Source organism: Streptomyces sp. NBC_00996 (assembly GCF_045162675.1).
Classification (GTDB): Bacteria; Actinomycetota; Actinomycetes; order Streptomycetales; family Streptomycetaceae; genus Streptomyces.
The window spans coordinates 2,060,162-2,174,598 of the sequence record NZ_CP108723.1 but is presented as its reverse complement, the minus strand read 5'-3'; the positions used below and the strand labels follow the sequence as shown (position 1 = coordinate 2,174,598).

At 70.4% G+C, this 114,437-nt stretch carries 111 protein-coding genes and 2 pseudogenes (2 of these 113 running past the window's edge); 74 read left to right on the top strand and 39 right to left on the bottom strand.

Annotated features, from left to right (window positions below):
* Positions 1-1,353: the 3' portion of an ABC transporter substrate-binding protein gene (locus OG390_RS10430; protein ID WP_406177600.1), read on the top strand. Its footprint begins 231 nt before the window's first position; the window shows 1,353 of its 1,584 coding nt (coding positions 232-1,584); its start codon lies beyond the left edge, outside the window; its stop codon occupies positions 1,351-1,353.
* 71 nt (positions 1,354-1,424) lie between these two features.
* Here OG390_RS10430 and OG390_RS10425 read toward each other — a convergent pair whose 3' ends face one another.
* Together OG390_RS10425 and OG390_RS10420 are read right to left on the bottom strand one after the other, a co-directional pair.
* Positions 1,425-2,096 (bottom strand): response regulator transcription factor, encoded by a 672-nt coding sequence (locus OG390_RS10425; RefSeq protein ID WP_010988071.1) that lies wholly within the window; start codon positions 2,094-2,096, stop codon positions 1,425-1,427.
* Between the two features lie 14 nt (positions 2,097-2,110).
* Positions 2,111-3,130 carry a RecB family exonuclease gene (locus OG390_RS10420; protein WP_406166883.1) on the bottom strand — a complete coding sequence of 340 codons (1,020 nt, stop codon included), beginning with the start codon at positions 3,128-3,130 and terminating at the stop codon, positions 2,111-2,113.
* A 174-nt stretch (positions 3,131-3,304) separates the two neighbouring features.
* On the opposite strand from OG390_RS10420, the gene OG390_RS10415 reads away from it, so the two are divergent.
* The 3 genes from OG390_RS10415 (at position 3,305) to OG390_RS10405 (ending at position 6,592) form a co-directional block, all read left to right on the top strand.
* Positions 3,305-4,876 (top strand): site-2 protease family protein, encoded by a 1,572-nt coding sequence (locus OG390_RS10415; RefSeq protein WP_406166881.1) that lies wholly within the window; start codon positions 3,305-3,307, stop codon positions 4,874-4,876.
* 38 nt (positions 4,877-4,914) lie between these two features.
* Positions 4,915-5,817: a tRNA (adenine-N1)-methyltransferase gene (locus OG390_RS10410; protein WP_339128330.1), complete on the top strand. Its 903-nt coding sequence runs from the start codon at positions 4,915-4,917 to the stop codon at positions 5,815-5,817.
* A gap of 202 nt (positions 5,818-6,019) precedes the next feature.
* A complete protein-coding gene (locus tag OG390_RS10405; RefSeq protein WP_406166879.1) occupies positions 6,020-6,592 on the top strand; it encodes a hypothetical protein in 573 nt (190 codons plus the stop codon).
* 93 nt (positions 6,593-6,685) lie between these two features.
* Here OG390_RS10405 and OG390_RS10400 read toward each other — a convergent pair whose 3' ends face one another.
* Positions 6,686-6,991 (bottom strand): ferredoxin, encoded by a 306-nt coding sequence (locus tag OG390_RS10400; protein ID WP_406166877.1) that lies wholly within the window; start codon positions 6,989-6,991, stop codon positions 6,686-6,688.
* Positions 6,992-7,244: 253 nt separating this feature from the next.
* Between OG390_RS10400 and arc the strand changes: the two genes are divergently transcribed.
* The 5 genes from arc to prcA all read left to right on the top strand — a co-directional run bounded on the left by arc (position 7,245) and on the right by prcA (position 12,925).
* Positions 7,245-9,011, top strand: a complete 1,767-nt coding sequence (gene arc / locus OG390_RS10395) for a proteasome ATPase (protein ID WP_406166876.1) — start codon at positions 7,245-7,247, stop codon at positions 9,009-9,011.
* A gap of 232 nt (positions 9,012-9,243) precedes the next feature.
* On the top strand, positions 9,244-10,755 hold the full coding sequence (dop, locus tag OG390_RS10390; RefSeq protein WP_399076637.1) for a depupylase/deamidase Dop: 1,512 nt from the start codon (positions 9,244-9,246) through the stop codon (positions 10,753-10,755).
* A 155-nt stretch (positions 10,756-10,910) separates the two neighbouring features.
* Positions 10,911-11,129 carry a ubiquitin-like protein Pup gene (locus OG390_RS10385; RefSeq protein ID WP_006350198.1) on the top strand — a complete coding sequence of 73 codons (219 nt, stop codon included), beginning with the start codon at positions 10,911-10,913 and terminating at the stop codon, positions 11,127-11,129.
* Positions 11,130-11,276: 147 nt separating this feature from the next.
* Positions 11,277-12,122: a proteasome subunit beta gene (prcB, locus tag OG390_RS10380; RefSeq protein WP_406166874.1), complete on the top strand. Its 846-nt coding sequence runs from the start codon at positions 11,277-11,279 to the stop codon at positions 12,120-12,122.
* 56 nt (positions 12,123-12,178) lie between these two features.
* Positions 12,179-12,925 (top strand): proteasome subunit alpha, encoded by a 747-nt coding sequence (gene prcA / locus OG390_RS10375; protein WP_406166872.1) that lies wholly within the window; start codon positions 12,179-12,181, stop codon positions 12,923-12,925.
* Between the two features lie 384 nt (positions 12,926-13,309).
* Here the strand turns inward: prcA and OG390_RS10370 are convergent, their stop codons facing one another.
* Positions 13,310-14,338, bottom strand: coding sequence for a LacI family DNA-binding transcriptional regulator (locus tag OG390_RS10370; protein ID WP_406166870.1), 1,029 nt, complete (start codon positions 14,336-14,338; stop codon positions 13,310-13,312).
* Between the two features lie 137 nt (positions 14,339-14,475).
* On the opposite strand from OG390_RS10370, the gene OG390_RS10365 reads away from it, so the two are divergent.
* From OG390_RS10365 to OG390_RS10300, 14 genes are all read left to right on the top strand, one after another.
* Positions 14,476-15,735, top strand: coding sequence for an MFS transporter (locus tag OG390_RS10365; RefSeq protein ID WP_406166868.1), 1,260 nt, complete (start codon positions 14,476-14,478; stop codon positions 15,733-15,735).
* A 9-nt stretch (positions 15,736-15,744) separates the two neighbouring features.
* A complete protein-coding gene (pafA, locus tag OG390_RS10360; protein ID WP_059196529.1) occupies positions 15,745-17,106 on the top strand; it encodes a Pup--protein ligase in 1,362 nt (453 codons plus the stop codon).
* A 531-nt stretch (positions 17,107-17,637) separates the two neighbouring features.
* Positions 17,638-18,213 (top strand): matrixin family metalloprotease, encoded by a 576-nt coding sequence (locus OG390_RS10355; RefSeq protein WP_406166865.1) that lies wholly within the window; start codon positions 17,638-17,640, stop codon positions 18,211-18,213.
* A gap of 14 nt (positions 18,214-18,227) precedes the next feature.
* A complete protein-coding gene (locus tag OG390_RS10350; protein WP_406166863.1) occupies positions 18,228-18,896 on the top strand; it encodes a hypothetical protein in 669 nt (222 codons plus the stop codon).
* A gap of 148 nt (positions 18,897-19,044) precedes the next feature.
* Positions 19,045-20,025, top strand: coding sequence for an FKBP-type peptidyl-prolyl cis-trans isomerase (locus OG390_RS10345; RefSeq protein ID WP_406166861.1), 981 nt, complete (start codon positions 19,045-19,047; stop codon positions 20,023-20,025).
* Positions 20,026-20,080: 55 nt separating this feature from the next.
* Positions 20,081-20,452 carry an FKBP-type peptidyl-prolyl cis-trans isomerase gene (locus OG390_RS10340; protein ID WP_189187869.1) on the top strand — a complete coding sequence of 124 codons (372 nt, stop codon included), beginning with the start codon at positions 20,081-20,083 and terminating at the stop codon, positions 20,450-20,452.
* 198 nt (positions 20,453-20,650) lie between these two features.
* Entirely contained in the window at positions 20,651-21,604 is a 954-nt protein-coding gene (locus OG390_RS10335) for a helix-turn-helix transcriptional regulator (protein WP_399076620.1), read from the top strand.
* A 16-nt stretch (positions 21,605-21,620) separates the two neighbouring features.
* Positions 21,621-22,637, top strand: a complete 1,017-nt coding sequence (locus tag OG390_RS10330; RefSeq protein ID WP_406166859.1) for a helix-turn-helix transcriptional regulator — start codon at positions 21,621-21,623, stop codon at positions 22,635-22,637.
* A gap of 86 nt (positions 22,638-22,723) precedes the next feature.
* A complete protein-coding gene (locus OG390_RS10325) occupies positions 22,724-22,984 on the top strand; it encodes a hypothetical protein (protein WP_406166858.1) in 261 nt (86 codons plus the stop codon).
* A 10-nt stretch (positions 22,985-22,994) separates the two neighbouring features.
* Positions 22,995-23,189, top strand: coding sequence for a hypothetical protein (locus tag OG390_RS10320; protein ID WP_406166856.1), 195 nt, complete (start codon positions 22,995-22,997; stop codon positions 23,187-23,189).
* A gap of 238 nt (positions 23,190-23,427) precedes the next feature.
* On the top strand, positions 23,428-23,712 hold the full coding sequence (gene tatA / locus OG390_RS10315; RefSeq protein ID WP_399076612.1) for a Sec-independent protein translocase subunit TatA: 285 nt from the start codon (positions 23,428-23,430) through the stop codon (positions 23,710-23,712).
* Between the two features lie 47 nt (positions 23,713-23,759).
* Positions 23,760-24,707: a twin-arginine translocase subunit TatC gene (gene tatC / locus OG390_RS10310; protein WP_399076610.1), complete on the top strand. Its 948-nt coding sequence runs from the start codon at positions 23,760-23,762 to the stop codon at positions 24,705-24,707.
* Between the two features lie 31 nt (positions 24,708-24,738).
* Positions 24,739-25,629, top strand: a complete 891-nt coding sequence (locus tag OG390_RS10305; protein WP_406166854.1) for a diacylglycerol kinase — start codon at positions 24,739-24,741, stop codon at positions 25,627-25,629.
* 40 nt (positions 25,630-25,669) lie between these two features.
* Positions 25,670-28,531 (top strand): DEAD/DEAH box helicase, encoded by a 2,862-nt coding sequence (locus OG390_RS10300; RefSeq protein WP_406166852.1) that lies wholly within the window; start codon positions 25,670-25,672, stop codon positions 28,529-28,531.
* A gap of 313 nt (positions 28,532-28,844) precedes the next feature.
* Here the strand turns inward: OG390_RS10300 and atzF are convergent, their stop codons facing one another.
* The 4 genes from atzF to OG390_RS10280 form a co-directional block, all read right to left on the bottom strand.
* Positions 28,845-30,515, bottom strand: coding sequence for an allophanate hydrolase (gene atzF, locus OG390_RS10295; RefSeq protein WP_406166850.1), 1,671 nt, complete (start codon positions 30,513-30,515; stop codon positions 28,845-28,847).
* 97 nt (positions 30,516-30,612) lie between these two features.
* Positions 30,613-34,140 (bottom strand): 5-oxoprolinase/urea amidolyase family protein, encoded by a 3,528-nt coding sequence (locus OG390_RS10290; protein WP_406166849.1) that lies wholly within the window; start codon positions 34,138-34,140, stop codon positions 30,613-30,615.
* The gene (locus OG390_RS10285) at positions 34,137-34,736 is read right to left on the bottom strand and encodes an urea amidolyase associated protein UAAP2 (RefSeq protein WP_406166848.1); all 600 of its coding nucleotides are present in this window, start codon (positions 34,734-34,736) and stop codon (positions 34,137-34,139) included. Before OG390_RS10285 ends, OG390_RS10290 begins: the two co-directional genes overlap by 4 nt.
* Positions 34,733-35,557: an urea amidolyase associated protein UAAP1 gene (locus OG390_RS10280; protein WP_406166846.1), complete on the bottom strand. Its 825-nt coding sequence runs from the start codon at positions 35,555-35,557 to the stop codon at positions 34,733-34,735. The genes OG390_RS10285 and OG390_RS10280 overlap by 4 nt, the downstream gene beginning before the upstream one ends.
* A gap of 445 nt (positions 35,558-36,002) precedes the next feature.
* On the opposite strand from OG390_RS10280, the gene OG390_RS10275 reads away from it, so the two are divergent.
* The 6 genes from OG390_RS10275 to OG390_RS10250 all read left to right on the top strand — a co-directional run bounded on the left by OG390_RS10275 (position 36,003) and on the right by OG390_RS10250 (position 41,605).
* Positions 36,003-36,629 carry a TetR/AcrR family transcriptional regulator gene (locus OG390_RS10275; RefSeq protein ID WP_406166844.1) on the top strand — a complete coding sequence of 209 codons (627 nt, stop codon included), beginning with the start codon at positions 36,003-36,005 and terminating at the stop codon, positions 36,627-36,629.
* 414 nt (positions 36,630-37,043) lie between these two features.
* Positions 37,044-38,636, top strand: coding sequence for a sensor histidine kinase (locus OG390_RS10270; RefSeq protein WP_406166843.1), 1,593 nt, complete (start codon positions 37,044-37,046; stop codon positions 38,634-38,636).
* A complete protein-coding gene (locus OG390_RS10265) occupies positions 38,633-39,040 on the top strand; it encodes a roadblock/LC7 domain-containing protein (RefSeq protein ID WP_369245368.1) in 408 nt (135 codons plus the stop codon). Before OG390_RS10270 ends, OG390_RS10265 begins: the two co-directional genes overlap by 4 nt.
* Positions 39,037-39,462 carry a DUF742 domain-containing protein gene (locus OG390_RS10260; RefSeq protein ID WP_406166841.1) on the top strand — a complete coding sequence of 142 codons (426 nt, stop codon included), beginning with the start codon at positions 39,037-39,039 and terminating at the stop codon, positions 39,460-39,462. The genes OG390_RS10265 and OG390_RS10260 overlap by 4 nt, the downstream gene beginning before the upstream one ends.
* Positions 39,443-40,063: a GTP-binding protein gene (locus OG390_RS10255; RefSeq protein WP_406166839.1), complete on the top strand. Its 621-nt coding sequence runs from the start codon at positions 39,443-39,445 to the stop codon at positions 40,061-40,063. The genes OG390_RS10260 and OG390_RS10255 overlap by 20 nt, the downstream gene beginning before the upstream one ends.
* 72 nt (positions 40,064-40,135) lie before the next feature.
* On the top strand, positions 40,136-41,605 hold the full coding sequence (locus tag OG390_RS10250; protein ID WP_406166837.1) for a cytochrome P450: 1,470 nt from the start codon (positions 40,136-40,138) through the stop codon (positions 41,603-41,605).
* A gap of 289 nt (positions 41,606-41,894) precedes the next feature.
* Here OG390_RS10250 and OG390_RS10245 read toward each other — a convergent pair whose 3' ends face one another.
* Complete coding sequence (locus tag OG390_RS10245; RefSeq protein WP_406166835.1) at positions 41,895-42,845, bottom strand: RluA family pseudouridine synthase; 951 nt, start codon at positions 42,843-42,845, stop codon at positions 41,895-41,897.
* 29 nt (positions 42,846-42,874) lie between these two features.
* Positions 42,875-44,413, bottom strand: coding sequence for an amino acid permease (locus OG390_RS10240; RefSeq protein WP_406166833.1), 1,539 nt, complete (start codon positions 44,411-44,413; stop codon positions 42,875-42,877).
* A gap of 246 nt (positions 44,414-44,659) precedes the next feature.
* On the opposite strand from OG390_RS10240, the gene OG390_RS10235 reads away from it, so the two are divergent.
* The 3 genes from OG390_RS10235 (at position 44,660) to OG390_RS10225 (ending at position 47,284) form a co-directional block, all read left to right on the top strand.
* Positions 44,660-45,310 (top strand): PadR family transcriptional regulator, encoded by a 651-nt coding sequence (locus tag OG390_RS10235; protein WP_406166831.1) that lies wholly within the window; start codon positions 44,660-44,662, stop codon positions 45,308-45,310.
* A 187-nt stretch (positions 45,311-45,497) separates the two neighbouring features.
* Positions 45,498-46,511 (top strand): ATP-binding cassette domain-containing protein, encoded by a 1,014-nt coding sequence (locus OG390_RS10230; RefSeq protein ID WP_406166829.1) that lies wholly within the window; start codon positions 45,498-45,500, stop codon positions 46,509-46,511.
* Positions 46,508-47,284, top strand: a complete 777-nt coding sequence (locus tag OG390_RS10225; RefSeq protein ID WP_406166828.1) for an ABC transporter permease — start codon at positions 46,508-46,510, stop codon at positions 47,282-47,284. The genes OG390_RS10230 and OG390_RS10225 overlap by 4 nt, the downstream gene beginning before the upstream one ends.
* 142 nt (positions 47,285-47,426) lie before the next feature.
* On the opposite strand, the gene OG390_RS10220 is transcribed toward OG390_RS10225, so the two are convergent.
* Both OG390_RS10220 and OG390_RS10215 read right to left on the bottom strand, forming a co-directional pair.
* Positions 47,427-48,263 (bottom strand): siderophore-interacting protein, encoded by an 837-nt coding sequence (locus OG390_RS10220; protein WP_406166826.1) that lies wholly within the window; start codon positions 48,261-48,263, stop codon positions 47,427-47,429.
* A gap of 101 nt (positions 48,264-48,364) precedes the next feature.
* Positions 48,365-49,294, bottom strand: coding sequence for a 5'-3' exonuclease H3TH domain-containing protein (locus OG390_RS10215; RefSeq protein WP_406177598.1), 930 nt, complete (start codon positions 49,292-49,294; stop codon positions 48,365-48,367).
* 244 nt (positions 49,295-49,538) lie between these two features.
* Here OG390_RS10215 and OG390_RS10210 point away from each other — a divergent pair, with 244 nt between their 5' ends.
* From OG390_RS10210 to OG390_RS10185, 6 genes are all read left to right on the top strand, one after another.
* Positions 49,539-50,564, top strand: coding sequence for a glycine betaine/L-proline ABC transporter ATP-binding protein (locus OG390_RS10210; protein WP_406166824.1), 1,026 nt, complete (start codon positions 49,539-49,541; stop codon positions 50,562-50,564).
* Positions 50,557-53,172 (top strand): ABC transporter permease/substrate binding protein, encoded by a 2,616-nt coding sequence (locus tag OG390_RS10205; protein ID WP_406166822.1) that lies wholly within the window; start codon positions 50,557-50,559, stop codon positions 53,170-53,172. Before OG390_RS10210 ends, OG390_RS10205 begins: the two co-directional genes overlap by 8 nt.
* Before the next feature lie 329 nt (positions 53,173-53,501).
* Positions 53,502-53,780, top strand: a complete 279-nt coding sequence (locus OG390_RS10200) for a hypothetical protein (protein WP_406166820.1) — start codon at positions 53,502-53,504, stop codon at positions 53,778-53,780.
* Between the two features lie 150 nt (positions 53,781-53,930).
* Positions 53,931-54,503, top strand: a complete 573-nt coding sequence (locus tag OG390_RS10195; RefSeq protein WP_399076570.1) for a helix-turn-helix domain-containing protein — start codon at positions 53,931-53,933, stop codon at positions 54,501-54,503.
* Between the two features lie 142 nt (positions 54,504-54,645).
* Entirely contained in the window at positions 54,646-55,083 is a 438-nt protein-coding gene (locus tag OG390_RS10190) for a hypothetical protein (RefSeq protein WP_406166817.1), read from the top strand.
* Positions 55,080-55,862 carry a helical backbone metal receptor gene (locus tag OG390_RS10185; RefSeq protein ID WP_406166815.1) on the top strand — a complete coding sequence of 261 codons (783 nt, stop codon included), beginning with the start codon at positions 55,080-55,082 and terminating at the stop codon, positions 55,860-55,862. Before OG390_RS10190 ends, OG390_RS10185 begins: the two co-directional genes overlap by 4 nt.
* A gap of 101 nt (positions 55,863-55,963) precedes the next feature.
* Here the strand turns inward: OG390_RS10185 and OG390_RS10180 are convergent, their stop codons facing one another.
* The 4 genes from OG390_RS10180 to OG390_RS10165 all read right to left on the bottom strand — a co-directional run bounded on the left by OG390_RS10180 (position 55,964) and on the right by OG390_RS10165 (position 61,396).
* Positions 55,964-57,730, bottom strand: a complete 1,767-nt coding sequence (locus tag OG390_RS10180) for a choline/carnitine O-acyltransferase (protein WP_406166814.1) — start codon at positions 57,728-57,730, stop codon at positions 55,964-55,966.
* Between the two features lie 59 nt (positions 57,731-57,789).
* The gene (locus OG390_RS10175; protein WP_406166812.1) at positions 57,790-58,635 is read right to left on the bottom strand and encodes a class I SAM-dependent methyltransferase; all 846 of its coding nucleotides are present in this window, start codon (positions 58,633-58,635) and stop codon (positions 57,790-57,792) included.
* A 293-nt stretch (positions 58,636-58,928) separates the two neighbouring features.
* Complete coding sequence (locus tag OG390_RS10170) at positions 58,929-59,798, bottom strand: arpA protein (RefSeq protein ID WP_406166810.1); 870 nt, start codon at positions 59,796-59,798, stop codon at positions 58,929-58,931.
* A 458-nt stretch (positions 59,799-60,256) separates the two neighbouring features.
* The gene (locus tag OG390_RS10165; RefSeq protein WP_406166808.1) at positions 60,257-61,396 is read right to left on the bottom strand and encodes a TDT family transporter; all 1,140 of its coding nucleotides are present in this window, start codon (positions 61,394-61,396) and stop codon (positions 60,257-60,259) included.
* 214 nt (positions 61,397-61,610) lie between these two features.
* On the opposite strand from OG390_RS10165, the gene OG390_RS10160 reads away from it, so the two are divergent.
* Complete coding sequence (locus tag OG390_RS10160) at positions 61,611-62,510, top strand: LysR family transcriptional regulator (RefSeq protein WP_406177597.1); 900 nt, start codon at positions 61,611-61,613, stop codon at positions 62,508-62,510.
* A 172-nt stretch (positions 62,511-62,682) separates the two neighbouring features.
* Here OG390_RS10160 and OG390_RS10155 read toward each other — a convergent pair whose 3' ends face one another.
* The gene (locus OG390_RS10155; RefSeq protein ID WP_406166806.1) at positions 62,683-63,363 is read right to left on the bottom strand and encodes a gamma-glutamyl-gamma-aminobutyrate hydrolase family protein; all 681 of its coding nucleotides are present in this window, start codon (positions 63,361-63,363) and stop codon (positions 62,683-62,685) included.
* Between the two features lie 107 nt (positions 63,364-63,470).
* Positions 63,471-64,208 carry a FadR/GntR family transcriptional regulator gene (locus OG390_RS10150; RefSeq protein ID WP_406166804.1) on the bottom strand — a complete coding sequence of 246 codons (738 nt, stop codon included), beginning with the start codon at positions 64,206-64,208 and terminating at the stop codon, positions 63,471-63,473.
* A gap of 77 nt (positions 64,209-64,285) precedes the next feature.
* Here OG390_RS10150 and OG390_RS10145 point away from each other — a divergent pair, with 77 nt between their 5' ends.
* From OG390_RS10145 to OG390_RS10125, 5 genes are all read left to right on the top strand, one after another.
* Positions 64,286-65,656, top strand: coding sequence for a glutamine synthetase family protein (locus tag OG390_RS10145; RefSeq protein WP_406166802.1), 1,371 nt, complete (start codon positions 64,286-64,288; stop codon positions 65,654-65,656).
* A gap of 8 nt (positions 65,657-65,664) precedes the next feature.
* Positions 65,665-67,065: an aldehyde dehydrogenase family protein gene (locus OG390_RS10140; RefSeq protein ID WP_406166801.1), complete on the top strand. Its 1,401-nt coding sequence runs from the start codon at positions 65,665-65,667 to the stop codon at positions 67,063-67,065.
* A complete protein-coding gene (locus tag OG390_RS10135; protein WP_399076555.1) occupies positions 67,062-67,844 on the top strand; it encodes a 3-oxoacyl-ACP reductase in 783 nt (260 codons plus the stop codon). The genes OG390_RS10140 and OG390_RS10135 overlap by 4 nt, the downstream gene beginning before the upstream one ends.
* 27 nt (positions 67,845-67,871) lie before the next feature.
* On the top strand, positions 67,872-69,161 hold the full coding sequence (locus OG390_RS10130; protein ID WP_406166799.1) for a haloacid dehalogenase-like hydrolase: 1,290 nt from the start codon (positions 67,872-67,874) through the stop codon (positions 69,159-69,161).
* A gap of 64 nt (positions 69,162-69,225) precedes the next feature.
* Positions 69,226-70,152: a DUF2510 domain-containing protein gene (locus OG390_RS10125; RefSeq protein ID WP_406166797.1), complete on the top strand. Its 927-nt coding sequence runs from the start codon at positions 69,226-69,228 to the stop codon at positions 70,150-70,152.
* Between the two features lie 34 nt (positions 70,153-70,186).
* Here the strand turns inward: OG390_RS10125 and OG390_RS10120 are convergent, their stop codons facing one another.
* Both OG390_RS10120 and OG390_RS10115 read right to left on the bottom strand, forming a co-directional pair.
* Complete coding sequence (locus OG390_RS10120; protein ID WP_406166795.1) at positions 70,187-71,389, bottom strand: amino acid deaminase/aldolase; 1,203 nt, start codon at positions 71,387-71,389, stop codon at positions 70,187-70,189.
* A gap of 531 nt (positions 71,390-71,920) precedes the next feature.
* On the bottom strand, positions 71,921-72,586 hold the full coding sequence (locus OG390_RS10115; protein ID WP_406166793.1) for a hypothetical protein: 666 nt from the start codon (positions 72,584-72,586) through the stop codon (positions 71,921-71,923).
* Positions 72,587-72,737: 151 nt separating this feature from the next.
* Between OG390_RS10115 and OG390_RS10110 the strand changes: the two genes are divergently transcribed.
* Together OG390_RS10110 and mycP are read left to right on the top strand one after the other, a co-directional pair.
* On the top strand, positions 72,738-73,691 hold the full coding sequence (locus OG390_RS10110; protein ID WP_406166791.1) for a hypothetical protein: 954 nt from the start codon (positions 72,738-72,740) through the stop codon (positions 73,689-73,691).
* Positions 73,688-74,875: a type VII secretion-associated serine protease mycosin gene (gene mycP / locus OG390_RS10105; RefSeq protein WP_406166789.1), complete on the top strand. Its 1,188-nt coding sequence runs from the start codon at positions 73,688-73,690 to the stop codon at positions 74,873-74,875. Before OG390_RS10110 ends, mycP begins: the two co-directional genes overlap by 4 nt.
* A gap of 63 nt (positions 74,876-74,938) precedes the next feature.
* On the opposite strand, the gene OG390_RS10100 is transcribed toward mycP, so the two are convergent.
* The gene (locus tag OG390_RS10100; RefSeq protein ID WP_406166788.1) at positions 74,939-75,904 is read right to left on the bottom strand and encodes a serine hydrolase; all 966 of its coding nucleotides are present in this window, start codon (positions 75,902-75,904) and stop codon (positions 74,939-74,941) included.
* A gap of 149 nt (positions 75,905-76,053) precedes the next feature.
* On the opposite strand from OG390_RS10100, the gene OG390_RS10095 reads away from it, so the two are divergent.
* Positions 76,054-76,785, top strand: a complete 732-nt coding sequence (locus OG390_RS10095) for an SseB family protein (protein WP_406166786.1) — start codon at positions 76,054-76,056, stop codon at positions 76,783-76,785.
* A 30-nt stretch (positions 76,786-76,815) separates the two neighbouring features.
* Here OG390_RS10095 and OG390_RS10090 read toward each other — a convergent pair whose 3' ends face one another.
* Complete coding sequence (locus tag OG390_RS10090) at positions 76,816-77,172, bottom strand: DUF1844 domain-containing protein (protein WP_399076538.1); 357 nt, start codon at positions 77,170-77,172, stop codon at positions 76,816-76,818.
* A gap of 394 nt (positions 77,173-77,566) precedes the next feature.
* On the opposite strand from OG390_RS10090, the gene infC reads away from it, so the two are divergent.
* From infC to rplT, 3 genes are all read left to right on the top strand, one after another.
* On the top strand, positions 77,567-78,277 hold the full coding sequence (infC, locus tag OG390_RS10085) for a translation initiation factor IF-3 (RefSeq protein WP_406177595.1): 711 nt from the start codon (positions 77,567-77,569) through the stop codon (positions 78,275-78,277).
* Between the two features lie 154 nt (positions 78,278-78,431).
* Complete coding sequence (gene rpmI, locus OG390_RS10080; RefSeq protein WP_007829094.1) at positions 78,432-78,626, top strand: 50S ribosomal protein L35; 195 nt, start codon at positions 78,432-78,434, stop codon at positions 78,624-78,626.
* A gap of 95 nt (positions 78,627-78,721) precedes the next feature.
* The gene (gene rplT, locus OG390_RS10075) at positions 78,722-79,105 is read left to right on the top strand and encodes a 50S ribosomal protein L20 (RefSeq protein ID WP_054236131.1); all 384 of its coding nucleotides are present in this window, start codon (positions 78,722-78,724) and stop codon (positions 79,103-79,105) included.
* 483 nt (positions 79,106-79,588) lie between these two features.
* Here rplT and OG390_RS10070 read toward each other — a convergent pair whose 3' ends face one another.
* The gene (locus tag OG390_RS10070; RefSeq protein ID WP_406177593.1) at positions 79,589-79,843 is read right to left on the bottom strand and encodes a DUF1720 domain-containing protein; all 255 of its coding nucleotides are present in this window, start codon (positions 79,841-79,843) and stop codon (positions 79,589-79,591) included.
* A 122-nt stretch (positions 79,844-79,965) separates the two neighbouring features.
* On the opposite strand from OG390_RS10070, the gene OG390_RS10065 reads away from it, so the two are divergent.
* From OG390_RS10065 to OG390_RS10035, 7 genes are all read left to right on the top strand, one after another.
* Positions 79,966-80,823: a TrmH family RNA methyltransferase gene (locus OG390_RS10065; protein WP_406166783.1), complete on the top strand. Its 858-nt coding sequence runs from the start codon at positions 79,966-79,968 to the stop codon at positions 80,821-80,823.
* A gap of 51 nt (positions 80,824-80,874) precedes the next feature.
* Entirely contained in the window at positions 80,875-82,092 is a 1,218-nt protein-coding gene (locus OG390_RS10060) for an ATP-binding protein (RefSeq protein ID WP_406166781.1), read from the top strand.
* 181 nt (positions 82,093-82,273) lie between these two features.
* Positions 82,274-83,398, top strand: a complete 1,125-nt coding sequence (gene pheS, locus OG390_RS10055) for a phenylalanine--tRNA ligase subunit alpha (protein ID WP_406166779.1) — start codon at positions 82,274-82,276, stop codon at positions 83,396-83,398.
* On the top strand, positions 83,398-85,905 hold the full coding sequence (gene pheT / locus OG390_RS10050; RefSeq protein ID WP_406166777.1) for a phenylalanine--tRNA ligase subunit beta: 2,508 nt from the start codon (positions 83,398-83,400) through the stop codon (positions 85,903-85,905). The genes pheS and pheT overlap by 1 nt, the downstream gene beginning before the upstream one ends.
* 602 nt (positions 85,906-86,507) lie before the next feature.
* The gene (locus OG390_RS10045) at positions 86,508-87,509 is read left to right on the top strand and encodes a PP2C family protein-serine/threonine phosphatase (protein WP_406177591.1); all 1,002 of its coding nucleotides are present in this window, start codon (positions 86,508-86,510) and stop codon (positions 87,507-87,509) included.
* A gap of 491 nt (positions 87,510-88,000) precedes the next feature.
* On the top strand, positions 88,001-89,341 hold the full coding sequence (locus OG390_RS10040) for a transcriptional regulator (protein ID WP_399076525.1): 1,341 nt from the start codon (positions 88,001-88,003) through the stop codon (positions 89,339-89,341).
* A 142-nt stretch (positions 89,342-89,483) separates the two neighbouring features.
* Positions 89,484-90,029 (top strand): NUDIX hydrolase, encoded by a 546-nt coding sequence (locus tag OG390_RS10035; protein ID WP_095933127.1) that lies wholly within the window; start codon positions 89,484-89,486, stop codon positions 90,027-90,029.
* Between the two features lie 26 nt (positions 90,030-90,055).
* Here the strand turns inward: OG390_RS10035 and OG390_RS10030 are convergent, their stop codons facing one another.
* Both OG390_RS10030 and OG390_RS10025 read right to left on the bottom strand, forming a co-directional pair.
* A complete protein-coding gene (locus OG390_RS10030; protein ID WP_399076523.1) occupies positions 90,056-90,313 on the bottom strand; it encodes a hypothetical protein in 258 nt (85 codons plus the stop codon).
* 202 nt (positions 90,314-90,515) lie between these two features.
* The gene (locus OG390_RS10025; protein WP_406166774.1) at positions 90,516-91,379 is read right to left on the bottom strand and encodes a 3-hydroxybutyryl-CoA dehydrogenase; all 864 of its coding nucleotides are present in this window, start codon (positions 91,377-91,379) and stop codon (positions 90,516-90,518) included.
* Positions 91,380-91,548: 169 nt separating this feature from the next.
* On the opposite strand from OG390_RS10025, the gene OG390_RS10020 reads away from it, so the two are divergent.
* Positions 91,549-92,802, top strand: coding sequence for a glycoside hydrolase family 10 protein (locus OG390_RS10020; protein ID WP_406177589.1), 1,254 nt, complete (start codon positions 91,549-91,551; stop codon positions 92,800-92,802).
* A gap of 15 nt (positions 92,803-92,817) precedes the next feature.
* On the opposite strand, the gene OG390_RS10015 is transcribed toward OG390_RS10020, so the two are convergent.
* Entirely contained in the window at positions 92,818-93,012 is a 195-nt protein-coding gene (locus OG390_RS10015) for a DUF1918 domain-containing protein (protein ID WP_406166772.1), read from the bottom strand.
* Positions 93,013-93,104: 92 nt separating this feature from the next.
* Positions 93,105-94,079 (bottom strand): DMT family transporter, encoded by a 975-nt coding sequence (locus tag OG390_RS10010; protein ID WP_406166770.1) that lies wholly within the window; start codon positions 94,077-94,079, stop codon positions 93,105-93,107.
* Here OG390_RS10010 and OG390_RS10005 point away from each other — a divergent pair.
* Entirely contained in the window at positions 94,078-95,535 is a 1,458-nt protein-coding gene (locus tag OG390_RS10005; protein WP_406166768.1) for a PLP-dependent aminotransferase family protein, read from the top strand. The genes OG390_RS10010 and OG390_RS10005 overlap by 2 nt on opposite strands.
* Positions 95,536-95,756: 221 nt before the next feature.
* Positions 95,757-96,350, top strand: coding sequence for a histidine phosphatase family protein (locus OG390_RS10000; RefSeq protein ID WP_399076513.1), 594 nt, complete (start codon positions 95,757-95,759; stop codon positions 96,348-96,350).
* Here OG390_RS10000 and OG390_RS09995 read toward each other — a convergent pair.
* Entirely contained in the window at positions 96,332-96,781 is a 450-nt protein-coding gene (locus tag OG390_RS09995) for a DUF6314 family protein (RefSeq protein ID WP_406166766.1), read from the bottom strand. The two genes, OG390_RS10000 and OG390_RS09995, sit on opposite strands and share 19 nt — an antisense overlap.
* 137 nt (positions 96,782-96,918) lie before the next feature.
* On the opposite strand from OG390_RS09995, the pseudogene OG390_RS09990 reads away from it, so the two are divergent.
* Together OG390_RS09990 and OG390_RS09985 are read left to right on the top strand one after the other, a co-directional pair.
* Positions 96,919-97,650, top strand: a pseudogene (locus OG390_RS09990) (carbohydrate binding domain-containing protein); the annotation flags it as partial.
* 25 nt (positions 97,651-97,675) lie between these two features.
* Positions 97,676-97,846, top strand: coding sequence for a hypothetical protein (locus tag OG390_RS09985; protein WP_406178361.1), 171 nt, complete (start codon positions 97,676-97,678; stop codon positions 97,844-97,846).
* A gap of 4 nt (positions 97,847-97,850) precedes the next feature.
* On the opposite strand, the gene OG390_RS09980 is transcribed toward OG390_RS09985, so the two are convergent.
* The 3 genes and pseudogenes from OG390_RS09980 to OG390_RS09970 form a co-directional block, all read right to left on the bottom strand.
* On the bottom strand, positions 97,851-98,303 hold the full coding sequence (locus OG390_RS09980) for a carboxymuconolactone decarboxylase family protein (RefSeq protein ID WP_406166764.1): 453 nt from the start codon (positions 98,301-98,303) through the stop codon (positions 97,851-97,853).
* A complete protein-coding gene (locus tag OG390_RS09975; RefSeq protein ID WP_399076504.1) occupies positions 98,300-98,719 on the bottom strand; it encodes a MerR family transcriptional regulator in 420 nt (139 codons plus the stop codon). Before OG390_RS09975 ends, OG390_RS09980 begins: the two co-directional genes overlap by 4 nt.
* Positions 98,720-98,805: 86 nt before the next feature.
* A pseudogene (locus OG390_RS09970) lies at positions 98,806-99,369 on the bottom strand (aminotransferase class V-fold PLP-dependent enzyme); the annotation flags it as partial.
* Between OG390_RS09970 and OG390_RS09965 the strand changes: the two are divergent.
* The 3 genes from OG390_RS09965 (at position 99,361) to OG390_RS09955 (ending at position 101,358) form a co-directional block, all read left to right on the top strand.
* Positions 99,361-99,516 (top strand): CGNR zinc finger domain-containing protein, encoded by a 156-nt coding sequence (locus OG390_RS09965; protein ID WP_406166762.1) that lies wholly within the window; start codon positions 99,361-99,363, stop codon positions 99,514-99,516. The pseudogene OG390_RS09970 and the gene OG390_RS09965 overlap by 9 nt on opposite strands.
* 113 nt (positions 99,517-99,629) lie before the next feature.
* Positions 99,630-100,871, top strand: a complete 1,242-nt coding sequence (locus OG390_RS09960) for a DUF6745 domain-containing protein (RefSeq protein WP_406166760.1) — start codon at positions 99,630-99,632, stop codon at positions 100,869-100,871.
* Positions 100,872-100,905: 34 nt separating this feature from the next.
* Entirely contained in the window at positions 100,906-101,358 is a 453-nt protein-coding gene (locus OG390_RS09955; protein WP_406166758.1) for a hypothetical protein, read from the top strand.
* A 4-nt stretch (positions 101,359-101,362) separates the two neighbouring features.
* Here the strand turns inward: OG390_RS09955 and OG390_RS09950 are convergent, their stop codons facing one another.
* Complete coding sequence (locus OG390_RS09950; protein ID WP_406166756.1) at positions 101,363-102,178, bottom strand: LysR family transcriptional regulator substrate-binding protein; 816 nt, start codon at positions 102,176-102,178, stop codon at positions 101,363-101,365.
* A gap of 240 nt (positions 102,179-102,418) precedes the next feature.
* Between OG390_RS09950 and OG390_RS09945 the strand changes: the two genes are divergently transcribed.
* Together OG390_RS09945 and OG390_RS09940 are read left to right on the top strand one after the other, a co-directional pair.
* Entirely contained in the window at positions 102,419-102,820 is a 402-nt protein-coding gene (locus OG390_RS09945; RefSeq protein ID WP_399076498.1) for a DUF5997 family protein, read from the top strand.
* A gap of 286 nt (positions 102,821-103,106) precedes the next feature.
* A complete protein-coding gene (locus OG390_RS09940; RefSeq protein ID WP_406166754.1) occupies positions 103,107-103,499 on the top strand; it encodes a hypothetical protein in 393 nt (130 codons plus the stop codon).
* Between the two features lie 84 nt (positions 103,500-103,583).
* On the opposite strand, the gene OG390_RS09935 is transcribed toward OG390_RS09940, so the two are convergent.
* From OG390_RS09935 to OG390_RS09920, 4 genes are read right to left on the bottom strand one after another with little or no spacing between them, the layout of a single operon-like run.
* Positions 103,584-104,027 (bottom strand): SRPBCC domain-containing protein, encoded by a 444-nt coding sequence (locus tag OG390_RS09935; protein ID WP_406166752.1) that lies wholly within the window; start codon positions 104,025-104,027, stop codon positions 103,584-103,586.
* A gap of 47 nt (positions 104,028-104,074) precedes the next feature.
* A complete protein-coding gene (locus tag OG390_RS09930; RefSeq protein ID WP_406166750.1) occupies positions 104,075-104,428 on the bottom strand; it encodes an ArsR/SmtB family transcription factor in 354 nt (117 codons plus the stop codon).
* Positions 104,425-104,877, bottom strand: a complete 453-nt coding sequence (locus OG390_RS09925; protein WP_406166748.1) for an SRPBCC family protein — start codon at positions 104,875-104,877, stop codon at positions 104,425-104,427. Before OG390_RS09925 ends, OG390_RS09930 begins: the two co-directional genes overlap by 4 nt.
* A gap of 5 nt (positions 104,878-104,882) precedes the next feature.
* The gene (locus tag OG390_RS09920; RefSeq protein WP_406177587.1) at positions 104,883-105,191 is read right to left on the bottom strand and encodes an alpha/beta fold hydrolase; all 309 of its coding nucleotides are present in this window, start codon (positions 105,189-105,191) and stop codon (positions 104,883-104,885) included.
* 69 nt (positions 105,192-105,260) lie between these two features.
* Between OG390_RS09920 and OG390_RS09915 the strand changes: the two genes are divergently transcribed.
* From OG390_RS09915 to OG390_RS09885, 7 genes are all read left to right on the top strand, one after another.
* Positions 105,261-105,428 carry a hypothetical protein gene (locus tag OG390_RS09915; protein WP_406178359.1) on the top strand — a complete coding sequence of 56 codons (168 nt, stop codon included), beginning with the start codon at positions 105,261-105,263 and terminating at the stop codon, positions 105,426-105,428.
* 118 nt (positions 105,429-105,546) lie between these two features.
* Positions 105,547-106,068: a putative immunity protein gene (locus OG390_RS09910; protein WP_406166746.1), complete on the top strand. Its 522-nt coding sequence runs from the start codon at positions 105,547-105,549 to the stop codon at positions 106,066-106,068.
* Positions 106,069-106,410: 342 nt separating this feature from the next.
* Positions 106,411-107,439 carry an N-acetyl-gamma-glutamyl-phosphate reductase gene (argC, locus tag OG390_RS09905; RefSeq protein WP_406166744.1) on the top strand — a complete coding sequence of 343 codons (1,029 nt, stop codon included), beginning with the start codon at positions 106,411-106,413 and terminating at the stop codon, positions 107,437-107,439.
* A gap of 139 nt (positions 107,440-107,578) precedes the next feature.
* Entirely contained in the window at positions 107,579-108,748 is a 1,170-nt protein-coding gene (gene argJ, locus OG390_RS09900) for a bifunctional glutamate N-acetyltransferase/amino-acid acetyltransferase ArgJ (protein WP_406166742.1), read from the top strand.
* A complete protein-coding gene (gene argB, locus OG390_RS09895; RefSeq protein ID WP_406166741.1) occupies positions 108,745-109,659 on the top strand; it encodes an acetylglutamate kinase in 915 nt (304 codons plus the stop codon). Before argJ ends, argB begins: the two co-directional genes overlap by 4 nt.
* A complete protein-coding gene (locus OG390_RS09890) occupies positions 109,656-110,843 on the top strand; it encodes an acetylornithine transaminase (RefSeq protein WP_406166739.1) in 1,188 nt (395 codons plus the stop codon). The genes argB and OG390_RS09890 overlap by 4 nt, the downstream gene beginning before the upstream one ends.
* Positions 110,844-110,866: 23 nt before the next feature.
* Positions 110,867-111,403, top strand: coding sequence for an arginine repressor (locus tag OG390_RS09885; RefSeq protein ID WP_399076478.1), 537 nt, complete (start codon positions 110,867-110,869; stop codon positions 111,401-111,403).
* 105 nt (positions 111,404-111,508) lie between these two features.
* Here OG390_RS09885 and OG390_RS09880 read toward each other — a convergent pair whose 3' ends face one another.
* The 3 genes in view from OG390_RS09880 to OG390_RS09870 are tightly spaced (at most 19 nt apart) and all read right to left on the bottom strand, a layout consistent with a single transcriptional unit that may run on beyond the window.
* A complete protein-coding gene (locus tag OG390_RS09880) occupies positions 111,509-112,297 on the bottom strand; it encodes an FAD:protein FMN transferase (RefSeq protein WP_406166737.1) in 789 nt (262 codons plus the stop codon).
* On the bottom strand, positions 112,290-113,084 hold the full coding sequence (locus OG390_RS09875; protein ID WP_406166735.1) for an FMN-binding protein: 795 nt from the start codon (positions 113,082-113,084) through the stop codon (positions 112,290-112,292). Before OG390_RS09875 ends, OG390_RS09880 begins: the two co-directional genes overlap by 8 nt.
* Before the next feature lie 19 nt (positions 113,085-113,103).
* Positions 113,104-114,437, bottom strand: the 3' portion of a protein-coding gene (locus tag OG390_RS09870; RefSeq protein WP_406177585.1) for a ferric reductase-like transmembrane domain-containing protein. It continues 4 nt past the right edge of the window; 1,334 of the gene's 1,338 nt are visible here — the last part of the coding sequence; its start codon lies beyond the right edge, outside the window; it ends in the stop codon at positions 113,104-113,106.

The following is a 114,437-nucleotide window of genomic DNA, read 5'->3' as shown; positions in this document are numbered from 1 at the left end:
ACCGAGCCGGAGCCCGAGGCCGCCAAGGAGTGCGCCTTCACGGACACCCAGACCAAGGTGTACAAGTGCACGCTGCAGGACGGGCTGAAGTTCAGCAACGGTGACGCGCTCACCTCGAAGGACGTGAAATTCTCCTTCGACCGCATGCTGAAGATCAACGACGACTCCGGTCCCGCGATCATGTTCCCGATGCTCGACACGGTGGACGCGCCGGACGGCAAGACCGTCGTCTTCCACCTCAAGTACGCCGACGCCACCTTCCCGAGCAAGATCGCCTCCGGCGCCGGCTCGATCGTGGACCACCAGCAGTACGCCGCCGACGGACTGCGCAGGGACGGCGAGGCGGTCGGCTCGGGCCCGTACAAGCTGGACTCCTTCAGCAAGGACCAGGCTGTCTTCTCGGTCAACGACAGCTACAAGGGCACCGCCAAGGTGCAGAACTCCGGCGTGAAACTGAAGTTCTTCCACGGCGACCAGGCCGGCCTGAAGAACGCCCTGCTCAGCAATCAGATCGACGTCGCCTACAGAGGCCTCGCCGCCGACGACATCGCCGACATCGAGAACAACGCTTCCACCGGCCTGGGCATCAACGTCGTCGAGGGCAGCAGCGCCGAGGTGCAGCACCTGGTCTTCAACATGGACGACCCGGTCGCCGGCAAGCTCGGCGTGCGCAAGGCCATCGCCTATCTGCTCGACCGCGACGCCCTGGTCAATGAGGTCTACGAGGATACGGCGACGCCGCTCTACTCGATCATCCCGGCCGGCATCACTGGCCACAACACGTCCTTCTTCGACACCTACGGCGCCCGCCCCTCGAAGCCCAAGGCCGAAGCCGCGCTGCGCGCCGAGGGCATCACCGGCAAGGTGAAGCTGACCCTCTGGTCGACGCCCTCGCGCTACGGTCCGTCCACCGACGCGGAGTTCAAGGCGATCGCCAAGCAGCTCAACGCCAGCGGGCTGTTCGACGCGACCGTGAAGTCCGTCGCCTTCGACCGGTACGAGGCGGACATCGCCAAGGGCAAGTACGGCGTGTATGTGAAGGGTTGGGTGCCCGACTACCCGGACCCGGACAACTTCACGGCCCCCTTCTTCGGCAAGGGCAACGTACTGAACAACAACTTCACCAACAGCACGATCACCGGCCGGCTCATCCCGAAGACGGCTGCCGAGAGCGACCGCTCCTTGACGGACGCGGACTACGGCACACTGCAGGACCTTGTGGCCGACGAGCTGCCGGTCATCCCGATCTGGCAGGCCAAGCAGTACGCCGTGGTCCGCGACAACGTCTACGGCCTGGAGTACTGCCTCGACGCCTCGACCGTGTTCCGCTTCTGGGAGATCAGCAAGGGCTGACCCCGCCGTACGTACGTCGAGGGCGTCCCCTTCCGGAAGGGGACGCCCTCGACGTGTGTGCTGTGGGTGGGCTACTGCGCGCCGGGGCGCACCAACCCGCTCTCGTACGCGTACACCGCGGCCTGCACCCGGTCGCGCAGCCCCAGCTTGGTCAGGACGTGCCCCACATGCGTCTTGACCGTGGTCTCGCTGACGAACAGGTCGGCCGCGATCTCAGCGTTCGACAGTCCGCGCGCCACCAGCTTCAGCACCTCGACCTCACGCTCGGTCAACGTGTGCAGCGTGTCCGGAACCGGCTCGTCGCCGGACGGCAGATGGCCCGCGTACTTGTCGAGCAGCCGGCGCGTGATGCTCGGCGCGAGCATCGCCTCGCCCGCCGCGACCACCCGGATCGCCTGCACCAGCTCATTGGCGGGCGCGTCCTTGAGGAGGAAGCCGCTGGCGCCCGCGCGCAGCGCCTCCACCACGTACTCGTCGAGGTCGAAGGTGGTCAGGACGAGCACCTTCGCCGGACCGTCCCGGCCGGGGCCGGTGATCTGCCGGGTCGCCTCGACACCGTCCATCCGCGGCATACGGATGTCCATCAGAACCACATCGGGTTGCAGGGCACGTACTTGGTCGAGTGCCTGGAGACCGTCACCGGCCTCGCCGACGACCGCAAGGTCCTGCTCCGCTTCCAGGATCATCCGGAAGCCGGTGCGCAGCAGCGGCTGGTCGTCGACCAGTAGGACGCGGATGGCCACGTAAGTCTCCTTCGCTAGTCCGGCCCCATTCTGCCCTGCGTGGCACCACCGGACTCCGGCGCCCTGACCGGGAGCGGATACGGCGGGGGAGTACCGCCGAATTCAGGACATACCGCTTGGTGGTCGCACCAGCCGCACAGCTTGGTGGGCCTGGGACGCCAGTCACCCGTCTCGGTGGCCTGCCTGATCGCGTCCCACAGGGCGAGCAGCTTGCGCTCGACCCGCTCCAGGTCGGCGATCACCGGGTCGTACGTCAGCACGTCACCGCTGCCGAGATAGACGAGCTGGAGCCGGCGCGGGACCACCCGCTTCAGCCGCCACACCACGAGAGCGTAGAACTTCATCTGGAACAGGGCGCCTTCGGCGTACTCGGGCCGGGGCGCCTTGCCCGTCTTGTAGTCGACGATCCGGACCTCGCCCGTCGGCGCCACGTCGACCCGGTCGATGATGCCGCGCAGCTTGAGCCCGGAGTCGAGCTGCGCCTCGACGAACAACTCCCGCTCGGCCGGTTCGAGCCGGGTCGGGTCCTCCAGCGTGAACCAGCGCTCCACCAGCTGCTCGGCCTCGGTCAGCCAGCGCGCCAGCCGCTCGCCGTCCGGGTCGTCGGCGAACAGCTCCACGACGTCCGGCTTCGTCTCCCGCAGCCGGTCCCACTGCCCGGGGATCAACGACTTGGCGCGCGGCGCCGTCCGCTCCGTCGCCGGTGCGTCGAAGAGCCGCTCCAGGACCGCGTGCACCAGCGTGCCGCGCGTCGCCGCCTCGCTCGGCTTCTCGGGCAGCTTGTCGATCACCCGGAACCGGTAGAGCAAGGGGCACTGCATGAAGTCACTGGCACGCGAGGGAGACAGGGACGAGGGCGGCACGGCGGGCGCGACGGCCGGTGCGGCCGCTATGGCCTCGCCGGCTTCGGTCGGCCCGGTCGCGACGGCTCCGGCCGGCTCGGTCGCCACGGGTGGTGTCCGCTCTGCCGGTACGGTCGCCCCGGCGCTGTCGTCGCTGCCCGGCTCCGCGACGCCCTCGGTGCTGGTCTCCATGACGACAGACCTTACGGCCCGCCACTGACAGTGACCCAGCCGCAGCGTGGGCGAAGGCGGGGAAAACGGAGGGGGTGCCGGGGCGGAACGCGTCGCGACGGCCGCATACCATCGACCACAGACCCTCCTGCTCCGCATGATCGGGGCGGGAGACGCTTCGAACGAGGGGACATCGTGGACGAGAGCGGCGGGAGCGGGCAGCCGCGGTCCGGTACCGATGCAGCGACCGAGCGCCACGAGGGGCCCCAGGGCTCCACGGGCCCGGCCGCGGATACCACGCGGCCCGGACCGGCCCGGCACGATCGCCCCACCGGGCCGAAGCCCACCGGCGATCCCGAGCCCCGGTCCGATGCCGATCCCGACGCCTCGGACGAGGCCCGGCCCGCCGGTGGAGAGGCCGAGACGGCCACCGATGCCTCGAACGAACCCGAGTCGCACCCGCGTCGCCCGGACGACTCCCCCTCCGACACCGGTGACACCGGTGACACAGAGGAAACCCTCGTCCAGGCGGGCCCCGAGCGGTCGGGACCCGAGCCCGCCCGGACCTTGGCCCAGTCCGGCACCGGCCGGGGACGGCCGCCGCGGCGCGGCAGGGAGCCCGGTGGTGGGCTGCTCATGGGGCGGCCCTTCGGTGTACCCGTATATGTAGCGCCCAGCTGGTTCCTCGTGGCCGCGCTGATCACCTGGGTGTTCGGCGGTCAGCTGGACCGTGTGCTGCCGGAACTCGGCGCCACGCGTTACCTGGTCTCCCTCTTCTTCGCGGTGGCCTTCTACGCCTCCGTACTCGTCCACGAGCTGGCCCACACCGTCGCCGCCCTGCGCTTCAAGCTACCGGTGCGCCGGATTCAGCTGCAGTTCTTCGGTGGGGTCTCGGAGATCGAGAAGGAGGCCGAGACCCCGGGCCGGGAGTTCGTGCTGGCCTTCGTCGGCCCGCTGCTCTCGCTCATTCTGTCCGGCCTCTTCTATCTCGCCCTGCAGAGCGTCGAGCCGGGCACCGTCCCGGGCGTCCTGCTGGCCGGCCTGATGATCTCCAACCTCATCGTGGCCGCCTTCAACCTGCTGCCCGGACTGCCCCTCGACGGTGGCCGCATGCTCCGCGCCGTCGTCTGGAAGATCACCGGCAGGCCGATGAGCGGGACGATCGCCGCCGCCTGGTTCGGCCGCGCCCTCGCCGTCTCCGTACTGATCGGGCTGCCCCTGCTCACCCAGTCCGGAGCGCTCGGCGACACCCCGGACAACATCGGCGGCATGGACACCGTCACGGACGCCCTGCTGGCCGCCATCCTCGCCGCGATCATCTGGACCGGCGCCGGCAACAGCCTCCGGATGGCCCGGCTGCGCGAACACCTGCCGGAGCTGCGCGCCCGCTCGCTCACCCGCCGCGCGGTCCCGGTCGAGACCAACACCCCGCTCTCGGAGGCCCTGCGCCGCGCGAACGACGCCGGCGCCCGGGCCCTGGTCGTGGTCGACGCCGACGGCGAACCGCTCTCCCTCGTTCGGGAGGCCGCCATTGTCGGCGTACCGGAGCACCGCCGCCCGTGGGTCGCGGTCAGCAGCCTCGCCCAGGACCTCACCGACGGCATGCGCGTCTCCGCCGAGCTCGCCGGCGAGGAGCTCCTGGACGTCCTGCGCGCGACCCCGGCCACCGAGTACCTGGTGGTGGAGGAGTCCGGCGAGATCTACGGAGTCCTGTCCGCGGCCGACGTGGAGCGCGCTTTCGTGAAGGCGATGGCCCGCCCCTCCTAGTGGTCGGCGGCCCCTTCAGCTGCCGGTAGGCTGGTCACATGTCCGAACCGACCGGTGCCGCCCGCAGGCGCGGGCCCTTCAAGGTCGGGGACCAGGTTCAGCTGACCGACCCCAAGGGCCGCCACTACACGTTCACGCTCGAAGCGGGGAAGAACTTCCACACCCACAAGGGTTCCTTCCCGCACGACGAGCTGATCGGCGCTCCCGAGGGCAGCGTTGTCCGCACCACGGGGAACGTCGCCTATCTCGCGCTGCGCCCCCTGCTCCCCGACTACGTCCTGTCCATGCCCCGCGGCGCCGCCGTGGTCTACCCCAAGGACGCGGGGCAGATCCTGGCCTTCGCCGACATCTTCCCCGGCGCACGCGTCGTGGAGGCGGGCGTGGGCTCCGGCTCGCTCAGCAGCTTCCTGCTGCGCGCCATCGGCGACCAGGGAATGCTGCACTCCTACGAGCGCCGCGAGGACTTCGCCGAGATCGCCCAGCAGAACGTGGAGCGCTACTTCGGCGGCCCCCACCCCGCCTGGCAGCTCACCGTCGGCGATCTCCAGGACAACCTGAGCGACACCGACGTCGACCGCGTCATCCTCGACATGCTCGCCCCGTGGGAGTGCCTGGAGGCCGTCTCCAAGGCGCTCGTCCCGGGTGGCATCCTGTGCTGCTACGTCGCGACCACCACGCAGCTCGCGCGGACCGTCGAGTCCATCCGCGAGATCGGCTGCTTCAACGAGCCGACCGCCTGGGAGTCGATGATCCGCAACTGGCACATCGAGGGCCTGGCCGTCCGTCCGGACCACCGGATGATCGGCCACACCGGCTTCCTGCTCACCGCCCGCCGCCTCGCGGACGGCGTCGAGCCGCCCATGCGCCGCCGCCGCCCCGCCAAGGGCGCGTACGGCGAGGACTACGCCGGCCCCAACGCCGACGGCGGCACGGCCCGCTGACGCACCCGTCGCGCACTTGTCGCTGACGTACCCAACGCACCACAAATGTGGCCGAGTTCCCGAAATCGCCCGGGAACTCGGCCACAGCCCTTTTCTGTTGACGCGCTGCCAGAAGTCCGGACCCCGCCGTTCCACCGCAGTGTGACGTGTGGCACCATGCGGGACACCCCCACCGGCACAGCCCTCACAGGAGACACTCCTAGTGCAGCAATCCGCCGTCCCGGAACTGGCACACACGCACACCAGCCCCATCCAGTGGGTCGCCACGGCCACCGCCATCGCCGGAGTCGTCGCGCTGTCCTCCGTCCTGCAGCCCGACCCGGCGCGGGCGGCCCAGCCCGGCCCCGAGGCGAAATCGGTGGCGGCCGTCGCGGCGCCCGACCCCGCCGGTGTCGACTTCCCGATCGAGTGCGGGCCCACCAAGGTCCTCGTACAGAAGAAGGTCTCCGGAGACCTCGACGGCGACGGCCGCCCGGAGACCGTGGCCGTCGTCCGCTGCGACGCGGGCTCGGGCACCCCGCCCAACGGCGTCTACGTCCTCACCCAGGCCGATGGCGCTAAGAAACCCCGCGTCGTCGCGACTCTGGTCGATCCCAAGGACCGCCTGAGCGTCACGGACTTCGCGCTGCGCGACGGAGTCGTCACCGCCACGCTGCTCGGCTACTCCTCGTCCGACGTGCCGAGTTGCTGCCCGGACGTGAAGGACCGCGCCAAGTGGCAGTGGAAGGACGACGTGTTCGTCCGATCGACCCCCTCCGAAGCACGGAGTGTGTGAGCACACCTTCGGACGTCCGGACCATAGGAAAACCCTCCGCGCAGCGGAGGGTGTGAGGAAACAGACAGTCGGTGACGCGGAGTACCTCGCGAGTCACTCCGCGTCAGGGCCGTAGATCTCGACCTTGTCCGAAACCCGACGTACATGGATGCAGTCGCCCGGGCATTCCTTCGCGGAGTCCGTCACATCGCGCAGAAGCGGCAGCGGTACGGGCGTTGTGGCGCCGGGGGCCTGCAAAAGCTCGTCGTCGGGGCTCTTCACATAGGCCAGACCGTCGATGTCCAGCTCAAAGACCTCAGGCGCATACTGGGCGCAGATCCCGTCGCCGGTACAGAGTTCCTGATCGATCCAGACCTCGAGTGCCTCGCCGTCGACTGCGGCCTCCTGCTGCACGGTCATTTCTCCTGCCGTTTCCTGCGCCGAGCGATCCGAAGACTGGGGAATCGGGCCAGCTCTGGCGGGTGTTGAACACTTCGACCCTACCTCCGTCCGCTTCCCAATCATGTTCGGTGGGTATTCCCCTGGCGTGAGGGAGAGCGCAAGGGTGAAGATCGGACACACCCCGACAGTCTTTGTGATCTAGGGGTTTCAATCGACACCCACCCAGGTAGGGTCTGGAAGCGTCCAGCTCCCCTTGGAGGAGGTGAGGACCGTGGCAGCCCACGACGACGACATGAACCGCGGCATCCGCCCGGGACGAGGGTCCGATGACCCCGCCGGGCAGATTGCCTACCTTGAGCAGGAGATCGCCGTCCTGCGACGCAAGCTCGCCGACTCTCCGCGTCACACGAGGATTCTCGAAGAGCGGATCGTCGAGCTGCAGACCAACCTGGCCGGCGTATCCGCACAGAACGAGCGGCTCGCCAACACGCTCCGTGAGGCCCGCGACCAGATCGTGGCCCTCAAGGAAGAGGTCGACCGGCTCGCACAGCCGCCGGCCGGCTTCGGTGTCTTCCTCACAGCGAACGAGGACGGCACGGCGGACATCTTCACCGGGGGCCGCAAGCTCCGGGTGAACGTCAGCCCCAGCGTGGAGCTCGAAGAGCTCAGGCGTGGCCAGGAAGTGATGCTCAACGAAGCCCTCAACGTGGTCGAGGCCATGGAGTACGAGAGCGTCGGCGACATCGTCACCCTCAAGGAGATCCTCGAGGACGGCGAGCGCGCCCTCGTGGTGGGGCACACCGACGAGGAACGGGTGGTACGGCTCGCCGAGCCGCTGCTGGACGTCACCATCCGCCCCGGCGACGCCCTGCTTCTCGAATCCCGTTCCGGCTATGTCTATGAAGTTGTTCCGAAGAGCGAGGTCGAGGAGCTCGTCCTCGAAGAGGTACCGGACATCGGCTACGAGCAGATCGGCGGTCTGGGAAACCAGATCGAGATGATCCGCGACGCGGTCGAGCTGCCTTACCTCTACCCCGACCTCTTCAAGGAGCACGAACTGCGGCCGCCCAAGGGTGTGCTGCTGTACGGGCCGCCCGGATGCGGAAAGACGCTCATCGCCAAGGCCGTCGCCAACTCGCTGGCCAAGAAGGTCGCCGAGGTGACCGGGCAGGCCACGGGCAAGAGCTTCTTCCTCAACATCAAGGGCCCCGAGCTCCTGAACAAGTACGTCGGCGAGACCGAGCGGCAGATCCGCCTGGTCTTCCAGCGTGCGCGTGAGAAGGCCAGCGAGGGCACCCCCGTCATCGTCTTCTTCGACGAGATGGAGTCCCTGTTCCGCACCCGTGGGTCGGGCGTCAGCTCGGACGTGGAGAACACCATCGTCCCCCAGCTGCTCGCCGAGATCGACGGCGTGGAGGGCCTGGAGAACGTGGTCGTGATCGGCGCCTCGAACCGTGAGGACATGATCGACCCCGCGATCCTGCGCCCCGGACGCCTCGATGTGAAGATCAAGATCGAGCGCCCGGACGCCGAGGCGGCCAAGGACATCTTCCAGAAGTACCTCACCGAGCGCCTCCCGCTGCACGCCGACGACCTCGGCGAGCACAGCGGGGACCGGTCGGCGACGGTCCACGGCATGATCCAGACCGCCGTGGAGCAGATGTACGCCGAGTCCGAGGAGAACCGCTTCCTCGAGGTCACGTACGCCAATGGTGACAAGGAAGTCCTGTACTTCAAGGACTTCAACTCCGGCGCCATGATCGAGAACATCGTCGGCCGCGCCAAGAAGATGGCCATCAAGGCCTTCCTCGAACAGAACCAGAAGGGCCTTCGGGTCTCCCACCTTCTCCAGGCTTGCGTGGACGAGTTCAAGGAGAACGAGGACCTGCCGAACACCACCAACCCGGACGACTGGGCCCGCATCTCCGGCAAGAAGGGCGAACGGATCGTGTACATCCGTACCCTGGTGACCGGAAAGCAGGGTGCGGACACCGGACGCTCCATCGACACGGTGGCGAACACCGGTCAGTACCTGTAAAAGACAGGGCGGCTGCGGGTGCCCTCACCGGGTGCCCGCAGCCGACTGTTTTCCGGGGCACGGCTGGAGCAGCAATGACGCAAATGATCTCCCCACCAGCGCAAAGGCGTTCTAGGCTCTTTCGTACCGCCGAGTCGCGCGTTGCGGGGACGGGCACCGCACACGCACCGGAGCACCAGCGGTACTTGAGCAGCGTCCCCGACCGAGGGCGCCGCCGGGCAAGGAGGGCCGCATGACCGTACGGCGAGTAATGGGCATCGAGACGGAGTACGGGATCTCCGTCCCCGGTCACCCCAACGCCAATGCCATGCTCACCTCGTCCCAGATCGTCAACGCGTACGCGGCGGCGATGCACCGGGCGCGCCGCGCCCGCTGGGACTTCGAGGAGGAGAACCCGCTGCGGGACGCGCGAGGCTTCGACCTCGCCCGCGAGGCCGCCGACGCCAGCCAGCTCACCGACGAGGACATCGGCCTCGCCAATGTCATCCTCACCAATGGCGCACGACTGTACGTCGACCACGCACACCCGGAGTACAGCGCCCCGGAGGTCACCAACCCGTGGGATGCCGTCCTGTGGGACAAGGCCGGCGAGCGCATCATGGCGGAGGCCGCGGAGCGCGCTGCCCAGCTCCCCGGCGCCCAGCCGATCCACCTCTACAAGAACAACACCGACAACAAGGGCGCCTCGTACGGCACGCACGAGAACTACCTGATGAAGCGGGAAACTCCCTTCTCGGACATCGTGCGCCACCTCACGCCGTTCTTCGTCTCACGCCAGGTCGTCACCGGAGCGGGCCGTGTCGGTATCGGTCAGGACGGGCACGAGCACGGCTTCCAGCTCAGTCAGCGAGCCGACTACTTCGAGGTCGAGGTGGGTCTGGAGACCACCCTGAAGCGCCCGATCATCAACACGCGTGACGAGCCGCACGCGGACGCCGAGAAGTACCGCCGGCTGCACGTGATCATCGGCGACGCGAACCTCTCCGAGATCTCGACCTATCTGAAGCTGGGCACCACGGCGCTGGTCCTGTCCATGATCGAGGACGGCTTCATCGCTGTCGACCTGGCCGTCGACCAGCCCGTACGCACCCTGCACCAGGTCTCTCACGACCCCACACTGAAGCGGCTCGTCACGCTCCGTAGTGGGCGCACCCTGACGGCCGTACAACTGCAGATGGAGTACTTCGAGCTCTCGCGCAAGTACGTGGAGGAACGGTTCGGGGCCGACGCCGATGAGCAGACCAAGGACGTCCTGCTGCGCTGGGAGGACACCCTGAACCGCCTGGAGAACGATCCGATGAGCCTCTCCGGAGAGCTCGACTGGGTCGCCAAGCGGGAGCTCATGGAGGGCTACCGGCGTCGTGACAGCCTCGACTGGGACGCCGCCCGGCTGCACCTGGTCGACCTCCAGTACGCCGACGTACGGGCCGAGAAGGGCCTCTACAACCGTCTGGCGGCGCGCGGCAAGATGAAGCGCCTCCTGTCCGAGGCGGACGTCGACCGGGCCCGCACCAAGCCGCCGGAGGACACCCGCGCGTACTTCCGCGGGCGCTGCCTGGAACAGTACGCGGACGACGTGGCGGCGGCCTCCTGGGACTCGGTGATCTTCGATCTGCCCGGCCGGGACTCGCTCCAGCGCGTCCCAACCCTCGAGCCGCTTCGCGGAACGCGTAATCACGTCAAGGAGCTCCTCGACCGCTGCCGTACGGCCGAGGACCTGGTCAGGGTGCTGTCGGGCGGCTGAGCGGCCCGGGGAGCGCACGGGCCGGTCGGGGTGGAAACAGGCGACGTCCGGGAATCATCGAGGTGGCCCCCGGACGTTGTAGCAACTGCGGGGCCGATGTCGGACCCTGCTTGTAGGGTCTGATCAAGAACGTCGAACCGAGCGGGGTGAGGGTTATGGCGACCAAGGACACCGGCGGCGGACAGCAGAAGGCAACGCGTTCCACCGAGGAGGTCGAGGAGCAGACGCAGGACGCGCAGGCATCCGAGGACCTCAAGGAGCGCCAGGAGAAGCTGTCGGACGACGTCGACTCCGTGCTGGACGAGATCGACGACGTCCTCGAGGAGAACGCCGAAGACTTCGTGCGTTCCTTCGTCCAAAAGGGCGGCGAGTAACGCCAGTTGTCCGCCCCGGAGCCGGCCCGATCCAGCTGGTCGGCGCCGGGACGGATGACCGGCGTTCGCGCGGGTATGGTCCGTGCACAGATTTGATGATCGGCTCGGCCGTCCACGGCGAGCCGCAGCCTACGTGGAAGGAATCGCGTGGAAGCCAACCCTCGTAGCACCGGGCGTCTGCCGGCTGCCTTCCTGACGCCCGGCTCGTCCTCGTTCATGGACTTCCTGGCCGAGCACCAGCCGGAAATGCTCCCGGGCAAGCGGCAGCTGCCGCCCGTCCAGGGCGTGATCGAGGCCCCGCACGGCACGACCATCGTCGCCGTCACGTTCCCCGGTGGCGTGGTGCTCGCCGGTGACCGGCGGGCCACCATGGGGAATGTCATCGCGCAGCGAGACATCGAGAAGGTCTTCCCGGCCGATGAGTACTCGGCGGTGGGCATCGCGGGTACGGCGGGCCTGGCCGTCGAGATGGTGAAGCTCTTCCAGCTGGAGCTGGAGCACTTCGAGAAGGTGGAGGGCGCCACGCTCTCCCTGGAGGGCAAGGCGAACCGCCTCTCCACGATGATCCGTTCCAACCTCGGCATGGCCATGCAGGGCCTCGCCGTGGTCCCGCTCTTCGCCGGGTTCGACGTGGACCGCGGCAAGGGCCGCATCTTCTCCTACGACGTCACCGGTGGCCGCTCCGAGGAGCACGGCTTCGCGGCCACGGGCTCCGGCTCGCTCTTCGCGCGCGGCGCGATGAAGAAGCTCTACAGCAATGACCTGACCGAACAGCAGGCCACGACCCTCGTCGTCCAGGCCCTGTACGACGCGGCCGACGACGACTCGGCGACCGGTGGCCCCGATGTCGCCCGCCGTATCTACCCGATCGTCACCGTGATCACCGACGAGGGATTCCGTCGTCTCACCGACGAGGAGTCCTCCGAGATCGCCCGCTCGATCCTGGAGCGGCGCCTTGAGCAGCCCGACGGTCCGCGGGCCGCGCTGCTCTGAGTCCGGCTCTTTACCAAGGTGATCCAGTGACTTCGACAGAAAGGGACGGATAACCGGTGTCGACGCCGTTCTATGTCTCACCCCAGCAGGCCATGGCCGATCGGGCCGAATACGCCCGCAAGGGCATCGCTCGCGGCCGCAGCCTGGTCGTGCTGCAATATGCCGACGGCATCGTGTTCGTCGGCGAGAACCCGTCCCGTGCGCTGCACAAGTTCAGCGAGATCTATGACCGGATCGGCTTTGCGGCCGCCGGTAAATACAACGAGTACGAAAACCTGCGGATCGGTGGTGTGCGTTACGCCGATCTCCGTGGTTACACCTATGACCGTGATGACGTGACCGCTCGGGGTCTGGCCAATGTGTACGCCCAGACTCTGGGCACGATTTTCTCCTCGGCGGCCGAGAAGCCGTACGAGGTGGAGCTGGTCGTCGCCGAGGTGGGGGAGACCCCCGAGGGTGACCAGATCTATCGGCTGCCGCATGACGGGTCGATCGTGGATGAGCACGGTTCAGTCGCCGTCGGTGGCAATGCCGAGCAGATCAGCAGCTATCTGGATCAGCGGCACCAGGACGGGATGTCGCTGGCAGAGGCGCTGAAGCTGGCCGTGCAGTCGCTGTCGCGGGAGCCGAACGGCGGTGAGCGGGAGATTCCCGCGGAGCGCCTGGAGGTTGCGGTGCTGGACCGGACGCGGCCGCAGCAGCGGAAGTTCAGGCGGATTGTGGGGCGTCAGCTGGATCGCCTGCTGGAGGCGGGTGGCGCGGAAACCGCCACGGAGGCCGAGGACTCCGACGACGAGGAGTGACCTCGGCGTTGTGCTTGCCCATCGCGCGCCCCGGCCTTGGATCGGCCGGGGCGCGCGTGACGTTTCGGTGGGGCTGGGGGGCGGGGGCGCCTGCCGGTCGATGAATAGGTGCGCGTGCCGCCGTTGTCGGCCGGGGCCGCGCCGGTACATCCGCCCGCATCCGAACGGATCGGCAGGCCGGAAGGCCGGGGCTGAACTCGGGGCCTACGGTCGGCGCCGGAACCGCTCGGCACCAGTCGGCCCGTCCGGCGTTCGAGGACGAGGCCATTCAGGCCGATGCGGGGATCTGGGGGCGGCAGCCCCCGGATACGGGACGGGTAGCGGCAGAGGGGGCGAAAACCCTTCCGGGCCGGCATCTGCGCCGGGTGCGGACGCGGGGGCCGGTCAGTCGCGGGGCCGAGGGGGGCGTGGTGGGGCTGTGGAGCCTCGTACGACCAGTTCGACCGGGATGTCGCCCTGTGGAGGCGTGCGGGCGTCCAGGACGGCCAGGAGGGCTTGCATGCCGCGTTCGCCGAAGAGCTCGGCGTCGAGGCGGACGGTGGTCAGTTCGGGGTCGATGGCTCGGGCCAGAGCCAGGTCGTCCAGGCCGGTGATGGAGATGTCGTCGGGGATGTGCAGGTCCAGGCGGCGGGCCGCCTTGTAGGCGCCGGCCGCGAGCTTGTCGTCGTCGCACACCACGGCGGTGGGGCGGAGGCCGGGGGCGGACAGGGCGGATGCCGCGGCGGCGAGGGCGTCGTCGATGGAGATGGGGGCGCGGGCGGTGCGGAGGTCTGTGCCTGAGACCTCGGCGATCCGGGTGGCGAGTTCTCGGGCCCGTACCTCGAAGGTCCAGGAGGCGATGTCGGCCGCCAGGTGCAGGAAGCGCCGGTGCCCCAGGGCGAGGAGGTGTTCGGCGACCTGTCGTACGCCGTCCCCGATGTCGAGATTGACCGTCGCCGCGCCCAGGCTGCCCTCCGGGTCGCTGTCGAGCATGACCAGCGGGAGCTGGTCGCCGCGGATCGCTGTGAGGGCGTCGGCCGCCATGGAGGAGGCGATCACGCCGTCGAGGGCGGCCGCCGCAGAGCCGAACGGGTTGCGGGCGGGGCCGATGCCCTCGGGGGAGGGGTACAGGACCACGCCGAAGCCGTGCTCGGCGGCGACGCGGGCTGCGCCCGTGTAGACGCCCGCGAAGAACTCCGTGGTGAGTGCGGGGACCACCAGCAGGACCGTACGGGTGCGGCCCAGGCGGAGGTTGCGGGCGGCCAGGTTCGGGCGGTAGCCGAGTTCCTGGGCGGCCTCCCGGACGCGCTCCGCCGTGGCCTCGGAGACCCGGCCGCGCCACTTCTCGCCGAGCACCAGCGAGACGGCGGCCTGGGACACCCCGGCGGCCTGGGCGACGTCCCGGCTCGTAGGGCGCGTGCTACCTCGTGCCACCGTCGACCTGCTCCCTCGTCTGGACTCCCGGACAGCGCACATGGTACGTATGACACGGGTGGTTATACGTAAAACTTGAGTTCACTGGATCGACTGGGGCGCTTCGTCGGCCGGGGCGCTTCGGAGAGAAGGCGGACATGGCTGCGGGATACCTGGAGATCCTCAGAGCGAGGCATGCCGCACGGCTGCTCGTCGGCACGCTCACAGGGCGGCTGCCCAACGCCACCGCCGCCATCGCCGTCGTGCTCTTCATCCGCGCGGAGGGCGGCACGTACAGCCTGGCCGGCGCGCTGGCCGCCGTCTACGGGGTGGCCAATGCCGTGGGGCAGCCACTGCTCGGGCGGCTCGTGGACCTCTACGGGCAGCCGCGGGTCCAACTGCCGGCCGCGCTCGTCTCGGCCCTCGGGATGAGCGTCTTCGCGTTCGCGGGCACGGACCCGCTGCCGCCGGCGTACGTGTCGATGGCCGTGGCCGGGCTCTTCACCCCGCCCCTGGAGGGCGGCCTGCGTGCGCTGTGGCCCTCCGTGCTCCGCGAGGAGGACCAGGTGCACACCGCGTACGCCATGGACGCGGTGGCACAGGAAGTCATGTTCACGGTCGGGCCCTTGCTCGTGACGCTGTGCGTGTCGCTCTGGTCCGCGCAGGCCGCGCTGCTCGTCCTGAACGTCATCGGTGTCCTCGGCGCCCTCTCCGTAGTTCTCTCGCCGCCCTCGCGCGCGTGGCGCTCGGCCCCGCGCGAGGCCCACTGGCTCGGCGCGCTGCGCTCGGCCGGGCTGCTGGCCCTGCTCGGCGCGTTCCTGTTCGTGGGGATCGCGCTGGGCTCCATCACGGTCGCCGCGGTGTCGTACGCCGACGGTCACGGCGGGGACGCGGTGTACGGCTGGCTGATGGCGGGCATCGGTCTCGGCGCGCTCGTCGGAGGCACCGTGTACGGCATGCGGCAGTGGGGCGGCACGCCCGAGCGGCGACTGCGGATGCTCGTCGCGCTTCTGGCGGTCTGTTACGTGCCGCTCACGCTGGTGCCCGGCCCGGTGGCCATGACGGCACTCACCACGCTCGCAGGAGTCTTCCTGGCCCCGTGCATCGCCTGTGCCTTCGTCCTCGTCGACCGGCACGCGCCGCGCGGCACCGTCACCGAGGCGTTCTCCTGGCTTGTGACGACGTTCACCGTGGGAGCATCCGTCGGAACCGGCCTCGCGGGCCCCGTAGTCGAGTGGGGCGGGGCTGTGTGGGGCTTCGCCGTGCCGGGGGCCGCGGGCGCCGCCGCGCTGGTGGTTCTGCTGGCCACGGGGCGGGTCCTCGCAGCTACCGGGAAGGGGGCGGTGGTTGCGGTCTCATCGGAAAATGATCCAAACCGTGCCGTCGAACCCCGTTTCAGCTCAGGGGATCGGGCGTAATGTTCAGTCATGGACCGCCGCATTTTCGGGCTGGAGAACGAGTACGGCGTCACGTGTACGTTCAGGGGACAGCGCCGCCTGTCTCCCGACGAGGTGGCGCGGTACCTCTTCCGCCGTGTCGTGTCATGGGGCCGCAGCAGCAATGTCTTTCTGCGAAACGGTGCCCGCCTCTATCTCGACGTGGGATCACATCCGGAATACGCGACACCCGAATGTGACAACGTGACGGAACTCGTCACCCACGACAAGGCCGGCGAGCGCATTCTCGAAGGACTCCTGGTGGACGCCGAACGACGCCTGCACGAGGAAGGAATCGCGGGCGACGTCTACCTGTTCAAGAACAACACCGACTCGGCGGGCAACTCCTACGGGTGCCACGAGAACTATCTGGTGGCCCGGCACGGGGAGTTCTCCCGACTCGCGGACATCCTCATTCCGTTCCTCGTCACCAGGCAGCTCCTGTGCGGTGCCGGCAAGGTGCTGCAGACTCCGCGCGGCGCCGTGTACTGCGTCAGCCAGCGCGCCGAGCACATCTGGGAGGGCGTCAGCTCCGCGACGACCCGCTCCCGGCCCATCATCAACACACGGGACGAGCCGCACGCCGACGCCGAGCGCTATCGCCGGCTGCACGTCATCGTCGGCGACTCGAACATGTCCGAGACGACCATGCTCCTCAAGGTCGGCGCCACCGACCTCGTACTGCGCATGATCGAGGCGGGCACGGTCATGCGCGACCTCACCCTGGAGAACCCGATCCGGGCGATCCGCGAGGTCAGTCACGACATCACGGGCCGCCGCAAGGTGCGCCTGGCCAGCGGCCGCGAGGCCTCCGCCCTCGAAGTGCAGCGCGAGTACTACGAAAAGGCCGTGGACTTCTGCGAGCGCCGCGGCATCCGCACCGGCACCGTCGAGCAGGTCCTCGAGCTGTGGGGCCGCACGCTCGACGCGATCGAGGCCGAGGACCTCGACCGGATCGGCACCGAGATCGACTGGGTGATGAAGTACAAGCTCATCGAGCGGTACCGCGCCAAGCACAACATGACGATGTCGCACCCGCGGGTCGCGCAGATAGACCTCGCCTACCACGACATCCACCGTCGCCGTGGCCTGTACTACCTGCTGGAGAGGAAGGGGCAGGCCGCCCGGATCTGCAACGACCTGAAGATCTTCGAGGGCAAGTCCGTGCCGCCCCAGACCACCCGAGCGCGGCTGCGCGGTGACTTCATCCGGCGCGCGCAGGAACAGCGCCGTGACTTCACCGTCGACTGGGTCCATCTGAAGCTGAACGACCAGGCGCAGCGCACCGTGTTGTGCAAGGACCCGTTCCGTTCCGTCGACGACCGGGTGGAGAAGCTGATCGCCGGAATGTGAGCCGGCTCCGGCCCGCTCGCGTGCCGAACCGGATCCGGATGCCCGATGCCCGGAGGTGACCACCTCCGGGCATCGGGCATCTTTGGTGCTGCGGCGCCGGGTGTTGCCCACGGTGTGTGCGTGGCTGTGAGAGAGATGTCACGATTCCCCGCGTAGGGCGGTCTGGGCGGAATCATCCCTTCCTGTGGGTGTTAAGGGCTGTCCGGCATGGCAAATCGCCGCGAAGTGGTCGCCGTTCACGGTGGGCCCTTTATCACGCGAGATCGAACAACCGTGTGCGACGCGCCGGGATCCAGGTCGGTCGGGCTCACCTCCGGCGTGCCGTCCGGGCGAGATATCCCTGGTCCGTCTTCTTTGTCTGCTGTTAGCTTCGAGCCATCGGCATGACCATGACCAAATCGCCGATATCGCTGCGGATTCCCCTGTCCGGGGGACTTTCCGCGTTCGCAGCAACCACACATACGGGGGCTCATTTTGCGCTCTGTCAAGACAAACGGACGCGCGGCGCTCGTTCTCGCCACAGCGGGAACCGTGATCGCGACCGCCCTGGTGGGAGTGTCCGCTTCGCCCGCAGCGGCGTACTGCCGCAGTGGCATGACGAAGTGGAACAGCACCTCAAGCGCGAAGACCATCGGCGCCAACACCACGTTCCCCAGCGGGCTGCGGAACGGCCTCAACGGCGGCCTGAAGCAGTGGAACCGCAGCAGCTCCGCGCTGCGGTACAACTCGCCCGTGTACACCGGCGGCTGGCAGATCTATGCCTTCCGCGCCTCCTACAGCTACACCAGCCTCATGGGGAGCGCGCCGGGGTACGCCGCCACTCAGGTGTCAGGACGCACGCACAACGGCGGAACGCTGTACCTGTCCAACCGCTTCACCTGGGTGAACGCCAGTCAGAACATCGGCCAGGGCAGGGCGGACGTCCAGACGGTCGTCGTGCACGAAGTCGGTCACTTCACCGGCCTCGCCCACCCGTGGCCCGGCCCCTGCACGGACGGGTCGGCGTACACGGCCGCGGAGAAGGGGTCGGTCATGACGACCATCAACACGGGGACCCGGCGCGCTCTGAACAGCGACGACATAGCCGGCGTCCGGGCCATCTACTGACGGGGGAAGCAGACATGAGTGCAGTTCGCACAGTGAGGCCGCGCGCCCTGGTGCGTGCCTCGGCCGCTCTCGCCCTGCTCGCCCTAGGCGCCTCGGCATGCGCCGGGTCCACCGGCGGGGGGCACGAGGGCACGGCGAAGAAGTCCGGCAGCAAGGCCGTGCGCGTCATCGAGGGGCACCCGTACGCCGTCGACAGCAGCCCCGCGGCCGCGATCGCGTTCCCGATGAACGAGAACGTCTTCGAGGGCACGGTCGTGGACCGGCGTCCCGATGTGCACGCCACGGACGTGCTCGACGACGGAACGAAGTTCGAGGTCGTGTACACGCCCGTCGTCGTCAGGGTCGACAAGGTCCACAAGGGCGCGCTGAAGAAGGGCGCCGAGGTCGTCGTACGGTCCATGGGCGGCACCGCCGACGGGGTTCGGTACGCGATCGAGGAAGCCCCGGCCAAGAAGACGTTCGCGCAGGGCACTTCGCTGGTCGTCTTCGGCAGCGAGTACACGGCCGTGGACTCGGAGAGCGGACCGGCCATCACGCCCAACTTCCTGTACCGGGAAACCGGTGACACGGTCGTGGACGCCACTTACGCGCGCGGTGCGTACGACGGGGGGCCCGCCGACCGGATGAACCGGACGGAGTTCCTTCGCAAGCTCCGCCCGCTGTCCGTGAAGACGGCCTCCTGACGGACCGTCCGCGGGTCGCTCAGGGCTGACAGTCGCCCGGACCGGTCACCGGTCCGGGCGACGGCGTGTCTCGCGTCAGACCGTACGGGGCGCAAGTAGGTCGTAGAGTGGCGGCCATTGCCCCCACCCCCGACTCCCAGTTGGACTGATGAACTACAACGTGAAACGACGTGCCGTCGCGCTGCTGGCCGTTCCCGCCCTGTTGTTCACCGCCGCGTGCGGATCGGACAACAAGAGTGACAGCGAGGCGTCAGCGGGCGTCGCTCAGGTCAAGGGGGAGTTCGGGGCCAAGCCCGAGGTCTCCGTGCCCAAGAGCGGCAAGCCGTCCGACAAGACCGTGGTCAAGACGGTCTCGACGGGCAGCGGCGCCGTGATCAAGGCCTCCGACTTCGTCCGGCTCGACTGGACCGTCGAGAAGTGGGGGAGCAGTCAGGCGCTGGGTGGCACCTGGGCCTCGGCGACCACCGGCTCCAATACCCCGCGGCAGCAGTCCGTCGACCAGATCGGCAAGCAGAGCCAGCAGCTGCCCGCCAAGGTCCTGGACGCCGTGAAGGGGCAGAAGACGGGCAGCCGGATCCTGGTGCAGGGCACCGCCGGCGACCTGATCGGCGCGGGGCTGAACACCTCCTCCGGCATCACCGCCAAGGATGTGCTGATCTGGGTGGTCGACGCGGTCGGCTCCGCCGGCGTCGATGCCAAGGCCTATGTCAAGGGGACGCAGGCGGCACCCGACCCGGGCATGCCCACGGTGTCGGCCCCCGCGCCGAAGGCGGCGACCATCACCATCCCCAAGGACACCAAGGCGCCCAAGGACCTCAAGGAGCAGGTGCTGATCAAGGGCACCGGCAAGAAGGTGGAGGCCGGCCAGGGCCTCATCGCCCAGTACACCGGGGTGAAGTGGGAGGACGGCAAGAAGTTCGACTCCTCCTGGGACCACGGTGGTGCCACCGCCTTCCAGATCGGCACCGGCTCCGTGGTGGCCGGCTGGGACAAGGGCCTCGTCGGCAAGAACGTGGGCGACCGCGTCCTGCTGGTGATTCCGCCCTCCCTCGGCTACGGCGCCAGCCCCAGCAGCGAGCTGGCCAAGAACACTCTTGTCTTCGTGGTCGATATCCTCGGCACGGTCTGACCACAGAGTCTGTGAGACTGTCCCGGACGCAGGCCGTGCAACAAGGAGTAATGAAGTGAGCATCGAGAAGCCCGAGATCGACTTCCCGGGCGGCGAGCCCCCGGCGGACCTCGAGATCAAGGACATCTGGGAGGGCGACGGCCCGGTCGCCAAGGCCGGCGACTTCGTCAAGGTCCACTACGTGGGCGTGGCCTTCTCCACCGGCGAGGAGTTCGACGCCTCCTGGAACCGCGGTACCCCGCTCGAGTTCCAGCTCGGCGTCGGCCAGGTCATCAGCGGCTGGGACCAGGGCGTGCAGGGCATGAAGGTCGGCGGCCGCCGCCAGCTGACCATCCCGGCGCACCTCGCGTACGGCGACCGCGGCGCCGGCGGCCGTATCGCCCCCGGCGAGACGCTGATCTTCGTCTGCGACCTGGTTTCGGTCTGATCCTCGCCGCGATCGGGTTCCGGTCCGATCATCACGAGGGCCGGACTTCGGTCCGATCTTCACACGCCGTGTGATCAGGGTCTGACCGGACTCGATCACCTGGGGCCCATGCCTGTCCGGGCATGGGCCCTCGGCTTTTGCCGCGACACTCCGGAGCGGTACGGTCATCGGTCGGAAGCACCATAGGGAAGGGCATCGATGGCCATTGCCAAGGCCGAGCGGCTGATGAACCTGGCGTTGTGTCTGCTCGGGACACGGCGGCCGCTCAGCAAGCGCGAGTTGCGCGAGTCCATCGAGGCCTATCTGGAAGCGGGCTCGGACGACTCCTTCAACAGGATGTTCGAGCGCGACAAGGACGATCTGCGCGAACTCGGCCTGGTCATCGAGACGGTGGAGAACCTCGACGGCGAGGTCGGCTATCTCGCCCGCCGCGACAGCAACCGGCTGCCACCCATCACGCTCGACGCCGAGGAGGCCGCCGCCCTCGGTCTCGCCGCCAAGGTCTGGCAGCAGGCTCGCCTCGCCGGCGCGGCGAGCGGTGCCCTGCAGAAGCTGCGGGCAGCGGGCCTGCCCGAGGACGTGGACCCGTACGAGGCCCATGGCGCCCTGGAGCCGCACATCCCCGTCCACGAGGCGGCCTTCGAGCCGCTGATGCTCGCCTGCCGCGACCGCCGCCCCGTCGTCTTCGACTACCGCAAGGCCACTGCCGCGCACCCCGAGACCCGGCACATCGAGCCGTGGGCCCTGGAGTGCTGGCGCGGCCACTGGTATCTGGCGGGCTGGGACCGCGACCGCGGCGCCGAGCGTGTCTTCAGGCTGTCCCGGATCACCGGCAAGGTCCGCGCCCGCGCGGGGCGGTACACGGCCGAGGTGCCCGACGTCGTCACCGTGCGCGAGACGGTCGCCGGCTGGGCGGGGGAGATCGCCGACCGCTCCGCGCTGATCCGGCTGCGCTCCGGCTCGGGCTACCCCCTGCGGGCCAAGGCCGTCTCCGTACGGGAACTGGGCGACGGCTGGGACGAGTTGGAGATTCCGTACGGGCACGGCCTGGACGCCTGGCTCGTCGAGTTCGGGCCCGATGTGGTGGTCCTGGAGCCCGCGGAGCTGCGGGCCGACGTCGTGGACCGGCTGCGCGCCGTGGCCAAGGGCTGAGGGGGAACGTAAGAAAGTGGTAGGAAAACCGGCCAGGCCCACGAACGCGATCGACCAGACCCGGCGGATGCTCTCCCTGGTGACCTATCTCCGTGAGCGCCCCGGTGCGCGCGTCGGCGACGTCGCCCGGGCCTTCGGGATCACCGAGGACGAGCTGATCTCCGATCTCGACGTGCTGCCGCTGTGCGGCACCAGCTTCCGCGGCGGTGATCTGCTCGACATCGACACCGACGGCGACCGGATCTGGTGGCACAACCCGGACGATGTCGCGGAGCCCCTGCGCATCGCCGCCGACGAGGCGACCGCGCTGCTGGTGGCCGCCCGCGCCGTGTCCACGCTGCCCGGCCTTCGCGAGGGCGACCGGCAGGCGCTGCTGCGCGCCACCGCCAAGGTGGAGGCCGCCTCGGGCGAGGCGGCGGGCGCCAGCTCCCGGCTCTCGGTGACCTTCGAGTCCGAGGGCGGGGTCTTCGCGGACGTCGACCGGGCGATCTCCGAGCGGCGCCGACTGTGGATCCGTTACTACTCGCCCTCGCGGGACGAGCTGACCGAGCGCGAGATCGACCCGATCCGCCTGGTCAGCGTCGGGCACACGTACGTGGAGGCCTGGTGCCGCCGCTCCGAGGCGCGCCGGACCTTCCGGCTGGACCGGGTCGCCGAGATCCGCATCCTGGACGAGCCGTCCGCGCCGCCCGAGGTCGAGCTGCGGGACCTCTCCGAGGGGCTGGTGCAGCCTGCTGCCGAGGATCCCGAGGTCGTCGTCGAGGTCGGGCCGGGCGGCCGCTGGGTCGCCGAGTACTACCCGCACGACAGCGCGGATGAGCTGCCGGACGGCGGCCTGCGTATCACTCTGCGGACCCCCGATCCCGCCTCGCTGCGACGGCTGGCGCTGCGCCTCGGCGGTGACGGTCGGATCGTGTCGCCGCAGGACCTCGCGGACAGCGCGCGGCAGGCGGCCCGCGAGGCGCTCGCCGCCTACGACGGGCTGCACGGGGATCAGGACGGGCCGTACGACAGGCGGGAGCAGGGCCTTTGAGCACGTCGTCGATGTCTGGGATGTCCGGTGCGCCGGAGCGGACCGGCACGTCCGGGAGGGCCCGAGCGCTGTCGGGTGGCCCGGAGATGTCGGTCGTGACGGCCTTCGCCGGGATGAGAAGGGTGGTCGATGTGATGTTCAAGGCCGCCTGCCCCGACTGCCGGGCCGGCTTCGAGCTCACGGCGAGCGCCCTGCGGCTGGCGATCGGCGCCAGCAGCCGCACCACCTTCTACTCCTTCACCTGCCCCGAGTGCGGCTCCGCCGTCCGCAAGCCCGCGGGTGAGCGCATTGTCGAGCTGCTCACCGGAGGCGGGGTGCGGACCCTGCGCCTGCACTCCACCCTCTAGGGTCGACGTCATGTTCTGGCCGATGTTTGCGATCGCTGTGGGATTCGCGGGAATCGCCGTACTCGGCGTGCTCGCCGTCCGTGTCTTTCTGGAGGCGGAGCGTCTGGGCCGACAGGTTTCCGACTCCGCGCGCCGCATCAGCAGGGCCGCGGAGGATCTGGAGCGGGCAACCGTGAGTACGGCGAGCTCTGTGGACGCCCTGTGAGTCGTGAGCGCGTTGCGCTTTGAGTGGCTTTCGCCCTGTCACCTTTCCGGCAACGGCAGGTACGCTGCTGATCGCGGCCCGGAGAACGAGGCGCGAGCCGCGAACTGGGAGTACGCACAGGGATTGCCCCGCGTTTACCCCTGAGCGTTACGATCGCTGTCAACACGACGATCGGACAGATGTCCGGCCGATCGGACAGCACCCCGACCATGCAGCCTCGGTGAGAAGGTAAAGACTTATGTTCGGAAGGCTCGGAGCTCCCGAGATCATTCTCATCCTCGTCGTCATCATCCTGCTGTTCGGCGCGAAGAAGCTTCCGGACATGGCTCGCTCCCTCGGCAAGTCCGCGCGCATCCTCAAGAGCGAGGCCAAGGCGATGAAGGACGAGGGCAGCACGCCCACCCCGGCCGGCCCGCCGAACACCGACGAGCAGCCCCCCGCGCAGCGCACCATCCAGGCCGCCCCCGGCGACGTGACCAGCTCGCGCCCGGTCAGCGAGCCGACGGACACGACCAAGCGCTGACGCAGGGCCGGTGACCTCCGGCCCGCCGCACGAGATGGGAACGTGGGTTGCTCAAGTCTGCCCGCAACAAGGAGAAGGATCCCGAGGGGCGGATGCCCCTCGCGGAGCACCTTCGTGAGCTTCGGAACCGGCTCGCGAAGGCGATGCTGGCCATCGTCATCGTCACGATCGTGGCCGCCTTCTACTACAACGACATCATCAACTTCTTCACCAAGCCGGTCCTGGACTCGGTCGGGTGTCCGAAGACCTTCGCCGAGCTCGCGAAGATGCCCAAGGGCAAGCAGTGCGCGCAGATCACGATCAACGGTCTGCTCGCTCCGTTCACCCTGGCCCTGAAGGTGTCGTTGATGGCCGGCGTCGCCCTCGCCTCGCCGGTGTGGCTCTACCAGCTCTGGGCGTTCGTCGCGCCGGGCCTGCACAAGAGTGAGAAGAAGTACGCGTACGCGTTCGTCGGCACGGGTGTTCCGCTCTTCCTCGGCGGCGCCTTCTTCGCCTACAGGGTGCTGCCCACCACCGCGAAGGTCCTGATCGACTTCACGCCGAACGGCGTCAACAACCTGCTGCCGCTGGACGATCTGCTCGACCTCGTCACGCGCATGGTGATCGTCTTCGGTCTCTCCTTCGAGCTGCCGCTGCTGCTGGTCATGCTGAACCTCACGGGCATCCTCACCGGTAAACGGATGCTCGGCTGGTGGCGCGGCATGATCATGGGCATCACGGTTTTCGCGGCCCTGGCCACGCCCAGCACCGACCCGTTGACCATGCTGGCGCTCGCCGGACCCATCTGGATCCTGTACTTCGGTGCCGTCGCCTTCTCGCTTCTCAACGACCGCCGCAAGCAGCGCCGCGAGGCCGAGGGCCCGGCCGACGACGAGGCCTCCGACCTCGACCTCACGCCCGAGGACGTCGGCGAGGTCGAGACCGTGTCGGCCAGCCGGGCGCTGCCGGAGCAGGCGAGTTCGGACCGGGTCAACGGTTATGACGACGTGACCTGACAAGGGGCTCGGACCTCGTAGGGTCAGGGCCGTGACCAGCGAGATCACCCTCTTCGTCAATCCCACCGCGGGACGCGGCCGGGGCGCCCGGGCGGCGCTGCCGGCCGCTTCGGCTTTGCGGGCGGCGGGATTCTCCGTCCGCACGATCCTCGGCGAGAACGCGGACGACGCCCTCACACGCGCGCGTGCCGCTGTCGAGGGCGGCACCGGCGCCCTCATAGCCGTCGGCGGTGACGGCATGGCGAACCTGGCCCTGCAGGCCGTCGCCGGAACCCCCACCCCGCTCGGCCTCGTCGCCGTCGGCACCGGGAACGACTTCGCGCGGGCGCTGGGCCTGCCCGTACGCGACCCCGCGGCCGCGGGGCGCGGGATCGCCGAGGCCCTCAAGGCGGCGCGGCTGCGCGACGTCGACCTGGGGCGGGTGGGCGACACCTGGTTCGGCACCGTCCTCGCCTCGGGCTTCGACTCCCGGGTCAACGACCGCGGAAATCGCATGCGATGGCCCACAGGGCGCTTCAAGTACGACCTCGCCATGCTCGCCGAACTGGCCGCCTTCAAGCCCTTCCCGTACCGGATCACGCTCGACGGAGGCGAGGTCCAGGAGATAGAGGCGACGCTCGTGGCCGTCGGCAACGGATCGTCGTACGGCGGCGGCATGAGGATCTGCGCGGACGCGGACCTCGGTGACGGGTTGTTCGACATCACGGTCGTCGGGGACTGCAGCCGTATGACGCTGCTCACAGTGTTCCCGAGGGTCTACAAGGGCACCCACCTCGACCACCCCAAGGTCACCGTGCACCGGGCCGCCAAGGTCGAACTCGTCGCGGAGGGCATCACCGGGTACGCGGACGGTGAGCCGCTCGGCCCGCTGCCGCTCACCGCGCGCTGCATACCGGCGGCGGTGCGGGTGGCGGTTCCCTGAGCTGCGAGGACTGCGGGTCTCACAGCATCGGATCCGAATATTGATCGTCCTGTTGTCAGTGCCTCCCGGTAGTCTCGAAAGCACGATGACAGAGGACCTCTCACCGGCCGAGCGGTACGCGGCAGCACGACAGCGGGCTGTCGAGCAGGCCACCGCGCTCGCCTCCTTCCGCGAGATGTACGACTTCGGCCTCGATCCCTACCAGATCGAGGCCTGCCAAGCCCTTGAGGGGGGCAAGGGCGTCCTGGTGGCCGCGCCCACCGGTTCGGGCAAGACGGTCGTCGGCGAGTTCGCCGTCCACCTGGCCCTCCAGCAGGGCAAGAAGTGCTTCTACACGACGCCGATCAAGGCGCTCTCGAACCAGAAGTACGCCGATCTGTGCCGCCGTTACGGCGCGGAGAAGGTCGGCCTGCTCACCGGCGACAACAGCGTCAACTCCGAAGCCCCCGTGGTCGTGATGACCACCGAGGTGCTGCGCAACATGCTGTACGCGGGCTCGCAGACCCTCCTCGGTCTCGGCTATGTGGTCATGGACGAGGTGCACTACCTCTCCGACCGATTCCGCGGCGCCGTCTGGGAGGAAGTGATCATCCACCTCCCCGAGTCGGTGACCCTGGTGTCGCTCTCGGCGACCGTGTCGAACGCGGAGGAGTTCGGTGACTGGCTGGACACCGTGCGCGGCGACACCCAGGTGATCGTCTCCGAGCACCGGCCCGTGCCGCTGTTCCAGCACGTACTGGCCGGGCGCCGGATGTACGACCTCTTCGAGGAGGGCGAGGGCCAGAAGAAGGCCGTCAACCCCGATCTCACGCGCATGGCGAGGATGGAGGCCAGCCGGCCGTCGTACCAGGACCGCAGACGGGGCCGCGCCATGCGCGAGGCCGACCGCGAGCGGGAGCGCAGACAGCGCTCCCGCATGTGGACGCCGGGCCGCCCCGAGGTCATCGAGCGGCTCGACGCCGAAGGGCTGCTGCCCGCCATCACGTTCATCTTCAGCCGCGCGGCCTGCGAGGCCGCCGTCCAGCAGTGCCTGTACGCGGGCCTCAGGCTGAACGACGACGAGGCGCGGGCCAGGGTACGCGAACTCGTGGAGGAGCGTACGGCCTCCATCCCGACCGAGGACCTGCACGTCCTGGGCTACTACGAGTGGCTGGAGGGCCTGGAGCGCGGCATCGCGGCCCACCACGCGGGCATGCTGCCGACGTTCAAGGAGGTCGTCGAGGAACTCTTCGTACGCGGCCTGGTCAAGGCCGTCTTCGCGACGGAGACCCTTGCGCTGGGCATCAACATGCCCGCCCGCTCGGTGGTGTTGGAGAAGCTCGTCAAGTGGAACGGCGAGCAGCACGCCGACATCACCCCCGGCGAGTACACCCAGCTGACCGGCCGCGCAGGGCGCCGCGGCATCGATGTCGAGGGCCACGCGGTCGTGCTGTGGCAGCGCGGCTTCAGCCCCGAACATCTTGCGGGACTCGCGGGCACGCGCACGTATCCGCTGCGCTCGAGCTTCAAGCCGTCGTACAACATGGCGGTGAACCTGGTCGAGCAGTTCGGGCGGCACCGCTCGCGCGAGCTCCTCGAGACGTCCTTCGCGCAGTTCCAGGCCGACAAGTCGGTCGTCGGGATCTCCCGGCAGGTACAGCGCAACGAGGAGGGTCTGGACGGCTACAAGGAGTCCATGACCTGTCACTTGGGCGACTTCGACGCGTACATGCGGCTGCGCCGCGAGCTCAAGGACCGCGAGACCGAGCTGGCGAGGCAGGGTGCCTCGCAGCGTCGTGTGGAAGCGGCCGTCGCCCTGGAGAAGCTCAAGCCCGGTGACGTGATCCACGTTCCGACCGGAAAGTACGCGGGACTCGCGCTGGTGCTGGACCCCGGGCTGCCCGCGGGCCGGTCGAACGGCCACCGTGGCTTCGAGCAGCACGACGGCCCGCGCCCGCTGGTACTCACCGCCGAGCGCCAGGTGAAGCGGCTGGCCTCGATGGACTTCCCGGTCCCGGTCGAAGCGCTGGACCGGATGCGGATCCCCAAGTCCTTCAACCCGCGCTCGCCGCAGTCGCGTCGGGACCTGGCGTCCGCGTTGCGCACCAAGGCCGGGCACCTCGTCCCCGACCGGCACCGCAAGAAGCGGTCCGAGGCGGCCGACGACCGCGAGATCGCCCGGCTGCGCACGGCGATTCGGGCTCACCCCTGCCACGGGTGCAACGACCGCGAGGACCACGCTCGTTGGGCCGAGCGTTACCACCGGCTGCTGCGCGACACCACGCAGCTGGAGCGCCGCATCGAGGGCCGGACGAACACCATCGCCCGCACCTTCGACCGCATCGTCGCCCTCCTCACCGAGCTGGACTACCTGCGCGGCGACGAGGTCACCGAACACGGCAAGCGGCTCGCCCGGCTCTACGGCGAACTCGACCTGCTCGCCAGCGAATGCCTGCGCGCCGGGGTCTGGGAGGGGCTCAACCCCGCCGAACTGGCCGCCTGCGTCTCGGCGTTGGTGTTCGAGTCGCGGGTCGCCGACGACGCCATGGCACCGAAGGTGCCGTCCGGCAAGGCCAAGGACGCGCTCGGCGAGATGGTCCGCATCTGGGGCCGCCTCGACGCGCTGGAGGAGGACTTCCGGATCACCCAGACCGAGGGCGTCGGCCAGCGCGAACCGGACCTCGGCTTCGCCTGGGCCGCGTACGAGTGGGCTTCCGGCAAGGGGCTCGACGAGGTGCTGCGCGAGGCGGAGATGCCCGCCGGTGACTTCGTGCGCTGGTGCAAGCAGGTCATCGACGTACTGGGCCAGATCGGGGCCGCCGCACCCGTCTCAGGCGGCGGGAGCTCGACGGTCGCGAAGAACGCGCGCAAGGCGGTCGACGGGCTGCTGCGCGGGGTCGTGGCCTACTCCTCGGTGGGCTGAGCCGACCGGTTCGGTGGCGCGCCGCCTCCTTGATGTTCGGGAGGCGGCGCGCCCTTTCGTTCCGGGGCTTGTACGGGCCGGGCGCGCGGATTCGTACGAGGGCCGAGCGGGGCTGTGGAACAGGTCCGAGGCCGGCTGCCGTACGGCCGCGGACAGGATTGTCGGGACGAGGGCTCCGATGGTCGCGGGATCGGGATCGGGATCGGGAAGCGGGAAGCGGGAAGCGGGGAGCGCGGAGTGGGAGGGGGCGAGAGCGGGCAGCGGGGGCGGGAGTGGGAGTGGGAGTGGGAGTGGGAGTGGGTAGCGGGAGCAGCTAGAGCCCCGGTTGCGCGGCCCGTGCCCTGAGGCAACGGCGCCAGCCGCCGTACTCCGTGATGTCCTCGGCCCCTTCGAGCGCGCCGGGCTCGCACAGGAATCCGGGTACGTGCGTGCCGTCGGCCAGCTCGACCCGGCCCAGAGCCATCGGCCGGGGCAGGTCGGCGAGCAGGCGCCCGAGGCCTTCGGCGGGCAGCCGCCACACCTCCGCCTCGATGGCGCTGCCGCCGGTGCCCACGTGGACCAGGCCGGGCTTGGGAGGCGTGGTGGACAAGGCGTGCAGACGGTAGGCGGGTGCCGTCGTCGTCGTCCGTTCCCACTCCGCTCCCAGGGAGAGGAGCTGGGGGTTGAGAGGCTGGCCGGACAGGTGTGCGCCGACGACGGCGATCCGCAGCCGCGGCTGGAGCAGCCGGGCGATCCGGGCCAGGCGCTCGTCCGTGAACGCGGGGCCGATCAACATCACGCCGAAGGGCAGCCCGTCGACGGTGCCTCCGGGGACGGCGACCGCGGCCAGGTCGAAGAGATTCGTGGAGTTGGTGAAACGGCCCAGGCGGGCGTTGGCGCCCAGCGGATCGGCGGCCACCTCGGCGAGCGTGGGGTGGCACGGCGTGGTCGGCAGCAACAGTGCGTCCGCGTCGCCGAGTTGGGCGAGCGCCCGGGCGCGGAGCTCGGCCAGCCGGTCCTGGTCCGCGTACAGCTGGTGGGCCGGGATGTCCCGGGCGCGCGTGATGATTCCGGCGACAGTCGGGTCGAGCCCAGCACCTCCTTCACTGATCAACTTGTCGATAAAGCTCCCCACGGCGGTGTAGCGCTCGGCGACGAACGCGCCCTCGTAGAGCATCGCGGCGGCCTCGGTGAACGGCGCGAGGTCGAGGGCGCGCACTTCCGCGCCCGCCGCGGCCAGCTGGGCCACCGCCGCCTCGTACGCATTTGCCCAGCCCTCGTCCAGCTCGCCGAGCTGTGCCGTCGGCGCCACGGCGACGCGCCATGGGCCGGGGGCCCGCTGGGGGAGCGCCGGGAGGTCGCGGCCGGACGGGGACGTCATGTACGCGAGCGCCTGCTCGGCCTCCGGGAGCGTACGGGCGAACACGGTCACGCAGTCCAGTGAGGCGCAGGCCGGGACGACGCCGGTCATCGGGACCAGGCCGCGGGTCGGCTTCAGGCCGACGATGCCGTTGAAGGCGGCGGGGACGCGGCCCGAGCCGGCGGTGTCCGTACCGAGGGCGAAGTCGACGATGCCGAGGGCCGTGGCTACGGCCGATCCTGAGCTGGAGCCGCCGCTGACCCTGGTCGGGTCGAGGGGGTTGCGTACGGCGCCGTAGGGGGAGCGGGTGCCGACCAGGCCCGTTGCGAACTGGTCCAGGTTCGTGGTGCCCAGCACGATCGCGCCTGCGGCGCGGAGGCGGGCGACCACGGGGGCGTCGCCCTGCGGGGTGTACGCGTAGGCCGGGCAGCCGGCGGTGGTCGGGAGGCCCGCCACGTCGACGTTGCCCTTCGCGGCGAAGAGCTTGCCGGCCAGGGGGAGGGGCTCGCCCGCGTCGACGCGGGCGTCGATGGCCCGGGCTTCCCGGTCGACCTCCGCCCGGGGGCGTAGGTCGATCCAGATCTCGGGGCGGTCGACGGCCTCGATGCGGGCGTACGCCATTTCGACTCGGGTCACGGTGGACATGGGTGCTCCTTGCTGCTCGAAGGCGGGCCGGTGTGTGGTCTTTGCCCACCCGTTCCGCCCTTGCGAAACGCCTGGTCACAGACCACCGGGCGGGTTTTCAAGGCACTGCTGGTCCCGTCGGCGCGAGGACCATCAGGGCCGTGCCCGCTTCCACCTGGTCGCCCGGCCTGGCGAGGATCTCCTTCACGATGCCGTTCATCGGGGCGGACACCCTCGACTCCATCTTCATCGCCTCCAGGGCGAGGAGGGGCTGGCCGGCCGTCACCGCGTCGCCCGTTCGCACGTTCAGCTGCCATACCGACGCCGCGAATTCGGCCTCGATCAGGCGGCCGCCCTCGGGTACCGGGACCTCCACGGGGGGCACGGCCGGCGCGGTCGCCGCCGCTGCCCGTGCGAACTCGCCCGCTGCCTCCCAGGCATCCCGTTCCGTCGAGAAGGCGGCGCCCTGCCGGGACCGGAACTCCGCGATGGGGTCGGCGTTCTCGGCGAGGAAGGCCTCGTACTCGGCGAGTGAGAACTCGCCCTCCTCGATCCGGGGGACGAACCGGCCCGAGGTGATGTCGGCCCGCAGCTGCAACAGTTCCTCGGGCGACACCGGGTACCACTTGATGCGGTCGAAGAAGCGCAGCAGCCACGGCGAGCCCGGCTCGAACGCACCGCGCTGCTGCCAGCCCGACCAGACCTGGGTCGTGCGGCCGACGAACTGGTATCCGCCGGGCCCCTCCATGCCGTAGATGCAGAGGTAGGCGCCGCCGATGCCGACCGAGTTCTCGGCAGTCCAGGTGCGCGCCGGGTTGTACTTGGTGGTGACCAGACGGTGGCGCGGATCCAGCGGTGTCGCCACCGGGGCGCCCAGGTACACGTCGCCCAGGCCCAGGACGAGGTACTCCGCGTCGAAGACCGTCCGGTACACGTCCTCCACCGCGTCCAGGCCGTTCACACGGCGGATGAACTCGATGTTCCACGGGCACCAGGGCGCGTCGTCGCGGACGCCCGCCATGTAGCGGGCGATCGCCTCGCGGGTGGCCGGATCGTCCCAGGAGAGCGGAAGGTGGACCGTGCGGGAGGGGACCACCAGCTGGTCGGAGTCAGGGAGCGCCGCGGCGATGGCCCTGACGGTGGTGAGGAGCGCGCGCTGCGGAAGCCTGCGCGGGTCCGTCTGGATCTGCAGGGAGCGAATGCCGGGTGTCAGGTCCGTGACGCCGTCGAGATCCGCCTCGGCGATCGCCTCCATCAGCGCGTGGACGCGCATCCGCAGGGCCAGGTCCAGCTGCATGGGGCCGAATTCGACCAGCAGGTTGTCGTCGCCGCTGCGGCGGAAGGTCACGTCGCCGTCGCGTGCCAGCACCCCGCCGTCCACGATCGGGGGCCGCGCCGAGCCGTCCTCGGCGAGCGGCGCGAAGCGCACGGTGTCACCGGGACGGAACTGCCCGAGCTTCCAGCGCTCCGTACTGACGACCGTCGCCGGGCAGACGAAGCCGCCGAGCGAGGGACCGTCCGGGCCGAGCAGCACCGGCATGTCGCCGGTGTAGTCGACCGCGCCCACCGAGTAGGGCGTGTCGTGGATGTTGGACGGGTGCAGACCCGCCTCGCCGCCGTCCGTACGCGCCCAGCGGGGCTTCGGCCCGACCAGCCGTACCCCCGTGCGCGCCGAGTTGAAGTGGACCTTCCAGCCGGCGGCGTAGAAGTCGTGGATGTCGTCCTCGGTGAAGAACTCCGGTGCCGCGTGCGGGCCTTCGAGGGCGCCGACCCGCCATTCGGACGTGAACACGGGCCGATCGCCCACGGGCACGGGCGCCCCGTGGTCCGTCACCGACCCGCCGTGCAGCACGTCCCCGGTCCGCAGTGACCGCCCCCCGTGGCCGCCGAACCGGCCCAGCGTGAACGTGGCCGCGCTGCCGAGGAACACCGGCGCGTCCAGGCCGCCGCCCGCGAACAGCACATAGGTGCGCAGACCGTGCTCGGCGGGGGCGCCCACCTCCAGTACGGCTCCCGCGGGCACCGCCACCGGTTCCCACTGGGCGACCGGCGCGCCGTCCACCGTGACCGGCGCGGGAGCACCGCTGACGCACACGGTCGTGGCGTGGGTGAACCGCAGTGTCGGTCCCTGCAAGGTGCACTCGAGCCCCGGCGCGCCCTCGTGGTTGCCGAGCGCCCGGTTGCCGAGCCGGAAGGACAGGTCGTCCATCGGGCCGCACGGTGGCACGCCCACCTGCCAGTAGCCGGTACGGCCGGGCCAGTCCTGCACGGTGGTGAGGGTCCCGCCGGCGACGACCTCGATGCGCGCCGTCGGGTCGGTGATCCCGGCCAGCGTCACCGTCGAGTGCGTTGCCGCCCGGAAGGACTCCTCCGCGAGTGCCGCCCGCACCAGTCCCAGGTTCGTCTCGATGCCGTCGACCCGGGTCCTGGCCAGCGCCTCGTCGAGGCGTTCCAGAGCGTGCGCCCGGTCCGGGCCGTACGCGATGACCTTCGCGAGCATCGGGTCGTACGACGTGGTCACCTCGGTGCCCGTCTCGACCCAGCCGTCCACGCGGACACCGCCGGGGAACTCGACCCGTGTCAACAGGCCCGCGCTCGGACGGTGTTCGCGCGAGGGGTCCTCGGCGTACACGCGGGCCTCGACGGCGTGACCGCGGGGCGCCCCCGGGTCCCGTACGACATCCGATTCCCCGCGCGCAAGCCGCAGCATCCAGGCGACGAGGTCGACGCCGTAGATCTCCTCGGTGACCGGATGCTCCACCTGGAGGCGGGTGTTGACCTCCAGGAAGTAGGCCTCCTCGTGGGCGGCGTCGTAGACGAACTCGACGGTTCCGGCCGAGCGGTAGTCCACGAAGGCGCACAAGTCACGTGCCGAGGCGGTGAGTTGGTCGCGGACGCGCGGGGGCAGCCCCGGGGCCGGAGCCTCCTCCAGCACCTTCTGGTTGCGGCGCTGGAGCGAGCAGTCGCGGTCGCCGAAGGTGACGACACGGCCCCGGCCGTCGCCGAAGACCTGCACCTCGACATGGCGGGCGTGCTCGACCAGGCGCTCCAGGAAGACCCCCGCCGAGGAGAAGGAGGCCGCGGCGATGCGCTGCACCCGCTCCCAGGCCTCGGTCAACGCATCGGCGGAGCGACATGCCGACATACCGATGCCGCCGCCACCGCCGGTGGCCTTGAGCATGACCGGATAGCCGATGCGGTCGGCGGCTTCCAGAGCTTCCGGAAGGCCGGGCAGGAGCCCCGTACCCGGCGCCAGCGGTACTCCCGCCGCCTCCGCCGCCGCCCGCGCCGTGTGCTTCGCGCCGAACAGCTCCAGCTGCTCCGGAGTCGGCCCCACGAACACGATCCCGGCGTCCTCGCAGCGCCGCGCGAACGCCGCGTCCTCGGACAGGAAGCCGTACCCGGGGTGGATCGCCCCAGCACCGGTGTCCTTGGCCGCCTTCAGGACCAGGTCGGCGTCGAGGTACGACTCCTTCGCGGGCGCGGGTCCCAGCCGTACGGCCTCGTCGGCGAGCCGGACGTGGGGTGCGGAGCGGTCGGGGTCGGAGTACACGGCGACCGTGCGCAGGCCGAGTTCGTGTGCCGTCCGGATGATCCGCACCGCGATCTCGCCCCGGTTGGCGACGAGCAGCGTGTCGAAGGTCATTCCGGCGCTCCGATGGTCATCTCCACGGCGGTCGGCTCGAAGCCGTTGCACGGGTTGTTGATCTGCGGGCAGTTGGAGACCAGCACGATCACGTCGTGCTCGGCGCGCAGGGTGAGCCTGAGCCCCGGGGCCGAGATGCCGTCGACGATGCCGAGGGTGCCGTCCTTCTCGACCGGCACGTTCATGTACCAGTTGATGTTCGAGACGAGATCGCGCTTGCCCAGGCCGTACTTGGCGCCCTCCGCGAGGAAGTTGTCGACGCAGGCGTGCTGGGACCAGGTGTGATGCCCGTACCGCAGCGTGTTCGACTCCTTGGAGCAGGCGCCGCCGACCGTGTCGTGCCGGCCGACCTCGTCCGCCAGGACGGTCATCAGCGGGGTGTGCTCGTTGGACATGAGCACACTGCCGGTGGTCAGGAAGAGGTTGCCCTGCGCGTGGATCGTGTCGGGCGCGCTGTAGCGGACGGCGGTGTCGTGGGCGTCGTACACCAGGAAGTCGACGGCCTGGTTGCCGTGCAGATCGGTGACGGTGAGCGTCTCGCCGGTGCGGACGACGGCCGACCAGGCGGCCCGGGCCGGAACGACGGTGCGGGTCATGCGATCCCCCTCGCGGCAAGGAATTCGGCGGTGTTCAGGAACGCGCGGCGGCCCTCGGGCGTCGCCTCCCACAGCGGGTCGCCCGGCTTGGTCGCCTCCGAGCGCCAGGCCAGCGCCTCCAGCGGGGTGCTCACGTACTCCGGCCGGGGATCGGCCGGGTGCGGCACGTTCGCGATCAGCACGGTCACGTCCTGCTCGGCGCGCAGGGTCACGCTGCCGCCGGGCCCGGCCGAGCCGGTGAAGTCCAGCGAGCCGTCGTCGCGGACCTCCACGCCCTGGAAGAAGGAGAGCGAGGGCGGCAGATCACGCGGTTCCAGACCGTTCTTGGCGGCGGCCAGCTTGAACAGCTCGCGGCCGGCCGGGGAGGGGGACTGCGGCGTCCCGTCCCCGTACCGCTGGGTGTTCCGTACGAGCGTGGAGGTGCCGCACAGCGCGTCGTGCCGCCCGGAGGTGTCGGCGATCACCGAGGCCAGCACCCGGCCCTGGTCGGACAGGAGCAGCTGCCCCTCGCCCAGGTAGGCGTTCCACTGGACCTTGACCGTGTCCGCCACGGTCAGGCGCTCCCAGGGGCGGTCGGCGACGTACAGCAGGAGGTGCGCGCACGCGTCGCCGCGCAGGTCGGTCAGCCGCAGCTCGGTGCCGCGAGCCAGCACCTTGTGTGTGTAGTTGCCGCCCGCCACCGTCTCCGCCCACACCAGGTGGCCCGCCTCGCAAGGCGGTGCCGGCCAGGCGTTCGCCGGGACGACGGGCATGGCCTCGGCGCGGGTGCCCTCCTGGGATCGGGCATGGTCGCGGGCTCCGTAAGTGGTGGCTGTCGCCATCGCGGGACCTCCGGCTGTTGACGGCTCGGGTCATTTCTGTCGCCCGACAGAAATTAGGAGCCCAGGGGGTCGGAGCCGTTGCCCGTGCATTGCAGTGCGGTTACCGATCCCTCACGGGGGGCGCCGGCCCGCGCCCCAAAGGGGCGCGGGGCTGTGACACCATGCGGCTCCGCCGCGCGAGCACGACCAGCCACGGCGGACCCGCAGCTAGTGCCCCAGCAGGCAACGTTCGCCCCGTCGCGACGCCCGGCACGCTCCCCCACTGCCTCAAGGGCGTGGGAGGTGCCCCCACTCGCCGCACCGGCCGAAAGCCCAAGTACATCCAAGTACGAGGACTTCCGGCCGGCACTCCCCCAGCCTTCGGCCGGGGGGACCCCCGGAGCACGCACCGGACGCCGCTCCTTGACGGGCAAACGTTGCCTGCCGGGGCACTAGGATCGAACGCATGGGAACCGGTGGTGGACGGCGCGTCGGCCGACCGCGCGCAGCGCAGCGGCCGGACAGCGGGCTGACCCCGCGCGCCGAACTGCTCGACGCCGCCGCCGAGTTGTTCACCACGCACGGCTACGCCGCGACGACCACCCGTGCTGTCGCCGAGCGGGCCGGCATGCGTCAGGCATCCATGTACCACTACGTCTCCGGCAAGGAAGAGCTGCTCGCCGAACTCCTGGAGTCCACGGTCACGCCGTCGCTGACCTTCGCCCGCGAGCTCCTCGCGGACGACGCGACCCCGGCGGAGCGCCGACTGTGGGAGCTGTGCCGTACGGATGTGGAGCTGCTCTGCGGCGGCCCGCACAACCTCGGCGGGCTCTATCTGCTGCCCGAGGTGCGCACCGAACGCTTCGCGGGCTTCCATGCCGTACGGGCCGAACTCAAGGACGCCTACCGGCAGTTGCTCGCGGCGACGGCGGCGGGGGGCGCGCTCGCCAAGAGTGAGCTGGATCTGCGGACGGATCTGCTGTTCGGGCTGATCGAGGGAGTCATCCTCGTGCACCGCTCCGATCCGGACCGGCCGGTGTCGGCGTTCGCCGAGGCGACGGCGGACGCGGCGCTGCGGATCGCCGGGATCTGAGCCGAAGTCCGAGCCGGAGTCCGAGCCGGAATTCGATCGCAGTCAGAGCCGGAGTCCGACCGCGGTCCGAGCCGGAGTCCGAAACCGCAATTCGAGTGGAGTCCGGCCCGAGTTTCCGGAGTTTTCACCCCTCCGAGGGGTGGCTTTCATATGCCCGTGCGCTGTCACGCACCGTGTGCGAATGAAGCCTCAGCGTGTAAATGGGGCCGAGGGTACTCCTGTCGCCAGGGCGATTTCAGGTGCTTGCTGAATATGACACAGCGATGATCCGGTCGGACTAAGCTCGCCCGCAGCGCACCGAGTTGAGGTGTATTCGTGCGCTTGTTCCCAAAAGTTCCGAAGATTCAGTTTGACCATGCCGTTTCCCCCGCAACCTCCCCCGACCCCCCAGCCGATTTGTCTCAGAGGGCATACATGGTGAGTGTTCAATCGCCTCCCGGCGGCCGTGAACTTCCCTACGCGCGCGTGCTGTTGCTGCCGGCCATACTGATGGCCGCGGCGACCGGAGCCGCCGTCGCCGTCGTGACCGACCCGGCCCGGGCCGCCGTCGGCTGGTGCGGCGGCATCGCGACGCTCCTGGTCGTCGTGATCGGCGCCGAAGCCGTACGCCGCGGCCGCATCGCCCGCGACCTGCGCACCGAACTCGCGCGACGCACCGCTTCCTTGGAACAGCGCATCACCGCCCACGACCAGGACATCGTGTACCTGCACGAGGACGTCCTGCCCGCCGCGCTCGACCAGCTGCGCGGCGGCGATTCGCCCGCGGAGGTGATCCGCACCCTGGGCCGCGACAACCCGGACCACGGCGGAATCCCCGAGTCGCAGCGCGATCTGCTGAAGACGCTGCTCAAGATCATCGACACCGAGGAGTCGATGCGCGACGCGGCGCAGCGCTCCTTCGTCAACATCGCCCGGCGCGTCCAGGCCATCGTCCACCAGCAGAACAACGAACTGCGCGAGATGGAGGAGGACCACGGGCGCAACCCCGAGGTCTTCGACGACCTGCTGCGTATCGACCACGGCACCGCGCTGATCGGCCGCCTCGCCGACTCCATCGCGGTCCTCGGCGGCGGCCGTCCCGGACGCCAATGGCCGCAGCCCGTACCGCTGTTCAGCGTGTTGCGCGGCGCGATGTCCCGGATCCTCGAGTACCGCCGCATCGAGCTGCACAACATCGTCGATGTCGCCGTCAAGGGCGTGTCCGTCGAACCGCTCATCCATGCCCTGGCCGAGCTCCTCGACAACGCCACGCGCTACTCGCCGCCGCACACCAAGGTGCACGTCACCGCTATCGAGGTGCAGACCGGCGTCGCCATCGAGATCGAGGACGGCGGCGTCAGCCTCAGCGACGAGGCACGCGGAAAGATCGAGGAGCTGCTCCGACTGGCCGCGGCCGGCGTCGACCCGAACGTCATGGGCCAGGCCCCACGGCTCGGCATGGCGGTCGTCGGCCGACTCGCGCAGATGTACAACATGCAGATCTCCCTGCGGCAGTCCGCGTACGGCGGCGTCCGAGCCGTCCTCATCGCGCCCCGCGACATGCTCACCACCGGCCCGGCTCCGGGTCTCGCGCACGGCGTCGGCGCGCCCTCCGTCACGGGTGTCGACACCGGCGGCGTCGAGGGTCCCGCGCGCAAGCCCAAGAAGCGCCGCCCGACCACCGGTCCCCGGATCTCGGCCCCGATGGGCGAGGCCATGGAGGACGACGTCCCCACCGTCACGGAATGGACGGCCAACGGGCTGCCGCAGCGCCGCAGCCGGGTCAAGGTCCCGCTCAGCCAGCGGTTCGCCGAGGCCGCCCGGGCCGAGGCGGAGGCTGCCGAGGCCAAGGCCGCTGCGGCCTCCGCATGGTCACCCGAGCCCGTCCCGGAGGAGAAGGAACCCGAACCGGGGCTGTGGGTCGAGGCGTTCATGAACGGACTCAAGGGTGACCCGGACCCGACCGCATTCACCAGGAACAACGAGCCGGCCCCTGCCGAGGCCGACGACGAGGGGGACCTCAAGTGATCCAGCAGCGAGCCAACTTCGACTGGATGCTCAAGGAGCTCGCCGACGGCGTACCGGGCATCCAGCAGATCGTGGTGCTCTCCGCCGACGGCTTGCGCATCGCCCGCTACGGCGGGGATCCGGACGCCGCCGACCGGGTCGCCGCGGCCTGCGCGGGCCTGCAGAGCCTGGCCGGAGCCGTCGCGAGCGAGATCCCCCGCAGTGACGGCCGGATGCGGATGGTCATCATCGAGATCAACGGCGGGTACTTCTATCTGATGTCCGCGGGACCCAACGCCTATCTCGCGGTGCTCGCCAACCAGACCGCGGAGCCGGGGTTGATGAGCAACCGCATGCGTGACCTCGTCGTACGGATCGGCGCCCATCTGACGAGTCCGCCGCGGCGCAACGGGCAGACCGTATGACTCCTCCGCAACGCCGGCGGCGCTACCCCAAGGAAGAAGAACCCCCGGAGCCCCTCAAAGCGGGTCCCGCTCCGGAGGGCCAGGACAACCCGAAGGACCCCGGGCGGCTGTATGTCCTCACGGGCGGAGGAGAGGGCGGCGATCGGGCCGACATCGACCTGGTCACGTTAATCGTGGCGCGCGCCGCCGCGCCGCCGCCCGCCACCCAGCCGGAGCAGTCGGCGCTGCTGCGGCTCTGCAAGGCCCCTCTGTCCGTGGCCGAGCTCTCGGCCTATCTCAACCTGCCGTTCAGCGTGGTGACCGTCCTGCTCACCGAGCTGCTGGCGGCCGAACTGGTACAGGCGCGCGCCCCGATCGTCCGCTCGGCGCTCCCCGACCGTTCCCTCCTCGAAGCGGTGATGCATGGACTTCAAAAGCTCTGACACCATCACGGGCCCTCGCGCCGAGGATCATCTGCCGCACACCGCACAGGCGGCGGTGAAGATCGTGATCGTGGGCGGCTTCGGGGTCGGCAAGACGACCATGGTGGGCTCCGTCAGCGAGATCAGGCCGCTGACCACCGAAGAGACCATGACGCAGGCCGGCATCGGAGTCGACGACAACTACGGTTCCGAGACCAAGACGGCCACCACCGTCGCCATGGACTTCGGCCGCATCTCCCTCACCGAACAGCTGGTGCTCTATCTGTTCGGTACGCCCGGGCAGGAGCGCTTCTGGTTCCTGTGGAACGGCCTCTTCGAGGGCGCGCTCGGCGCGGTCGTGCTGATCGACACCCGCCGTCTGGAGGTCAGCTTCGACGTGATCGGCCGCCTGGAGGAGCGCGGTGTGCCGTTCGTCGTCGCCATAAACGACTTCCCGGACGCGCCCCGTTATCCGATCGAGGACCTGCGGACCGCGCTCGACCTGTCCGCGGAGATCCCCATCGTGAAGTGCGACGCGCGCCGCAGGGCCTCCAGCCGGGACGTCCTGATGACGCTGATGCGCTTCCTGCACCAGCTGGCCATGTCCCAGGCGCGCGCCTGAGCCCGCGACCGACAGCAGCACCTACGCCAACTCCCCATGAACCGGATCCATTTCAGTTTCGGAGCGATCACCGTGACGCCTGAATCCCACTCCCCGACCGGTACGGACGACCCCACGCTCGGCCCGCCGCCCGGCTGCCCCGCCCACGGCCTCGGTCCCGGCGGGCTGCACCGCCTGTACGGACCCGAGGCGGAGGACCTGGGAGCCCTGTACGAGAAACTCCGTGCCGAACACGGCGCCGTCGCCCCCCTGCTGCTCCATGACGACGTGCCGATCTGGGTGGTGCTCGGCCACGGCGAGAACCTGCACATGGTGAGCACCCCCTCGCACTTCGCGCGCGACAGCCGCCTGTGGACCGCGGTCCAGGACGGCACGGTGGCGCCCGACAACCCGCTGATGCCCCTCATCGCCTGGCAGCCCATCTGCTCGCACGCCGAGGGCGACGAACATCTGCGGCTGCGCGGGGCGGTCACCGGCGCCATGACGACCATCGACTTCCGCAGCCTGCGGCGCCACATCAACCGTTCGACGCAGCGGCTGGTCAACCAGATCTGCGAGATCGGCAAGGCCGACCTGGTCGGCCAGTTCGCCGAGCATCTGCCCATGGCCGTGCTCTGCGAGATCCTCGGCATGCCCGAGGACTACAACGACCGCATGGTGCACGCCACCCGCGACCTGCTCAAGGGCACCGAGACCGCGATCGCCAGCAACGAGTACGTCATGAGTGTGCTGATGCAGCTCACCACCCGGCGCCGCGCCAGGCCCGAGGACGACTTCACCAGCCATCTCATCAACCACCCGGCCGGGCTCACCGACGACGAGGTCGCCCAGCATCTGCGGCTCGTCCTGCTCGCCGCGTACGAGGCCACGGCCAATCTCATCGCCAACGTGCTGCGCATGGTGCTCACCGACCCGCGCTTCCGCGCCCAGCTGAACGGCGGCCAGATGACGGTGCCCGAGGCGGTCGAGCAGTCCCTGTGGGACGAGCCGCCGTTCAGCGCCGTCCTCGGCTACTTCGCCAAGCAGGAAACGGAGTTGGGCGGTCGGCGCATCCGCAAGGGCGACGGACTGCTCTTCGCGATCGCGCCGGGCAACGTCGACCCGCGGGTCCGCCCCGACCTCGCCGCCAACATGCAGGGCAACCGCTCCCACCTCGCCTTCGGCGGCGGTCCGCACGAGTGCCCCGGTCAGGACATCGGCCGTGCCATCGCCGATGTCGGCGTCGACGCACTTCTGTTGCGCCTGCCGGATGTCGAACTCGACTGCGACGAGAGCGAGTTGCGCTGGCGTGCGTCGTTGTCGTCGCGCCACCTGGTGGAGCTTCCCGTGCGGTTCGTGCCGAAGCCGCCGCAGGACGTGATGCAGCGTCCCGCCGTCAACGCGGTGCCGCGCCAGCGGCCGAACTGGCAGGTCACCACGGATAGGGCCGAGCCGGTCGCGCCCGCGCCGCAGCCGGTGGCCCCCCAGCCCGCGCCGACACCGGAGCCCGCCCGCCGTCCCGGCGCCTGGCAGCGCTTCCTGCGTTGGTGGCGCGGTTACTGACCGGCGCTGCGCGGCGAGGGCCGCGGGCCACTTCGGCGGGAGCTGCCGCGGCCTCGGCGGCGGTACGACGCGCACGCGTCAGGGGGTGCCTGTGTGTCAGAGAGTGCCTCCGCGTCGCGGGACGTCCAAGGTGCCCGGCGGTGGCTAGGCGCGGCGGGACGCCCACGTGCCAGGTGGTCGCTACCTGTCGCGGGACACCCAGGGTGTCGCGTGGTGGCTAGGCGGGGCGGGACGCCCGCGTGCCAGGCGGTGGCTAGGCGTCGCGGGACGCCCACGTGCCAGGTGGTCGCTATGCGTCGCGGGACGTCCACGCGTCGTACGAGGCCCAGGCCGCCAACTCCCGCTCGCTGACGAACCGGTGCGCGTGCCCCGTGACCGGATCGGTGAACTCCAGCACCCGCGCCAGCAGTTGCAGCGGACGCCGGAAGTCACCGACCGGCACGGGGCCGGTCACCACCGGGTAGAGCGGATCGCCGAGAATGGGCACGCCCAACGCGCTCATGTGGACCCGGAGTTGATGGGTCTGCCCGGTGCTGGGCGTCAGCCGATAGCGCCCCACTCCGTCGCGGTGGCCGCGCAGCTCGACCCGGCTGACCGCGTTGGCCTCGCCCGCCACCTCCCGGGCGGCCAGCACCCCGCGCTCCTTCACGATCCGGCTGCGGACCGTACGCGGCAGGTCCAGCTCCGCGTCGTACGCGGCCACAGCCTCGTACTCCTTGCCGACGAGCTTGTCGCGGAACAGCGACTGGTACGCGCCGCGTTCCTCGGGCCGTACGGTGAACAGCACCAGTCCGGCGGTGAGCCGGTCCAGGCGGTGCGCGGCGCCCAGCGTCGGGAGGTCCAGCTTCCGCCGCAGCCGGGCGAGAGCGGTCTCCGCGACATGGCTGCCGCGCGGGGTGGTGGCGAGGAAGTGCGGCTTGTCGGCCACCACGATGTGCTCGTCGCGGTACACGACGTCGAGCGCGAACGGCACCCGCTCCTCGTCCGGCAGCTCCCGGTGGAACCACACGAACATCCCCGGCACATACGCCGCGTCGGCGCTCAGCGGCCGCCCGTCCTCCCCGATGATCAGCCCCTCGCCGATCATCCGGTCGATCACCCCGGCCCCCGCCGCGAGCCGCTCCACCAGATGCTCGCGCACGGTGGCCCAGCCCCCGCCCTGCGGCAGCTTGATCCGCACGGGGTCGACCCCGTCGCGCTGCGGCAGGGGAGAGGGCGGGATCCGGGGCTTGCGTCTCACCTGGTCAAGCGTACGAGGCCCACTGCCGGTCAGGCGTACGCAGGTGCCTCGGCCACCGTTGCCCGCGCCCGGTACGCCCGGTACGCCGCGCCCGCGACCAGCGTCACGCCCAGGAACAGCAGGGTGAACCACTGGAAGTACCAGTGCCCGCCCGCCGGGTCGTACACCGCGGCGCGGGGCCAGGCGAGGTTGACGGTCATGAAGAGGCCGTAGAGGAGGGCGATCGCGTTGACGGGGACACCCCAGCGGCCGAGGGAGAAGAGGGGGCGGCCCTCCTCGTCGACGCCGTCCGAGCCGGGGAACTCACCGCGCAGGCGGCGCACCAGCAGTGGTCCGGTCACCATTGCGTACGCCAGATACAGCATCACGATGCAGGTGGTGCCGATCGCCAGGAACGCGTCCGGGGAGGCGAAGTTGAGGAGCAGCAGGGCGGCGGCGAGGATGCCCACGACCATTGCGGGGGCGCTCGGCATGCCGGTGCGCGGGTTGACCTTGGCGAGGCGGTGGGAGAAGGGGAGCTGGTTGTCGCGGGCCATCGAGAAGAGCATGCGGCAGGCGGCCGTCTGGATCGCCAGCGTCGCCACCGCGATGGCCACCACCACGTCGGCGAGCAGCGCACGGCCGACCCCGTCGCCGAGGCTGCTGGTCAGGACGTAGCTCAGCCCGTCGACACCCAGGTGTCCGTCCGTGAGGCTGGGTGCCGCCAGGAGTCCGCCGAGGACGATCAGCCCACCGAGCAGGCCGGCCGCGCCGAGCGCGGTGAGGATCGTACGGGGCGCGGTACGGCGGGGGTTGTGGGTCTCCTCGCTCATCTCGCCCGCGCTGTCGAAGCCGATCATCACGTACGCGGCCATGAACGACCCCACCATCAGCGCCCCGAAGAGGCCGGTGCTGCCCTCGCCGGTGTGGAAGGTGATGCCGGGGGAGCGCTCGGAATGCGTGAGCAGAAGCACGATGATCAGGACCGCGCCGATGATCTCGGCGGTCACGCCGACTCGGTTGATCACGGACATCACACGGTTGTCGACGACGTTGACCAGTGTGGTCAGGACCAGCAGGATCACGCCGAGCACGGCCGCGTTGGCCGCGCCGTCCGCACTTGTGGGCGCCGGGTCGCTGCCCACCAGCTGGAAGCCGGACCAGATCGCCGGCAGCACCATCTGCAGCGCCAGCGCCGCGGCCGCGACCACCACGACCTGCCCGATCACCATGATCCACCCGGCGAACCAGCCGAACGAGAGGTTCGACAGACGGGACGACCACTGGTAGATCGCGCCCGAGAGCGGATATCGCGCAGCCAGCTCCGCGAAGCACGCGGCGACCAGCAACTGGCCCACCAGCACGGCCGGCCAGGTCCAGAAGAAGACCGGACCCCCGAACGCGTACCCGAAGGCGAAGAACTGGAAGACGGTCGTCAGGACGGAGATGAAGGAGAACCCGGCGGCGAACGAGGCGTACCGGCCGAGGCTGCGATGCAGCTCCTGGCGGTAGCCGAACTCGGCCAGGGAGCGGTCGCCGGAGGGCTCCGGCGGGTCGGGGCGTACATCGGAAGGGGCGGTGGTGGTCATGGCGGCACCTGCCTTCGGCGCGGAAGGGTGGGCGGGATCTGCGGGGGATCCGAGTGGGATTCCTGTCGGGTGACAGAAATTAGGGAGACCCTGTTTCGCTCGCGTGACGCGGCCATGTCGACGGCGGGCCTAAGTCCTCACGCCCTTGCCATCCGCGCTTGGACGCGATACATCGTGTGTATTGACTCTCACTCTGGATACGCGATATGTTCGGCCACGGATATTCGGGGGCGAGGTGAGGTCATCGTGGCGACGAAACGCCGGAAGCTGAGCAATCCGCTGGCGCTCGCGGTCATGGTGCTGCTCACCGAGCGCTCGATGCATCCGTACGAGATCGCCCAGACCCTGCGCCGTCGCGGCAAGGACGCCAGCCTGAAGATCAACTACGGCTCGCTCTACACCGTCGTCCAGAACCTGGAGAAGCACGGCTTCGTCGAGGTCGCCGAGGTGCAGCGGCAGGGCAACCGCCCCGAGCGCACCCTCTACGGCATCACGGACGCCGGACGTGAAGAGGCCACGGAGTGGCTGTCGGACCTGCTCGCCGTCCCGGCGCAGGAGTATCCGATCTTCGAGGCCGCGCTCTCACTGATGGGCGTGCTCCACCCCGACGAGGTGGCCCGCCTGCTGGCGGAGCGTCTCAACATGCTGGAGGTGCGGGCCGCGAGCCTGCGCGGCGGCATGGAGAAGCTCTACGAGACGCTGCCCCGGCTCTTCCTGATCGAGTCCGAGTTCAAACTGCACATGATCGAGGCGGAGGCCGCGTGGGTGCGCGGCTTCCTGACGGAGGTCACGGCGGGCACGTTTCCCGGAGTCGAGGAGTGGCGGACCTTCAACGAGTCGGGGGAGGTCCCCGAGGAATACCGGAAACCGGAGGACGGCGACGTCGAGAGACCGTAGCCGAACAGAGAAAGACCCCGGCAGAGCTGTTGCAGCAGCCCCGCCAGGGTCTCGAACCCCGAACTGAATCCGCCGTGAGGCAGTTCCAGGCGATCGAGGTGCGGCACACCCAGGATAGCCCGGCGCTCTTCACGCGGATCGGCTCGGCCCTGCCCGAGATCACCGCTCACACAGGAGAGCAGTCGTCATGAGTACCCGTGCGCCCGCGGTCGAGGCGCGTCAGCTGATCAAGACCTACCCGGGTGACGTCACCGCGCTCAGCGGCATGGACGTCACCGTCGAGCCAGGTACCGTCTTCGGACTGCTCGGTCCGAACGGCGCAGGCAAGTCCACCACCGTCAAGATCCTCACCACCCTGGCCCGTCCCGATTCGGGTACCGCCACCGTCGCGGGGCATGACGTGCTGCGCCACCCGGACCGGGTGCGCCGCGCGATCGGGGTGGTCGCCCAGAGCTCGGGCGCCGACCCGGTGGCGACCGGCCGGGAGAACCTCCGACTCCAGGGCAGGCTCTACGGATTGAGGGGCGCCGGGCTGAACCGCCGGGTGGACGAACTCCTCGACCGCTTCAAGCTCGCCGACGCCGCAAAGCGTCAGGTCAAGGGCTACTCCGGAGGGATGCGGCGGCGCATGGACGTGGCTCTCGGCCTGGTCCACCGCCCTGAGGTGCTCTTCCTCGACGAGCCGACCACCGGTCTCGATCCCGAGGCGCGCACCGCGATGTGGGACGAGATCGCCCGCCTCGCCGGCGACGAGGGCCTGACGATCCTACTCACCACGCACTACCTCGAGGAGGCCGACCGGCTCGCCGAGCGCATCGCGATCGTCGACCGCGGCCGTGTCGTGGTCGAGGGCACCCTGGATGCCCTCAAGGGTGAACTCCGCGGCGACGCCGTCCACTTGGAGCTGCGCGACGCGGTCGGCGAAGCCGGTCGTACGCTGCTCAACGGCGCCCTCACACGGCTGCCCGGCGTGCACGAGGCACTGTTCGACGGCCGCCGCATCAGCGTCCGCGCCGACGACGGGGCCGCCGCTGTGCCCGCCCTGCTCGGGGCGCTCGAGCGCGCCGGGGTCGGCGTCGCCGCCGCCACCGTGGCCCGCCCCTCGCTCGACGACGTCTATCTGCGCTATGCGGGCCGCCGTTACTCCGAGGCCGAAGCCGAAGGCGCCGACCGCCTTGTCCTCTCCGGAGGTGCCCGATGAGTACCGCCGTCTCCCAGACCTGGTACATGACCCAGCGTCAACTCACGGTGTTCGTACGGCAGCCCGCGTACCTGCTGATCACCCTGATCCAGCCGGTGGTCTGGCTGTTCCTGTTCGGCAACCTCTTCAAGAAGGTCGTCGACCTCGGCGGCTTCGGCACCACCTCGTATCTCGACTACCTCGTGCCGGGCGTCGTCGTGATGAGCGCGCTCAGCTCCAACATGTGGGCGGGCATGACCACTCTCGACGAGATCCAGCGGGGCACGCTCAACCGGTTCCTGACCACGCCCGTCAGCCGGGCGGCTCTGATGAACGGCAATGTCGTCAACAACGGCCTGGTCACCGCGTTGCAGTCGGTCATCATCGTGCTGCTCGGGCTGCTCGGCGGCGCCGACTACCCGGGCGGGCTCGGCGGCGTCGCGATCCTGATCGTCGCCTCGGTACTGCTCGGCACGATCTTCGGGGCGCTCTCCAACGCGCTGGGCATGCTGGTCCGGGAGCGGGAGTCCATCATCGGCATCAACACCTTCCTGCTGCTGCCGCTGACGTTCCTGTCCTCGGCCTTCATGGCCCCGTCCCAGATGCCCGGATGGATGCGGCACGTCGCCGACTTCAATCCGCTCAACTGGGCCATGGTGGCGGGCCGTTCGGCGCTGTCCGCCCACCCCGACCGGGGTGACGTCTTCAGCAGGGGCGGTGGGCTGCTCGCTCTCGCGGTGGCGGCGGTGTGGCTGTCGATCCGCACGTTCCGGTCGTACCAGCGGTCGGTGTAAGGCGGTTGACCAGGGGGCGGCCACGGGGTGGTTGACCAGGGGGCTGCCGTGCGGCGGTCGACCAGGAGGCGGCCATCGGGCGGTTGACCTGGGGGCGGCCACCGAGCAGGTGGCCGCCCCTGTTGCTCAGGTCTCCAAGCGCCTACGCGGACGCTTCCTGCTCCGCCTCCACCTGCGCGTTCCACTCCCGCTTCGTCGCCTGCCAGCCGTCCTCGTTGTGCCCGAGGCGCCAGTAGCCGGAGATCGACAGGTCCTCGCGCGGGATCTCACTCTCGACCCGCAGCAGTTGGCGCAGCTCCTTCACGAAGCCGGCCTCGCCGTGCACGAACGCGTGCACCCGGCCCTCGGGGAACGCAAGGGCGCGTACGGCCTCGACCAGGGCCTCGCCCAAGGGCCGGTCCCCGCGGTGCAGCCAGAGCACGTCCACGTCGGAGTCGATCTTCTGCTCCTCCTCGGGGCCGGAGACCTCGACGAAGGCATGGGCCACCGCGCCGTCGGGCAGCGCCTCCAGGGCGGCCGCGATGGCGGGCAACGCGCTCTCGTCACCGGCCAGCAGATGCCAGTCGGCGCTGGCGTCGGGCGCATAGGCACCACCGGGGCCCATGAACCGTACGATCTCGCCCGGCTGGACCCGGGCGGCCCACGGACCGGCCAGGCCCTCGTCGCCGTGAATCACGAAGTCCAGAGTCAACTCGCGCACCTCGGGGTCCCAGGCGCGCACGGTGTACGTCCGTGTCACGGGCCACTGGTCGCGCGGGAACTCCTCGCGGATGCGCTGCATGTCGAAGGGCTCGGGGTAAGCGACCCCCTCGGCGCCGAACAACAGCTTCACATAATGGTCGGTGCTGCCGCCCGCGGTGAATTCGGCCAGGCCGTCGCCGCCCAGCACGACCCGCTGCATGTGCGGAGTCAGCCGCTCGGTCCGCACCACCTGCGCGGAGTGGGGCTTCCGGGGCTTGCGTGCCGGGCGCTCTGCCATGACAACCTCCAGGTTTACATGCTTAGGCTTACCTAAGTTAGCACCCTTCCCTCTGCGCGACCTATGCGTGCAGCGGTACTACCTGTGCCTGAAGAGTTCACCTATGCCCGCAGGGTGGAGAGCAACCGCTGCAGCGAGCCGCCCAACCCCCAGCGTACGGCGAGTTCGTCCAACGCGGCCGGATCGTGCGGCGCGTGCGGCAACGCGGTGTCCACGTCCGGCAGGGGGACGTCACCGGCGACCTTGACGACCTTGGGCGCGACCGCGACGTACGGCCGCGACTCGTCGAGGCGCTTGCGCTGCGAAGGCGTCAGCTTGGCCTTCGGGTCGTCGACCGCGGCCATGATCCCGGCGAGGTCGCCGAATTCGGCGAGCAGCTTGGCGGCCGTCTTCTCGCCGATGCCGGGTACGCCGGGCAGGCCGTCGCTCGGGTCGCCGCGCAGCAGCGCCAGATCCGCGTAACCCGGGCCGTCCACGCCGTACTTCTCGCGCAGCCAGGCCTCGTCGGTGAGCTGGAGCGTGCCGACGCCTTTGAGGGGATACAGGACGCGCACTCCCCGCTTGTCGTCCACGAGTTGGTAGAGGTCGCGGTCGCCGGTGACGATGTCGACCGGGCCCGGGGCCCGCCCGGTGAACGTGCCGATCACATCGTCCGCCTCGTACCCCTCGACTCCCACGCGCGCGATGCCGAGGGCGTCCAGGACGTCCTCGATGATCGGCACCTGCGGCGACAGCGTGTCCGGCACCTCCTCCTCGTCCGGACCCACCTCGTGCTCCTCGGCCACCCGGTGAGCCTTGTAGGAGGGGATCAGGTCGACCCGCCACTGCGGGCGCCAGTCCGCGTCCATGCAGGCCACCAGGTCGTCGGGGCGGTGATCCTTGACCAGGCGGTCGATGAATTCCAGCAGCCCGCGCACGGCGTTCACAGGTGTGCCGTCCGGGGCCTTCACGGATTCCGGCACGCCGAAATAGGCGCGGAAATACAGCGAGGCGGAGTCGAGGAGCATCAGGCGTCGGGTCACGAATCGCATCATGCCGTACGCCACTGACAGTGACGTCTCTTACGCCACCGACGACGACATGCGCCATGGACAGTGACCTCGACCACTCCTGTGTTTGCTCCGCGTAAGCGGGGGCAGGCGCGGCACCGGGGCGAACCCTGTTGTTCATTCAACCGTTCGCCTCGGTCCAAGCGTCCAACGAGAGGCACACGCGTCAGCCAGGCTAGAGGCCGAGCATCTGTACAAGGTGTTCGGGAGACGACCGGAACAGGCGGTGGAACGGCTCCGGCAAGGAGCCGACCGTGAGGAACTGCGCGCTGACGGCACCACCGCCGCGGTGATCGACGCCTCCTTCACGGTGGAGCCGGGCCAGATCTTCGTCGTCATGGGCCTGTCCGGATCCGGCAAGTCCACGCTGCTGCGGATGCTCAACGGACTTCTGGAGCCGACCGCCGGACAGGTGCGCTTCGACGGCCAGGACCTGACCGCGCTCAGCGCCCGCGAACTGCGCGAGGTCCGCTCGAAGAAGATCAGCATGGTCTTCCAGCACTTCGCGCTCTTCCCGCACCGCAGCGTCCTGGAGAACGCCGCGTACGGCCTGGAGGTCCAGGGCGTGCCGAGCGCCGAGCGCAGGGAACGCGCCACCAAGGCCCTCGAACTGGCCGGGCTCGCGGGCTGGGAGAAGTCCTGGCCCGACGAACTGTCCGGCGGAATGCAGCAGCGCGTGGGCCTGGCCCGCGCGCTCGCCACCTACGCCGATCTGCTGCTGATGGACGAGTCCTTCAGCGCGCTCGACCCGCTGATCCGCCGGGACATGCAGGACCAGCTGATCGAGCTTCAGAAGAAGCTCAAGAAGACCATCGTCTTCATCACGCACGACCTCAACGAGGCGATGCGGCTGGGCGATCGCATCGCCGTCATGCGCGACGGCCGCATCGTGCAGATCGGCAGCGCCGAGGACATCCTGGTCCGCCCGGCCAACGACTACGTCGCCTCCTTCACCCGGGACGTCGACCGCTCCCGCGGACTGACCGCCGGTGCCGTCATGGACACGGACGTACGCGGCGACGAGGCGGACTGCTCCTGCGAGACCGCCGCTCCCGGCACCTCCTTCGTGGACCTGTGCGCCCTCAGCGCCCGCCTGTCGCACCCGGTCGCGGTGCTCGACAAGACCCACAAGCTCGTCGGAGTCGTCCCGCGGCAGCGGCTCGTCGGCTTCCTCGGCGACGAGCAGGGCGCGCCCGAAGGCTGTGCCAGCCCGCGCGACCAGCGCGACGAGGCGGTGAAGGCCGGTGCCTAGGATCCCCTTCGGCGACTGGGTCAACGACACGGTCGACTGGCTGCTGAACCACATGGCGTGGCTCTTCGACTTCTTCAAGACCATCTTCCAGGGCACCTACGACGGCATCAACGCCGTCCTGCAGGCACCGCAGCCGCTTCTCCTCGCGGGCATCTTCGCCGTCATCGCGTTCTGGCTGCGCGGCACCTCCACCGGTGTCCTCGCCTTCGTGGGATTCGCCTTCATCGACTCCCTCGAGCTGTGGCAGGACGCGATGGTGACCCTGTCGCTCGTCCTGGTGGCGACGATCATCGCGCTCGTTGTCTCCGTGCCCGTGGGTATCTGGGCGGCGCGCTCAGACCGGGTCAGCAGCATCGTCCGCCCAGTACTCGACTTCATGCAGACGCTGCCCGCGATGATCTACCTCATCCCGGCGATCCTGTTCTTCGGCACCGGCGGCCCCGCCGGCATCGTGGCCACCCTCATCTTCGCGCTGGCCCCCGGCGTCCGCATGACCGAGCTCGGCATCCGCCAGGTCGACAAGGAACTCGTCGAGGCCGCCGACGCGTTCGGCACCACACCCCGCAACACCCTGCTGCGCATCCAGCTCCCGCTGGCCCTGCCCACCGTCATGGCCGGTGTCAACCAGGTCATCATGCTGGGCCTGTCCATGGCGGCCATCGCGGGCATGGTCGGCACCGGAGGCCTCGGCGGCGACGTCAACGAGGCCATCGGCCAGTTGAACGTCGGCCTCGGCTCCGAGGCGGGCGTCGCCATCGTCATCCTGGCCATCTACCTGGACCGCATGACCAGCGCCCTGGGCACCCAGGTCTCCCCGCTTGGCCGCCGCGCCGCCGTCAAGCAGCGCACCGCGCAGGGCCTGAAGATCTGGTCCTACCGCCCCCGGCCCGTCGTGGCCATGGTCGGTGTGGTCGTGCTCGCCCTGGTCGCCGGCGGGATGGGTATCTTCGGCTCCGCCGCCGGAGAGTCCACCGCGGCCGACGGCGAGAACGTCGGCCAGGGCAAGAAGGTCACCATCGGCTACATCCCGTGGGACGAAGGCGTCGCCTCCACCTTCCTGTGGAAGGAGATCCTGGAGCAGCGCGGCTTCCAGGTCGACACCAAGCAGTTCGACGCGGGTCCGCTGTACACCTCCCTCGCACAGGGCGACATCGACTTCGAGACGGATTCCTGGCTGCCGACCACGCACGAGCAGTACTGGAAGAAGTACGGCAAGCAGCTCGACGACCTGGGCTCCTGGTACGGCCCGACCTCGCTGGAGCTGAGCGTGCCCGCGTACATGAAGGGCATCGACTCCCTGGAGGACCTCAAGGGCAAGGCCGGCGACTTCGGCGGCAAGATCACCGGCATCGAGTCCAGCGCCGGAATGATGAGCCTGCTCAAGAACAAGGTCGTCAAGGAGTACGGCCTCGACAAGGAGTACAAGGTCGTCGACAGCTCCACGCCCGCCATGCTGGCCGAGCTGAAGCGCGCGTACGCCCAGCAGGAGCCGATCGTCGTCACCCTGTGGTCGCCGCACTGGGCGTACAGCGACTACAAGCTGAAGAAGCTCAAGGATCCGAAGGGCGCCTGGGGCAAGGGCGACGGAGTGCACACGCTCTCCCGCAAGGGCTTCGCCCAGGACAATCCGGTCGTCGGGAAGTGGCTCAAGGACTTCAGGATGACCGAGAAGCAACTCACCGGCCTGGAAGCCGAGATCAACAAGGCCGGCAAGGGCAAGCAGCAGGACGCCGTGCGCGCCTGGCTGAAGAAGAACCCCGGCGTCGTCGACAAGCTGGCCCCGGTCAAGGGCTCCGCGGCCGCCGCCCCGGCCGAGGCGAAGCGCGCGCTGGACGTCGCCTGGTTCCCCTGGGACGAGGACGTCGCCGTCACCTACCTGTGGAAGAACGTCCTGGCCCCGCGCGGCTACACGCTGAACCTGAAGCAGATGGACGTCGGCCCCGTCTACACGGGTCTGGCCTCCGGTGACCTCGACCTCAACTTCGACGCGTGGCTGCCCTACGCCCAGGCGAACTACTGGGACCGGCACAAGAACGACCTGAGAGACCTCGGCACTTGGTACCAGCCGACCTCCCTGGAGATCGCCGTGCCCTCGTATGTGAAGGACGTCAAGTCCCTCGCCGACCTCAAGGGCAAGTCCGGCACCTTCGGCGAGAAGATCATCGGCATCGAGCCGGGCACCGGCGAGATGAACCTCCTCAAGACGAAGGTGCTTCCGGGCTACGGCCTGGACAAGGACTACAAGGTCGTCGACGGCTCCACGCCCGCGATGCTGGCCGAGCTGAAGCGCGCCTACGCCAAGAAGCAGCCGGTCGCCGTCGTCCTGTGGTCCCCGCACTGGGCCTACAGCGAGTACAAGCTCACCAAGCTCGCGGACGACAAGAAGCTGTTCGGCGAGGGCAACACGATCCGGACCATCTCCAGCAAGAAGTTCCCCGAGCAGTATCCGCAGCTCACCAAGTGGATCAAGAACTTCAGGATGAGCGAGGCCGAACTCGGCAGCCTGGAGAGCGAGATCAAGCAGCGCGGCCAGGGGCACGAGGAGGACGCCGTCGCCGCGTGGCTGAAGGAGCACCCGGACATGGTGGAGCGGATGACTCCGCAGTAGGACCACGCGTGCGTGGGCGGTCCGTCTCGAAACCGACCGCCCACGCAGGCGCGCGAAGCGCGCACCGTGCAGCGAAATCCGCCGTTCCTGTGCGGTGAAGCGGAACCGGCCGGCGCGCCCCGGGCCATCCGATTGCTTCCCAGCCGGGCCGCACTCGCGCCCGACGGGACCGGTGGCTGCGCACTGGCGTACGAGCAGGATCCGGACAACCACATCGCCGTACGCGGCTACGTCGTCTCGGCGCCCTCCTGTCGGGCGACGCCACCCGCGCGTACACGCCCCGCGCACCCTCCCGCGCTGCGCCGAGGGGCGCCCCGGACATCACCTCCGTGCACGACGGCACGGTGGAACTCACCGGCCACTACTGGGCCGAGCGCGACACGGACGGCCAACTCCACGCCACGCTGGGATACTTCACGACCTGGCACGCCGGGCCCGACCGGCTGACGCCGTGCATCCGTGGGGGCAGCCGGGCCTTCGCCCGCCCGCCGGCGACGCTGCTCACCGATCCGGGCGGGCGTCCGGCCCCCCTGGTCAGCCCTTTCGTGCCACGCGAGGGGGCGGCGCCCGGGGAATCGGGGCAGCTCGTGCAGTGGCGAGAACTGTGACCCTCGCGCTCCTTCGATGTGTCAGCGATGTGACGGGTGCATGAAACGGTTTGCCGAACATGCGTAGGGTGCAAACAACTCATCAGAAGTAGTGGACCGAAGAAACCGAAGATTCAGCGGACCGACGACGCAAGGGAGGGAGCCGGAGCGATGGGCGACCACAAAGAACAGCCCCTTCGGGTGGGCGCGGCCGTCCGGCGGCGGCGCCGGGCACTGGAGCTCACCCTCGCCGTCGTGGCCGAGCGCAGCGGCCTGTCGGTCCCCTTTCTCAGCCAGGTCGAGAACGAGCGGGCCCGGCCCAGCAGGAGCTCCCTGGAAAGAGTCGCCGACGCACTCGGCACCACCGCGGTCGAGCTGCTCGCCGCCGCCGACCCGGCGTGCAGCGTCGACGTGGTGCGTGCGGACGGCGCGGATTTCACCCCCGAGGCCCGGGTGCGCCCCCTGGTGCGCGGTCACCACCAGTTGCACGCCACCGAGTTCACCGGCGACCACGACGAGGGGCGCGAACTCCAGCACCGCAACGACAAGTTGATGTACGTGGCCGACGGCGCCGTCGAGGTCGAGGCGGAGGGTCGCGCTCATCGCCTCGGACGCGGCGACACGCTGTATCTGACGGGCGGTGTACGCCATCGGTGGCGGGCGACCGTGCCGGACACCCGGGTGATCGTCGTCGAGGTCGCCGACCACATCGACGCGGTGGAGGACCGGCACGGCAGGCGCTGACCACGCTCGCAGGGCCCGAACGTATGAGAGCCGGTACACCCCTGGGCGGTACCGAGCGTTCCGTTGAGGCCCAGTACACCTTCGGGTGGTGCTGACCCTTCCGTGACGGATGCTCGCCGAGCCGCACTGCGATACTGACGCCATGCCCGGCACCCCCGGTTACGCCTTCAGTGATGCCACGTCCGGCACCCCCGGTTGCGCCTTCAGTGATGCCATGTCCGGCGCCCCCGGTTGCGCCTTCAGTGATGCCATGTCCGGCACCCCCGGTTACGCCTACGACGACACCTCCGAGCGCGCCGGCGGGCGCTTCGAGGCCCTGGAGAGCTGCTGCCACCCGGTTGCCTTCGCCCGCCTCGCCGACCTGGGTGTCGGCCCCGGGACGCGCTGCCCGGAGCTGGGCGGAGGCGGCGGCTCACCGGGCACCCGGTTGCACCAGGTCGACATCCGCCTGCTGGGCCGCCGACTGGTCGAGGAGGGCCTGACGGAGGAGCAGCCGGACCAATGTCCGCGCCTTCTCGACGACCCCGCCTTCGCCTTCAACTCCTCTTCCTTGACTACGACTTGGGGTGTACAGCCATGACGCGCCCCCTGCCTCGCGTCGTGTCGCTCGTGCCCTCGCTCACGGAGGCGGTGGCCGTCTCTGTGCCCGGTGCCCTGGTCGGCGCGACGGACTGGTGCAGCCACCCCGTGGATCTCGATGTCGTACGGATCGGGGGCACCAAGAATCCCCGGGTCGACGGCATCGTGCGGCTCGCCCCCGACCTGGTGGTCGCCAACGGGGAGGAGAACCGCGAGCCCGACCTGACGGCCTTGCGTCAGGCGGGCATCGACGTACTGGTCACCGAGGTGCGGGATGTGCCGGGTGCCTTCCGTGAACTGGAGCGGGTGCTGGCCGTGTGCGGGGCGGCGAACCGGCCGCGCTGGCTCGACGAGGCGGAGACGGCGTGGGCCGAGCTACCGGCTCCCGACCGCCGTACGACCGCGATCGTGCCGATCTGGCGGCGGCCCTGGATGGTCCTCGGCCGGGACACCTTCGCCGGGGACGTGCTGGCCCGGCTGGGCGTGGACAACGTGTACGCGCGCCACGAGGACCGCTACCCGCACATCCCGCTTCCCGAGCTCAGGGCGGCGGACCCGGATCTGGTGGTCCTGCCCGACGAGCCGTACCGCTTCACCGCCGACGACGGTCCCGAGGCCTTCGGGGGCGTGCCCTGCGCATTGGTCGACGGTCGCCAACTGACGTGGTACGGACCCTCGTTGGTGCAGGCGCCCCGTCTGCTCAGCGAGGCGCCGCGACCTGCCGACTGCTGGCCGGGCGGCCGAGAGGGTCCGCGCGGCGCGCGACGGCGGCGACGCTGACCTGGGCTTTCTCGGCTCAGGACAGGCTCAGCCACTGAAGCCGTCCGGGCCGCCGGACCGTGGTCCCCGACCGGGAGTGCCGGTCCGGCGGCGGGGTCCGTTCAGTCCTCAGGCCGCTCGGGCGCCACCAGCTCCCGGAGTTCGTCCATCGCCTCCCGGAGCCGGTCGGCGAACGTCCGCATCTGCGCGGCGACCGCCAACGGCGTGCTCAGGTAGAGGTTGAACCGCTCGGGAAGCAGCACATAGGCGACACCGATGCACTGGCTGCTGGTCGACCCGAAGCCGAAGTACTGGATATTGACGGACGGCGCGGAGCTCGTGCTCAGGTAGTCGTCCCGCATGGTCAACCAGCCCGGCGTCCGGTACAGCGCGGGCTGCTCGGTCACCCCGAGCTCGGCCCCGCGCCGGCGCTGGATCAACTCCAGCTCCCACAGGTGCTGCTCCGGTACCTGCCCGGCCTGGCACGCCTTCGCACGCGCCACGTGAGCCTCGGTGGCTGCCCGGAACGCGGCGCGCCGGGCGTCCGCGTCGGCTGCCGGGTCCTCCATCGCCGCCACGAAAGCCACCATCTCGGTGGTGACGACGCGCATCGCCTCGGTCCGCCCGTGCCGGTACTGCCGGGTGGCGATCGACTCGTACGTGGCGCCCAGGTGCCCCTTGGCGCGCTGGTGGGCGAGCTGGTAAGCGGCCTGGACGAACGCGTCCGGCGAGACCCTCAACGCCTTGGCCGCACTGCTGCCGAAGTCCGTGAACGACAACGTGCTGGTCGCGGTGTTCTCCCCGTACGCCGCGAACGCGTGGGCGGCGGAGCGCACCTGGGCCCGCAGCGCGTCGTCCAGTTCGAACACGATCGGCTCCAGCGCCGGCAGCCCCTGGGAGCGGGCTCCGGACTGCCGGGACTGCTCCTCGGCCGGGGTGTTGAGCAGAGCGTCGGTGAAGGAGAGGATCGTGGTCCCGTCCAACTCGCAGTGCTCGACGTTGATGCCCGCCCGTCCGTCGGCGAAGACGACGAAGGACACGGCCTTGTCGAACCAGCGGTTGCCGCGGTCGCCGTACAGCAGCTGGTCACAGGCGTCCTGGACGTCCGCGGGGGCGAAGTCCTCCAGAGCGACGCAGAACAGCGCGGTCTCGACATCGTCAAGGGCGTGGGCGTTGCGGGGGTGGCAGGCGAGAAGGGACTCCCGGGCGGCTGCCCACTCCGCGCGGGCCATGGTGGTGAGGTGGCCCACCGAGGTGTCCGCGCCGGCCGGGTCGGCGCCGGCCTTCATCACGGCGCGCAGCCCTGCCTCGATGTCATCCAGGCTGTGCGGGACACCGTCCGGACCCAGCACGTCCAGCCGGAACATGCCGCCCCGGAAGAACACCACGATGTGCCGGGCCTCGGACGGGCCCGGCCACTCCTCGGTGTAGGGGGCGCGGACGGTGTCCTGCTGCACGCCGGGGATACGCGTGGTGGAGAACAGAAACTTGTTCTGCACCATCGACTGAGGTGCTCCGCGCTGCACCACCGGTGGAATCAGCTCCTGATCGAGCTGCCGCTTGTAGTTGAGGGCCCCGGCGACGAGCCCGGCCGCCCGCTCCACCTGTGCCCGGTCGGAGTCCTGGAACAGGAAGAAGAAGTTGGCGTTGAGCGCGATCCGGTCCCGGCGGCCCAGGTATCGGTACGGCCAGAAGGTGTCGGGCCAGCTGTGCACGCCCTCCGTGGCGTCGTATTCCTCCAGCGCGGCATGCAGCACCCGGCCGGGGCCACCGGGTCGGAGAAAGGCGGCAACCTCCGCCTCGGTCGCCGACCGCTCGTCGGCGGTCAGCAGCGGCGTACACCAGGCGAGAAACCTCTCGCAGCTCGCATCCAGCGTAGGCAGCGGCACGCGCGGGAGGCTGTCCTCCTGGGCGAAGGTCGCGTTGCCTGACGCATCCTGACTGTTCTTCAACTCGCTTCTCGATTCGGATCGTTGGTACTCGTGATGTCGTACGGCCGGGAAAGGTAGAGCTGTGCGTACAGCCAGCCTTCCGCCTCCAGGCCCCGTGGATCCACCCCTGCGGCCGACATGCTGTCGAGTACGAGCGCCCGCTCCTGCGGGGAGGCGAACCGCCGCTGTCTGAAAGCCTCGTCGACGCGGACGGTCCGGTAGCCCAGACCCCCCAAGGCGCGCTCGACGGAGTCGAACGGGAACATCCGCAGCACGAAGTGCGCCATCCAGGGCCGGCGGATGCCCTGCGCCCGGACGACTCGCGTGAGCGTCCGCTCGGTGACGTAGCCGACGCAGCCCGTCGAGATCACCAGGTCCGTGCCCGAGAGCTGGGCGCGCTGTCGCGGTGTGGGCTCGTGCTCCTCCAGGTCGGCGTGCACCACGTCGTCGAGGAACCCGGCCTCAAGAGCGTAGGACAGCGCGCTGCCGGAGGTGTCGAGGCCGACGAAGCGGATCGCTTGCGGGGGTTGGCGCGACCGAGCCAGCTCCCGGTCGCGGGCCAGCAAAGCCTCGCGGCTCTCGACCGCACGCTCCTCGTCGCCGTATCGCGCGTACAGCTCGTCCATGGTCGCGTCGTACTTCAGCAGGGCGGCGTTGATTCCGTACGAGCAGCCTATGTCCAGCACCTTCGGTACCGCGACGTGCTGGGACTCCCGGTACTCCGTGATGATCTTGGCGAAGTAGGGCTTGGCCTGCTGCGGAACGCCGTAGTCGAGCGGGCGCAGCACCCTGAAATAGGTTCGCGGATCGGGCTGGTCGTAGATGTGGTCGAGTGAGACTTTTCCGGTCACGTCGAAACGCACTGGGCTTACTCCTCCGTGGGATCGCGCAGGGAAAAACGGCCTACGGCGACTACGCGTTCTCGCCGCTCGCTAGTGCCGCGTCAGCCAAGGTTCGCCCCGTCGCGACGCCCGGCACGCTCCCCCACTGCCTCAAGGGCGTGGGAGGTGCCCCCACTCGCCGCACCGGCCGAAAGCCCAAGTACGTCCAGTACGAGGACTTCCGGCCGGCACTCCCCCAGCCTTCGGCCGGGGGGGACCCCCAGAGCACGCACCGGACGCCGCTCCTCAACGGGCAAACCCTGGCTGACGCGGCACTAGTCCAGGAGCCGGTCGCCGCGGACCGCCCGGCCCTCGGCCGCCAGGTGCTCGGGCAGCACCCGGCCGAAGAGCTGCCGGCTCCGTTCCACGCTCCCGATGACGCCGGGGCGCTCGCTGTAGGCGAATATCGCGGAGTGGCGCGCGACCTCGCCGCGCACCGGGCTCACTCGGTGCAGCGAGTAGCGCCCTTTGAACAACTGCAGGTCACCCGGTTGCAGGGGGAGGCGCCGGGTCAACCGCTCGCCCCGGCCGTCCACTACGTCCCGGACGTCGTCGAAATTCTCGTCCTGCGCGGTCCGAATGTTCGGGCAGTACTCGAAGACGCCGCCGGCCCGCGCCTGCTGGGTGAGCATGCTCACGGTGAACTCGTTGGTGTCGAAGTGCCAGGGGTGCTCCATGCCCGGCGCGATGACGTTGAGAACCAGCCCGGAGAGCGGGTCCGCCAGCTCGTGCAGCTCTGGCAGTTCGAAGCAGCGGGCGATGAAGTGCCGGAACACCATGTTGGAGTAGAGTCGGCTGATGAGGGAGTCCGCGGGGATGCGGTCCCGCGCGACGAACGCGTTACCCCGCTCGAAGGTCTTCCGGCCCGGATGGTCCTCCGGCAGCGCGGAGTCCACTGCGATGTTGTAGACGTTCACCGTCTCGACGTCGTGGTGCGCCCGGGGGGCGATGGCCGAGCACTCCTGCCGCAGGACATCGCGCAGCGACGGACGGATGAAGTCCGGCAGCACGGTACAGCCGAGAGTCAACAGGTCGCGCCGGGCACGGGAAACCACGGCCTGTCCCCGGGCGCTCACGACTTCCGACAGGGGATAGCGAGCCGTGTCGACTACCTGATCAAGCGTCAGGGCTTCCAAAGAGCGCATTCGATCCTCTCCACATGCGGGCCGCCCCTCTCGTCGGTTCGCTCGCCGGCCCGCGGTTCCGCCTCTTACGCACACACGGGACGAGCGACGCAATCCGTGCGGTCGGCCGGACCTCACTCTCGGCTTTTCAGTAACTCGGATGGCAGGAAGGGCACTTGAAGTTCCCACAGTGGCGCCGTGTTGTCTGTGACGCGTCACACTGCCCAGCTGTGCGCTCCAGCATGCCTTCGCGGGTTCGGCACGGGACGACCGTCGCGCAGGAGCCGCAGGAGCCGCAGGAGCCGCAGGAGCCGCAGGAGCCGCAGGAGCCGCAGGAGCCGCAGGAGCCGGTGCACCCTGACCGCCCACCGCCGAAGCAACCTCACTACGGTCCGCACATTGCTGGAAGACCCAGCGAAGGACGAACCCCAGCCGCGCCAGTCCACGCGGCAAAGGCATGGGAAGGCGGCCGCAAGAGGCTACCTTCGTGAAGGTGTTGCGAGCAGCTCGCCGCTGACCAGACCGCGAGCCGTGCAGACGGCGGCCACGGACCAGGCGGCCACGAGCAGGACGTACAGGGCGACCGCGAGCACCTCGAAGGCGACCAGTCCCGTGTGCCGGCCCAGCACCTCGGCGCCGGTCACGCAGGTCCCCACCGGGAAGGTGAACGCCCACCAGGTCATCGCGAAGCCCATGCCGCGGCGGCGGGCCCGCAGCACCATCGCGACGGCCAGTCCCAGCCACAGCAGCGCGAAGCCCATCACGGGGACGCCGTAGAGGACGGCGAGGGTGCTGAAGCCCTGCTCGAAAGGGGTGGGCACCACGCCGGGCGCGAAGTCCGCGAACTTGCCGACGGCGGTGGTCGACTGGCCGAGCGGGCCGAGCACGAGGAACAGGGCCGGGGTGAGCGCGAGCGGCAGCGGACCGGTGGTGATGAGCCGCGCGAAGATCATCGGCATCATCACGAGGACGGCGAGCAGGCTCAGCCCGAACATGGCGACACAGGCGAAGAGCAGGGTCTCGCGCGGCTGCCCGGTCGGGAGATGGGGGACGAGCAGGGGGCCTAGAGCCGCGGAGACCATGGGGGCGACGAGGGGGAGCAGCCATACGGGGCTGGCCTGGCCGGGCTCGATGCGGTGGCGGACGACCATGAGGTACGGCACGGCCACGGCGGCGACGAGTCCGATCGCGGTGCCGATGCCGAACAGGACGAAGTCCAGGGCCACCGCCGTTCGTGTCCCGATCCAGTCCTGGCCGACGACCAGGGCGCCGCCGCCGACGGCCAGCAGAGCCATCGAGAGGCAGCCGTAGAAGGGGGCCATCGCTGGATCGAGGAGGTGCGCGCGGGCCTGGTCGCGGTGGTACGCCCAGTGCAGGGTGCGGGCGGTGAGCAGGACCAGGAGCATCGTCAGCGAGAGCGCCCATACGGCCGTGCAGGCGGTCCGCAGGCCCGGCACGTGCCCGGGCAGCCCCGCCCCCGCCGTCGCCACGATCGCGGTGCCCATCACTGAGGCGTACCAGTTCGGCCCGAGGTGCCGGACGGCGGCGGCGCGGGGGGTTCCCGTCTTGCGGGAGGTACCCGCCTTGTGGAGGGTGAGGGGCTGGGCTGCGGTGACCATGTCTCCACGGTCGCGCGGTGATGCGCCGCCCACCAGGGAGCCTGATTCTATGAGGGCATAAGCTGGGTTTATGGGTAAGACGGAAGAGGCGGCGACCGGGAAAGGGCCGGCCGGAACAGGGTCGGTCGGGACAGGGCCGGTCGGAACGGGGCCGGTCGGAACGGGGCCGGTCGGAACGGGGCCGGTCGCGGGCAGAGGCGAGGAGCCGGCCTCGATCGGGATCGGGATCGCGCACCGTGTGCCGGATCTGGGCGCGCTGGAGCTGTTGCTGGCCGTGGCACGACTCGGGAGTCTGGGGCGGGCGGCACGTGAGCTCGGCATCACCCAGCCGGCGGCCAGTAGCCGGATCCGCTCCATGGAGCGGCAGCTCGGGGTGGCGCTCGTCGACCGCTCACCGCGCGGGTCCCGGCTCACCGACGCGGGAGCGCTGGTCACGGACTGGGCGCGGCGGGTGGTGGAGGCGGCCGAGGCGTTCGACGCGGGAGCACAGGCGTTGCGGGACCGTCGGGACTCGCGACTCCGGGTGGCCGCGAGCATGACGATCGCCGAGTATCTGCTCCCGGGCTGGCTGATCGCGCTGCGGGCGCAGCGGCCCGACACGGCGGTGTCGCTGCTCGCCGGGAACTCCGCCGCCGTCGCGGAACGTCTTCTCGCCGGCGAGGCGGACCTCGGCTTCGTCGAGGGCCTTTCGGTTCCGACGGGCCTGGACTCGGCGACCATCGCTCACGACCGGCTGATCGTCGTGACGTCGCCCGGGCACCCATGGGCGCGTCGCCGCTCGCCCCTGTCCGCCGCGGAACTCGCGGCTACGCCGCTCATCCTTCGCGAGGAGGGGTCGGGCACGCGCCAAGTCCTCGACACGGCGCTCGGCGGTCTCGCCCGCCCGCTCATCGAGCTCTCCTCGACCACGGCGGTCAAAGCCTCCGCGGTCAGCGGTGCCGGACCCGCCGTCCTCAGCGAGCTGGCCCTCGGCGAGGAGCTCTCGGCCCATCGCCTGGTGACCATCCCGCTGGCCGACGTCCAACTCGACCGTGCCCTCCGCGCGGTCTGGCCGACGGGTCATCGCCCCACGGGCCCGGCCCGCGACCTGCTGTCGCTGACGCGCGGGGTGTAGCGCCGGGGCGGGAGCTCTACGCCCGTAAGCGCAGTTCCCCGAGCCCCTTTTTTGGGGGCGCGGGGAACTGCGCAATCTTTTGGTGGGGTCTGGGGGCGCAGCCCCCAGGTACGGGAATGGGTAGGGGTGGCGGGGGCGAAAAACCCTCCACCCCCCTCCCGCACCGGACGGCTCAGGAAGCGGCGCGAACCAGTGCGCGCATGACCCGCAGATCCTCGCCCATCTCCGGATGCCATTGAACCCCCAACACCCAGGCGGAGCCGGGAAGTTCGATCGCCTCCACGGTCCCGTCCCCGGCGTGCGCCGAGGCGACCAGCCCCTCGCCGAGGCAGTCCACGGCCTGGTGGTGGTACGTGGGCACGGCGCACGACTCCGGCACGACGCCCGCGTAGAGACTGCCCGCTACGGGCGACACCTCGTGGTGCCCGAAGACCCCGACGTCCTTGACATGTCCGTCGATGTGCTGAACGAGCGTGCCGCCCAGGGCGACGTTCAGAAGCTGCATACCCCGGCAGATGCCGAGCAGCGGCGTGCGAGAGGCCAACGCGGCCTGGATCAGGGCGAGTTCCCAGGCGTCGCGCGCCGGCGCGGGCGCCCCCGTACGCGGGGAGCGCTCGGCGTCGTAGCGAGCGGGGTCCACGTCCGGGCCGCCCGCGACGACCACCCCGTCGAGGCGGGCGACGGTCGCGGCCGCCCGCGCCGGATCGTCCGGCGGCAACATCGCGGCGAGCCCGCCCGCGCGCTGCACGAGCCTTGGGTAACCGGCCGGAAGCAGCGCCGCCTCCAGCTCCCACACACCCCACCGCGCCCCGGACTCCAGATACGTACTCACGCCGATCAGCGGCCTGCCCACGCTGCTCTCCCTCGGATCAACCAGGTCTACCGGGTCTAATGGAACGCGCTCATACCTTTGCTGCGCGGACATGGAAAGAGCAACCCCCGGCCCGCGTCACATCCGGCTCACGTCAGGAACCCCCGCAGCAGCGCCGCAGTCCCCGCGCAGTGCTCCCGCATCATCTCCCGCGCACCGTCCGTGTCCCCGTCGAGCACCGCCTCGACCAGCGCGGTGTGCTGGCGCTGGGAATGCTCCAGGTTCCGGACCAAAAGGGGGATGCAGTCCAGGAGGTCATTGACGGAGGCGCGGACGGCGGCGTACTGGGCCGCCAACGACGCGGAGCCGCACAGTTCCGCGAGAGTGAGGTGGAGCATCGTGTCCAGGCGCCGGTAGTCGGCCAGCGGCGCGTCATGGGTGCGGGCGAGCGCCTCGCGCAGGCGGCCGGCCCGGTCGTCGTCGAGCCCGTGCGTGGCGCACAGCTCTGCCGCGCCCACCTCCAGCACCTCACGGAAGCGCAGGACGTCCTCGATGTCGACCTCGGCGATCCGCCGCCGCAGCTCCTGCTCGCCGGGTGCGTCGCTCCTCGGCAGCACGAACGTTCCGCCGTACCGGCCGCGCCGGGACTCGACCAGGCCCTGATCCTGAAGCACCTTCAGCACTTCGCGCAGCGTCACCCGACTGATCCCCAGCCGCTCCGCCAATTCTCGCTCGGCGGGCAGCCGTTCGCCGCCGGGTACCAGGCCGAGCCGGACGACCTGGAGGATCTGCTCCAGCGCCTCCTCGAAACCGTTGCCCGCCCGCACCGGCCGCAGTACCGGCGTCAGCCGGTCGTCCACCCCGCGGTCGGGTTCCGTCCGCGTCATCCGGTCGTGCCCCCTTCCCAAGCAATGGTTCTCGGCAATACCTTATGGCTCTCGGCTGACCCAAGGAGGCTTTTCCGGTGGCAGACCGCACACCCCCGCTCGGCGTCGAGGAGCTGCACGCCCTCGTCGCGGGCGGTGAGATCGACACCGTCGTCCTGGCCTTCCCCGATATGCAGGGGCGACTCCAGGGCAAGCGGTTCGCCGCGCGCTTCTTCCTCGACGAGGTCCTGGAGCACGGCACGGAGGGCTGCAACTACCTCCTGGCCGTCGACACCGAGATGAACACGGTCGACGGGTACGACATGTCCTCCTGGGACCGGGGCTACGGCGACTTCGCCATGCACCCCGATCTCAGCACCCTGCGGCGCGTCCCCTGGAACGAGGGCACCGCCCTGCTCATCGCCGACCTCGCCTGGAACGACGGCTCCCCGGTCGTGGCCGCGCCCCGCCAGATCCTGCGCCGCCAGCTCGACCGCCTTGCCGCGCTCGGCCACACCGCCCAGGTCGGCACCGAGCTCGAGTTCATCGTCTTCAAGGACACCTACGAGCAGGCCTGGGACGCGCGGTACAGGGGCCTGACGCCCGCCAATCAGTACAACATCGACTACTCGGTCCTCGGCACCGGACGCATCGAGCCGCTCCTGCGCCGCATCCGCAACGAAATGCAGGCCGCCGGGCTGACCGTCGAGTCCGCCAAGGGCGAGTGCAACCCCGGCCAGCACGAGATCGCGTTCAAGTACGACGAGGCCCTGGTCACCTGTGACCAGCACGCCATCTACAAGACCGGCGCCAAGGAGATCGCCTCCCAGGAGGGCGTCTCGCTCACCTTCATGGCGAAGTACAACGAGCGCGAGGGCAACTCCTGTCACATCCACCTCTCACTCGCGGACGCCGACGGCACGAATGTCATGGCGGGCTCCTCCCACGACCGGGGCGGCATGTCGGAGGTCATGTGCCACTTCCTCGCCGGGCAGCTCGCCGCGCTCCGCGACTTCTCGCTCCTCTACGCGCCCAACATCAACTCGTACAAGCGTTTCCAGCCCGGCTCCTTCGCACCGACCGCCGTCGCCTGGGGGTACGACAACCGCACCTGCGCCCTCCGCGTCGTCGGCCACGGTCGCTCGATGCGCTTCGAGAACCGGCTCCCCGGCGGCGACGTCAACCCGCACCTGGCCGTCGCCGGACTCGTCGCGGCCGGCCTGTACGGCATCGAGCAGAAGCTGGAGCTGCCCGAGCCGTGCGCGGGCAACGCGTACGCCTCCGAGTACGAGCACGTGCCCACCACGCTGCGGGAGGCCGCCGAGCTCTGGGAGAACAGCCCCATCGCCAAGGCCGCCTTCGGTGACGAGGTGGTGGCGCACTACCGCAACATGGCGCGCGTCGAGCTCGAAGCCTTCGACGCCGCGGTGACCGACTGGGAGCTGCGCCGCTCCTTCGAACGTATGTGAGGCCCTTCTTGTCCGAGCAGTCCGAGCAGTACGCCGCACCGTACGAGCTCCAGGTACTCAATCCCGCGACGGAAGAGGTCATCGCCACCGTCCCGGGAGCCACCCCGCAGGACGTCGACACCGCCGTCGTACGGGCTGCGAAGGCGCAGTCCGGGTGGGCCGCCCTGGCGCCGGGCGAGCGCGCCCGGCTGCTGCGCCGCTTCGCCGTCGTCGTGGACGAACACCTCGAAGAGCTGGCCCGGCTGGAGGTCCGCGAGGCCGGCCACACCCTCGGCAACGCCCGCTGGGAGGCGGGCAACGTCCGTGATCTGCTCGACTACGCCGCCGGGGGAGTGGAGCGGCTGGCCGGCCGCCAGATCCCGGTGCCGGGAGGTCTGGATGTCACGATCCTCGAACCGCTCGGCGTCGTGGGGATCATCGCGCCCTGGAACTTCCCGATGCCGATCGCGGCGTGGGGCACGGCACCGGCACTCGCGGCCGGCAATGCGGTGATCCTCAAGCCTGCCGAGACCACACCCCTGACAGCTCTGCGCCTGGCCGAACTCGCCCTGGAGGCGGGCCTTCCCGAGCACCTGTTCCAGGTGCTGCCGGGCGCGGGACCCGTCGCGGGCAACGCCCTTGTCGAGCACCCGGGAGTGGCCAAGATCGTCTTCACCGGGTCCACGACCGTGGGCAAACAGGTGGTGGCGAGGGGGTCGGCCCTCCTCAAGCGGGTCACCCTCGAACTCGGCGGCAAGAGCCCCAACATCGTCTTCGCCGACGCCGACATCGAGGCCGCCGCGGCCGCCGCCCCCATGTCCTTCCTCGACAACTCCGGCCAGGACTGCTGCGCCCGCACCCGTATCCTCGTCCAGCGCTCCGCCTACGACCGCTTCCTCGAACTTCTCACCCCGGCCGTCGAGTCCGTCCTCGTCGGCGACCCGGCCGACGAGCAGACGCAGATGGGCCCGCTGATCTCCCGGGCGCAGCTGGAGCGCGTACGGTCCTACGTCGCCGCCGACGCGCCCGGCATCCGGGGCAAGGCCCCCGAGGGCCCCGGCTTCTGGTTCCCGCCGACCGTCCTCACCGGCGTCGAGCCGCACGCGCGCGTGGCCGTGGAGGAGGTCTTCGGCCCGGTCGCCGTCGTCCTCCCCTTCGAGGACGAGGCGGACGCGATCCGGCTCGCCAACGACACGTCGTACGGCCTCTCCGGCTCCATCTGGACCCGCGACGTCGGCCGGGCGCTGAGGGTGTCGGGAGCCGTCCGCGCCGGGAACCTGTCCGTCAACTCCCACTCCAGCGTCCGCTATTGGACCCCGTTCGGAGGCTTCAAGCAGTCGGGGATCGGCCGCGAACTCGGCCCGGACGCCCTCACCGCCTTCACCGAAACCAAGAACGTCTTCATCAGCACGGAGGGCCCCGCACAGTGACCGAAGAAAGCATCTGCCGCCGTCTCGTCGGCCGCACCGCCGTGATCACCGGCGCCGGCAGCGGCATCGGCCTCGCCACCGCGCGCCGGCTCGCCTCGGAGGGTGCCCGCGTCGTCTGCGGAGACGTGGACGAGCAGCGCGGCAAGGCGGCCGCCGAGGAGGTCGGCGGGACCTTCGTGAAGGTCGACGTCACCGACCCCGAGCAGGTCGAGGCGCTCTTCAGGACGGCGTACGACACCTACGGCTCCGTCGACATCGCCTTCAACAACGCGGGCATCTCGCCGCCCGACGACGACTCCATCCTGGAGACGGGCCTGGAGGCCTGGAAGCGCGTCCAGGAGGTCAACCTGACCTCCGTCTACCTGTGCTGCAAGGCCGCGATCCCCTACATGCAACGCCAGGGCAAGGGCTCCATCATCAACACGGCGTCGTTCGTGGCCCGGATGGGCGCGGCGACCTCGCAGATCTCGTACACGGCCTCCAAGGGCGGTGTGCTGGCCATGTCCCGCGAACTGGGCGTGCAGTTCGCCAGGGAGGGCATCCGGGTCAACGCCCTGTGTCCCGGGCCGGTCAACACCCCGCTTCTCCAGGAGCTGTTCGCCAAGGATCCGGAGCGGGCCGCCCGACGGCTCGTGCACATCCCCGTCGGGCGGTTCGCCGAGGCCGACGAGATCGCCGCGGCGGTCGCCTTCCTCGCCAGCGACGACTCCTCCTTCGTGAACGCCACCGACTTCCTGGTGGACGGCGGAATCTCGGGCGCGTACGTCACGCCTCTGTAGGTCGCCCGGGTATATCGTCCACATTTCATGCGATACCGACACGTTTTCGCGTGGATCCTGGTCGCGGCCGCCGCCCTGGCGGCCGCGCCACCCGCTGACTCGTCCCCCCGCACGAACTGCCCGCAGCTGTCCGGGAGTTGGTACGGCGACAATCGCGCCCGCCTCCAGCGGGCGATCGACGAGTGGGGCACCTGCACCGGACATACCGGTGGTCTCCTCCAGGCTCTCGGTTTCGCTCGAGCAGGGAGGACTCCCGTGGTCGCCGCCTTCGACTGGGACAACACGGTCACCAAGAACGACGTCACCGACGCCACCCTCGCCTGGGCCCTGCGGCACGACAAGATCCTGCGCCCGGCGAGCTGGAAGGCCACCGGCAAGTGGCTCACCGACGCGGCGGACACCGCACTCACCGCTGCCTGTGGCACGGACGTACCCGTGGGCGCGCCGCTGCCCACCGCCACGAACACCCGCTGCACTGACGAGATCTTCGAGATCCGCGCGGAAGGCAGGACGATGAGCGGCGCCGCCGCCTTCGCCGGAGACTGGAACCACCGGCGCACCGTCCCGCAGTACGCCTGGGTGCCCCAGCTGTTCGCCGGACACACGATTCCCGAGCTGACCTCGTACGCCCGCCGGGCCCGTGCGGAGGCCCTCGCGGCGCCCGTCGGCGTGACACGGACCCTCGGCACCCACACCCTCCCGGCGTACGTCCGCTATTACGACCAGCAGCGCGATCTGATCCGTACGCTCCAAAGGGCCGGATTCGACGTCTACATCGTCTCGGCGGGCTCCGAACCCGTCACCGAGGTCTGGTCGCGCGGCGTCGGCATCGACGCACGGCACACCGTCGCGATCCGCTCCGTCCTCGACCGGCACGGGCGCATCACCACCTGGAACCAGGGCTGCGGCGACGTACCGGCGAACCGTGGCGAGGCCATCCCGTACATCGACGGGAAGCGCTGCTGGATCAACCAGGAGATCTACGGTGTGCGCGGCGCCGCGGCCTGGCAGCGGCAGGACCGGCGCCACCGCCCCGCGATCGCGGCCGGTGACGCCGACACCGACGTCACCTTCGTCGGCGACGCCACCGGCGCGCACCTCGTCCTCAACCGCAACAAGAGCGAACTCATCTGCCGGGCCTACGACGACGCCGACGGCCGCTGGGTGATCAACCCGATGTTCATCGACCCGCTGCCGCGCAGGAAGGATCCCTACCCGTGCTCGACGAGCGCCTACAACGCGCCCGATGGCAGCAAGGGGCCCGTGCGCGAGGCGGACGGCTCGGTCGTGCCCGACCAGGAGGACGCCGTCCACTGAGCACCTCAGCACCAAGTACCGAGCACCGTGCACTGAGCTTCGGGGCTCGCCCTAGAGTGCCGGGATGAGCATGACGCCACCGCCCGGCTGGTACCGCGACCCCTCCTATCCCCTCATCGAGCGTTGGTGGGACGGGACCGCCTGGACCGATCACCGGCGCCAGCCCGAGGTGCCCCAACAGCCGTTGACGCAGCCGGAGTCGCCGGGGAAGGGCGGTTCCGGCCGTGCCAAGGCCGTCGCGCTCACCGTGGCCGCGGTCGTCCTCCTCGCCTCGATCGTCACGGGCGCCGTCCTGCTCGGCCGCGACGGCGGCAATGGCGACGCGGCGGCGCAGACCACCCCGACCGGCGCGTCCCCTGCCCCGCCGCAGACCGGCACCCCATCGCCCTCGGTGTCCACGTCCGCCCCCTCGACGAACGACCGGTCCGTCGTCGTGGACGAGCTCAACGGCATCACCCTGCCCCTGCTCGACGGTTGGGCCAGACCGCAGTACGTCGCCGAGGACGACGTCGTGATGACGACTCCGGGCACGTACGACTGCCCGGGCGACCCCGGCCTCTGCCGCCACGGCCGGGTCATCTCGCGCACGGTCACGGCGAACGACGAGAAGTCCCCGCGGGTCCTCGCCCAGCAGGACATAGAGGATGCCGCGAACAGCGCCTACGACCGCGACCTCGTCGACAGCCGCCCCTACAAGGGCATCAAGTCCCACCAGATGGTGAAGGCGGGCTCGGTCGCCGTGGCCGGGCGCGCCGGGTACTTCGTGCGCTGGAAGGTCAGGACCGGGGTGGGGCCCGGGGGTTACGTCGAGTCGCTGGCCTTCCCGTCCAGTGTGGGCTCGGAGTCGCTCGTCATCGTCCGCTTCGCCTTCGACGCGAGCGCCGACGGGCCACCGCTGTCCGACATGGACAAGATCACCAAGGGGATCCGGCCGCTGGGCGAAGCGGACACGGGCGGGGGTGTGGGCAGCAGCATCGGCCCGTCGAAGTGAGGCCGCCGGACCGGCTCCCGAGGCCCGACCGGCCCTAGAGGAAGGTGTGTCCTTCCCCGCGGTACGTCGGGACCGCGGCCGTCACCGCATCGCCCTGCACCAGATGGAGCGTGTCGAACCGCTCGCACAGCTCGCCGGCCTTGGCGTGCCGGAACCACACCTTGTCACCGATGAGCAGATCGTCCGCGGGGGAGCCGAGCAGTGGTGTCTGCACCTCGCCGGGGCCCTCCTGGGGGTCGTACTTCAGCCCCTCGGGGAGGTAGGGGACGGGCAGCCGGTCGTGGCCGGGAGCGCCCGAGGCCGGGTAGCCGCCGCCGAGGACCGTGACGACCCCGACGCCCGGCCGGCGCACGACGGGCTGGGCGAACAGCGCGGCCGGACGCCCGGTGAACGAGGTGTAGTTGTCGAAGAGCCGCGGCACGTAGAGCCCCGAGCCCGCCGCGATCTCGGTGACCGCGTCCTCGGCGGCGGTGTGCTGGACGCTGCCGGTGCCGCCGCCGTTGACGAATTCCAGCTCCGGCTCCACGGCCCGAACCGCGCGGACGACCTCGGCGCGCCGCTGGGCGAGCTCCTTGCGGGCGGTGGACTGCATCAGCCGGACGGCACGCGAGCGCAGCGGCCGCCCCTCGACCGCGTCGCCGACGCCCGCGACATGGCCCTCGTACGCCATGATCCCGACGAGTTTGAACCCCGGCCGTCGGGAGACGGCGCGGGCCATCTCGGCGACCTGGGCCGGCGAGTGCAGCGGCGAGCGCAGGGCCCCGACCCGGACCCGGCCGCCGAGCAGCTTGAGGGAGGTGTCCAACTCCAGGCAGACGCGCACGACTTCGGTGCCGCCCTGCCGGGCCTCGTCGATGAGACGGAGCTGGGCCGGGTCGTCGACCATGACGGTCACGGCGCCGGCGAGCTTGGGGTCACCGGTCAGCTCGGCGAACGCCTTGCGGTCCGCCGACGGATAGGCGAGCAGCACATCGTCGAAGCCGGATCTGGCCAGCCACAGGGACTCGGCCAGGGTGAAGGACATGATGCCCGCGAAGCCGTCCCGGTCCAGGACGCGTTCGAGCAGGGCGCGGCAGCGCAGGGACTTGCTGGCGACGCGGATCGGCTTGCCGGCGGCCCGGCGGACCAGATCGTCCGCGTTCGCGTCGAAGGCCTCCAGGTCCACGATCGCGACGGGGGCGTCGAGGTGAGCGGTGGCCCGGTCGTAGCGGGCCCTGTCTGCGGCGCGGGCAGTCATGACCGAAGCCTGCCAGAATCGATTACCGCAGGGTAGGGGGACGTTCCGGGCAGATGCCCCGGGGCTCCGGACTGGTTCACTCCGGGCCGGGGTCAACCCGTAGAGTGACGCGCACGCAGGGAGGAACGACCTTGCCCCGGCGGGCCCTGCCCGGGGTGACGGTCCACCGGTGCGGGTATGCGTGCCCGTGGCGGGGTCCCTTCCGCGCACGTGAAACGGCTCCGCCGAGCTCCGAGGCGGTCCGTCGGCCCGGGTACGAGGAAACGGGGGGTTCATGAGCACGGAAGCGCGCCGCGCCTCCCTTCCCCCACGCCCCACGACGACACCCGCCTCGACGCCGCCACCGGACACCACGCCACCGGACACCACGCCTCCGCCGAGCACGCGCACGTCTGTTTCGTCGGGCACGTCGCCGCTGCCCGACGCGACGACTGCGTCCGGTGCCTCCTACCCGTCCGGCCCGCAGGCTTCGCCCAGCCGGTCGGGCGCCACCGGCCCGTCGGCTTGGCCCGCCCCGTCGGGCCCGCCCCGTCAGGACCAGCCTTCGGCGCCGGAACAGCCGTCGCCGCTCGGCGAGGTCGCCTCGCGGGCCCAGGCCGCACGGCGCGAGGCGGCGGCTCCGGGGGAAACCCCGTCGCGCGGCGAGGCCGTCTCGAGGGCAGAGGCCCTGGCGCCGCCCCGTCCCACCGCCCCGCCCCCGGGCTGTCCCCCGCCGCGCCCCTCGCGGGATCCGCTGCAGGGCGGCAGCGCGCCACTGCCGCCCCGTCCGACTGCATCGCCTTCCGGCGAGGCCTCGTCGTCCCGCGCTCGGGATCTGGTGTCGGGTGATGTCCCGTCGGTTCCGCCGCGCCCCGCGACGGCGCCGACGTCGGCGAGCGACGCCGCGCCGTCCTCGTTCCGCCCCGCCGCCGCGCGGACCGGCGATGCCTCGTCGTCCCGGCCGGTGGACGCGTCGCGGCGCGTGGCCTCGCGGTCGGGCGATGCCCCGCCGCTTCCACCCCGCCCGGTGGAGCCGCCTTCGGCGGGGGAGGACTTCGGTGCGCCCTCGGCGGACGGTGACGGTCCTCGGGCGGCCGGTCTCGGCGCGATGTCCCCTGCCGGGCGAGTGCCCTCGCCGTCGAGGTCTTTCGACTTCTTCGACTCCTCGGCCGATACGTCGGATACGTCCGATACCCCCACTTCGGCGACGCGGCTCACGCGTGCCCCGCGGTCCTCTGCGCCGGAGGGGGCCCGGCGGTTCCCCGAACTGCGTCCCGAGCCGCGGTCGAGTGCGATGCCCCCGCCCCCGCCCGCGGCCTCCGCGCGGTTCCCGGACGCACCCCCGGCATCCACCCACCAACGTGCCGCCGTGCCCCAGGAGAGGCTCACGGAGACGACCCGGCGGCTGCGGCCCATCCGGGCCGAGGAACCGGCCGAATCCGCGGTCGCCCCGGCCCCGGTTCCCGCACCCCCGTCGAACACCCCGAGCGTGGAGCGCCCCTTCGTGTCGTTCGCGCAGCCGGAGACGTACGACGACGACACCGCACGGCTGCGCCCGCTCGGCGGCCGTACCCGGCCCCGTGTCGTGGCAGCCGCGGCCTGCGTCGTGCTGGGGCTCGGCCTCATCGGCGGTGCGGCGACGGGGAGTTGGCTGACCGGGGACGGTGCGGACGGGCCCCGCTCGCGGAACGCCTTCGCGGCGGCCGGCGAGCTCTGGCACAGCGTGCCCGTGGACCAGCTCTTCCCGCCCACCGTGCGGGGCGTGGGCGCGGGCCCCGGCGGCGCCGACCGCACCTGGACCCGTATCGCCGTCGCCCCCGACAGCGGCTGCAAGGACGCCTTCGACCCGCTCCTGCGCAAGGCACTGGCCCCGGCCGGCTGCCTGCGCCTGTTGCGCGCCACGTACACGGACGCGACCCGCAGCCATGTCACCACCGTCGGTCTGCTGTTCACCAAGGCGGACGCGGCGGCCATGACCTCGCTGAAGGCCCGCTTCCAGAAGGAGGGCCTGGACCGGCGCACCGACCTGATGCCCCGCCCGTACGCCGCGAAGGGCACCGACGCCGAGGACTTCGGCGACGCCCAGCGTGCCTCCTGGACGGTGTCGGTCCTCATCGACGCCCCTGTCGTCGTCTACGCGGTCTCCGGTTTCGCCGACGGCCGCATCGTCACCGCCCCGCAGCCCGACGCCGACGCCATGAAGCCCGGAGCGACCACGGCGCCGGCCCAGGCGGGCCTCGGGTACGAGGCGCAGGGCCTCGCCGACCGCGTGGAGCGGAGCCTCCGCAAGACCGTCACCTCGGCCACGGAGAAGCCGTCATGACCCGCAAGGCCGGACCGACGCGCAGGGCCGGGCTCCTCGGCGTCCTGCTGGCCGCCTCGCTCGCCCTGGTGCCGCCGACCGCGGCCCACGCCGACGGCATACGCGCCCAGCAGTGGGCCCTCGACGCGATGCACACCCAGGAGGCCTGGCGCACGACGAAGGGCAAGGGCATCACCGTCGCGGTCCTCGACACCGGCGTCGACGCCCAGCACCCCGACCTCGCGGGCAACGTCCTCACCGGCAAGGACATGGTCGGCTTCGGCGCGAGCCGCGGCGACCGGGCCTGGGCCCGGCACGGCACGGCCATGGCGGGCATCATCGCGGGGCACGGCCACGGCGCGGGGGACGCCGACGGCGTCATGGGCATCGCCCCCGAGGCCAAGATCCTCCCCGTCCGCGTCATCCTCGAAGACGGCGACTCCGCCCGTACGAGGGCCCGCAGCACCCGTGGCAACGCCCTCGCCGAGGGCATTCGCTGGGCCACCGACCACGGCGCCGACGTCATCAACCTCTCCCTCGGCGACGACTCCAAGTCAGCCCACCCCGAACCCGCCGAGGACGAGGCCGTCCAGTACGCCCTGAAGAGGGGCGTGGCCGTCGTCGCCTCGGCCGGCAACGGCGGTGAGAAGGGCGACCACGTCTCGTACCCCGCCGCCTATCCGGGCGTGATCACGGCGACCGCCGTCGACCGGTACGGCACCCGCGCCTCGTTCTCCACCCGTCGCTGGTACGCCACGGTCAGTGCCCCCGGTGTCGACGTCGTCATCGCCGACCCGGACGACCGGTACTACGAGGGCTGGGGCACCAGCGCGGCCTCCGCGTTCGTCTCCGGCGCGGTCGCGCTCATCAAGGCGGCTCACCCGGGCCTGTCGCCGGCCCAGATCAAGCAGCTCCTGGAGGACACGGCCCGCAACGCCCCCTCCGGCGGCCACGACGACTCCCGTGGCTTCGGCTTCATCGACCCCGCCGCCGCGATCAAGGCGGCCGGCCGCCTCAAGCCGGAAGGGCTCCACTCGGCGGCGTACGGCCAGAAGTACTTCGGTTCGGGGCCCGACACCGCCGGGGACGACGAGGACTCCTCCGGCTGGGTGGGTCCCCTCGCGGGCGGCCTCGGCGCGGTCCTGCTGGCGGCGGCGGTGCTGCTGTGGCGCGGCCGCAGGGGCCCGCGCCGGTACGGCTTGTAGCGACGCCTTCGAGACAGACGGACGCCACCGAGGCGCACGCCCCGGCTGTCGGCGGCGCAGGCCTCAGTCGTCGGCCGTGTCCTGGAAGGCGGAGACTGCCGCCTGCGCCGTCGCCTCCACCAGTGAAATCCCCTTCGCCTTCGTCGAGTTGCCGTTCGACAGCGTCGCCACCAGATAGACGTGTCCGTCGAGCGTGACCCGCCCGATGCTGTTGATGTCCCACAGGCCGGTCGTGCTGCGCGCCAACCACCCGTTCTTCAGGGCCCACTCGGAGCCGTCGGCCGCGGCCGACACCCCCCAGTGCTGATCGGTGGCGATGTCACCCATGAGCCCCTGAAGATACGTCCGCGAGCTCTCGCTGAGTTCCGAGTCGTCCCCGAACACCTGCCGCAGCAAAGCCAGTTGATCGGCCGCAGTGGTCTGCGTCAGACCCCACAGCATGCCGTCCCCGCCCTCCGTACCGGTCAGCCCGAAGCGCTGGTTGGCGGCGGCGAGGCCGTCCGCCTGCCCGATCGTGCGCCACAGGGCGGACGCGGAGGTGTTGTTGCTGTTCTCGATCATCGAGGTGGCGTACGTCTTCTCCTGGGCCGTCAGATGCCGGTCCGCGTCCTGGGCCTGGAGCAGCAGCGTGGCCAGGATGTCGACCTTGACGATGCTCGCGGTGTCGAAGGTGCCGTCGCCGTACGCGGCGCTCTTACCGGAGTCGAGGTCGAGAACCGCGACCGACACCTCCGCGCCGTCCTCCACGGTCACTGCCTTCATCGCCTTGGTGAGCAGCGCGTCCCTGTCCACCGCGGGCTCCGCGACTGGTTCCACCGAGGCATCCTCGCTGACGGTCGGCGATGCCGAGGACGATGCCGCGGCCGGGGACGACGATACGAGGCCCGAGCCGTCGTGCGCCTGTGCCTTCACATACACCGTTCCGGCCGCCGTACCGCCCACCAGGACGGCGGAGGCCACCAAGGTATAGAGGATTGGCTTGCGTCGGGAGGGTCGGGCGCGGCGCCCGCGGGCTCTGTGACGATCCATCCCGCGATGCTGGGTGCCGGGGCTGTGCCCGCGGTTAGACGAATGTTAGATGTGTGTCAGGGAAGGCTGAGAAACCCATGAGTCCTGTCAACGCGGGGTTTCCGGGGCCGCACAAGCGCAGCAGCATCCCCCCGATAGGGTCGGGGACCGTGGCGAACAAGAACATTCCCGACTCCGGCTTCTCCGACGACGACGGCTCCGCCGACCCCGGACTGACGGCGGCGCTCGCGGCCTGGGCCGAGGACCGCACCGCCGTGCGGCCGGTCCTGGAGGCACTCAAGGGCGCCCGGCTGCTCGTGCCGGTCGTGGCCGTCCTCGGCGAGGTGGAGGAGGACGAGAACGGCCTCCGCCATGAGAAGACCAGCGACATGGCCGTGCCCACCCTGAAGGCCGGCAGCCGCACGGCGCTGCCCGCCTTCACCTCCACCGAGTCACTGGCCCGCTGGGACCCCGAGGCCCGCCCCGTCGCCGTACCCCTGCACCAGGCCCTGCAGGCGGCAGCGCACGAGAAGGCCGACACGATCGTGCTGGACATGGCGGGACCCGTGCCCTACGAGCTGACCGGTCCGGCCCTGCTGGCGCTCGCCGAGGGGCGTACCTCCGCCGACCCGCTTGCGGACCCGGCCGTCGTCGAAGCGGTACGGGCCGCGGTCGTCGCCGAGCCCATGGTGCTCCGCGCTCACCTCGGCCCCGGGCCGGCCGACGGCACCCTCGCCCTCGTACTGGACCCGTCCGCCGCCCCGGCCGACACCGCCCGCGCGGTCGCCGAGCGGCTCGCGGCCGACGAAACGCTGAGGGCCCGCCTGGTGCGCGGCCTCGACCTGGCGCTGCTGCCGGCCGGGGCGACGCCGCCGGGCGAGCCCTTGTACGTACGCTCCTGAAGACCTGGGGCCTGTCGTTTGGATCAGGCCCTAGCCGTAGACCGGACCCGTGTACTTCTCGCCCGGGCCCTGGCCGGGCTCGTCCGGGACGATCGACGCCTCGCGGAAGGCGAGCTGCAGCGACTTCAGTCCGTCGCGCAGCGGTGCCGCGTGGAAGGAGCTGATTTCGGTCGCGCTCGCGTCGAGCAGCCCGGCCAGCGCGGACACCAGCTTGCGCGCCTCGTCGAGGTCCTTGTGCTCGTCGCCCTCCTCGGTCAGACCGAGCTTCACTGCGGCGGCGCTCATCAGGTTGACGGCGACCGTCACGATCACCTCGACCGCGGGGACCTCGGCGATGTCGCGGGTCATGGCGTCGTAGTCGGGTGTCTGGGGAGGGGTGTCACTCATGCCTCACACGATAGGCCCCGGCGCGCCCGCCTCCGTGCGGGGGAGGCCGGTACACTGTCCGGTGCACACCGGTTCGCGCCTCCCCGGAGGAGCTGCTAACCTTGTGTAACGACCGGCTGGATGCGCCCAGACATATGTCAGCGTGCCCGGCCCACAAGTGGAGGCTCCGATCTCCCACCTGACCGTCCTCCGGGACGGCGGGTCTCCGGTCAGGCGGCCACCACCGTTCCGTACGGACGGTGGAGTCGTCCGAGAGTGCGCCCCGCGGTTCACCGCGGCGGTGCTCCGGTAGTCATTGGAGCCCCGCCTGTGAACCGTCCGGGGCATTTTTCATGCCGCGCGGTGGTTGGTCCACATGTCATCAGAGACATACGCGGCTGTCCGCCAGACCGCCGTGTGGTGCTACCGAGGAGGATCCATCAGCGCCGAGCCCCGCATCAACGACCGGATTCGCGTTCCCGAGGTGCGACTTGTCGGTCCCAGCGGCGAGCAGGTCGGGATTGTTCCGCTTGCCAAGGCCCTGGAGCTTGCGCAGGAGTACGACCTCGACCTGGTCGAGGTGGCCGCGAACGCGCGCCCGCCGGTCTGCAAGCTCATGGACTACGGGAAGTTCAAGTACGAGTCGGCCATGAAGGCCCGTGAGGCGCGCAAGAACCAGGCGCACACGGTCATCAAGGAAATGAAGCTCCGGCCGAAGATCGACCCGCACGACTATGACACCAAGAAGGGTCACGTCGTCCGGTTCCTCAAGCAGGGCGACAAGGTCAAGATCACGATCATGTTCCGTGGTCGCGAGCAGTCCCGGCCGGAACTCGGCTACCGACTGCTGCAGCGTCTCGCGTCGGACGTCGAGGACCTCGGTTTCGTTGAGTCGAACCCGAAGCAGGACGGCCGAAACATGATCATGGTTCTCGGTCCGCACAAGAAGAAGACCGAGGCGATGGCCGAGGCCCGTGAGGCCCAGGCGGCTCGCAAGGCGGAAGCGAAGGCCAACCCGGGCCGCTCGCAGAACGCCGCCGAGACGGCTGACGCCGAGGCGACCGACGCCGAGGCGACCGACGCCGAGACCGCCGAGGCCCCGGCCGAGGCTTCCGCCGAGGCCTGATCCCAGGGCGAAGGCCCCGGGGAGCCACGGACGAGAGTCCGTGGAGTCCTGGGACACCCGTCCAGGGATGACAATCGATACATACATGACGTTCCACCGTGCCCGGTTTAACGACCGGGCATCGGAACGCCACTGACGAGGAGAGAACGGCGCTATGCCGAAGAACAAGTCGCACAGCGGTGCCAGCAAGCGCTTCAAGGTCACCGGCTCCGGCAAGGTGCTCCGTGAGCGCGCCGGCAAGCGCCACCTGCTCGAGCACAAGTCGTCGCGCCTGACGCGCCGCCTCACCGGCAACGCCGAGATGGCCCCGGGCGACGCCAAGAAGATCAAGAAGCTTCTCGGCAAGTGACGTACGGGCGCCTAGCCGCCGTACGTCTGGACCGGGACCCAATCGATTTCGGGCCGTGTGACGACCACCACGGCCCCGCTACAAGGAGTTAACAAGTGGCACGCGTCAAGCGGGCAGTCAACGCCCACAAGAAGCGCCGGGCGATCCTCGAGGCGGCCTCCGGCTACCGCGGTCAGCGTTCGCGTCTGTACCGCAAGGCCAAGGAGCAGGTCACCCACTCGCTGGTCTACAACTACAACGACCGCAAGAAGCGCAAGGGCGACTTCCGTCAGCTGTGGATCCAGCGCATCAACGCCGCTGCCCGCGCCAACGGCATCACGTACAACCGCTTCATCCAGGGTCTGAAGGCCGCGAACATCGAGGTCGACCGCAAGATCCTCGCCGAGCTGGCCGTCAACGACGCCGGCGCGTTCGCCGCGCTCGTCGAGGTCGCGCAGAAGGCGCTGCCGTCGGACGTCAACGCGCCGAAGGCCGCGTGACGCTCGCGCTGGCTTGAGCCGGACGTAGCTGTGGACCCGCTTGCCTTGCGGCTTGCGGGTCCATGTGCGTTTTCGCTGCGCCTGCGCCGGCCTGCCCTGCACTGTGCGAGGGCCGGTTCTCCCGGCCGGACGCTCGGCTTCGGCCTCGCGGGCCGTGCGCGGCTCGCGTCGGGGTGGCGGCTGACTCGGCTCCGCGGGCCGTCTGCGGCCGGGCCGTGGACCGTACGCTGCGCGTCGCTCCGCCCGGTTCGGCACCGCCCGGAGTCCGCCGTCGCGGCCGAGTGCCGTCGCGGCGGGAAGAGGCGGCTGCCGCCCTGGGCGAAGGGCCTCGCCCGCAGGGCCCACGCTCCCTGTCGGCGGCAAGGGGCTCACCCACCACTGCGGGAACGACCCCACCGCGGACGGGAAGCCTCAGCCGCTGTCATGGCGAGAGACGCTCGCCCGCGCAGCGGTGCGGGCCCTGGGCGAAGCAGCCACGGGAATTTACACGCACTCCCGGGCCAGGGCGGGGGCTCCCGGCTCGCCGCCGCGATTGAAGGCTCCGGTCGGCCGAGGCTGAATGCTCCGGTCGCTTGCGAGGGTGAAGGCTCCGGTCGGCTGCGGCTGAATGCTCCGGTCGCTTGCGAGGGTGAAGGCTCCGGTCGGCTGCGGCTGAAGGCTCCGGTCGCTTGCGAGGGTGAAGGCTCCGGCTTGCCGGGATACTCGCCCGCAGCCGCAGCCGCAGCCGCAGCCGCACACGACAGCCTGCTGTTGTGCTCGGCGGCGGATGCGAGACCCACCGTCCACGAGATCCCCGTCGTCGGTTCAGCCCGGTGCGGCGGGCGTTGAACCACTCTCCGTAACCCACCGAAGGTGAACCCATGGCTGCCGCCCCCGAGTTGATCTCCCCGCGCTCGCCTCGTGTCTCTGCCGCGCGGCGGCTGGAGAAGCGGAACTTCCGGGGTAAGGAGCGGCTGTTTCTCGCGGAGGGGCCGCAGGCCGTGCGAGAGGCGGCGGCGCACCGGGCCGACGGGGCCGCCACGCTGGTGGAGCTCTTCGCGACCGTCGAGGCCGCGGAGCGGTACGCCGACATCGTCGGGGAGGCCCGGGACGCCGGCGCGCGTGTGCATCTCGCGGACGAGGCGGTGATCGCCGACATCTCGACGACCGTCACCCCGCAGGGGCTGGTCGGGGTCTGCCGTTTCCTGGACACGCCGTTCGAGGAGATCCTCCGGGCCGAGCCCAAGCTCGTCGCCGTACTCGCGCACGTCCGGGACCCCGGGAACGCCGGGACGGTACTGAGGTGCGCGGACGCCGCCGGCGCCGAGGCCGTCGTCCTCACCGACGCGTCCGTCGACCTCTACAACCCCAAGGCCGTCCGGGCCTCGGTCGGCTCGCTGTTCCATCTCCCCGTCGCCGTCGGCGTGCCCGTCGAGCGGGCCGTGCAGGGGCTCAAGGGCGCGGGGGTGCGGATTGTCGCCGCCGACGGCGCCGGTGACGACGATCTCGACGACGAGCTCGACAAGGGGACCATGGGCGGGCCCACCGCCTGGGTGTTCGGGAACGAGGCGTGGGGGCTTCCGGAGGAGACCCGCGCGCTGGCCGATGCCGTCGTGCGCGTTCCGATTCACGGAAAGGCCGAGAGTCTGAACCTCGCCACGGCCGCCGCCGTATGTCTCTATGCATCCGCCCGTGCACAGCGCGCCTCCGGAGGGTGCCGTTCCGTCACCGACAGCTAGTAGGGTGATGGGCTCGGGGGCCCACTGCCAGACGAGAGGTGGGGTACGGGGATGAGTGTCGGCACGAGCGGTGCCCAGAAGGCGCCGCGAGCACGGGACGTGCGCGGCACACCCGCGTCCCGGCGCGGTGAGCTCGCCGCCGAGCGCGAAGCCGCACTCGAAGCCGGTGCCGCGGTCGACCCCGGCGCCGAGCTCGAAGCCGAGCTGGGCATCGACCCCGACGACCTGCCCGACGGACTCGTCGTCGCCGACGAGCAGGGCCGGGTGATCTGCTTCAACGCCGCCGCGGCTCGTATCACCGCCGTTCCTCCCTCCGAGGCCCTCGGCCGCCGACTCGAGTCGGCCCTGCCTCTGGAGGACCTGGAGGGCCGCCGCTGGTGGCAGCTCACCGACCCGTACGGCGGTCTCGCGATCCGCAACGGTCAGCCCGAGCGCAATCTGCTGCTGCCCGGCGGCCGTGAGGTCCTCGTCTCGGCTCGCTATGTGCGGACGAACCCCACCGGCCCCATCCACCGCGTCGTCGTCTCCCTGCGCGACACCGAGGCCCGCCGCCGCACCGAGCGCAGCCATGCCGAGCTGATCGCCACCGTCGCCCATGAACTGCGCTCGCCGCTCACCTCCGTCAAGGGCTTCACCGCGACACTGCTGGCCAAGTGGGAGCGTTTCACCGACGACCAGAAAAAGCTCATGCTGGAGACCGTCGACGCCGACGCCAACCGCGTCACGCGGCTCATCGCCGAGCTGCTCGACATCTCCCGCATCGACTCCGGGCGCCTCGAGGTGCGCCGCCAGCCCGTCGACATCGGCGCCGCCGTCGGCCGCCACATCCAGGCGTACGTCACCGCGGGCCAGCCCGCCGACCGCTTCCTGCTCCGCCTCGAACAGCCCCTGCCCGCTCTCTGGGCGGATCCCGACAAGATCGACCAGGTGCTCAGCAACCTGCTCGAAAATGCGGTGCGCCACGGCGAGGGAACCGTCACGATCGACGTAGCGCCCTCGGCGTCCCCGCGTGAACGGGAGGACGGCGAGTACGCGGCCACGTCGGTCATCGTGAGCGACGAGGGCACCGGCATCCCGGAGGAGTCCATGAACCGCGTCTTCACCCGCTTCTGGCGGGGCAGCAAGCGCGGCGGCACCGGGCTCGGGCTCTACATCGTCAAGGGCATCGTCGAGGCCCACGGCGGCACCATCACGGTCGGCCGCGCCCCCGGCGGCGGCGCCGAGTTCCGATTTACGTTGCCCGTGGGCACCCCGGCGTATCTGCTGTAACGCCGAAGAGGCCCCACGGGCGCACGCGCACCGGAGCCACCCCTTGGACTGCGCGTCCGAGGCAGGCTCCCACCCCGTTAGACTCGGCCTTTGGCACCTTTGCGTCCTCTCATCTGTGGACGATTCGTCTCCGAGTCGTTGACGGGGACCATCCGCCAGCCAACCGGAAGCACGGGAAGAGATGTCGGCACCGAATAAGTCGTACGACCCTGTAGAGGTCGAGGCCTTGAAACCGGAAGAGATCGAGCGCATGCGGGACGAGGCGCTCGCCGCCTTCGCGGCCGCCGGTGACCTCGACGCGCTCCAGGAGGCCAAGGTCGCCCACACCGGCGGCACCTCGCCATTGGCCCTCGCCAACCGCGAGATCGGAGCCCTGCCCCCGCACGCCAAGGCCGCGGCCGGCAAGCTGGTCGGGCAGGCCCGTGGCGCCGTGAACAAGGCCCTCGCCGCCCGCCAGACCGAGCTGGAGGCCGAGCGCGACGCCCGGGTGCTGGTCGAGGAGGCGGTGGACGTCACGCTGCCCTACGACCGCGTACCGGCCGGCGCCCGCCACCCGCTGGCCACCATGATGGAGCGGGTCGCCGACGTCTTCGTGTCCATGGGATACGAGGTCGCCGAGGGCCCCGAGGTCGAGGCGGAGTGGTTCAACTTCGACGCGCTGAACTTCGGCCCGGACCACCCGGCCCGGCAGATGCAGGACACTTTCTTCGTCGAGGGCCCGACGGGCGACCACGGCGAGTCCGGTGTCGTGCTGCGCACCCACACCTCGCCGGTACAGGCCCGCGCCATGCTCGACCGCGAGCCGCCCGTCTACATCGTGTGCCCGGGCCGCGTGTACCGCACGGACGAGCTGGACGCCACGCACACCCCGGTCTTCCACCAGATCGAGCTCCTCGCCATCGACGAGGGTCTGACGATGGCCGACCTCAAGGGCACCCTGGACCACATGGTCCAGTCGCTCTTCGGCTCGGACATGAAGACCCGGCTGCGCCCGAACTACTTCCCCTTCACCGAGCCGTCCGCCGAGATGGACATGCTCTGCTACGTCTGCAAGGGCGCGTCCGTCGGCAACCCCGACCGCCCTTGCCGGACCTGCTCCAGCGAGGGCTGGATCGAGCTGGGCGGCTGCGGCATGGTCAACCCGCGGGTCCTTGTCGCCTGCGGCGTCGACCCGGAGAAGTACAGCGGATTCGCCTTCGGGTTCGGCATCGAGCGGATGCTGATGTTCCGCCACAACGTCGAAGACATGCGAGACATGGTCGAGGGTGACGTCCGGTTCACCCGGCCGTTCGGGATGGAGATCTGATGCGGGTCCCGCTTTCTTGGCTGCGGGAGTACGTCGACCTGCCGGCGACGGAGACCGGGCGCGACGTCCAGGCCAACCTCATTTCGGCCGGTCTCGAGGTCGAGACCGTCGAGCAGATCGGCGCCGACCTCAAGGGCCCCCTGGTCGTCGGCCAGGTGCTCACCATCGAGGAGCTGACGGAGTTCAAGAAGCCCATCCGCTTCTGCACCGTCGACGTCGGCACCGCCAACGGCACGGGTGAGCCGCAGGAGATCGTCTGCGGCGCCCGCAACTTCGCCGTCGGCGACAAGGTCGTCGTGGTCCTGCCGGGCGCCGTCCTGCCCGGCAACTTCGCGATCGCCGCGCGCAAGACGTACGGCAAGACCTCGCACGGCATGATCTGCTCCGGCGACGAGCTGGGCATGGGCGACGACGGCAGCGGCGGCATCATCGTCCTGCCGCCGGAGCACGAGGTCGGCACCGACGCCATCGAGCTGCTCCAGCTCGTCGATGAGGTCCTCGACATCGCCGTCACGCCCGACCGCGGCTACGCCCTGTCGATGCGCGGTGTGGCCCGCGAGGCCGCCATCGCGTACGGGCGGCCGCTGCTCGACCCGGCGCTGCTCGACGTGCCGGCGCCGAACGCGTTCGGCTACCCGGTGCAGGTCGCCGACCCGCGCGGCTGCGACCGCTTCACGGCGCGCACGGTGACGGGTCTCGACCCCGAGGCACGTTCTCCGATCTGGCTGAAGCGGCGCCTGCAGAAGGCCGGCATGCGCCCGATCTCGCTCGCCGTCGACATCACCAACTACGTGATGCTGGAGCTCGGCCAGCCCCTGCACGCCTACGACCGCAACCGCGTCCAGGGCGCGATCGGCGTGCGCCGGGCCGAGCAGGGCGAGAAGCTCACCACCCTCGACGGCGTCGTGCGCACGCTCGACGCCGAGGACTTGGTGATCACCGACGACCGCGGCCCGATCGGCCTCGCGGGGGTCATGGGCGGCGCCAACACCGAGATCGACGACACCGAGGGCACCACCACCGAGGTCGTCATCGAGGCCGCCCACTTCGACGCGATCTCCATCGCGCGCACGGCCCGCCGGCACAAGCTGGCCTCCGAGGCGTCCAAGCGCTTCGAGCGCGGCGTCGACCCGCAGGCCGCCTCCGCCGCGGCCCAGCGGACCGTCGATCTGCTGGTCCTCCTCGCGGGAGGCACGGCCGACGCCGGGGTCACCGAGGTCATCGCGCCCTCCGCGCCGCACACCATCACCATTCCGGCGAACCACCCGGACAAGGTGGCCGGTGTCATCTACGGGCGCGAGACCGTCGTACGCCGTCTCCAGCAGGTCGGCTGCGACGTCTACGGGCAGGACGAGCTGATCGTCACCGCGCCGTCCTGGCGGCCCGACCTGACGGACCCGAACGACCTCGCGGAGGAGGTCATCCGTCTCGAGGGCTACGAGAACCTGCCCTCCACGCTGCCCAAGCCCCCCGCGGGCCTCGGCCTCACCGGCCGGCAGCGGCTGCACCGCCGTATCGGCCGGGCGCTGGCCGGCGCCGGCTACGTCGAGGCGCTGAACTACCCGTTCATCGGCGAGCACGTCTTCGACCAGCTCGGCCTGGCCGACGACGACCCGAAGCGCAAGGTCGTCAAGCTGGTCAACCCGCTCTCCGACGAGGAGCCCGCGCTCCGTACGACGCTGCTGCCGGGCCTGCTCCAAGCCCTGCGCCGCAACGACGGACGAGGCTCGCACGACCTGGCACTCTTCGAGACGGGCCTGGTCTTCCACCCGCAGGAGGAGCTGCGGATCGCCGGGCGGCTGCCCGTCGACCGCCGCCCCACCGACGAGGAGATCGCGTCGCTCACCGCCGCGCTCCCCGTCCAGCCCCGGCACGCCGCCGTCGTCCTCGCGGGCGCACGGGAGCAGGCCGGCTGGTGGGGCAAGGGCCGCCCGGCGGACTGGGCCGACGCGGTGGAGGCCGCGCGCACCCTGGCCCACGAGGCGGGGACCGAGCTCCTCGTCCGCTCCGGCCAGTACGGTCCGTGGCACCCGGGCCGCTGCGCCGAGCTGGCGGTCCGCGTGGGCGGCGCGGAGCAGGTCATCGGGTACGCCGGTGAGCTGCACCCCGGTGTCCTGAAGACCCTGGGCCTGCCCGCGCGCACCTGCGCGATGGAGCTGGACCTGGACGCGCTGGAGCAGGCGAGCGAGGGTCTCCCGAAGGGCCCGAAGATCTCGACCTTCCCGGTCGCCACGCAGGACGTCGCGCTGGTCGTCGACAAGTTCGTCCCGCACTCGGACGTCGAGGCCGCGCTCCGCGAGGGCGCCGGTGAACTGCTGGAGTCCATCCGGCTGTTCGACGTCTACGAGAACAGCGAGCAGCTCGGTGAGGGCAAGAAGTCCCTCGCGTACGCGCTGCGCTTCCGTGCCGCCGACCGCACGCTGACCGTGGACGAGGCGTCCGCGGCCCGCGACGCTGCGGTGGCGCTGGCCGCCGAGCGTACGGAGGCCGTGCTGCGCGGAGCCTAGGGGCTCCGCCGGCTGTATCGGGGAACTGCGGGTCGTCTGTCGGCTGCGGATGGTGCGCGGCTGGGCGCGTAGTTCCCCGCGCAGTTCCCTGCGCGTCCATCGGGGTTCCGTGCGCATCTATCGGGGCGTCCGAGGCCCGTAACCGGTCGCGCCCACGCGGCGGAGCCGCGCCGTGTCACCCGGCCCCGCGCCGCTTTCCGGGGCGCCTGCCCTGGCGCCCACCTGCATAAATGCATGTATCCGAAGGCGTCTCACTCATTCGGGTGAGAAGTCCGGGCGATCTGGCCCGATCGGGGCGCACGGTCGACAGAATCGGACCGGCCTCTCGGAGGCCGTCTGCGCTGTCAGGGCCTATTGGGGGGCCAATCGGCATGATCCGTATCAAGGCTGGGGCTCCCTGCCGGGCAAGGCTCCGGACGCATTCACGGGTGCTGGCCCGGGCGGCCCTCGGGCCGCGGGGCCGGGGCGACGCCCTGCAGGCCGGGCTCACTCGGGCGGTGCGCGGAGGAAGACCCCGGCTGGTCCGCGGACGTGCCCCTCGTGGCGGCTTCGACCACTCGGTTCGCCGGGCCGAGCGCCCACCGCTGCGCCGGGCACTCAGCATGGGGCTGCCCATCGCCTGGGGCGCGGTGGCGATCACGTACAAGATGGCCTGCCCGCTCGCGCAGCAGAACGGGCTCGGCGCCCGGATCGTCACCAGCGCCGTCTTCTTCGCGGTCGGCACGAGCCTGATACTCCACGTCAGAGGGGCGCTGCTGCGGGAGCTCAGGCAGATCCGCAAGGTCGCCGGCGCCGCCCAGAACGTGCTGCTGCGGCCGCTGCCCCCGCGCATCGACGGGCTGAGCGTCGCCGCGGCCCAACTGTCCGCGGACCGTGGCGCGAGCGTCGGCGGTGACCTGTACGAGGTGATCGCCACCGAGTACGGCGTACGGATCGTCATGGGCGACGTCCGCGGGCACGGGCTCGGCGCCATCGGAACCGTCGCCGCCGTCCTCGGCAGCTTCCGCGAGGCCGTGCACGACGAGCCCGAACTCGGCTGCGTACTGAGGAGACTTGAGCGCGCGCTGGCCCGGCATCTGCGCGAGCGGGCCCGGGCCGAGCACCCCTCGGCCGGGCTCGATCCGGACAGTCCGGTCGCCGAGGAGTTCGTCACCGTGCTGCTGCTGGAGATCCGCCGCGACGGCGAGGTGTACGCCCTCAACTGCGGTCATCCCTGGCCGTATCTGCTGAGCGGCGGCCGGGCCGAACCACTTGTGTGTGCCGACCCGCTGCCCCCGCTGGGGCCGTTCCCGCTCCCGGCCGAGCTGCCCGCCGTGCGCTGCGGCCAACTTCTTCCCGGCGAGGTGCTGTTCCTGCACACCGACGGTGTCGAGGACGCACGCGATGGCCGCGGCCGCTTCTTCCCGCTCCCGGCCAAGCTCACCGAAGCCGTCCGTACCCAGCCCGTCTCACCCCAGTCCATCCTGCGCGCAGTCCTCACCGGGCTGCTGCGTCACACCGGCGGCAGACCCGCTGATGACGTGGCCGTGCTCGTGCTGCGCAACGACCGCAGTCGCGTCTCCCTGCAGCAGGGGCACGCCGTGGCCCACCACGCGCCCCGTTAGGGCCTGTCCGGCAGATCAGGTCGCAGACGCGGGTCCCCTCCATCTGATCCGCCGGACAGGCCCTAGTGTCCTGCGCCATCAATTCGTCGTTAGTTCTTGGTGCCCCACTGCCGCCGACTTGGCCGAATACTCGCAGGCCGGGGCTGGATGGGCGGACAACCAACCCGGCCGGGCAAGGCGCGAATCCACCGACGAACTTCTGGCGCAGCGCACTAGCTATAGCTAGGGACGCGGGGCTGTGCAACCGGCGGGGCCGTCCGCCCCGCCACGGAGTGTCGGGCAGGCAGCTGGGCGGACGGCGCGGAATCGGGCCGCCGCACTGTACGAGGGGGAGCCGGCGGCCCGGCCGGCCTCTTGCGAGGCATTTCAGTCAACCGGCCAGAAACGCTCTGCGACAGCGCGCGTACTGCCCGGATACGGGCACTCGTTTCACACCCCGTGCGAAACGGTACGCACTAGTCTGTCGGCACCGAGCCACCCGGGGGGCCTTCATGCAGCCCAACACTCTGCTCGACGCGATTCTCGACGAGGCGGGCATCTCGCACGCGGGACTCGCCGCCCACGTCAATCAGGCGGGGAGAGCACGCGGTCTCGCGCTCAGGTACGAACACACCGCCGTGGCACGCTGGTTGAAGGGCCAGCGCCCGCGCGGCCAGGTGCCCGACCTGATCTGCGAGGTGCTCGCCGGCCGACTCCACCGGCCGGTCACGCTCGACGACATCGGCCTCGGCGTGCCCGGCGAGCCGTCCACCCCGCACGGCACCTCGCTCTCCGGCTTCGTCGAGCGCGCCACCGCCCTGTGGCGCTCCGACGAACAGCAGCGCCCGCACATCCTGGGCGCACCGGCCGTCACCGGAACGCCCGCCGTGATGCCGGTGTGGGAATGGGAGAACCCGCCCGAGGACGTCGACGTCTCGCGCGGCGGACGCCACCGCGTCAGCATGGCCGACATCGAGATGCTGCGCGCGGCCCGCGCCCACTACGAGCAGATGTACCGCAAGGCCGGCGGCATCGCGACCCGCACCCGGATCGTCGGCTTCCTCAACTCGGAGACGGCACCTCTGCTGCGCGGCAGCTACACCGACGCCACCGGCCGCCAACTCCACCGCGCGACCGGCGGTCTGGTCGCCATCGCGGGGATCTGCGCCTACGACTCCGACGCCCACGGACTCGCCCAGCGCTACTTCCACCAGGCGCTGCGTCTGGCGAAGGCCAGCGGGGACAGGGGACTTGGGGCCTATGTCATAGCCCTGCTCGTCAATCAGTCGCTGTTCATGCGTGAGTACCGGCAGTCCGTCGCCTTCGCCGAGGCCGCACTGCGCGCCGCGGGGCGGCACATCACTCCGGCGCTCGCCTCCGATCTCTACGCGATGCAGGCCAAGGCGTACGCACACCTCGGTGATGGCAGCAGCGCACTGTCCTGCATCCGGCGTGCCGAACAGGCCGCCGAGCGCATCCGTCGGGGTTACGAGCCCGACGAGACCGGCTATGTCCAGCCGGGCCTGGTCAACGTGCAGGTGGCGGAGGCGCTGCTCAGCCTCGGCGATCTGGTGGCGGCGGGGGAGCACGCCATAGCCGCTGTCGACAACCCGGCGCACGACCGGGGACGAGTGCACAGGCTCGCCATGCTCAGTCAGATCGAGCTGCGCCAGGGCAATGCCGACAAGGCGGTGGCCACCGCGGTCCAAATGGCCGAACAGGCGCGGGGTATGGAGTCGCAGCGACTGCGCGACAGACTCCGCGCGGTGCGCGAACACCTGGTGCGCAGCGGCTGTGCGGGCACGGCCGAGGCCGCCGAACTCATCGACGGGGCACTGCGCGTACCGCTGTAGACATGTGCTCCGGAAACACCGCGTGCCGCTTCAGAACACCGTGCCTGCGCTGCCGCTGCACCGTGCCCCGACCGCTGTGAGCCTGCTGTGAGGACACTCCTGCTGCGATATTGCCATCTACTCGGCGGAAGGTGGCAGAACCGTGCAGTGGACGAAACAGAACGAACAAACTGTGTACGCAAACCGCTGGTTCAGCGTCAATCTCGCAGATGTGGAGCTGCCGGACGGTCGGCACCTCGATCACTTTTTGATACGGCTGCGGCCGGTGGCCGTGGCCACTGTGGTGAATGAGGCCAATGAGGTGCTGCTCCTGTGGCGGCACCGCTTCATCACCGACAGCTGGGGGTGGGAACTCGCGGCGGGTGTCGTCGAGGACGGTGAGGACATCGCCGTCGCGGCGGCCCGCGAACTCGAGGAGGAGACCGGCTGGCGGCCGGGACCCCTGCGGCATCTGATGAGCGTCGAGCCCTCCAACGGGCTCACCGACGCCCGGCACCACATCTTCTGGGCCGACGAGGGCGCGTACATCGGACACCCTGTGGACGACTTCGAATCGGACCGAAGGGAATGGGTTCCCTTAAAGCTCGTCCCCGACATGGTCGCCCGCGGCGAGGTCCCGGCCGCCAACATGGCTGCCGCACTGCTCCTTCTGCACCATCTCAGGCTCGGGCAGGACGCGTTGCCCTGATCCGTCCCCCCCACGCGTCCAGATACCTAGTGGCCCAGAGCCTGCCAGACCGCCACGGCCGTCGCGCCCACGGCCGCGACGGCCGCGAGGGTGGGCAGTGGCCAGCGGGTGTGCTCGAGGGCGACGACCCGTGCGCTCAGGTCGTCGAGATCCTTGGCGGTCTGGTCGTCGCGCTGAGTGAGCAACGCCAGTCCGCCCTCGATGCGGGTGAAGCCCACTTCGAGCGACCGGCGTAACTCTGCGAGTTCCCTTGGGGCCACGGGATGCTCGGGGTCGGCGGTCACGAGTCCGCTCCTTTCCGTAGTCGGCACATCCCTTACATGCGCACGGAAAGTCAACTCGCCTGGTGGACACGTGGGGAGCGTGTGCGAGGGGCATATGCGAGCCCGGCGCGCACACGGTGTGTGAATGGCGCGGGCCCGGCACCCAGAAGGGCGCCGGGCCCGCGCCTGCCCGAGATATACGGACCGTAGTCAGCGCCTCGGCTCACTGGCCGTACGTGTAGAAGCCCGAGCCCGACTTACGGCCCAGGCGACCCGCGTCCACCATGCGCTGGAGCAGCGGGGGAGCGGCGTACAGGGGCTCCTTGTACTCCTCGTACATCGAGTACGCGACCGAGGCCACCGTGTCGAGGCCGATCAGGTCGGACAGCTTGAGCGGGCCCATCGGGTGGGCGCAGCCCAGTTCCATGCCGTTGTCGATGTCCTCGCGGCTCGCGATGCCCGACTCGAACATCCTGATCGCGGACAGCAGATACGGGATCAGCAGCGCGTTGACCACGAAGCCCGAACGGTCCTGGGCGCGGATCGCGTGCTTGCCGAGCGCCTTCTCGGCGAACAGCTGGGCGCGGCTGAGCGTGCCCTCGGAGGTGGTCAGCGCCGGGATCAGCTCGACGAGCTGCTGCACCGGGGCCGGGTTGAAGAAGTGGATGCCGATGACCTGGTCGGGGCGCGAGGTGGCGACGGCGAGCTTCACCAGCGGGATCGAGGAGGTGTTGGAGGCGAGGATCGCGTCCTGCCGGGTCACCACCTGATCGAGCACCTGGAAGATCTCGGTCTTCACCTGCTCGTTCTCCACGACGGCTTCGATCACCAGGTCGCGGTCGGCGAACTCGCCGAGGTCCGTGGTGAAGCTGAGCCGGTCCTGGGTGGTCTTGAGCTCCGCCTCGGAGATCTTTCCCCGCTCGGCCGCCTTGGAGAGGGAGTTGAAGAGCCGGGTACGGCCGATCTCCAGGGCCTCACCGGTGGTCTCGGCGACCTTGACGTCCAGACCGGCGCGGGCGCACACCTCGGCAATGCCCGCTCCCATCTGGCCGCAGCCCACGACTCCGACGCGTTCGATGTCGGTCACATCGTCCCCTTCGCTGATCTACGGCACTGGCAGGATCCCCGTTGTTCGGTGCCTGCTCCGATCGTGCACGTTACTCCGAAGTATCGATGATCGATCGTCCGGGTCGGGCATGCTGGGCGCGGAGACGATCCGTGACGGCGCGGATCCGCTGCGTAGCGGGGTGTGGGAGATGGGACGACTGTCGCGTCGGGCGTTCGCGGTGGCAGCCGTGGCGACGCTCTCCGGGCTTGCGACAGTGGGGGACACCGCCGCATCCCCGGGCCCGTCCTCCCGGGGTCGCGACCGGGCGCGGGCCGCGAGCGAGCTGCGCGGGATGTGGCTGGCCGCCGTCTCCAACCGCGACTGGCCGTCGAGGCCGGGCCTGACCGCCGGCCGGCAGCGTGCCGAACTCCTCGACCATCTCGACACCGCCGTTCGCCTCCGCCTCAACACGGTCATCCTCCAGGTGCGCCCCACGGCCGACGCGCTGTGGCCCTCGCCGTACGAGCCGTGGTCCCAGTACCTGACCGGTGTCCAGGGCAAGGACCCCGGCTGGGACCCGCTGGGCACCGCGGTGACGGAGGCCCATGCGCGCGGCCTGGAGCTGCACGCCTGGTTCAACCCGTACCGGATCGCCCACCACACCGACCCGACGAGGCTCGTGGCGAACCACCCCGCCCGCGAGCACCCCGACTGGGTCGTGCCCTACGGCGGGAAGCTCTACTACGATCCCGGGCTGCCCCAGGTCCGAGGGTTCGTCCAGGACGCGATGCTCGACGCCGTGCAGAAGTACGAGATCGACGCCGTGCACTGGGACGACTACTTCTACCCGTATCCGGTCGACGGCCAGGTCTTCGACGACGACGCGACGTACGCGACCCACGGCGCAGGCTTCCCGGACAAGGCCGCCTGGCGGCGCGACAACATCGACTGCCTGGTCCTGGAGACGGCCGCCCGCATCAAGGAGATCCGGCCCGCGGCGCGCTTCGGGATCAGCCCCTTCGGGGTGTGGCGCAACGCCACCACCGACGGGCTCGGCTCGCCGACCCGGGCCGGCGTGCAGACCTACGACGATCTGCACGCCGATACCAGGAAGTGGGTCCGGGAACACTGGATCGACTACATCTGCCCGCAGCTGTACTGGAACATCGGACTCGCCGCCGCCGACTACGCGAAACTCCTGCCCTGGTGGTCGTCGGTCGCCGAAGGCACGGGCGTGCAGCTGTACGTCGGTGAGGCGCTGTACAAGGCGGGCGATCCGGCGCAGCCCGCGGCCTGGCAGGACCCGGCCGAACTCTCCCGGCACCTCACGCTCGCCCGCGACCACCCGCAGGTGCGCGGGCACGTCTTCTTCTCGGCCAGGGAGGTCGGCGCGGATCGCATCGGCGCGATGGCACGGGTCTTCGCCGACCACTATCAGCAGCCGGCGAGAACTCCGTGCTGATTGCCTGTCTGCTGGCTACTGCATCATGTCCTTGTGGCGGATTTCGGTGTCGGGGCCCGGTGAGCACAGTCCCTCGTGCCCGTCCTCGAACTTCACGCGGTACGGGGGATTGCCTTCCGCTCCCAGGACCTCGGTGATCTCCCCGACCTTGTCGTGCTGCCCGACAACCCTGCCGTGCTGCACGAGCTGGTCGCCCTCGGATGCACGCATCTGAACGGTCTCCTCGTCGTGTACGGGAGTAACGGTCCGTGGCCGCAGGTCTACGGCCGGTCGCGCCGGTTGGCCCGGCCCCTGCGTGCCGGTCAGCCCCGCGCTCGTTGAGTGAGTGCGATGCACACCAGAACGGCGGCGGCCGTCAGAGGTGCGGCCGGTGTGAGCTGCTCGCCAAGGAGCAGTACCGACCACACCAGTGTGAGCAGCGGCTGCGCCAGCTGCAACTGGCTGGCCTTCGGAATTCCGATCGATGCCATGCCGCGGTACCAAACGACCAGGCCGAGGAACTGTGACACGGTCGACACCCACAGCAGGCCCGTCACGCTGTGCGTGGTCAGCTGCACGGGCTCCTGCGACAGCGCGATCAGCGCGCCCGGCACCGACAGCGGCAGACACAGGACCAGCGCCCAGCCGATGACCTGCCAGCCCGGCATGGCACGGGCGAGCCGACCGCCCTCGGTGTAGCCCGCCGCGCAGATCAGCAGCGCTCCGAAGAGATACGCGTCCGCGCCGGTCAGCGCGCCACCGCTCTGCTGCACGGTGAACGCGATCACCGCGACCGCGCCCGCGACGGCCGCTACCCAGAACATCCGTGAGGGCCGCGCCCCGGTGCGCAGCGCCGAGAACAGCGCGGTCGTCAGCGGCAGCAGCCCGACCACCACGGCCGCATGGGCGGTGGTCGACGTCTGCAGCGCCAGCGTCGTCAGCAGCGGGAAGCCGACCACGACACCCGCGGCGACGACGGCCAGCCCCGCCAGGTGGCGGCGGCCCGGCACCGGAACACGCAGCGCCAGCAGGCAGCCGCCCGCGATGACCGCAGCCAGGACGCTGCGCACGGCCACCAGGGACCAGGGTCCGAAGCCCTCCAGGCCCCAGGCGGTGGAAGGGAAGGTCAGGGAGAAGGCTGTGACGCCGAGGGCGGCTTGGAGGGTGCCCGAGCGGCGGGCCCTCGCAGCGGTCCGAGGGGTGCCGGTGGCGGCGCTACGAGCAGTGGCGCTCGCGGGGGTCCCGGTGGTGACAACCGCTATCGGGGTCCCTGCAGTAGCGCTATCCTTTGTTCTCATGCAAGAGCGTAGCAGTGTGGGGGATCTGGCATATCAGCTGCGTCGGGAGTTGGACCGCTACTCGCCCGGTGGAAAGCTGCCGTCGAGTCGGGCACTCGTGGAGCGGTTCCGGGTGAGTCCGGTGACCGTGTCGCGGGCGCTGGCGCAGCTCGCCGCCGAGGGTCTTGTGGTCACCCGGCCCGGTGCCGGCGCGTTCCGGGCGCAGCCGCGTACTGCCCCCGCTCCCACCGGCGACACCGCCTGGCAGGAGCTCGCACTCAGCGCGGACGCCGCGGCCGAACTCGTACCGCGCACGGTGGACGCGTCCGGCGTCCTCGTCTCGCTCGCCGCCCCGCCGCCCGGTGTCGTCGAGTTCAACGGCGGCTATCTGCACCCGTCGCTGCAGCCCGAGCGGGCGATGGGCGCGGCCCTGTCCCGGGCCGGGCGCCGTCCCGGCGCCTGGTCCAGGCCGCCCATGGAAGGGCTCACGGAACTGCGCGAGTGGTTCGCGCGGGGGATCGGGGGCGCCATCACCGCGGCCGAGGTGCTCATCGCGGCGGGCGGTCAGTCCGCGCTGACGACCGCCCTGCGCGCGCTCGCGCCCCCCGGGGCGCCGGTCCTGGTCGAATCGCCCACCTACCCGGGCATGCTGGCGATCGCCCGCGCGGCCGGACTGCGGCCCGTGCCGGTGCCCGTCGACGCCGACGGTGTGAAGCCCGAACTGCTCGCCGACGCCTTCAGCGCGACCGGCGCCCGCGTCTTCGTCTGCCAGCCGCTCTTCCAGAACCCGACAGGTGCCGTCCTTGCGCCCGAACGGCGGGGCGAGGTGCTGCGCATCGCGCGCGACGCCGGCGCGTTCGTGGTCGAAGACGATTTCGTACGCCGCCTGGTGCACGAGGACGCGGGCCCGCTGCCCAGGCCGCTGGCCGCCGAGGACCCCGACGGAGTCGTCGTGCACGTCGGTTCGCTGACCAAGGCGACCTCGCCGAGCTTCCGGGTGAGCGCACTGGCCGCGCGCGGTCCGGTACTCGAGCGGCTGCGCGCCATCCAGGTCGTCGACACCTTCTTCGTGCCGCGCCCCTTCCAGGAGGCCGCGCTCGAACTCGTCGGCTCTCCCGCCTGGCCCCGCCATCTCCGCGCCCTGGGCGCCGAATTGAAGGCCCGCCGCGACACGATGACCACCGCGCTGCGGCTGGACCTCCCCGAACTCTCCCTCCCTCACATCCCGTTCGGCGGCTACCACCTCTGGCTGCGCCTGCCCGACGGCGCGGACGAGGCCGCCCTGGTCACCGCCGCCCTCCGCGCGGGCGTCGCCGTCACCCCCGGTCGCCCCTACTTCAGCGCCGAACCCCCGGCCGCCCACCTCCGGTTGAGCTTCGCGGCGGTGGCGGGGACGGAGGAGATCACCGAGGGGGTACGCAGACTGCGGACGGCGTGTGCGGAGGTCTCTTGGCCGGCCGCCGCCGGAGGTTCCTAGCCCGTCCGGCGTTCGAGGACGACGCCGTTGAGACCGATGCCGGGGGCTGGGGGCGGCAGCCCCCGGACACGGGACGGGAAGGAGCGGAGGAGGCGAAGAAGCAAAACGGTGCGTCGGAGCCCGCGCGGGCAAGCCCGCTCGGCGGACCCGCTCCAGTGAGCCCGTAAATACCCTGCGTAACCCCCCTTGACCTGCGGAGTCCCGCGCTCCACGATCTCCGCATGCATCTTCGGGTCACGTTCGTCGCCGCCGCGCGCAGCTCCTCGCTGCTCGCGGAGCGCTTCCAGGACGACCGGCCGCTGGATCAGGCCGGCTGGGACGAGGTGCAGCGAGCCGCCCCCGAGCTGGTGTCGCTGGCGGCGGCCGAGCTGCGCTACTGCTCGCCGACGCCACGCAGCCGTGCCACCGGCGACGCCCTGGGGTACGCGCCACTCGTCCAGCTCGCCCTGCGCGACTGCGACATGGGCCGCTGGCGCGGCTTCACGCTGGGCGAGGCGATGGCCCGTGAACCCGAGGCCGTCGACGCCTGGCTCGCGGACCCACGGTCCACGCCCCACGGCGGTGAATCGCTGCTGGCCTTCATCGCTCGCGTCGGCGCCTGGCTCGACACCAGGCCCGCCGACGACGGCGGGCGCATCGTCGCCGTGGCCGAACCCTCCGTGATCCGGGCCGCCCTGGTCTACGCCCTGAAGGCGCCGCCCTCGACGTACTGGAACATCGATGTACGCCCCCTGTCGACGACCACCGTCACCGGCCGGGCCGGCCGCTGGAACCTCCGCTTCGACGGCGCGTTCTCTCAGTCCACGCGCGCGTAGTCGGTGGTGAGCACCAGGTCCTTCGCGGGCCCCCGCACACGCCACACGGTCCGCCAGCGGTTCTCGTCGCGGACGGTGAACTCGCCCCGGTAGAGGTCCGCCGCGCACGGGTGGTCGGCAATGTGCCGCCCGGTGGTCAGGTCCAGATCGTGGAAGGGGCGGCCGTCGGAGAACCGTACGGCCGCGCTGCCCGGGCGCTCTCCCGGCAGGAACCACAGCGTCCGCTCGGCGGGCCGTGACGTGCCCTGCCAGACGAAGGTCCCGGACTCCCGATGGAGGAGGCCGTCGCCGCCGTCTTCGAGCGGCGAGAAGACGGTCGTCCCCGTGAACCGGCCCTCGGCGCCGCTCGCCGGATCCCGCACCGAGCGCTCCACCCGCCAGTTGCCGGTCAGGTAGGCCAGTACGTCCGCCACTGGCCAGAACTCGCCCATACCGACCCGCTCTCCATCCCATCCGATGCCGCGCGACCCATTGACGCACTCCGGCCCCCTCCCTATCTTGCCGTTCGAAGTACTGATCGACATCTGATATTTCGAACAACTCAACACTGCAGAGCCGCGGAGTATCCATGTCACCCACCCGCACCCGCTGGAGACTCGGACTCACGGCCACCGCCGTCCTGGTGGCCTCCACCGTCGTATCCGGGCTCGCTCCGGCGAGCGCCGCCGCCGACGTCACCGACTACGCGATCACCGTCGACCCGAAGGGCTCGGGCGCGAAGATCGACGACACCATGTACGGCGTCTTCTTCGAGGACATCAACCGCGCCGCGGACGGCGGCCTGTACGCGGAGCTCGTGCAGAACCGGTCCTTCGAGTGCAGCACCGCCGACAACAACTCCTTCACGCCGCTCACCTCCTGGACCGTCTCCGGCACCGCCAAGGCCGTGAACGACGATGGGCGGCTCAGCGCCCGCAACCGCGCCTATCTCTCGCTGGACGGGGGCTCGTCGGTCACCAACTCCGGCTACAACACCGGGATTTCGGTCGAGAGCGGCAAGGCGTACGACTTCTCGGTGTGGGCCCGCGCCGACGCCACGTCGGCCGTGACCGTGACGCTGCAGGACCCCGAGGGCACGCTCGCCGAGGCCCGCCGGGTCACCGTGCGCGGCGGCTGGGCCAAGTACCGGGCGACGTTCACCGCGGCCCGCAGCAGCACCAGCGGACGCCTCACCGTCGCCGCGGCCGGCCCCGTTGCGCTCGACATGATCTCGCTACTGCCCCGGGACATGTACAAGGGGCACGGTCTGCGCAGGGATCTCGCCGAGAAGATCGCCGCCCTCCATCCCGGGTTCGTGCGCGGCGATCGACCTGGGTGGGGCGAAGGTGGGCCGCAAGGCCGCCGTCACCACACTGCAGGCCGCGCCGGACGCGGTGAACTCGGAGACGGCCACGGCGGTCGCCCCGGTGAGGTCCACCTTCGCAGGGGTCGCCGACCGCTTCACGTACACCTTCCCGGCGAACTCCGTGACCCTCCTGAGGATCAAGCAGAAGTAGCCCTTCAGGAAGGGTCGGCCGACGTCGTGGGCTGCTGTCCGACGGGCAGCAGCCCACGCTCGGCGAACACCTTCTTCGCCGCGAACGTGGCGTTCAGCGCCTTGGGGACACCGCAGTACACCGCGGAGTGCAGCAGCGCCTCGACGATCTGCTCCGGTGTGAGGCCCACGTTCAGAGCGGCGTTGACGTGCACGTCGAGCTGGGCCTCGCAGCCGCCGAGCGCGGTGAGCATGCCGAGGGTCACCAACTGCCTGTCGCGCGGGGCGAGTCCGGGCCGGTCGTAGATGTCGCCGAAGGCCCAGGCGACGATCTGGTGACCGAGTTCGGGGTTGATGTCGGCGAGCGCGTCGACGACCCGCTGCCCGGCCTCGCCGTCCACCCGCTGGAGGACTTCCAGGCCGTGCTCGAAGCGCTCCTCGCGGGTGGTGGCCGTGTTCAGGGTGGTGGCGTTGCTCATGAGAGGTCGTCCGATCCCGGCTGGTCGAGCAGCCGTTCGTAGTGGTCGATCTTGTCGTCGAGGGCGGCCGCGTTGCGGCGCAGTGCGCGGATGCGGTCCCCGAGGTCGGCGCGGTGCTCCCGGAGCATCGCGAGCCGGTCGGGGACCGTGGCGTCGCCCCGGGCCCGCAGCTGTGCGAACCGCTGCATGTCCGCGATCGACATGCCTGTCTCGCGCAGCCGGATCAGGAACTCCAGCCAGGCCAGGTCGGCCATCTCGTAGCGCCGCTGGTTCCCGGTGGTCCGGCCGACCCGTTCGATCAGGCCTGCCTTCTCGTAGTACCGCAACGTGTCGTGCGAGAGTCCGGTGCGCTCGACGACCTCGGCGATCGTGAGCGTCGGCTCCTGGTGGTGCGGGAGGGGCTGTCCGCTGGTCATGACAAGAACGCTAGAACCTGGAGCGCGCTCCAGGTCAAGACCTCTCGGCGATCACTCTGGGAAGAACCATCGGCCCTGCCGGCCGATCAGTCCCCGAAGTACCGCTGAGCTGCGCGGACGCCCTCGGCCAGAGCGTCGACCTCTGCCAGGGTGTTGTAGACGTAGAAGCTCGCGCGGGTGGTCGCCGGGATCCCGTAGCGCCGCACGATCGGGCGGGCGCAGTGGTGGCCGACGCGTACGGCGACGCCCCGCTCGTCCAGGATCTGACCGACGTCGTGCGGGTGGATGCCGTCGACCGTGAACGACACCGCGGAGCCGCGATCGGTGAGCCCGCCGGGGCCGACGATCGGTACCCCGGGAATCTCGCCGAGCAACTCCAGTGCGCGGGCGGTGAGTTGCTCCTCGTGTGCGGCCACCTCGACCATGCCCAGCCGCTGGAGATAGTCCACCGCGGCCGCCAGGCCCACCGCCTGCGCCGTCATCGGAACGCCCGCCTCGAAGCGCTGGGGCGGCGGCAGAATCGTCGTACGGTCCATCTCGACGACCTCGATCATCGAACCGCCGGTGAGGAACGGCGGCAGATCCGCGAGGAGCCGACGCCGTCCCCACAGCACGCCGACACCGCTCGGTCCGAGCATCTTGTGGCCGGTCCCGAGTCCCCGCAGCTCGCCCCCTGCGCGGCCGCCGACTGCACCCGGTGGTTTCTCCGCTCGCACGCGGCCCGCCGGTGGTGCACCACGAAGTGCGGCAACCGGGTGCGGGCGGCGCGGGCCTACGCGGCCCGCAAGGGTCGGTAGTCCGCGAGGCGCGTGGACGCCCTCGAAAAATCCTTGCGGATCTCCGGCCGCGCTGTCACGATCCCTCGCATGATGAACCGAAAGGCGGACACCGCCATCCTCTGGTGAGCGCCGTGACCGATCCCCGAGGGGGATCTTCTCGTGGCGCGCGTGAGGCGCGCCGACTCTTTCCCCAGCCCGAGTCGTCGGCTGAACGCGTCGCTCTGGCACGCCTGTTGAGCGAGAACTGGCTCAAGCACGGTCTGGCCGCACGCCCGGCGGACCGGCCGAGGGCCGAGGCTGCCGTCACCGAGCTGTACCGCCTGGTCGGGGAACCGCCGCCGCACTTCGCATGGGTTCCGTCTCCGACGGCGGCACTGTCGCTCGTGCTCGACGACTCACGTGCCTTTCCGCCCGTGCGGTTGAGAGCCGCGTCCCCGCCGGCTGGATCGTACGACCAGGGCGTGTCCACCCGACTCGCCTGCCTGGTCGGGAACTTGCGTGGCGACCTCGACGCGATCACCGGGCACATGACTTCGTGGGACGGTTCTCGCCTGTCTCTCGCCGTGACCACCGAGGGCCGGTCGGTACGGGGCGCGGTCGACGCCGTCGCCCATGCCGCCCTACGGGCGACCCTGCACCACTGCGTGCGCGCCCCCTTGCGTACGGATCTGATGCCGACGTCCGGCGGCCTCGACGGCATCACCTGGTACGGCCAGCACGACGCCCACTGGATCGCCTACTACGACGTGTACGCCCGAACCGGGCTGGCCAGGTACCCCCGCGAGGCGGTCGAGCGGCTCGCCCTCTGGGCCGAACTCGCCAGGACCACCGGCTGGTGGTGGCCCGGCGAGGGCCGGTGCGTCATGGCCGAACGGCCCACCGAGATCCACACCGAACCCCAGCCCAACAGTGAGCACGGCGAACTGCGGCTGCACCGCGACGACGGCCCGGCCGTACGGTTCGCGGACGGCACGGCGGTCCATGTCCTGCACGGCACCCTTGTCCCGCCCTGGGTCATCGCGGAACCCACGGTCGAACGCATCCACGCCGAGCGCAACGTCGAGGTCCGCCGCACCGCCATCGAGCGCATCGGCTGGAGCGCCTACATCGATCAGGCAGGGCTCCGGCTCGTCGCCACCGCCGACGACCCCGGCAACCCGGGCTCCGAACTGCACCTCTACGACGTGCCCAGGGAACTCTGGGGCCGTCCCGCGCGCCTGTTGCTCGCCGTCAACGGCTCCGTCGAACCGGACGGGCGCCGCCGCCGCTACGGCCTGAGCGTGCCCGCCCACTTCGATGACCCGCTCGCCGCCGCCGGCTGGTCCTACGGCCTGTCCGCGGAGCACTACGCGCAGCTCGTCCGCCGCACCTGACCCCGCACCCGAAACCCTCAAAGGTGATGCACACATGACCATGACCCTCGCCGAACTCACCACCCGTACAGGCCTCGACGTCCTGGACCACCTGGAGCGCCAGGTCACCATCCCGGTCGTCGACGGGCTCCAGGCCCAGGGCGACCTGATCGTCATCCCGTACGGGCTCGTGGCACGGCATGTCGGTGTGTTCCCGCACGCCCGCCGGCAAGACGTCCCCGCCGTGGGGGTCGAACTGCTCCGCAGCGCCGCCGGCGGCAACCCGCACTCCCTCGTGGCCGACGCCGGCACCTGCCGTTGGACGACCTCCGTGCGCGACCCCGCGGGGCTCGCCCTCGGCATGATCGATGCCTCGGAGGTCGTGTACCTCATCCACCCCGAACACGGCGGCACCGGCATCGCGCCCGGTCGGTACCTCGTACGCCGTCAGCGCGAGCGCGGCACGGAGCGCGGCGCGTGGCTGGGCAACCGGATGATCGCCGACTGAGGGGTCAGGGGCGGCGGGGCTTGCCGCGCTTGGCTCCGCCCTTGGGCCCACCCTTCGCTCCGCCCTTGGTTCCGCCTTTGGCGGATCCCGAACCGCCGCCGCGTGCGCTCTTGCCGCTCGCCTTGCCCGCCGCGGGCTTCTGCCGGGCGCCGCCGCGCCCGTCGGAGCGCTTGGGCGCGGGCTGGGACTTCGGCTGGGCGGCGGCAGCGGTACGACCGCGCGTGCTGTTGACCGTCCGGCCGCGGACGATCCCGATGAAGTCCTCCACCAGGTCGGTGGTCTCGTCCTGCGGCCAGGACAGCGCGACGCGCGACTCGGGGGCGTCCGTGACCGGCCGGTAGGTGAGGTCCTTGCGGTGGTGGAGGCGGGCGAGGGACTGCGGGACGACGAGGACTCCGATGCCCGCCGCCACGAGCTCGATCGCGTCCGCCGTGGTGGCGGGGCGCTCGAACGCGGGTTTCCCCGGCAGGCGCTCCCAGTCGAGGGTGTCGTCGAGGGGGTGCAGCACGATGTCGTCGGCCAGATCCTCCGTGGAGACCTCGTCGACCGCCGCCACGACGTGGTCCTTCGGGACCACGACCACCGTCGTCTCGGTGTACAAGGGGATCGCGCTGAGGTCGGTCCGGTCGACCGGCAGCCGCACGAAGCCCGCGTCGACGCCACCGCTCCGCAGCAGGCCGAACGCCTCGGCGGCGGGTACCGCGACGAGGGCCAGCGGGATGGCGGGGAACCGCTCGTTCCAGGTCCGTACCCACTTGGCGGGTGTGACCCCCGGGACGTACGCGAGCCGGAACGAGGGGGGTGCTTCGGAGCCAGTCACTTCGTCAGGTTACCGGTCGTGGTCATCGGCGCCTCACCGGTCGTGGTCATGAGCGCCTCCCCGGTCGTGGTCATGGGCGGCCCCGATCGTGGTCATGAGCGCCCCACCGGTCACGGTCGGGGGCGGCGCACGGGCGAGGGTGGGTGCCACGCTCGCGAGGGGCGGGTGGCGCGCACGTCACAGTCGGGCGCCGGACGCGTGTGGTCGGAGGTGGCTCACATGCTCGATACCCTTGACACCATGAGTTCGCACCAGACCACCCAGACGATGAAGCCCGCGACCGCGGCCAAGAAGCTGGGTGTGTACCTCGAGGCCACCCCCGCCGAGTTCCAGGAGGGTGTCGTCTCGCGTGCCGAACTGAATGCGCTGCAGGCCGACCCGCCCGAGTGGCTGCGGGAGCTGCGCCGCGACGGCCCGCACCCCCGGCCCGTCGTCGCGGCCAAGCTGGGCGTCTCCATCGCGGGGCTCGCCCGGGGCGGGGTCACCGAGGCCCTCACCACCGAGCAGATCGAGGCGCTGAAGACGGACAACCCCGAGTGGCTGCAGAAGGAGCGTGCCACCCAGGCCGAGGTCCGCAAGGAAGCGGCCCGCATCAAGGAGAAGAACGCGGAGCGCGCGGCTCGTTCCGGCGACCCGCGCTGACCCAGCCCTTCATCGGCAGGTCCCGGTGGCCCGTCCCACCGTCCCACCGTCCCGCCACTCCGGTGATCCCGGGGCCCTGGGGCTGATCGCCGAGGTCCGCCCGCGGGGGAAGTTCATCGGTCGGCAGCGCGGCACCGCCGACGGCCTCCGCCTGAGAGACGTGAGCGTGGCGGCACCCCGGCGACCGCGACGCCTCGCGCCTCTGGCAGTCGGGCACGTCAAGCCCCTGGCAGTCGGGCCCGTCAAGCCCCTGACATCCGCGCACCCGCCGTGAGATCGTCCGCGGGTGACCGACTCTGCCGACGACACGATCCCGGGACGCCCGGACGACCGCACCGCGTCCGCCCTGCGCTTCGCCGTGGAACTCGTCGCCTGGGTAGCGACTCCGTGGGCACTGGCCGACCGCTCATGGCTGCTCGCCGCCCTGTCCGTGGTGCTGCTGATCGGCCTTCCGACCTGCTTCTCCACTCCGGGTGACAAAGCGAACGTGATCATCGCGGTGCCGGGCCGGGTCACGATCCTGCTGGTACTGCTCCAGCTCGCCGCGGCCGTGGTGTCCTCGTGGCTGGCCTGGCCCGCGTGGGCGGCGGTCCCGGTGACCCTCCTGGCCGCCGCCACCCTTGTCACGGAACGCCCACGCCGGCGGTGGCTGACCTCCGCGCGGCAGCACGCCGACTGAGGCGCTGCCCTGCCCCCGTCGACTGAGTGCTCGAGTCGGCCCGTCCGGCCGACTCGAGCGCACGCACGCGAATCGAGCGGAGCGTCAGTTCCAGTTGTCGATCTTGACGTCGTGGGGATCCGGTGCGCCCTTCCCGGTTTCGATCAGCGACTTCAGGCTCATCAGAAAGACCGCCCACTTGGTGCTGCAGTGGTGCATGAACTCCACCGGCTCCTTCCAGCCTTCGTGCTTGAAGAGAACGATGGTGTGGTCGTCGACCTGATCGAGGTCCCAGTCCACGTGCGTGCCGATCCATTCTTCGGGTCCGTCGACCACCTCCCACAGCACGTGCTTGCCCGGGTCGAGTTCGAGGACCTTCATGTCGAATCCACCGGCCCCGAACCGGAATTGGAGCACGCCGCCGAGGTCGTTGCCTTCGCCCTGTGTGTTGGTCGTCCACCAGCCGGCAAGCCCCTCGGCGGTGGTCAAGGCCGCGTAGACATCGGCCACCGGCGATGTGATTCCGACCCTGTGCAGGATGTCCACCATTTTCGATTCCTCTTTCCGGTCCTGGTTCTCATCTGTGCGTCATGAATTCACGGCTGGGTGCCGTACTGATCCTTGCTGCGCTGAATCGCCTCGGCGATCTGCTTGATACGCCGGAGCCTGGCGTCCCATGCCGCCCCCACCGAGGACAACTGGGCGACCGCGCGGGCCAGTTGAGCCTCGTCCACCCGGTACCTCTTCTCCCGCCCGGCAGGCGTGGCGTGCACCAGGCCGACGCGGTCGAGCACGCCGAGATGTTTCGCGATGGCCTGCCGCGTCACGGGCAACTGCTCGCTGAGGCTGGTGGCGGTGCCGTTGCCGTCCGCCAGGAGCAGATCGAGCATCCGCCGACGGGTCGGGTCCCCGACCGCGGACCACAGGGAGTCGTCGACGGCGGTCGTCATGGCGTTGACACCAGCCGCGCGACGTACTCCCCGAGGCGCGGAACAAAGGTGTCCCAACCGACGCCGTGTTCGCGGTACTGCTCCTCCAGCTTGGCGGCCTCCCAGCCCATCTCCCGGAATCCGGTCTCGGTGAGCCGAATCCGCGTGCCCGTGCCCGACGGGGTGAGCTCGAAGGTGACCTGCAGGGTGTTGGCCGAGTCGTCGACCTTGCCGTCGGGATAGCACCAGCGGAACGAGAACAATCGAGGCGGCTCGGCGTTCACCACGGTGATCGGGGCGACCTCTGCCCTGTCGCCCCAGACGAGCTCACCGACAGCGCCGGGAGTCGCTTCGATGTCGGCGTCGTCGGACCACCATTTTGAGATGTGCTCGGGCCGGCTGACGACCTCGAAGACCACCTCGGGCGAGGCGTCGACGTGGATCTCGCGTTCGATGCTGCCGTACTCCATGCTCTTCACCCTTTCCCCATGTGCAACGTTTGGTTGCGTATTACGCTAGCGCGCAACACGCAGTCACGCAACCATTGGTTGCGTAACCGCGGCCGGCGGCTGCCGCGTCTCCAGGAAGAAGTGGTTGACGTACTGCTTCGCGCAGGCGAAGTGGGGGTAGCCGGTGCGGCGCGCTGCCGGAACCGGGCGGCGTAGACGGCGCCGATCCGGGCGCCGTACGAGGTGCCCAGGCAGTTGAGTTTCGGATCGCCCGGCGCCGCGCGCAGGACGTCCGTGTCGCGGGTGACGTCGACCGTGTCGACGTAGTGCGGGATCGGGCCGGTGCGGCTTTCGCAGTTGCGGTTCGCCTTCTCGGTGGCGCGCTCAGCAGCTGCTTGGGGTCCATGTACTCGGCGACCCCGAGCAGCACGGCGCCGCCGCAGCTGATCCTCGCCGCCGTCGAGGACCAGCTCGGACTGCTGAACGTCCAGCCCGGCGTGCTCGGTTCGGGCGGTGTGGCCGAGTACCTCTTCGGGAATACACCCCGACCGGGCGGGCCTGCGGAACGGTGACTGAGCACTTCGGCGCGCGAGTTGAGCATCGCGGCGCCCGGTTCGCACTGGGGGAGTCGACACCGTCACAGGTGTGTCCGGCGGCGACAGGAAGCACCCGAACCGGCATGATGTGCGGGTGGACGAGGTGACCATCACCGAAGAAGACCGCCGACTTCTCGGGCTGTGGGCCGCCGATTGCGTCGAGCGGGTGCTCCCGCTGTTCGAGGCGAAGGCTCCCTGTGACACCCGTCCTCGCGAGGCGATCGAGGGCATCCGGGCCTTCGTGCGCGAGGGGAAGCGGACAGGGCGACTGCGCTCCCTTGCCTGGGCGGCTCACGCAGCCGCACGCGAGGTCGGCGACCCGGCTGCCACAGCCGCCGCCCGCGCCGCGTGCTACGCGGCGGCGACTCCTTACATCCACCCATTGGCCACCCCTCACCAGTCGAAGCACGCCCTTGGACCTGCGGTTTACCAGGCGCGCGCTCGTGAGCTCGCGGCGCGCGATGACGCCAGGGTCGGTGACGAGGAGATCCGATGGGCGATCGACCACGCCCCGCCGGCAGTTCGCGAGCTCGTGCGGCGGATGCCGGTTCGCAGTCCTGGCCGTAGTCGGCTGGACGCGTTCTACTACCAGCTCGACACGGGCCTTCGCCGCTGATCGGCGAGGCCCGCCGCCTCTCCGGGCCCCTTCGGAACGGCAAAGCCCGCCACTACGTTCCCCGGATCGACGCGTGCGCCGATCGGTTTCGCCGACACCCTGGACTCGACAAGCTCAACGCGCCGGATCCAACCCTGACGCGCCGGCCGAAGTGCTCAGGCCCTGAACCCGGCCGGCCGGCTCCCGCCGCGGGTGGGTCACCCCCAACGCCGAGCGGGCCGACTCAACCGTTCACGAGCAGGCTCAGGATTCGGTCACACCCCCGATCTCCGGACCGCCCGGGACGGGATTGCATAAACGTGCAGCGAAACGTATAGTCATGCCATCCAGGAGGAGGGTTCCATGGCGGTACGTGCGGCAGTGGCGGGAGCAAGTGGGTACGCGGGCGGGGAACTGCTGCGTCTGCTCCTGGTGCACCCCGAGATCGAGATCGGCGCCCTGACCGGCAACTCCAATGCGGGCCAGCGCCTCGGCGCGCTGCAGCCGCATCTGCTGCCGCTCGCGGACCGGGTCCTGCAGGAGACGACCCCCGACGTGCTCGCCGGGCACGACGTCGTCTTCCTCGCGCTGCCCCACGGGCGGTCCGCCGCCGTCGCCGAGCAGCTCGGCCCGGATGTCCTCGTGGTCGACATGGGCGCCGACTTCCGGCTGAAGGACCCGGCCGACTGGGAGAAGTTCTACGGCTCCGCGCACGCCGGGACCTGGCCCTACGGCCTCCCCGAACTGCCGGGTGCCCGCGCTGCGCTGGAGGGGTCCAAGCGCATCGCGGTGCCCGGTTGCTATCCGACGGCCGCCTCCCTGGCCCTCTTCCCGGCGTACGCGGCCGGGCTCGCCGAGCCCGAGGCCGTGATCGTCGCCGCCTCCGGGACGTCCGGTGCGGGCAAGGCGCCCAAGGCGCACCTCCTCGGCAGCGAGGTCATGGGGTCGATGTCCCCGTACGGCGTCGGCGGCGTCCACCGACACACCCCCGAGATGATCCAGAACCTCGGCGCGGCCGCCGGCGAGCCCGTCACCGTCTCCTTCACGCCCACCCTCGCGCCGATGCCCCGCGGCATCCTCGCCACCTGCAGCGCCAAGGCGAAGCCCGGCGTCACCGCCGAGTCCGTACGGGTCGCGTACGAGAAGGCGTTCGCCGACGAGCCGTTCGTGCACCTGCTGCCCGAGGGGCAGTGGCCCGCCACGGCGTCCGTCTACGGTTCCAACGCCGTTCAGGTCCAGGTCGCGTACGACGCCGCCGCGCACCGCATCATCGCGATCAGCGCCATCGACAACCTGACCAAGGGCACCGCCGGCGGTGCCGTCCAGAGCATGAACCTCGCCCTGGGGCTCCCCGAGGAGCTGGGTCTTTCCACGATCGGAGTCGCACCGTGAGCTGGGGGTACCACCCAGCGGTAGCCGGGGGAGCACGCGCAGCCGCCGGGCCGCAGACAACGATGAAGGCCGCACCTCTGCGCTGCACGGGCGACGGTGACATCAGCCGCTACCGCGGCGGGGCGAACAAGGAGATGCAGTGAGTGTCACGGCAGCACAGGGATTCACGGCGGCGGGGATCGCAGCCGGGATCAAGGAGAACGGCAACCCGGATCTGGCCCTCGTGGTCAACAACGGGCCCCGCCTCGCCGCCGCGGGCGTCTTCACCTCCAACCGCGTGAAGGCCGCGCCGGTCCTCTGGTCGGAACAGGTCCTCAAGAGCGGCCGGCTGACCGCCGTCGTCCTCAACTCCGGTGGCGCCAACGCCTGTACGGGGCCGAAGGGCTTCCAGGACACCCACGCCACAGCGGAGAAGGTGGCCGAGTCCCTCGACGCCGCGGGGTTCGGCGAGATCGGCGCGGGCACGGTCGCGGTGTGCTCGACCGGTCTCATCGGTGTGCTGCTGCCCATGGACAAGCTGCTGCCGGGCGTCGACGCGGCAGTCGCCCGGCTCAGCCCGCACGGCGGCGAGAAGGCCGCCATCGCCATCAAGACCACCGACACGGTCCACAAGACGTCGGTGGTGACGAAGGACGGCTGGACCGTCGGCGGCATGGCCAAGGGCGCCGGCATGCTCGCCCCCGGCCTCGCCACCATGCTCGTGGTGGTGACCACGGACGCCGACGTGGACAGCGAGACACTCGACAAGGCGCTGCGCGCGGCCACGAAGGTCACCTTTGACCGCGTCGACTCCGACGGCTGCATGTCCACCAACGACACCGTGTTGCTGCTCGCCTCCGGTGCCTGCGGCATCACCCCGGAATACGGGGAGTTCGCGGAGGCCGTACGGGCGGTCTGCGACGACCTCGGTCAGCAGCTCATCCGCGACGCCGAGGGCGCCGGCAAGGACATCAAGGTCGAGGTGATCAACGCCGCGACCGAGGACGACGCCGTCGAGGTGGGCCGCTCGATCGCCCGCAACAACCTCCTCAAGTGCGCGATCCACGGCGAGGACCCCAACTGGGGCCGTGTCCTCTCGGCCATCGGTACGACCCGGGCCGCCTTCGAACCCGACCAGCTCAACGTCGCGATCAACGGCGTATGGGTCTGCAAGAACGGCGGCGTCGGCGAGGACCGCGGCCTCGTCGACATGCGCTACCGCGAGGTCCACATCGTCGCCGACCTCGCCGCGGGCGCAGAGACCGCCACGATCTGGACCAACGACCTCACCGCCGACTACGTCCACGAGAACAGCGCGTACTCCTCATGAGCAATGTGACCAGGAAACACACCGCTCTGCCCAAGGCACAGATCCTCATCGAGGCGCTGCCCTGGCTGACCCGGCACAACGGCAAGACGGTCGTCGTCAAGTTCGGCGGCAACGCCATGATCGACGAGGAGCTGAAGGCGGCGTTCGCGCAGGACATCGTGTTCCTGCACCACGCAGGTCTGAAGCCGGTCGTCGTGCACGGCGGCGGGCCGCAGATCAGCGCCGCCCTCGACCGGCACGGCATCGTCAGCGAGTTCAAGGCGGGGCTGCGCGTCACGACCGAGGACGCCATGGACGTCGTACGCATGGTGCTGGCCGGACAGGTGCAGCGCGAGCTGGTCGGGCTGCTCAACCAGCACGGTCCGCTCGCCGTCGGCCTGACCGGCGAGGACGCGCACACCATCACGGCCACCAAGCACCAGCCCGAGATCGACGGCGAACTGGTCGACATCGGGCGGGTCGGCGAGATCACCGACATCGACACGGGCGCCATCGAGGCGCTGCTCTCCGACGGCCGGATTCCGGTCGTCTCCTCGATCGCCCGCTCCCAGGACGACGGACATGTCTACAACGTCAATGCTGATACGGCGGCTGCGGCACTCGCTGCGGCACTGGGGGCCGAGACCCTCATGGTCCTCACGGACGTCGAGGGCCTCTACGAGGACTGGCCCAACAGCGACGAGGTGATCAGCCGCCTCACCGCTTCCGAGCTGGAGAAACTGCTGCCCGAGCTGGCCAGCGGCATGGTGCCGAAGATGGAGGGCTGTCTGCACGCCGTGCGCAACGGCGTCACCACGGCCCGCGTCATCGACGGCCGGGTCCAGCACTCGATCCTGCTGGAGATCTTCACCGACGAGGGGATCGGCACGATGGTCGTGCCGGACGACGAGGAAGCGGGGGACAGCGCATGACCGGCAACGAAGAGCTCACCCAGCGGTGGCAGGGCTCGCTCATGGACAACTACGGCACCCCGCGGCTGCCGCTCGTCCGGGGCGCCGGGACCAAGCTGTGGGACGCCGACGGCAAGGAGTACCTCGACTTCGTCGGCGGGATCGCGGTCAACGCGCTCGGCCATGCCCACCCCGCGATCGTCGAGGCCGTCGGCAGGCAGATCGGCTCCCTCGGCCATGTCTCCAACCTCTTCGTCGCCGAGCCGCCCGTCGCGCTCGCCGAACGGCTGCTGCAGCTCTTCGGGCGCGAGGGCCGGGTGTACTTCTGCAACTCGGGCGCCGAGGCCAACGAGGGCGCCTTCAAGATCGGCCGGCTCACCGGCCGGACGCACATGGTCGCCACCACCGGCGGCTTCCACGGCCGCACCATGGGCGCCCTCGCGCTCACCGGCCAGTCCGCCAAGCAGGAGCCGTTCCTGCCGCTGCCCGGCGACGTCACGCATGTCCCGTACGGCGACGCGCAGGCCCTGGCCGAAGCGGTCACCGAGGACACCGCCCTGGTGATCATCGAGCCCATCCAGGGCGAGAACGGCGTGGTCGTGCCGCCCGCCGGCTACCTCAAGGCCGCCCGTGCGATCACTGCCGCCACCGGTGCCCTCCTGGTCCTCGACGAGGTGCAGACCGGAATCGGCCGGACCGGACACTGGTTCGAGTACCAGGCGCACGAGGGCGTGCTGCCGGACGTCGTCACGCTCGCCAAGGGCCTCGGCGGCGGACTGCCGCTCGGCGCCACCGTCGCCTTCGGCCGGGCCGCCGGGCTGCTGAAGCCTGGCCACCACGGCACGACCTTCGGCGGCAACCCGGTCGTCTGCGCCGCCGGACTGGCCGTACTCGACACGATCGAGTCCGAAGGACTCCTCGAGAACGTGAAGCGCACGAGCGAGAAGCTGCGGGACGGAATCGAGTCACTTGCGCACCCTTTGATCGACCATGTCCGGGGCGCGGGGCTGCTCCTGGGTATCGTGCTCACCGAGCCGCTCGCGCCCCAGGTGCAGCAGGCGGCTCAGGACGCCGGTTTCCTGGTGAACGCGCCCGCCCCCGATGTCGTACGGCTGATGCCGCCGCTGAACCTCGGCGATGACGAAGTGGACGCGTTCCTCCAGGCCCTTCCCGGTGTCCTCGACGCAGCCAACGGGGATGGATGATCCTGAGAAATGGGACGACGACGATGAGTCAGGCGCAGGACCACGAGCACGCAGGGCCTGCCGTGCCGCAGACCCGCACCGCACGCCACCGCCGGATCGTGGACATCCTCAACCGGCAACCGGTGCGTTCCCAGAGCCAGCTGGCGAAGCTTCTCGCCGACGACGGGCTGAGCGTCACCCAGGCGACGCTCTCCCGGGACCTGGACGAGCTGAACGCGGTGAAGATCCGCAACAACGACGGCGACCTCATCTACGCGGTACCGAGCGAGGGGGGCTTCCGCACGCCGCGCGCGCCGCTGGGTGAGTCGGCGAAGGAGGAGCGGATGCGGCGGCTGTCCGCGGAGCTGCTGATCTCCGCGGAGGCCTCCGCGAATCTTGTGGTGTTGCGGACCCCGCCGGGGGCCGCGCAGTTCCTCGCCTCGGCCATCGACCAGGCCGAGCTGCATGACATTCTCGGCACGATCGCCGGGGACGACACCTTGCTGCTCATCAGTCGCAACCCGACCGGCGGTCAGGCGCTGGCCGATCACCTCTTGCGGTTGGCTCAGAACCATCACTGAGGTGTACGACGATGGAGGCGCACCCCCGGTCGGGGTGCGCCTCTGTGTGTCCAGGTGCAGGCCGGCTGTGGTGGCTCGCGCAGCTCCCCGCGCCCCTTACGGGGCTCAGCCCAGTCTTTGAGCCAACCCCCCGGTGCATCTCACCTCGTCCCCCGCAGTGATCAGCAGGGCCTCGATGCCGGGGAGGGACTCCAGCCAGTCCAGGGCCTGGCGGGAGCCCATCGCGAACGCTGCCGTCGCCCAGGCATCGACCCAGGTCAGCCGGGGCCCCACCACGGTCACGGCGACCAGGTCGGTGACCGCGGACCTGCCGGTGCGCGGGTCGACGATGTGGGTGCCGCGCTCGGCGGTGCCGGAGGTGGCCACGGCGAGCTCGTCGACGCCGGCCGCGGAGACCACGGCGGCGAGCGAACCCGGGCGCAGCGGGTCCGACAGGCCGACCCGCCAGGGCCGGTGCGACCCGGGCACGCCGCACAGCTGGACGTCGCCGCCGCCGTTGACGCTGACTCCGCTCGCCCCGGCCGCCGCGATGTGCCGGGCCGCACGCTCGGTCGCCCAGCCCTTCACGATCCCCGTCGGGTCGAGCTCACCCCGGTACGTAGTACTGAACCAGCCCTCGCTCAGCCGCTCAGCCTCCGCGCCCAGACCGAGCACCTCGGCGACCTCCGGATCGCACTCCTCGACCGTCAGCTCACCGCGCGCGAGACGCGAGAGCTGGCTGTCCTCGCGATAGGTGCTGAACACCTCGTCCACATGGTGGAGTCGGGTGATCGCCTCCTCCAACGCCGCCTGCACGGCGGCCGGTTCCCCGCCCCGTACGTCGAAGGAGAAGACCGTGCCCATGACCTCCTCGGCGTGGCGCAGCGCGGGCGGGGCCTCCGCGGGCTCAGCCACCGGCCTTGTCCAGGGCCGACTGCAGGGACTGCTTGTATCCGCCGCTGGTGTAGGTGGCGCCGGAGACGGCGTCGATGTCGGCGCTCCCGGCGGCGACGGCTTCCTGGTTGAGTTTGGGGACGGCCAGAGCCGTCTTCTGGGTGCTGGTTCCGCCGCTGGGCGCCTGGACGGCCTCGGCCTTGGTGATCTTGTCGCCGGTGAGGGTGAGCCGTACCTGGACGGGCCCGTACTGGGTCTGGGCCACGTTTCCGGTGACGGTGCGGGCCTGCGCGGCCGGGGCCTGCGGCGACGAGGAGGCCCCGGCCGCTCCCGAGGATCCCGACGTACCTCCGGCGGCCTTCGCCTTGTCCAGGGCCGACTGCAGGGACTGCTTGTACCCGCCGCTCGTGTAGGTCGCTCCGGAGACGGCGTCGATGTCCGCGCTCTGCGCGGCGACGGCTTCCTCGTTGAGTTTGGGTACGGCCAGGGCGGTCTTCTGGTCGCTGGTTCCGCCCTTGGGGGCCTGGACCGTGTCCGCCTTGGTGATCCTGCCGCCGCTCATGGTCAGCTGCACCTGGACCGGCCCGTACTGGGTCTTCACCACGTCACCGGTGACGGTCTGCGCACCCGTCTGCTGCGTGCTGCCGCCCTGGGGCGACTCCTGCCCGGCCGCTGTCTGCTGAGGGGCCGCTCCCGCGGCTGCGGCCGCAGGGTCCGAGGACGGCTTCAGCGACAGCAGCAGGACGATCCCGGACACGGTGGCGGCGGTGGCGAGCATGACGCGCCGAATGGGGTGACTCTTCTTCATCGCTCCTGACTCCCGTCGCTCACATCTCGAACGACTCGTGATGGATGCGGCGGGCGGGGACCCCCGCGCCGCGCAGTGCTTCGTACACCTGCTGCGCGAAGCCGGGCGGCCCGCACATGAAGACGTCGTGGCGGTCGATGTCGGGCAGCTTCCGGCGCAGGGACTCCGCCGAGATGTCCGGGCGCTCCCCTTCGGGACTGTTCACCGCGTACATCAGGCGGGCCCCGCGCTCCTTGGAGATGGCGGCGAGCTCGTCCCACAGGGCCAGGTCCTGGGTGCTGTTGGCCCGGTAGAGCAGCGTCAGGTCGCCGGAGGCGCCGGGCAGCGTCTCGAAGAGCGCCCGCATCGGAGTGATACCGACGCCACCCGCCACCAGGAGCACCTTGCCGCGGCTGCGCTTGCCCGCTGTCAGCGCCCCGTACGGGCCCTCCGCCCAGACCCTGGTGCCCGGCTCCAGGTCGCGCAGCGCGGCGCTGTGGTCGCCGATCGCCTTCACGGTGATGCGCAGCATGTTGGGGCGGGGCGCCGCCGACAGCGAGTACGGGTGGGAGCTGAGCCGCATCCCCGGCGCCAGGAAGCGCCACCGGAAGAACTGCCCGGCCTCCGCGCCCATCCGGTGCAGCTTCTGCCCGCTGATCAGCACCGACACGATCCCGGGCGTCTCCTCGATCACCGCCTCGACCCGCATCCGGTGCTTCAGGTTGAGCCGGATCGGCGCGAGGATCCGGTACCAGATCACGAGCGCGGTCACCGTCCCGTACAGCCCGTACCAGACCGTCTTCGCGACGGGCTCCACCGCGAAGTCGTTGCCGGTGGACAGCTGGTGCCAGAACGTCAGGAACACGGCTGCGTATGTCAGCAGGTGGACGTGGTACCAGGTGTCGTACGGGATCAGGCGGCGGATGCCGCCGACGGAGATGAACCCGATGAGCACCAGCAGACCCGTGCCGATCGCGGCCTTGCCCATGTCGGGCAGCTGGTTGACCGAGTCGATGGTCTGCTGCACGATCCCGCCGAGCCCCTTCCCGGACTGCAGGGCGTAGCCCCACATGGTCAGGAAGAGGTGGGCCAGGACCAGACAGATCGTGTACCGGCCGCTCATGGCGTGCCAGCGCGCGACCCGGTCGGAGCCCACCCGGCGCTCCAGGGCGGGAACACGGGCCATCTGCAGCACCACGAGCGCCATCAGATAACCGGCGAGCAGTCCGGTGATCCGGCCCGCGTTGAGGATCTTGCTGTTGTCGTCCGCGATGGACGGGGTGTTGTTCCACCACAGCCAGATGACCCCGGCCGCCCCGGCCCAGACGGCGAGCAGCAACGGGACGGCGGGCGAGCGGCGTGGGCGGATACGGC

Coding starts and splice junctions, on each gene's coding strand:
- OG390_RS10420 (WP_406166883.1), bottom strand. CDS start 3,130: ATGGAGACCAGCACCGAGGGCGTCGCGGAGCCGGGCAGCGACGACAGC.
- OG390_RS10410 (WP_339128330.1), top strand. CDS start 4,915: ATGTCCGAACCGACCGGTGCCGCCCGCAGGCGCGGGCCCTTCAAGGTC.
- OG390_RS10400 (WP_406166877.1), bottom strand. CDS start 6,991: ATGACCGTGCAGCAGGAGGCCGCAGTCGACGGCGAGGCACTCGAGGTC.
- dop (WP_399076637.1), top strand. CDS start 9,244: ATGACCGTACGGCGAGTAATGGGCATCGAGACGGAGTACGGGATCTCC.
- OG390_RS10385 (WP_006350198.1), top strand. CDS start 10,911: ATGGCGACCAAGGACACCGGCGGCGGACAGCAGAAGGCAACGCGTTCC.
- OG390_RS10365 (WP_406166868.1), top strand. CDS start 14,476: ATGGCTGCGGGATACCTGGAGATCCTCAGAGCGAGGCATGCCGCACGG.
- pafA (WP_059196529.1), top strand. CDS start 15,745: ATGGACCGCCGCATTTTCGGGCTGGAGAACGAGTACGGCGTCACGTGT.
- OG390_RS10350 (WP_406166863.1), top strand. CDS start 18,228: ATGAGTGCAGTTCGCACAGTGAGGCCGCGCGCCCTGGTGCGTGCCTCG.
- OG390_RS10345 (WP_406166861.1), top strand. CDS start 19,045: ATGAACTACAACGTGAAACGACGTGCCGTCGCGCTGCTGGCCGTTCCC.
- OG390_RS10335 (WP_399076620.1), top strand. CDS start 20,651: ATGGCCATTGCCAAGGCCGAGCGGCTGATGAACCTGGCGTTGTGTCTG.
- OG390_RS10325 (WP_406166858.1), top strand. CDS start 22,724: ATGTCGGTCGTGACGGCCTTCGCCGGGATGAGAAGGGTGGTCGATGTG.
- OG390_RS10320 (WP_406166856.1), top strand. CDS start 22,995: ATGTTCTGGCCGATGTTTGCGATCGCTGTGGGATTCGCGGGAATCGCC.
- tatA (WP_399076612.1), top strand. CDS start 23,428: ATGTTCGGAAGGCTCGGAGCTCCCGAGATCATTCTCATCCTCGTCGTC.
- atzF (WP_406166850.1), bottom strand. CDS start 30,515: ATGTCCACCGTGACCCGAGTCGAAATGGCGTACGCCCGCATCGAGGCC.
- OG390_RS10290 (WP_406166849.1), bottom strand. CDS start 34,140: ATGACCTTCGACACGCTGCTCGTCGCCAACCGGGGCGAGATCGCGGTG.
- OG390_RS10285 (WP_406166848.1), bottom strand. CDS start 34,736: ATGACCCGCACCGTCGTTCCGGCCCGGGCCGCCTGGTCGGCCGTCGTC.
- OG390_RS10280 (WP_406166846.1), bottom strand. CDS start 35,557: ATGGCGACAGCCACCACTTACGGAGCCCGCGACCATGCCCGATCCCAG.
- OG390_RS10275 (WP_406166844.1), top strand. CDS start 36,003: ATGGGAACCGGTGGTGGACGGCGCGTCGGCCGACCGCGCGCAGCGCAG.
- OG390_RS10270 (WP_406166843.1), top strand. CDS start 37,044: ATGGTGAGTGTTCAATCGCCTCCCGGCGGCCGTGAACTTCCCTACGCG.
- OG390_RS10260 (WP_406166841.1), top strand. CDS start 39,037: ATGACTCCTCCGCAACGCCGGCGGCGCTACCCCAAGGAAGAAGAACCC.
- OG390_RS10255 (WP_406166839.1), top strand. CDS start 39,443: ATGGACTTCAAAAGCTCTGACACCATCACGGGCCCTCGCGCCGAGGAT.
- OG390_RS10240 (WP_406166833.1), bottom strand. CDS start 44,413: ATGACCACCACCGCCCCTTCCGATGTACGCCCCGACCCGCCGGAGCCC.
- OG390_RS10230 (WP_406166829.1), top strand. CDS start 45,498: ATGAGTACCCGTGCGCCCGCGGTCGAGGCGCGTCAGCTGATCAAGACC.
- OG390_RS10225 (WP_406166828.1), top strand. CDS start 46,508: ATGAGTACCGCCGTCTCCCAGACCTGGTACATGACCCAGCGTCAACTC.
- OG390_RS10220 (WP_406166826.1), bottom strand. CDS start 48,263: ATGGCAGAGCGCCCGGCACGCAAGCCCCGGAAGCCCCACTCCGCGCAG.
- OG390_RS10215 (WP_406177598.1), bottom strand. CDS start 49,294: ATGCGATTCGTGACCCGACGCCTGATGCTCCTCGACTCCGCCTCGCTG.
- OG390_RS10195 (WP_399076570.1), top strand. CDS start 53,931: ATGGGCGACCACAAAGAACAGCCCCTTCGGGTGGGCGCGGCCGTCCGG.
- OG390_RS10190 (WP_406166817.1), top strand. CDS start 54,646: ATGCCCGGCACCCCCGGTTACGCCTTCAGTGATGCCACGTCCGGCACC.
- OG390_RS10185 (WP_406166815.1), top strand. CDS start 55,080: ATGACGCGCCCCCTGCCTCGCGTCGTGTCGCTCGTGCCCTCGCTCACG.
- OG390_RS10170 (WP_406166810.1), bottom strand. CDS start 59,798: ATGCGCTCTTTGGAAGCCCTGACGCTTGATCAGGTAGTCGACACGGCT.
- OG390_RS10165 (WP_406166808.1), bottom strand. CDS start 61,396: ATGGTCACCGCAGCCCAGCCCCTCACCCTCCACAAGGCGGGTACCTCC.
- OG390_RS10150 (WP_406166804.1), bottom strand. CDS start 64,208: ATGACGCGGACGGAACCCGACCGCGGGGTGGACGACCGGCTGACGCCG.
- OG390_RS10130 (WP_406166799.1), top strand. CDS start 67,872: ATGCGATACCGACACGTTTTCGCGTGGATCCTGGTCGCGGCCGCCGCC.
- OG390_RS10125 (WP_406166797.1), top strand. CDS start 69,226: ATGAGCATGACGCCACCGCCCGGCTGGTACCGCGACCCCTCCTATCCC.
- OG390_RS10120 (WP_406166795.1), bottom strand. CDS start 71,389: ATGACTGCCCGCGCCGCAGACAGGGCCCGCTACGACCGGGCCACCGCT.
- mycP (WP_406166789.1), top strand. CDS start 73,688: ATGACCCGCAAGGCCGGACCGACGCGCAGGGCCGGGCTCCTCGGCGTC.
- OG390_RS10100 (WP_406166788.1), bottom strand. CDS start 75,904: ATGGATCGTCACAGAGCCCGCGGGCGCCGCGCCCGACCCTCCCGACGC.
- OG390_RS10090 (WP_399076538.1), bottom strand. CDS start 77,172: ATGAGTGACACCCCTCCCCAGACACCCGACTACGACGCCATGACCCGC.
- rpmI (WP_007829094.1), top strand. CDS start 78,432: ATGCCGAAGAACAAGTCGCACAGCGGTGCCAGCAAGCGCTTCAAGGTC.
- OG390_RS10065 (WP_406166783.1), top strand. CDS start 79,966: ATGGCTGCCGCCCCCGAGTTGATCTCCCCGCGCTCGCCTCGTGTCTCT.
- OG390_RS10060 (WP_406166781.1), top strand. CDS start 80,875: ATGAGTGTCGGCACGAGCGGTGCCCAGAAGGCGCCGCGAGCACGGGAC.
- pheS (WP_406166779.1), top strand. CDS start 82,274: ATGTCGGCACCGAATAAGTCGTACGACCCTGTAGAGGTCGAGGCCTTG.
- pheT (WP_406166777.1), top strand. CDS start 83,398: ATGCGGGTCCCGCTTTCTTGGCTGCGGGAGTACGTCGACCTGCCGGCG.
- OG390_RS10045 (WP_406177591.1), top strand. CDS start 86,508: ATGGGGCTGCCCATCGCCTGGGGCGCGGTGGCGATCACGTACAAGATG.
- OG390_RS10040 (WP_399076525.1), top strand. CDS start 88,001: ATGCAGCCCAACACTCTGCTCGACGCGATTCTCGACGAGGCGGGCATC.
- OG390_RS10020 (WP_406177589.1), top strand. CDS start 91,549: ATGGGACGACTGTCGCGTCGGGCGTTCGCGGTGGCAGCCGTGGCGACG.
- OG390_RS10015 (WP_406166772.1), bottom strand. CDS start 93,012: ATGCGTGCATCCGAGGGCGACCAGCTCGTGCAGCACGGCAGGGTTGTC.
- OG390_RS10005 (WP_406166768.1), top strand. CDS start 94,078: ATGCAAGAGCGTAGCAGTGTGGGGGATCTGGCATATCAGCTGCGTCGG.
- OG390_RS10010 (WP_406166770.1), bottom strand. CDS start 94,079: ATGAGAACAAAGGATAGCGCTACTGCAGGGACCCCGATAGCGGTTGTC.
- OG390_RS10000 (WP_399076513.1), top strand. CDS start 95,757: ATGCATCTTCGGGTCACGTTCGTCGCCGCCGCGCGCAGCTCCTCGCTG.
- OG390_RS09995 (WP_406166766.1), bottom strand. CDS start 96,781: ATGGGCGAGTTCTGGCCAGTGGCGGACGTACTGGCCTACCTGACCGGC.
- OG390_RS09980 (WP_406166764.1), bottom strand. CDS start 98,303: ATGAGCAACGCCACCACCCTGAACACGGCCACCACCCGCGAGGAGCGC.
- OG390_RS09975 (WP_399076504.1), bottom strand. CDS start 98,719: ATGACCAGCGGACAGCCCCTCCCGCACCACCAGGAGCCGACGCTCACG.
- OG390_RS09955 (WP_406166758.1), top strand. CDS start 100,906: ATGACCATGACCCTCGCCGAACTCACCACCCGTACAGGCCTCGACGTC.
- OG390_RS09945 (WP_399076498.1), top strand. CDS start 102,419: ATGAGTTCGCACCAGACCACCCAGACGATGAAGCCCGCGACCGCGGCC.
- OG390_RS09935 (WP_406166752.1), bottom strand. CDS start 104,027: ATGGTGGACATCCTGCACAGGGTCGGAATCACATCGCCGGTGGCCGAT.
- OG390_RS09930 (WP_406166750.1), bottom strand. CDS start 104,428: ATGACGACCGCCGTCGACGACTCCCTGTGGTCCGCGGTCGGGGACCCG.
- OG390_RS09925 (WP_406166748.1), bottom strand. CDS start 104,877: ATGGAGTACGGCAGCATCGAACGCGAGATCCACGTCGACGCCTCGCCC.
- OG390_RS09915 (WP_406178359.1), top strand. CDS start 105,261: ATGTACTCGGCGACCCCGAGCAGCACGGCGCCGCCGCAGCTGATCCTC.
- argC (WP_406166744.1), top strand. CDS start 106,411: ATGGCGGTACGTGCGGCAGTGGCGGGAGCAAGTGGGTACGCGGGCGGG.
- argB (WP_406166741.1), top strand. CDS start 108,745: ATGAGCAATGTGACCAGGAAACACACCGCTCTGCCCAAGGCACAGATC.
- OG390_RS09890 (WP_406166739.1), top strand. CDS start 109,656: ATGACCGGCAACGAAGAGCTCACCCAGCGGTGGCAGGGCTCGCTCATG.
- OG390_RS09885 (WP_399076478.1), top strand. CDS start 110,867: ATGAGTCAGGCGCAGGACCACGAGCACGCAGGGCCTGCCGTGCCGCAG.
- OG390_RS09875 (WP_406166735.1), bottom strand. CDS start 113,084: ATGAAGAAGAGTCACCCCATTCGGCGCGTCATGCTCGCCACCGCCGCC.